113 protein-coding genes and 3 pseudogenes (2 of these 116 cut by a window edge) are annotated in these 111,677 nt (G+C 66.1%); 64 read left to right on the top strand and 52 right to left on the bottom strand.

The window, feature by feature from the left end:
• Window positions 1-1,062, top strand: the end of a protein-coding gene (locus tag H6927_03675; GenBank protein ID MCP5217188.1) for a fimbrial biogenesis outer membrane usher protein. The gene continues 1,320 nt to the left of window position 1, outside the view; the window shows 1,062 of its 2,382 coding nt (coding positions 1,321-2,382); its start codon lies off the left edge, out of view; its stop codon occupies window positions 1,060-1,062.
• Entirely contained in the window at window positions 1,059-2,039 is a 981-nt protein-coding gene (locus H6927_03670) for a spore coat protein U domain-containing protein (GenBank protein MCP5217187.1), read from the top strand. The genes H6927_03675 and H6927_03670 overlap by 4 nt, the downstream gene beginning before the upstream one ends.
• 25 nt (window positions 2,040-2,064) lie before the next feature.
• Here H6927_03670 and fghA read toward each other — a convergent pair whose 3' ends face one another.
• The 5 genes from fghA to H6927_03645 form a co-directional block, all read right to left on the bottom strand.
• Entirely contained in the window at window positions 2,065-2,898 is an 834-nt protein-coding gene (gene fghA / locus H6927_03665; protein ID MCP5217186.1) for an S-formylglutathione hydrolase, read from the bottom strand.
• Between the two features lie 2 nt (window positions 2,899-2,900).
• Window positions 2,901-3,563, bottom strand: a complete 663-nt coding sequence (locus H6927_03660) for an NAD(P)H-binding protein (protein ID MCP5217185.1) — start codon at window positions 3,561-3,563, stop codon at window positions 2,901-2,903.
• Window positions 3,560-4,672 carry an S-(hydroxymethyl)glutathione dehydrogenase/class III alcohol dehydrogenase gene (locus H6927_03655; GenBank protein MCP5217184.1) on the bottom strand — a complete coding sequence of 371 codons (1,113 nt, stop codon included), beginning with the start codon at window positions 4,670-4,672 and terminating at the stop codon, window positions 3,560-3,562. The genes H6927_03660 and H6927_03655 overlap by 4 nt, the downstream gene beginning before the upstream one ends.
• Before the next feature lie 67 nt (window positions 4,673-4,739).
• A complete protein-coding gene (locus H6927_03650; protein MCP5217183.1) occupies window positions 4,740-5,318 on the bottom strand; it encodes a hemerythrin domain-containing protein in 579 nt (192 codons plus the stop codon).
• Between the two features lie 60 nt (window positions 5,319-5,378).
• Complete coding sequence (locus H6927_03645; GenBank protein ID MCP5217182.1) at window positions 5,379-7,622, bottom strand: copper-translocating P-type ATPase; 2,244 nt, start codon at window positions 7,620-7,622, stop codon at window positions 5,379-5,381.
• 140 nt (window positions 7,623-7,762) lie between these two features.
• On the opposite strand from H6927_03645, the gene H6927_03640 reads away from it, so the two are divergent.
• The 3 genes from H6927_03640 (at window position 7,763) to H6927_03630 (ending at window position 9,025) form a co-directional block, all read left to right on the top strand.
• Window positions 7,763-7,963, top strand: coding sequence for a heavy-metal-associated domain-containing protein (locus H6927_03640; protein MCP5217181.1), 201 nt, complete (start codon window positions 7,763-7,765; stop codon window positions 7,961-7,963).
• The gene (gene cueR / locus H6927_03635; protein MCP5217180.1) at window positions 7,960-8,379 is read left to right on the top strand and encodes a Cu(I)-responsive transcriptional regulator; all 420 of its coding nucleotides are present in this window, start codon (window positions 7,960-7,962) and stop codon (window positions 8,377-8,379) included. The genes H6927_03640 and cueR overlap by 4 nt, the downstream gene beginning before the upstream one ends.
• Window positions 8,380-8,533: 154 nt before the next feature.
• Window positions 8,534-9,025, top strand: a complete 492-nt coding sequence (locus tag H6927_03630) for a Spy/CpxP family protein refolding chaperone (protein ID MCP5217179.1) — start codon at window positions 8,534-8,536, stop codon at window positions 9,023-9,025.
• A gap of 40 nt (window positions 9,026-9,065) precedes the next feature.
• Here H6927_03630 and H6927_03625 read toward each other — a convergent pair whose 3' ends face one another.
• Both H6927_03625 and H6927_03620 read right to left on the bottom strand, forming a co-directional pair.
• Window positions 9,066-9,275 (bottom strand): DUF2788 domain-containing protein, encoded by a 210-nt coding sequence (locus tag H6927_03625; GenBank protein MCP5217178.1) that lies wholly within the window; start codon window positions 9,273-9,275, stop codon window positions 9,066-9,068.
• The gene (locus tag H6927_03620) at window positions 9,275-10,141 is read right to left on the bottom strand and encodes a DUF2189 domain-containing protein (GenBank protein MCP5217177.1); all 867 of its coding nucleotides are present in this window, start codon (window positions 10,139-10,141) and stop codon (window positions 9,275-9,277) included. Before H6927_03620 ends, H6927_03625 begins: the two co-directional genes overlap by 1 nt.
• A gap of 427 nt (window positions 10,142-10,568) precedes the next feature.
• On the opposite strand from H6927_03620, the gene minC reads away from it, so the two are divergent.
• From minC to H6927_03595, 5 genes are all read left to right on the top strand, one after another.
• The gene (gene minC / locus H6927_03615; protein MCP5217176.1) at window positions 10,569-11,315 is read left to right on the top strand and encodes a septum site-determining protein MinC; all 747 of its coding nucleotides are present in this window, start codon (window positions 10,569-10,571) and stop codon (window positions 11,313-11,315) included.
• 239 nt (window positions 11,316-11,554) lie between these two features.
• Window positions 11,555-12,370, top strand: coding sequence for a septum site-determining protein MinD (gene minD, locus H6927_03610; protein ID MCP5217175.1), 816 nt, complete (start codon window positions 11,555-11,557; stop codon window positions 12,368-12,370).
• A 4-nt stretch (window positions 12,371-12,374) separates the two neighbouring features.
• The gene (gene minE / locus H6927_03605; protein MCP5217174.1) at window positions 12,375-12,668 is read left to right on the top strand and encodes a cell division topological specificity factor MinE; all 294 of its coding nucleotides are present in this window, start codon (window positions 12,375-12,377) and stop codon (window positions 12,666-12,668) included.
• Between the two features lie 85 nt (window positions 12,669-12,753).
• On the top strand, window positions 12,754-14,712 hold the full coding sequence (locus H6927_03600; protein MCP5217173.1) for an adenylate/guanylate cyclase domain-containing protein: 1,959 nt from the start codon (window positions 12,754-12,756) through the stop codon (window positions 14,710-14,712).
• 37 nt (window positions 14,713-14,749) lie between these two features.
• Window positions 14,750-15,424: a hypothetical protein gene (locus H6927_03595; protein ID MCP5217172.1), complete on the top strand. Its 675-nt coding sequence runs from the start codon at window positions 14,750-14,752 to the stop codon at window positions 15,422-15,424.
• 19 nt (window positions 15,425-15,443) lie between these two features.
• Here H6927_03595 and H6927_03590 read toward each other — a convergent pair whose 3' ends face one another.
• The gene (locus H6927_03590; protein MCP5217171.1) at window positions 15,444-15,677 is read right to left on the bottom strand and encodes a hypothetical protein; all 234 of its coding nucleotides are present in this window, start codon (window positions 15,675-15,677) and stop codon (window positions 15,444-15,446) included.
• Between the two features lie 305 nt (window positions 15,678-15,982).
• On the opposite strand from H6927_03590, the gene infA reads away from it, so the two are divergent.
• The gene (gene infA, locus H6927_03585) at window positions 15,983-16,252 is read left to right on the top strand and encodes a translation initiation factor IF-1 (GenBank protein ID MCP5217170.1); all 270 of its coding nucleotides are present in this window, start codon (window positions 15,983-15,985) and stop codon (window positions 16,250-16,252) included.
• Window positions 16,253-16,317: 65 nt separating this feature from the next.
• Here infA and H6927_03580 read toward each other — a convergent pair whose 3' ends face one another.
• Window positions 16,318-17,409: a 3-deoxy-7-phosphoheptulonate synthase gene (locus H6927_03580; GenBank protein MCP5217169.1), complete on the bottom strand. Its 1,092-nt coding sequence runs from the start codon at window positions 17,407-17,409 to the stop codon at window positions 16,318-16,320.
• A gap of 63 nt (window positions 17,410-17,472) precedes the next feature.
• Window positions 17,473-17,715 carry a 4Fe-4S dicluster domain-containing protein gene (locus tag H6927_03575; protein ID MCP5217168.1) on the bottom strand — a complete coding sequence of 81 codons (243 nt, stop codon included), beginning with the start codon at window positions 17,713-17,715 and terminating at the stop codon, window positions 17,473-17,475.
• Between the two features lie 69 nt (window positions 17,716-17,784).
• On the opposite strand from H6927_03575, the gene H6927_03570 reads away from it, so the two are divergent.
• Window positions 17,785-18,072: an acylphosphatase gene (locus H6927_03570; protein MCP5217167.1), complete on the top strand. Its 288-nt coding sequence runs from the start codon at window positions 17,785-17,787 to the stop codon at window positions 18,070-18,072.
• 6 nt (window positions 18,073-18,078) lie between these two features.
• Here the strand turns inward: H6927_03570 and H6927_03565 are convergent, their stop codons facing one another.
• Window positions 18,079-18,663: an NnrU family protein gene (locus H6927_03565; GenBank protein MCP5217166.1), complete on the bottom strand. Its 585-nt coding sequence runs from the start codon at window positions 18,661-18,663 to the stop codon at window positions 18,079-18,081.
• Window positions 18,664-18,936: 273 nt separating this feature from the next.
• On the opposite strand from H6927_03565, the gene H6927_03560 reads away from it, so the two are divergent.
• From H6927_03560 to H6927_03515, 10 genes are all read left to right on the top strand, one after another.
• The gene (locus H6927_03560) at window positions 18,937-22,206 is read left to right on the top strand and encodes a carbamoyl-phosphate synthase large subunit (protein MCP5217165.1); all 3,270 of its coding nucleotides are present in this window, start codon (window positions 18,937-18,939) and stop codon (window positions 22,204-22,206) included.
• 169 nt (window positions 22,207-22,375) lie between these two features.
• Window positions 22,376-23,134 carry a class I SAM-dependent methyltransferase gene (locus H6927_03555; GenBank protein ID MCP5217164.1) on the top strand — a complete coding sequence of 253 codons (759 nt, stop codon included), beginning with the start codon at window positions 22,376-22,378 and terminating at the stop codon, window positions 23,132-23,134.
• A 112-nt stretch (window positions 23,135-23,246) separates the two neighbouring features.
• On the top strand, window positions 23,247-24,032 hold the full coding sequence (locus H6927_03550) for a methyltransferase domain-containing protein (protein MCP5217163.1): 786 nt from the start codon (window positions 23,247-23,249) through the stop codon (window positions 24,030-24,032).
• On the top strand, window positions 24,029-25,252 hold the full coding sequence (locus H6927_03545; protein MCP5217162.1) for a hypothetical protein: 1,224 nt from the start codon (window positions 24,029-24,031) through the stop codon (window positions 25,250-25,252). The genes H6927_03550 and H6927_03545 overlap by 4 nt, the downstream gene beginning before the upstream one ends.
• Window positions 25,249-26,349: a glycosyltransferase gene (locus H6927_03540; protein MCP5217161.1), complete on the top strand. Its 1,101-nt coding sequence runs from the start codon at window positions 25,249-25,251 to the stop codon at window positions 26,347-26,349. Before H6927_03545 ends, H6927_03540 begins: the two co-directional genes overlap by 4 nt.
• 3 nt (window positions 26,350-26,352) lie before the next feature.
• Entirely contained in the window at window positions 26,353-27,363 is a 1,011-nt protein-coding gene (locus H6927_03535; protein MCP5217160.1) for a glycosyltransferase family 2 protein, read from the top strand.
• Window positions 27,364-27,416: 53 nt separating this feature from the next.
• Window positions 27,417-28,574 (top strand): DegT/DnrJ/EryC1/StrS family aminotransferase, encoded by a 1,158-nt coding sequence (locus H6927_03530; GenBank protein MCP5217159.1) that lies wholly within the window; start codon window positions 27,417-27,419, stop codon window positions 28,572-28,574.
• The gene (locus H6927_03525) at window positions 28,571-29,329 is read left to right on the top strand and encodes a hypothetical protein (protein MCP5217158.1); all 759 of its coding nucleotides are present in this window, start codon (window positions 28,571-28,573) and stop codon (window positions 29,327-29,329) included. Before H6927_03530 ends, H6927_03525 begins: the two co-directional genes overlap by 4 nt.
• Window positions 29,330-29,423: 94 nt before the next feature.
• Window positions 29,424-30,011, top strand: coding sequence for a sugar transferase (locus H6927_03520; GenBank protein MCP5217157.1), 588 nt, complete (start codon window positions 29,424-29,426; stop codon window positions 30,009-30,011).
• A gap of 96 nt (window positions 30,012-30,107) precedes the next feature.
• Complete coding sequence (locus H6927_03515; GenBank protein MCP5217156.1) at window positions 30,108-31,976, top strand: polysaccharide biosynthesis protein; 1,869 nt, start codon at window positions 30,108-30,110, stop codon at window positions 31,974-31,976.
• Between the two features lie 19 nt (window positions 31,977-31,995).
• Here the strand turns inward: H6927_03515 and H6927_03510 are convergent, their stop codons facing one another.
• The gene (locus tag H6927_03510; GenBank protein ID MCP5217155.1) at window positions 31,996-32,670 is read right to left on the bottom strand and encodes an NAAT family transporter; all 675 of its coding nucleotides are present in this window, start codon (window positions 32,668-32,670) and stop codon (window positions 31,996-31,998) included.
• 80 nt (window positions 32,671-32,750) lie between these two features.
• Between H6927_03510 and H6927_03505 the strand changes: the two genes are divergently transcribed.
• A complete protein-coding gene (locus H6927_03505) occupies window positions 32,751-33,911 on the top strand; it encodes an alanine--glyoxylate aminotransferase family protein (protein ID MCP5217154.1) in 1,161 nt (386 codons plus the stop codon).
• A gap of 2 nt (window positions 33,912-33,913) precedes the next feature.
• On the top strand, window positions 33,914-34,246 hold the full coding sequence (locus tag H6927_03500) for a divalent-cation tolerance protein CutA (GenBank protein MCP5217153.1): 333 nt from the start codon (window positions 33,914-33,916) through the stop codon (window positions 34,244-34,246).
• A gap of 50 nt (window positions 34,247-34,296) precedes the next feature.
• Here the strand turns inward: H6927_03500 and H6927_03495 are convergent, their stop codons facing one another.
• The 4 genes from H6927_03495 to H6927_03480 form a co-directional block, all read right to left on the bottom strand.
• Window positions 34,297-35,808, bottom strand: a complete 1,512-nt coding sequence (locus tag H6927_03495; protein ID MCP5217152.1) for an FAD-binding protein — start codon at window positions 35,806-35,808, stop codon at window positions 34,297-34,299.
• A 284-nt stretch (window positions 35,809-36,092) separates the two neighbouring features.
• Complete coding sequence (locus tag H6927_03490; protein MCP5217151.1) at window positions 36,093-36,518, bottom strand: barstar family protein; 426 nt, start codon at window positions 36,516-36,518, stop codon at window positions 36,093-36,095.
• 74 nt (window positions 36,519-36,592) lie between these two features.
• Complete coding sequence (locus H6927_03485) at window positions 36,593-37,000, bottom strand: hypothetical protein (protein MCP5217150.1); 408 nt, start codon at window positions 36,998-37,000, stop codon at window positions 36,593-36,595.
• Window positions 37,001-37,164: 164 nt separating this feature from the next.
• The gene (locus tag H6927_03480) at window positions 37,165-39,468 is read right to left on the bottom strand and encodes an NADP-dependent malic enzyme (GenBank protein MCP5217149.1); all 2,304 of its coding nucleotides are present in this window, start codon (window positions 39,466-39,468) and stop codon (window positions 37,165-37,167) included.
• A 113-nt stretch (window positions 39,469-39,581) separates the two neighbouring features.
• Between H6927_03480 and H6927_03475 the strand changes: the two genes are divergently transcribed.
• The 5 genes from H6927_03475 (at window position 39,582) to H6927_03455 (ending at window position 45,745) form a co-directional block, all read left to right on the top strand.
• On the top strand, window positions 39,582-40,631 hold the full coding sequence (locus H6927_03475; GenBank protein MCP5217148.1) for an SPFH domain-containing protein: 1,050 nt from the start codon (window positions 39,582-39,584) through the stop codon (window positions 40,629-40,631).
• 66 nt (window positions 40,632-40,697) lie between these two features.
• The gene (locus tag H6927_03470; protein ID MCP5217147.1) at window positions 40,698-42,176 is read left to right on the top strand and encodes a DUF4178 domain-containing protein; all 1,479 of its coding nucleotides are present in this window, start codon (window positions 40,698-40,700) and stop codon (window positions 42,174-42,176) included.
• Between the two features lie 32 nt (window positions 42,177-42,208).
• Window positions 42,209-42,427: a DUF350 domain-containing protein gene (locus tag H6927_03465; GenBank protein ID MCP5217146.1), complete on the top strand. Its 219-nt coding sequence runs from the start codon at window positions 42,209-42,211 to the stop codon at window positions 42,425-42,427.
• Between the two features lie 52 nt (window positions 42,428-42,479).
• On the top strand, window positions 42,480-44,117 hold the full coding sequence (locus H6927_03460; GenBank protein MCP5217145.1) for a polyamine aminopropyltransferase: 1,638 nt from the start codon (window positions 42,480-42,482) through the stop codon (window positions 44,115-44,117).
• The gene (locus H6927_03455) at window positions 44,114-45,745 is read left to right on the top strand and encodes an FAD-dependent oxidoreductase (GenBank protein MCP5217144.1); all 1,632 of its coding nucleotides are present in this window, start codon (window positions 44,114-44,116) and stop codon (window positions 45,743-45,745) included. Before H6927_03460 ends, H6927_03455 begins: the two co-directional genes overlap by 4 nt.
• 354 nt (window positions 45,746-46,099) lie before the next feature.
• Here the strand turns inward: H6927_03455 and H6927_03450 are convergent, their stop codons facing one another.
• The gene (locus H6927_03450; protein ID MCP5217143.1) at window positions 46,100-46,720 is read right to left on the bottom strand and encodes a glutathione S-transferase N-terminal domain-containing protein; all 621 of its coding nucleotides are present in this window, start codon (window positions 46,718-46,720) and stop codon (window positions 46,100-46,102) included.
• Window positions 46,721-46,824: 104 nt separating this feature from the next.
• Here H6927_03450 and purB point away from each other — a divergent pair, with 104 nt between their 5' ends.
• The 3 genes from purB to H6927_03435 all read left to right on the top strand — a co-directional run bounded on the left by purB (window position 46,825) and on the right by H6927_03435 (window position 49,606).
• Complete coding sequence (gene purB / locus H6927_03445) at window positions 46,825-48,201, top strand: adenylosuccinate lyase (GenBank protein MCP5217142.1); 1,377 nt, start codon at window positions 46,825-46,827, stop codon at window positions 48,199-48,201.
• Window positions 48,201-48,761, top strand: coding sequence for a YaeQ family protein (locus tag H6927_03440; GenBank protein ID MCP5217141.1), 561 nt, complete (start codon window positions 48,201-48,203; stop codon window positions 48,759-48,761). Before purB ends, H6927_03440 begins: the two co-directional genes overlap by 1 nt.
• A gap of 260 nt (window positions 48,762-49,021) precedes the next feature.
• Complete coding sequence (locus H6927_03435; protein ID MCP5217140.1) at window positions 49,022-49,606, top strand: IPTL-CTERM sorting domain-containing protein; 585 nt, start codon at window positions 49,022-49,024, stop codon at window positions 49,604-49,606.
• A gap of 70 nt (window positions 49,607-49,676) precedes the next feature.
• Here H6927_03435 and H6927_03430 read toward each other — a convergent pair whose 3' ends face one another.
• From H6927_03430 to H6927_03390, 9 genes are all read right to left on the bottom strand, one after another.
• Window positions 49,677-50,006, bottom strand: a complete 330-nt coding sequence (locus H6927_03430; protein MCP5217139.1) for a DUF2007 domain-containing protein — start codon at window positions 50,004-50,006, stop codon at window positions 49,677-49,679.
• A gap of 89 nt (window positions 50,007-50,095) precedes the next feature.
• On the bottom strand, window positions 50,096-50,263 hold the full coding sequence (locus H6927_03425; GenBank protein ID MCP5217138.1) for a hypothetical protein: 168 nt from the start codon (window positions 50,261-50,263) through the stop codon (window positions 50,096-50,098).
• A gap of 46 nt (window positions 50,264-50,309) precedes the next feature.
• Window positions 50,310-51,491, bottom strand: a complete 1,182-nt coding sequence (locus H6927_03420) for an MFS transporter (GenBank protein ID MCP5217137.1) — start codon at window positions 51,489-51,491, stop codon at window positions 50,310-50,312.
• Between the two features lie 153 nt (window positions 51,492-51,644).
• Window positions 51,645-52,115: a peptidylprolyl isomerase gene (locus H6927_03415; protein MCP5217136.1), complete on the bottom strand. Its 471-nt coding sequence runs from the start codon at window positions 52,113-52,115 to the stop codon at window positions 51,645-51,647.
• Window positions 52,116-52,141: 26 nt separating this feature from the next.
• Window positions 52,142-53,107: a tripartite tricarboxylate transporter substrate binding protein gene (locus tag H6927_03410; GenBank protein ID MCP5217135.1), complete on the bottom strand. Its 966-nt coding sequence runs from the start codon at window positions 53,105-53,107 to the stop codon at window positions 52,142-52,144.
• Window positions 53,100-54,629, bottom strand: a complete 1,530-nt coding sequence (locus H6927_03405) for an acyl--CoA ligase (protein ID MCP5217134.1) — start codon at window positions 54,627-54,629, stop codon at window positions 53,100-53,102. Before H6927_03405 ends, H6927_03410 begins: the two co-directional genes overlap by 8 nt.
• A 63-nt stretch (window positions 54,630-54,692) precedes the next feature.
• Window positions 54,693-55,790, bottom strand: coding sequence for a hypothetical protein (locus H6927_03400; GenBank protein MCP5217133.1), 1,098 nt, complete (start codon window positions 55,788-55,790; stop codon window positions 54,693-54,695).
• A 364-nt stretch (window positions 55,791-56,154) separates the two neighbouring features.
• The gene (locus H6927_03395; GenBank protein MCP5217132.1) at window positions 56,155-56,994 is read right to left on the bottom strand and encodes an ATP-binding protein; all 840 of its coding nucleotides are present in this window, start codon (window positions 56,992-56,994) and stop codon (window positions 56,155-56,157) included.
• Window positions 56,963-58,489, bottom strand: coding sequence for an IS21 family transposase (locus H6927_03390; GenBank protein MCP5217131.1), 1,527 nt, complete (start codon window positions 58,487-58,489; stop codon window positions 56,963-56,965). The genes H6927_03395 and H6927_03390 overlap by 32 nt, the downstream gene beginning before the upstream one ends.
• Before the next feature lie 301 nt (window positions 58,490-58,790).
• Here H6927_03390 and H6927_03385 point away from each other — a divergent pair, with 301 nt between their 5' ends.
• A complete protein-coding gene (locus H6927_03385; protein MCP5217130.1) occupies window positions 58,791-59,528 on the top strand; it encodes an IS6 family transposase in 738 nt (245 codons plus the stop codon).
• A gap of 53 nt (window positions 59,529-59,581) precedes the next feature.
• On the opposite strand, the pseudogene H6927_03380 reads toward H6927_03385, so the two are convergent.
• Window positions 59,582-59,845: pseudogene (locus H6927_03380) on the bottom strand (IS6 family transposase).
• Window positions 59,846-59,981: 136 nt separating this feature from the next.
• On the opposite strand from H6927_03380, the gene H6927_03375 reads away from it, so the two are divergent.
• The 5 genes from H6927_03375 to H6927_03355 all read left to right on the top strand — a co-directional run bounded on the left by H6927_03375 (window position 59,982) and on the right by H6927_03355 (window position 63,992).
• Window positions 59,982-61,235 (top strand): aromatic ring-hydroxylating dioxygenase subunit alpha, encoded by a 1,254-nt coding sequence (locus tag H6927_03375; protein ID MCP5217129.1) that lies wholly within the window; start codon window positions 59,982-59,984, stop codon window positions 61,233-61,235.
• Window positions 61,228-61,701, top strand: a complete 474-nt coding sequence (locus H6927_03370; GenBank protein ID MCP5217128.1) for a nuclear transport factor 2 family protein — start codon at window positions 61,228-61,230, stop codon at window positions 61,699-61,701. Before H6927_03375 ends, H6927_03370 begins: the two co-directional genes overlap by 8 nt.
• A gap of 11 nt (window positions 61,702-61,712) precedes the next feature.
• Complete coding sequence (locus H6927_03365; protein ID MCP5217127.1) at window positions 61,713-62,042, top strand: Rieske 2Fe-2S domain-containing protein; 330 nt, start codon at window positions 61,713-61,715, stop codon at window positions 62,040-62,042.
• A gap of 111 nt (window positions 62,043-62,153) precedes the next feature.
• Window positions 62,154-63,164 carry a 2Fe-2S iron-sulfur cluster binding domain-containing protein gene (locus H6927_03360; GenBank protein ID MCP5217126.1) on the top strand — a complete coding sequence of 337 codons (1,011 nt, stop codon included), beginning with the start codon at window positions 62,154-62,156 and terminating at the stop codon, window positions 63,162-63,164.
• 30 nt (window positions 63,165-63,194) lie between these two features.
• Window positions 63,195-63,992 carry an IclR family transcriptional regulator gene (locus H6927_03355; protein MCP5217125.1) on the top strand — a complete coding sequence of 266 codons (798 nt, stop codon included), beginning with the start codon at window positions 63,195-63,197 and terminating at the stop codon, window positions 63,990-63,992.
• A gap of 145 nt (window positions 63,993-64,137) precedes the next feature.
• On the opposite strand, the pseudogene H6927_03350 reads toward H6927_03355, so the two are convergent.
• The 7 genes and pseudogenes from H6927_03350 to H6927_03320 all read right to left on the bottom strand — a co-directional run bounded on the left by H6927_03350 (window position 64,138) and on the right by H6927_03320 (window position 69,582).
• Window positions 64,138-64,362, bottom strand: a pseudogene (locus H6927_03350) (C4-dicarboxylate ABC transporter).
• A 114-nt stretch (window positions 64,363-64,476) separates the two neighbouring features.
• The gene (locus H6927_03345; GenBank protein ID MCP5217124.1) at window positions 64,477-64,986 is read right to left on the bottom strand and encodes a hypothetical protein; all 510 of its coding nucleotides are present in this window, start codon (window positions 64,984-64,986) and stop codon (window positions 64,477-64,479) included.
• 61 nt (window positions 64,987-65,047) lie between these two features.
• The gene (locus tag H6927_03340) at window positions 65,048-65,887 is read right to left on the bottom strand and encodes an ATP-binding protein (protein ID MCP5217123.1); all 840 of its coding nucleotides are present in this window, start codon (window positions 65,885-65,887) and stop codon (window positions 65,048-65,050) included.
• The gene (locus H6927_03335; GenBank protein ID MCP5217122.1) at window positions 65,856-67,382 is read right to left on the bottom strand and encodes an IS21 family transposase; all 1,527 of its coding nucleotides are present in this window, start codon (window positions 67,380-67,382) and stop codon (window positions 65,856-65,858) included. Before H6927_03335 ends, H6927_03340 begins: the two co-directional genes overlap by 32 nt.
• A 139-nt stretch (window positions 67,383-67,521) precedes the next feature.
• The gene (locus tag H6927_03330; protein MCP5217121.1) at window positions 67,522-67,851 is read right to left on the bottom strand and encodes a Rieske 2Fe-2S domain-containing protein; all 330 of its coding nucleotides are present in this window, start codon (window positions 67,849-67,851) and stop codon (window positions 67,522-67,524) included.
• Between the two features lie 11 nt (window positions 67,852-67,862).
• Window positions 67,863-68,336 carry a nuclear transport factor 2 family protein gene (locus H6927_03325; GenBank protein ID MCP5217120.1) on the bottom strand — a complete coding sequence of 158 codons (474 nt, stop codon included), beginning with the start codon at window positions 68,334-68,336 and terminating at the stop codon, window positions 67,863-67,865.
• Window positions 68,329-69,582 carry an aromatic ring-hydroxylating dioxygenase subunit alpha gene (locus H6927_03320; protein MCP5217119.1) on the bottom strand — a complete coding sequence of 418 codons (1,254 nt, stop codon included), beginning with the start codon at window positions 69,580-69,582 and terminating at the stop codon, window positions 68,329-68,331. Before H6927_03320 ends, H6927_03325 begins: the two co-directional genes overlap by 8 nt.
• A 220-nt stretch (window positions 69,583-69,802) precedes the next feature.
• Between H6927_03320 and H6927_03315 the strand changes: the two genes are divergently transcribed.
• A complete protein-coding gene (locus tag H6927_03315) occupies window positions 69,803-71,329 on the top strand; it encodes an IS21 family transposase (protein ID MCP5217118.1) in 1,527 nt (508 codons plus the stop codon).
• Window positions 71,298-72,137, top strand: coding sequence for an ATP-binding protein (locus H6927_03310; protein MCP5217117.1), 840 nt, complete (start codon window positions 71,298-71,300; stop codon window positions 72,135-72,137). The genes H6927_03315 and H6927_03310 overlap by 32 nt, the downstream gene beginning before the upstream one ends.
• Before the next feature lie 329 nt (window positions 72,138-72,466).
• Here the strand turns inward: H6927_03310 and H6927_03305 are convergent, their stop codons facing one another.
• A complete protein-coding gene (locus H6927_03305) occupies window positions 72,467-73,555 on the bottom strand; it encodes an IS5 family transposase (GenBank protein ID MCP5217116.1) in 1,089 nt (362 codons plus the stop codon).
• 115 nt (window positions 73,556-73,670) lie between these two features.
• On the opposite strand from H6927_03305, the gene H6927_03300 reads away from it, so the two are divergent.
• From H6927_03300 to H6927_03280, 5 genes and pseudogenes are all read left to right on the top strand, one after another.
• The gene (locus H6927_03300) at window positions 73,671-74,198 is read left to right on the top strand and encodes a hypothetical protein (GenBank protein ID MCP5217115.1); all 528 of its coding nucleotides are present in this window, start codon (window positions 73,671-73,673) and stop codon (window positions 74,196-74,198) included.
• 30 nt (window positions 74,199-74,228) lie between these two features.
• A complete protein-coding gene (locus H6927_03295; GenBank protein MCP5217114.1) occupies window positions 74,229-74,852 on the top strand; it encodes a hypothetical protein in 624 nt (207 codons plus the stop codon).
• 15 nt (window positions 74,853-74,867) lie between these two features.
• Complete coding sequence (locus H6927_03290; GenBank protein MCP5217113.1) at window positions 74,868-75,074, top strand: hypothetical protein; 207 nt, start codon at window positions 74,868-74,870, stop codon at window positions 75,072-75,074.
• Between the two features lie 114 nt (window positions 75,075-75,188).
• Window positions 75,189-77,189 (top strand): annotated as a pseudogene (locus tag H6927_03285) (Tn3-like element IS1071 family transposase).
• A gap of 364 nt (window positions 77,190-77,553) precedes the next feature.
• Window positions 77,554-79,257 (top strand): phosphoethanolamine--lipid A transferase, encoded by a 1,704-nt coding sequence (locus tag H6927_03280; GenBank protein ID MCP5217112.1) that lies wholly within the window; start codon window positions 77,554-77,556, stop codon window positions 79,255-79,257.
• A 283-nt stretch (window positions 79,258-79,540) separates the two neighbouring features.
• Here H6927_03280 and H6927_03275 read toward each other — a convergent pair whose 3' ends face one another.
• The 3 genes from H6927_03275 to umuD all read right to left on the bottom strand — a co-directional run bounded on the left by H6927_03275 (window position 79,541) and on the right by umuD (window position 82,414).
• On the bottom strand, window positions 79,541-80,458 hold the full coding sequence (locus H6927_03275) for a cation transporter (GenBank protein ID MCP5217111.1): 918 nt from the start codon (window positions 80,456-80,458) through the stop codon (window positions 79,541-79,543).
• A gap of 210 nt (window positions 80,459-80,668) precedes the next feature.
• Window positions 80,669-81,967 carry a Y-family DNA polymerase gene (locus H6927_03270; protein MCP5217110.1) on the bottom strand — a complete coding sequence of 433 codons (1,299 nt, stop codon included), beginning with the start codon at window positions 81,965-81,967 and terminating at the stop codon, window positions 80,669-80,671.
• Between the two features lie 6 nt (window positions 81,968-81,973).
• On the bottom strand, window positions 81,974-82,414 hold the full coding sequence (gene umuD, locus H6927_03265; GenBank protein ID MCP5217109.1) for a translesion error-prone DNA polymerase V autoproteolytic subunit: 441 nt from the start codon (window positions 82,412-82,414) through the stop codon (window positions 81,974-81,976).
• An 86-nt stretch (window positions 82,415-82,500) separates the two neighbouring features.
• Between umuD and H6927_03260 the strand changes: the two genes are divergently transcribed.
• A complete protein-coding gene (locus tag H6927_03260) occupies window positions 82,501-83,478 on the top strand; it encodes an SOS response-associated peptidase family protein (GenBank protein ID MCP5217108.1) in 978 nt (325 codons plus the stop codon).
• Window positions 83,479-83,483: 5 nt separating this feature from the next.
• Here H6927_03260 and H6927_03255 read toward each other — a convergent pair whose 3' ends face one another.
• The 11 genes from H6927_03255 to H6927_03205 form a co-directional block, all read right to left on the bottom strand.
• Window positions 83,484-84,443 (bottom strand): zeta toxin family protein, encoded by a 960-nt coding sequence (locus H6927_03255; protein ID MCP5217107.1) that lies wholly within the window; start codon window positions 84,441-84,443, stop codon window positions 83,484-83,486.
• On the bottom strand, window positions 84,440-84,718 hold the full coding sequence (locus H6927_03250; protein MCP5217106.1) for an antitoxin: 279 nt from the start codon (window positions 84,716-84,718) through the stop codon (window positions 84,440-84,442). The genes H6927_03255 and H6927_03250 overlap by 4 nt, the downstream gene beginning before the upstream one ends.
• A 10-nt stretch (window positions 84,719-84,728) precedes the next feature.
• Window positions 84,729-85,172: a type II toxin-antitoxin system VapC family toxin gene (locus H6927_03245; protein ID MCP5217105.1), complete on the bottom strand. Its 444-nt coding sequence runs from the start codon at window positions 85,170-85,172 to the stop codon at window positions 84,729-84,731.
• An 85-nt stretch (window positions 85,173-85,257) separates the two neighbouring features.
• Window positions 85,258-85,500 (bottom strand): type II toxin-antitoxin system Phd/YefM family antitoxin, encoded by a 243-nt coding sequence (locus H6927_03240; GenBank protein MCP5217104.1) that lies wholly within the window; start codon window positions 85,498-85,500, stop codon window positions 85,258-85,260.
• A 56-nt stretch (window positions 85,501-85,556) separates the two neighbouring features.
• Complete coding sequence (locus H6927_03235; GenBank protein MCP5217103.1) at window positions 85,557-85,850, bottom strand: hypothetical protein; 294 nt, start codon at window positions 85,848-85,850, stop codon at window positions 85,557-85,559.
• Entirely contained in the window at window positions 85,843-86,463 is a 621-nt protein-coding gene (locus H6927_03230) for a hypothetical protein (protein ID MCP5217102.1), read from the bottom strand. The genes H6927_03235 and H6927_03230 overlap by 8 nt, the downstream gene beginning before the upstream one ends.
• Complete coding sequence (locus H6927_03225) at window positions 86,445-86,780, bottom strand: hypothetical protein (GenBank protein MCP5217101.1); 336 nt, start codon at window positions 86,778-86,780, stop codon at window positions 86,445-86,447. The genes H6927_03230 and H6927_03225 overlap by 19 nt, the downstream gene beginning before the upstream one ends.
• A gap of 173 nt (window positions 86,781-86,953) precedes the next feature.
• Complete coding sequence (locus H6927_03220) at window positions 86,954-87,655, bottom strand: hypothetical protein (protein MCP5217100.1); 702 nt, start codon at window positions 87,653-87,655, stop codon at window positions 86,954-86,956.
• Between the two features lie 18 nt (window positions 87,656-87,673).
• The gene (locus tag H6927_03215; GenBank protein ID MCP5217099.1) at window positions 87,674-88,075 is read right to left on the bottom strand and encodes a PIN domain-containing protein; all 402 of its coding nucleotides are present in this window, start codon (window positions 88,073-88,075) and stop codon (window positions 87,674-87,676) included.
• 11 nt (window positions 88,076-88,086) lie between these two features.
• Complete coding sequence (locus H6927_03210) at window positions 88,087-88,404, bottom strand: AbrB/MazE/SpoVT family DNA-binding domain-containing protein (protein ID MCP5217098.1); 318 nt, start codon at window positions 88,402-88,404, stop codon at window positions 88,087-88,089.
• Window positions 88,401-89,168, bottom strand: a complete 768-nt coding sequence (locus H6927_03205; GenBank protein ID MCP5217097.1) for a hypothetical protein — start codon at window positions 89,166-89,168, stop codon at window positions 88,401-88,403. The genes H6927_03210 and H6927_03205 overlap by 4 nt, the downstream gene beginning before the upstream one ends.
• 288 nt (window positions 89,169-89,456) lie before the next feature.
• Between H6927_03205 and H6927_03200 the strand changes: the two genes are divergently transcribed.
• The 13 genes from H6927_03200 (at window position 89,457) to H6927_03140 (ending at window position 102,186) form a co-directional block, all read left to right on the top strand.
• A complete protein-coding gene (locus H6927_03200) occupies window positions 89,457-89,675 on the top strand; it encodes a DUF3717 domain-containing protein (protein MCP5217096.1) in 219 nt (72 codons plus the stop codon).
• A 17-nt stretch (window positions 89,676-89,692) separates the two neighbouring features.
• Window positions 89,693-91,468: a tyrosine-type recombinase/integrase gene (locus tag H6927_03195; protein ID MCP5217095.1), complete on the top strand. Its 1,776-nt coding sequence runs from the start codon at window positions 89,693-89,695 to the stop codon at window positions 91,466-91,468.
• A gap of 759 nt (window positions 91,469-92,227) precedes the next feature.
• On the top strand, window positions 92,228-92,857 hold the full coding sequence (locus tag H6927_03190; protein ID MCP5217094.1) for a hypothetical protein: 630 nt from the start codon (window positions 92,228-92,230) through the stop codon (window positions 92,855-92,857).
• Window positions 92,858-92,875: 18 nt separating this feature from the next.
• Window positions 92,876-94,969, top strand: coding sequence for a ParB/RepB/Spo0J family partition protein (locus H6927_03185; GenBank protein MCP5217093.1), 2,094 nt, complete (start codon window positions 92,876-92,878; stop codon window positions 94,967-94,969).
• Window positions 94,970-95,029: 60 nt separating this feature from the next.
• Entirely contained in the window at window positions 95,030-96,067 is a 1,038-nt protein-coding gene (locus H6927_03180) for a hypothetical protein (GenBank protein MCP5217092.1), read from the top strand.
• Between the two features lie 7 nt (window positions 96,068-96,074).
• Window positions 96,075-96,884, top strand: coding sequence for a hypothetical protein (locus tag H6927_03175; protein ID MCP5217091.1), 810 nt, complete (start codon window positions 96,075-96,077; stop codon window positions 96,882-96,884).
• A gap of 231 nt (window positions 96,885-97,115) precedes the next feature.
• Window positions 97,116-97,580 carry a hypothetical protein gene (locus tag H6927_03170; protein ID MCP5217090.1) on the top strand — a complete coding sequence of 155 codons (465 nt, stop codon included), beginning with the start codon at window positions 97,116-97,118 and terminating at the stop codon, window positions 97,578-97,580.
• A 9-nt stretch (window positions 97,581-97,589) separates the two neighbouring features.
• Complete coding sequence (locus H6927_03165; protein ID MCP5217089.1) at window positions 97,590-97,898, top strand: type II toxin-antitoxin system RelE/ParE family toxin; 309 nt, start codon at window positions 97,590-97,592, stop codon at window positions 97,896-97,898.
• A 675-nt stretch (window positions 97,899-98,573) separates the two neighbouring features.
• Window positions 98,574-99,977, top strand: a complete 1,404-nt coding sequence (locus H6927_03160) for a DUF3560 domain-containing protein (protein MCP5217088.1) — start codon at window positions 98,574-98,576, stop codon at window positions 99,975-99,977.
• Window positions 99,974-100,264 carry a hypothetical protein gene (locus tag H6927_03155; protein MCP5217087.1) on the top strand — a complete coding sequence of 97 codons (291 nt, stop codon included), beginning with the start codon at window positions 99,974-99,976 and terminating at the stop codon, window positions 100,262-100,264. Before H6927_03160 ends, H6927_03155 begins: the two co-directional genes overlap by 4 nt.
• Window positions 100,261-100,464 carry a hypothetical protein gene (locus H6927_03150; protein ID MCP5217086.1) on the top strand — a complete coding sequence of 68 codons (204 nt, stop codon included), beginning with the start codon at window positions 100,261-100,263 and terminating at the stop codon, window positions 100,462-100,464. Before H6927_03155 ends, H6927_03150 begins: the two co-directional genes overlap by 4 nt.
• A gap of 489 nt (window positions 100,465-100,953) precedes the next feature.
• Window positions 100,954-101,787 carry a methyltransferase gene (locus tag H6927_03145; GenBank protein MCP5217085.1) on the top strand — a complete coding sequence of 278 codons (834 nt, stop codon included), beginning with the start codon at window positions 100,954-100,956 and terminating at the stop codon, window positions 101,785-101,787.
• 24 nt (window positions 101,788-101,811) lie between these two features.
• The gene (locus H6927_03140) at window positions 101,812-102,186 is read left to right on the top strand and encodes a hypothetical protein (protein MCP5217084.1); all 375 of its coding nucleotides are present in this window, start codon (window positions 101,812-101,814) and stop codon (window positions 102,184-102,186) included.
• Window positions 102,187-102,311: 125 nt separating this feature from the next.
• On the opposite strand, the gene H6927_03135 is transcribed toward H6927_03140, so the two are convergent.
• From H6927_03135 to H6927_03125, 3 genes are read right to left on the bottom strand one after another with little or no spacing between them, the layout of a single operon-like run.
• A complete protein-coding gene (locus H6927_03135) occupies window positions 102,312-102,824 on the bottom strand; it encodes a hypothetical protein (protein ID MCP5217083.1) in 513 nt (170 codons plus the stop codon).
• Window positions 102,821-103,561 (bottom strand): hypothetical protein, encoded by a 741-nt coding sequence (locus H6927_03130; protein MCP5217082.1) that lies wholly within the window; start codon window positions 103,559-103,561, stop codon window positions 102,821-102,823. Before H6927_03130 ends, H6927_03135 begins: the two co-directional genes overlap by 4 nt.
• Complete coding sequence (locus tag H6927_03125) at window positions 103,558-104,178, bottom strand: hypothetical protein (GenBank protein ID MCP5217081.1); 621 nt, start codon at window positions 104,176-104,178, stop codon at window positions 103,558-103,560. Before H6927_03125 ends, H6927_03130 begins: the two co-directional genes overlap by 4 nt.
• Window positions 104,179-104,877: 699 nt before the next feature.
• Here H6927_03125 and H6927_03120 point away from each other — a divergent pair.
• The 5 genes in view from H6927_03120 to H6927_03100 are tightly spaced (at most 49 nt apart) and all read left to right on the top strand, a layout consistent with a single transcriptional unit that may run on beyond the window.
• Window positions 104,878-105,240: a hypothetical protein gene (locus H6927_03120; protein ID MCP5217080.1), complete on the top strand. Its 363-nt coding sequence runs from the start codon at window positions 104,878-104,880 to the stop codon at window positions 105,238-105,240.
• 49 nt (window positions 105,241-105,289) lie between these two features.
• Window positions 105,290-106,825: a type IV secretion system DNA-binding domain-containing protein gene (locus tag H6927_03115; protein MCP5217079.1), complete on the top strand. Its 1,536-nt coding sequence runs from the start codon at window positions 105,290-105,292 to the stop codon at window positions 106,823-106,825.
• A 10-nt stretch (window positions 106,826-106,835) separates the two neighbouring features.
• Window positions 106,836-109,811 carry a conjugative relaxase gene (locus H6927_03110; protein MCP5217078.1) on the top strand — a complete coding sequence of 992 codons (2,976 nt, stop codon included), beginning with the start codon at window positions 106,836-106,838 and terminating at the stop codon, window positions 109,809-109,811.
• 43 nt (window positions 109,812-109,854) lie between these two features.
• Window positions 109,855-110,334 (top strand): hypothetical protein, encoded by a 480-nt coding sequence (locus H6927_03105; GenBank protein ID MCP5217077.1) that lies wholly within the window; start codon window positions 109,855-109,857, stop codon window positions 110,332-110,334.
• Between the two features lie 38 nt (window positions 110,335-110,372).
• On the top strand, window positions 110,373-111,677 hold the 5' portion of the coding sequence (locus H6927_03100) for a hybrid sensor histidine kinase/response regulator (protein ID MCP5217076.1). Its footprint extends 426 nt past the window's final position; only the first 1,305 of its 1,731 coding nucleotides appear in the window; the start codon lies at window positions 110,373-110,375; its stop codon lies beyond the right edge, outside the window.

Below are 111,677 nucleotides of genomic sequence, written 5' to 3'. Positions count from 1 at the left end.
GGCTACCGCGACGCCGCCGCGCTGGATGGCGCCGCGCTGGCGCGCGCCAGCGGCAGCGCCACCGTGGGCTACAACGCGGGCGAGGCCGGCAGCTTCTCGCTCAGCTACCTGTACCAGAGCTATCCGGGCCAAAGCACCTCGCGCTACGCCAGCCTGGGCTGGTTCAAGGCCCTGGGCCGCCAGGCCACGCTGTCGGTCACCGCCAACCGCGACCTGACCGACCACCGGCTCTACAGCGTGTTCGTCAACCTGAGCTGGGCGCTGGACGGCCGCACCAGCGTCAGCACCGGCGTGCAGCACGACAACCAGGGCACCCAGCTCACCGCCTACGCCAGCCAGCCCACGCCCAGCGAGGGCGGCTGGGGCTGGAACGCCCAGGCGCGCCAGGGCAGCGGCCAGCACGGCGCGCAGGGCGAAGTCAATTACCTGGGCCCCTGGGGCCGCTACACCGCCGGCGTCAACCTGGCCAGCGGCAGCCGCTCGGTCTATGCCGACGCCAACGGCGCGCTGGTGCTCATGGGCGGCCAGCTGTTTGCCGCGCGCCCCATCGACGACGCGTTCGCGCTGGTTTCCACCGACGGCGTGCCCGACGTGCCCGTGCTGCTGGAAAACCGCCCCGTGGGCCGCACCGACGCCAGCGGCCACCTGCTGGTGACGCCGCTCAATGCCTACCAGAACAACAGGCTGGGCATCGACGCCATGGGCCTGCCGGCCGACCAGCGCATCGACCGGGTGGACGCCATCGCCACCCCGCCCGACCGCGCCGGCACGCTGGTGGAGTTCGGCATCACCCCGGTGCGCGCGGCGCTGCTGACGCTGGTGGACGCCGCCGGCGCGCCGCTGCCGCTGGGCAGCCGCGTCAGCGTCAACGGCCAAGCCACCCACGCCGTGGTCGGCTACGACGGCGAGGTTTACCTGGACACGCTGCAGGCGGGCACCAACCGCCTGACGGTGCAGGCCCCGCAGGGCCGCTGCGGCGTGTCATTCGACCACCAAAAAGCCGACCAGGGCGCGATCCCGAAGATCGGTCCGCTCACCTGCACCCCCGAGGCCAGACCATGAATCCGCTACCCTGGTTTCCGCTGAACCGTTGCTGCTTCGCCCTCTGGCTGGCCCTGCTGGGCGGTGCGGCGCCGGCACTGGCGGCCGGCATCAGCTGCAGCAGCACCAGCATGACCGCATTGAACTTCGGCACCATCAATCCGCTGGCCGGCACGCCCACCCAGGTCAACGCCACCCTGACCTATTCCTGCACCAACAGCGACACCAAGGCCCATGCGGCGCTGGTGTGCTTTCACATCGGCGAGCCGGGAGGGCGCTCATGGAACCCGCGTCTGATGCTGAACGGCGCCAACACCCTGCAGTTCCAGCTCTACCAGGATTCGGGGCTCGGCACCATCTGGGGCAGCTACGGCTTTGGCTCGCCCACCCCGCTGGCCGTCCCGATCAAGCTTGCCGCCAAAGCCAGCACCAGCGGCACGGCCACGCTGTACGGTCAGGTGCCGGGCGGCCAGTCCCTGGCCATTCCCGGCGCCTACACCGATGTCTATCAGAGCGGGGACACCGCCGTGTCCATCGCCGACGTTGTAGGCACCACGGTTCCGAGCACTTGCAGCAGCAGCTGGGCCGGCGCCGTTTTTCCCTTCACCGTCAGCACCACGGTTGCCAAGCAGTGCCTGGTGACCGCCGCCTCCGACGTCAACCTGGGCAGCCAGCTCGCCAGTGCCACCAACGTGGACGCCAACGGCAACATCAGCGTCACCTGCAGCAACACCACGCCCTACACCGTGGGCCTGCGCCCATCCAACGGCAGCACCACCGGCGCCGGTGTCATGTCGGCACCCGCGGGCAACACCGACCAGGTGCCCTACCAGCTGTACCGGGATGCCGCCCGCACCGCCGCTTGGGGCACCGCCGCCACCGCCAGCAACACCGGCAGCGGCGCGGCCCAGCCGTTCACGGTCTACGTGCGCGTCCCCTCGGCCGACTACCGGCCCGGCAGCTATTCGGACACGGTGACGGTGGTGGTCAATTACTGACGCGGGCGGGGGCGGCTCAGGCCGATCACCCGCGCAGCACCGCCGCATGGTGCGCCACGTGCTCGCCCATGAAGCTGGCGATGAAGTAGTAGCTGTGGTCGTAGCCCGGCTGCATGCGCAGCGTGAGCGGGTGGCCTGCCTGGTCGCAGGCGGCCTGCAGCAGGTCGGGGCGCAGCTGCGGCAAGAATTCGTCGGCCTCGCCCTGGTCGACCAGCAGGGGCAGGCGCTCGCCGCGGGCCCGGGCCACCAGCGCGGCGGCGTCCCACCCGGCCCAGGCCTCGGGGTCGTCGCCCAGATACGCTGCCAGCGTCTTTTGCCCCCAGGGCACCTGCGCGGGCGCGGCAATGGGCGCGAAGGCCGAGACGCTGCGGTACCGCCCCGGGTGGCGCAGCGCGGTGACCAGCGCCCCATGCCCGCCCATGCTGTGGCCGAAGATGCCGCGCCCGTCCGTGGCCGGAAAGTGCTGCTCGATCAGCGCCGGCAGCTCCTCGGCCACGTAGTCCTGCATGCGGTAGTGCGCGGCCCAGGGCTGCTGCGTGGCGTCGACGTAGAAGCCCGCGCCCTGGCCCAGGTCGTAGGCCGCGTCGTCGGGCACGCCCGCGCCGCGCGGGCTGGTGTCGGGCGCCACCACGATCAGGCCGTGCCGGGCGGCGTGTGGCTGCGCGCCGGCCTTGGTGATGAAGTTCTGCTCGGTGCAGGTCAGCCCCGACAGCCAGTACAGCACCGGGCAGCGCGCGCCAGCCAGCGCCTGCGGCGGCAGGTAGACGCCCAAGCGCATGGGCGTGCCGGTGGCGCGGCTGGCGTGTTGCCAGACTTCCTGTCGGCCGCCGAAGCTGGCGTGGTGCTCGAGGCGTTCCATGCTCATGTCCTTGCCTGGTTCGCGCCCTGCATGGCGCCGGACGGCAACACCACGCGCCCCTGCGCCGTGGGCAGTTGCCGGCGCAGCGCGGCCGCCACGTCGGCGGCGTCGATGGCGCGGTAGTTGGCGGGAATCAACGGGCGCAGCAGGGCGTCCAGCCGGGCCCAGCGCAACTCGCCCGCGCGCACGGGCTGGCCCAGCACGGCGCGGTCGCCGCGCAGCATGGAGGGGCGGGCGATCACCAGCGCATCGAAGCCCAGCGCCGCCAGCGCGTCCTCCAGCTCGCCCTTGACGCGGCTGTAGAACACGCCGGACCCGGCGTTGGCGCCCATGGCGCTGACCAGGCCCGCGCGGCGCGCGCCAACGGCCTGGGCCGCACGCGCCACGGCCAGGTTGGCGTCGAAGTCCACCCCGCGAAACGCAGCCTGGCTGCCCGCCTGCCGGATGGTGGTGCCCAGCGCCAGATAGACCTCGTCCACCGGAGGCAAGGCGGGCAGGGCGGCAAAGTCGACCACGTGCCGCGTCAGCTTGGCGTGCGTCCAGTCCAGCGGCCGGCGCGCCAGCCCATGCACCTCGGCCACGGACGAATCGGCGCACAGCTGCTGCACCAGGCAGCGCCCGACCAGACCGGTGGCACCGGCGACGGCGACGCGCCGCGACCTCATGCGTAGTGCACCACCGAGCGGATCGACTCGCCCGCGTGCATCAGCTCGAACGCGCGGTTGATCTCCGTCAGCCCCATGGTGTGGGTAACAAAGGGCGCCAGCTGGATCCGGCCGGACATCGCGTCCTCGACCATGCCCGGCAGCTCGCTGCGGCCCTTGACGCCGCCGAAGGCCGTGCCCAGCCAGCGCCGGCCGGTGACCAGCTGGAACGGCCGCGTGCTGATCTCCTGCCCGCTGCCCGCCACGCCGATGATCACGCTCTGGCCCCAGCCGCGGTGCGCGCATTCCAGCGCCGCGCGCATCACCTTGACGTTGCCGATGCACTCGAAGCTGTGGTCCACGCCCCAGCCCGTCATCTCGACGATCACCTGCTGGATGGGCTGGTCGTGGTCCTTGGGGTTGACGCAGTCGGTGGCGCCGAAGGTGCGCGCCAGCGCGAACTTGTCGGGGTTGGTGTCGACCGCGATGATGCGCCCGGCGCCGGCCAGCCTGGCGCCTTGCACCACCGCCAGGCCGATGCCGCCCAGCCCGAACACGGCCACGCTGTCGCCCGGCTGCACCTTGGCCGCGTTCTTGACCGCGCCCAGGCCGGTGGTGACGCCGCAGCCCAGCAGGCACACCTGCTCGGGGTTGGCCTGGGGGTTGACCTTGGCCAGCGAGACCTCGGCCACCACCGTGTATTCGCTGAAGGTGCTGCAGCCCATGTAGTGGTGGATCGGCTGGCCCTGGTAGCTGAAGCGCGTGGTGCCGTCGGGCATCAGGCCCTTGCCCTGGGTGGCGCGCACGGCCACGCACAGGTTGGTCTTGCCCGACTTGCAGAACAGGCATTGGCCGCATTCGGCGGTGTACAGCGGGATCACGTGGTCGCCGGGCTGCACGCTGCGCACGCCCTCGCCGCATTCGACCACGATGCCCGCGCCCTCGTGGCCCAGCACGGCCGGAAACACGCCTTCCGGGTCCTCGCCCGAAAGCGTGAAGGCGTCGGTGTGGCACACGCCGGTGTGCGTGATGCGGATCAGCACCTCGCCCTTCCTGGGCGGGGCCACGTCGAGCTCGACGATCTGCAGGGGTTGGGCGGCCTCGAAGGCCACGGCGGCGCGGGATTTCACGGGACTTGCTCCTGGGGCCGCACACCGGCCCGGATGTCCCGAGTCTAGTGCCCTCGCCGGGGCCGGATCAGCCCAGCCCGATCGGCGCCGGCGCCGCCATCACGATGCGCGAGAACAGGCGCTCGTAGTCCTTGGCCGGCGGGTGCTGGCCGGTGAGCGGGTCGCGGTTGGCCTCGAAGGCCGCGTCCAGCGTCTTCCAGTCCTCGGCGCTCAGGTGCTTGACGGCGGCGGGCAGGATTTCCTGCTCCTCCAGGTGCATGTGCGACAGGTACAGGTCGACGTAGCGCGTGAAGGCCTTGGTGAAGGCCGCACGCCGGCTCTCGCCCATCATCTCCCACGCGATCAGCAGGTGCTGCAGGTCGCGCACCGCCTTTTCGGTGTATTCGTGGTCGTGGTCCAGCCGGGCGATCGCGGTGGCCGTCTCGGGCGCGGCCTTGAGCACGCGCGGAAACAGCAGTTCGGTCTCCTTGGGGTGGTGCAGGCGCTCGGGAAACTCGTCGATGTAGAACAGCATGGCGCGCAACACGTCGAAGAAGCCGCGCGCGTCGTCCTGCGGGCCGCGCTCGACCAGCATGCGGGTGGACTGCAGCATGGCGGCCAGGGACGAATGCTCGTCACGAATGATTTTCAAACTGCTGGGGGTCATGTCTGTCTCCTTGATGGGCTGCAGTTTATGCCCGGCATGAAGATTTGAAACTGACATGGATCAAGACCGCACCAAGGCCGGACGCCAGCGCTTGAGCAGCAGCGCGTTGCTCATCACGCTGACCGAGGACAGCGCCATCGCCGTGCCGGCCAGCACCGGGTTGAGGTAGCCCAGCGCCGCCAGCGGAATGCCGGCGGTGTTGTAGACGAAGGCCCAGAACAGGTTCTGCCGGATCTTGGCCACCGTGCGGTGCGACACGTCCAGCGCCGCCGCCACCAGCCCGACGTCGCCGCGCATCAGCGTGATGCCCGCCGCGTGCATGGCCACGTCGGTGCCGCTGCCCATGGCCATGCCCACGTCAGCCGCCGCCAGGGCGGGGGCGTCGTTCACACCATCTCCCACCATCGCCACGGTGTGGAGGGGACGAGGGGATGGCACGCCCTGCTTCAGCGCCCGCACCGCCTCGGCCTTGTCGCCCGGCAGCACCTCGGCCAACACCTCGCCCTCCTCGGGACGCAGGCCCAGGCGGCGCGCCATGGCCTCGGCCGCGCCGCGGTTGTCGCCCGAGATCATCACCGTGCGCACGCCCGCCGCCTGCAGGCGCTCGATGGCCGCGCGCGCCTCCGGCTTGGGCTCGTCGCCGAAGGCCAGCAGGGCCAGGGCCTGCGGCGGCTGGGCCGCATCGGGCTGCACGGAAAGTATCGAAATCGTAGCGCCTTGCGCTTGCTGCATGCCGGCTGCAGCGTCAAAAGGCTTCAAATCCACGCCCTGCTCGCGCATCCAGCGCGCGCTGCCCACCTGCACGCGCACGCCGTCCACCACGCCCTCGCTGCCCTGGCCCGGCACGGCGTGTGCGTCCTGCACCGCGCCGATGGCCACGCCCTGCTCGCGCGCCGCCGCCAGCACGGCGCGCGCCAGCGGGTGCTCGCTGCCGCTTTGCAGGCTGGCGGCCAGGCGCAGCGCCTGGGCTTCGTCGGCGCCCGGCGCCGGCAGCAGGGCCAGCAGGCGCGGGCGGCCCACCGTCAGCGTGCCGGTCTTGTCGAAGGCCACGGTGTCCACGCGGTGCGCCAGCTCCAGCGCCTCGGCGTCCTTGATCAGGATGCCGTATTTGGCCGCCACCCCGGTGCCCGCCATGATGGCCGTGGGCGTGGCCAGGCCCAGCGCGCAGGGGCAGGCGATCACCAGCACCGCCACGGCGCGGATGATGGCCGTCTCCAGCCCCGCGCCCATCCACCACCAGCCGGCAAAGGTCAGCAGCGCGATGCCGATCACCACCGGCACGAAGACGCTTGACACCCGGTCCACCAGCCGCTGCACCGGCGCCTTGGCCGCCTGCGCGTCTTCCACCAGTCGGATGATGTGGGCCAGCACGCTCTCGCTGCCGGCGGCCGTTACCTGCAGCAGCACGCGGCCCTCGCCGTTGATCGAGCCGCCGGTCAGCCCGCTGCCCACGCCCTTGGCCACCGGCAGCGGCTCGCCCGTCAGCATCGACTCGTCCACCTGCGTGCTGCCTTCCAGCACCGTGCCGTCGGCCGGCACGCGCTCGCCGGGGCGCACCGCCAGGCGGTCGCCGGCGCGCAGCTCGTCGACCGGGATGTCCTTCTCGCCCTCGAAATCGATCAAGTGCGCCACCTCGGGCCGCAGCGCATGCAGCGCGCGGATGGCCGCCGTGGTCTGACGCTTGGCGCGCGACTCCAGCCACTTGCCCAGCAGCACCAGCGTCACCACCACGGCCGCGCTTTCGAAGTACAGGTGCGCGTGCGCGCCATGGCCGGAGAACAGCCACAGCCACATCGACAGCACCCAGGCCGCCGTGGTGCCCAGCGCCACCAGCAGGTCCATGTTGCCCGTGCCCGCCTTCAGCGCGTGCCAGCCGGCCTTGTAAAAACGCGCGCCCAGCCCGAACTGCACCGGCGTCGCCAGCGCGAACTGCAGCCAGGCCGGCGGCATCCAGCCGATGCCCAACGGCAGCAGCAGCATCGGCAGCACCAGCGGCGCGCTCAGCGCCAGGCCCAGGCCCACCGGCGCGAAACCCGCCCAGGGCGAGGCGCTGGCCGCGTCGATGGCGGCGTTGGCGGCGCGCGGCTCGTAGCCGGCATCGCGCACCGCGCGCCGCAGCCGCGGCCCCAGCTCGTCGGCGCTGCCCGCCACGGTGACGCGCGCGCTCTCGGTCGCCAGGTTCACCGCCGCCTGCTGCACGCCCGGCACCTTCGTCAACGCGCGCTCCACCCGCGCCACGCAGCTGGCGCAGGTCATGCCACCGATGCCCAGATCGACTGTTGAAGTTGCCGTTGATGTGTTCATGATCGGCAGTTTGAAGCTTTCCATCATGGCAAGGTCAAGCCTTTTGTGTGCCAAGGGAGCAGGACCATGGCTCAGCCCTTGACATTGCCATCGTGTCAAGCTTCATGATCCAAGCTCTACCCACTCCTGGAGCTTTCACCATGGACCAAACCTTCACCGTCACCGGCATGACCTGCGGCCACTGCGAGGCCGCCATCAAGCGCGCGCTCGTCCAGCTGGATCCCGCCGCCCAGGTGCAGATCGACCGCAGCCAGCAGCGCGTGCAGGTGCAGGGCAGCAGCCAGCCGCGCGAGGCCCTGGCCGCCGCCATCCGCGAGGAAGGCTACGAAGTGACAGCATGAACCCCGTGGACTTGCCAGGCCCCGTCAACATCGGCCAGGCCGCGCGCGCCTCGGGCGTGTCGGCCAAGATGGTGCGCCACTACGAGTCGCTGGGCCTGCTGGGCGCGGTGGCGCGCACCGACAGCGGCTACCGCCAGTACCGCGCGGCCGACGTGCACACGCTGCGCTTCATCAAGCGCGCGCGCGAGCTGGGCTTTTCGATGGCCGAGATCGCCGAGCTGGTCAGCCTGTGGCACGACCAGGGCCGCGCCTCGGCCAGCGTCAAGCGGATCGCCAAGGCGCACGTGATCGAGCTTGAAAAACGCATCCAGGCCATGCAGGCCATGCGCCGGACGCTACAAAACCTGTTGCAACACTGCCACGGCGACGCGCGCCCCGACTGCCCCATCCTGGACGATCTGTCGGGCGGCCACTGAGCGGCTTTTTCGCCCAACTTTACGCAAGCCATACGGGCCGGCGATGGGCCGGACACAGCGGCGCGCCAGACTTGCCTTCAAGCCGATGACGTCTCCGAGGCGCGCATCGGCCTTCGCATCAACGCCTCTGGATTTTGTGCAAAGGAAACTTGCCATGACCCGCACCCGTCCCCTCCTGCTCGCCACCCTGCTGGCCGCCGCCAGCACCTGGTCGGTGGCGCAAACCACGCCGGCCCCCGCAGCCGGCCCGGCCGCCACGGCCCAGGCCAGCCAGCCCGGCGCCGGCCCCCGCGCCCAGCGCTGGGCCGAGCGCCGGGCCCAGCGGCTGGAGCAGCTCAAGGCCCAGCTCAAGCTGAGCCCCGCGCAAGAAGGCGCCTGGAGCGCCTACACCGCCGCCATGCAGCCGCCGGCGCAGCGCCCCGCGCGCATGAACCACGCCGAGCTGGCGCAGCTGAGCACGCCGCAGCGCATCGAGCGCATGCAGGCGCTGCAGGCCGAGCACCAGCAGTTCATGAGCCAGCGGCTGGACGCCGTCAAGGCCTTCTACGCCCAGCTGACGCCCGAGCAGCAGAAGATCTACGACCAGCAAAGCCTGCGGCACGGGCCCGCCGGCCGCGGCGGCATGCACGGCATGCGCTGGCATTGATCCGGGTGGGCACCCTCCCCGCATGCAGCGGGGTCGGCGCCTATTTTTCAAGAACCCACTGGATCACGCCCTTGGCGACAAAGCCCAGCATGCCGAAGGCCAGCGCCAGAAACAGCACGAAGGTGCCGAACTTGCCGGCCTTCGACTCCCAGGCCAGATGCCCGACGATGAACAGCATGTAGAGCATGAAGGCGCCGACGCCAAAGGTCAGGCCGAACCAGGCGATCTGCTCCTCGCTGAAGCCGAACATCAGCGGCCTCCTTCCGGCGGCAGGCGCTCGGGCAGCTTGCCGGCGTCCACCAGCGCCCGGTAGGCGTGCCAGCTGGCGTGGCCCAGCCAGGGCAGGGTGACGATCAGGCCGGCCAGCAGGGTGGCCATGCCCAGCAGCGTCAGCCCCATGATCAGGGCCGCCCACAGGGCCAGCGGCGCGGGGTTGCGCAGCACCGCCTGCCAGCTGGTCAGCACCGCCTGCAGCACGTCGGCGCGCCGGTCCAGCAGCAGCGGCATGGCCACCACGCTGGAGGCAAACAGCGGCGCCGCCATCAACCCGCCCAGCAGCAGCCACAGCTCGAACACATGGCCGCCGGGCGCCAGCACCACGTGGCGCACGAAGTCCATCGGCGTGGCCACCGGCTGCGGCGCCAGCACGGTGATCAGCGCGGCCGAGGTCAGCACCCAGCCCGTGCCGGCCAGCGACAGCAGCAGGCCGAAGCGCACCAGGCTCCAGTAGCCGCCGTGCGCGGCAAAGCGCGAGTGCTGCCAGCGCGTCCAGGTCTGCACGATGGTGCGCGCGCCCACCGGCTCGCCGCGCTCCAGCGCGCGCGACAGCGCGTACAGGCTGGTGGCCAGCACCGGCGCCACCACCAGAAAGCCCGAGAAGGCACTCACCAGCAGCCAGAAGCGGTCGCCCGCCAGCAGCACCAGCACGGCGCCGAAAAACGCCAGCGCCAGGCCGTGCAGCAGGCCCCAGGGGCCGCAGCGCCACAGGTCGCGCCAGCCCAGGGCCAGCCAGTGCAAAGGGGCACCCAAGGTGACGGAGCGGACGACCGGCAAGACGACCGTGCCGCGCGCCGGGCGCGGCGGCAGCGGGGGGAGGGGTTGGATCGGGTTGGGCATGCGGCCGCCATTGTCGGGCACGGTACGCCCCAAACGCCCGGCGCCCAATCCCCAGCTACTGAGGACAAACCTGTGGACAGCACGCGGGCAAAGGCGCACTTATCCACAAAACCGTCGCGCCGCTCGGACTTGTCCCTGCGGCGCACGACGGGCCAAGGCGCGTTCTCCACACCGCGACCGGCCATGCAAGGCCTTGTTGGACAAGGACATCTTCATGTTCTTCACAAAAGCGCAGGCCTTCTACTACGACCACTATCGAGATAGACAACAGTCCATAAGAAAACCAGAAAACCCCTTTTTCCACGATTCGGCCCCGCGCGGCCGCCGGCTGCCGGCTGCCGCGCCGCAATGGCGGACCCCGCTGGTAAGATCGCGGGGCCTTGCCTGCCGGCTCCTCGTGGGCCCGACTTCGTTCACCCGCCGCACCATGCCCGTTGCCCTTGCCGGCCGCAGCCCCAGCACCTTCGAAATCAAGAGCGCCAGCCTGCCCTTGCTGGCGCTGCGCCTGAAGTCGAGCGACCTGGACGCCCTGGCCCAGGAGCTGCACGCACACTACGGCGAGATGCCGGATTTCTTTGCCAACGACCTGCTGGTGGTCGATCTGTCGACACTGCCGGCCGAGGCGGGCGAGACACCCATCGACTTCCAGCGCCTGACCACGCTGCTGCGCGCCCATCGCCTGAACCCGATCGGCGTGCGCGCCGGCTCGGCCGCTCAGATGGCCGCCGCCGCCGCCGCAGGCCTGTCCGATGCCCCCGACATGCGCCTGCCGAAAACGGCGCCGGAAAAGTCCCCTGCTGCCGTGGTCGAAGCCGACGTGCCGATCCCCGGCGCGCTGGTGATCGACAAGCCGCTGCGCTCGGGCCAGCAGGTGTATGCGCGCGGGCGCGACCTGGTGCTGCGCGCCATGGTCAACCCCGGCGCCGAGGTGATTGCCGACGGCCACATCCACGTCTATGCGCCGCTGCGCGGGCGCGCCATCGCCGGCGCGCGCGGCTGGGCCCAGGCCTGCATCTTCGCGCGCGCCATGCAGCCCGAGCTGGTGTCGGTGGCCGGCGTGTACCGCACCAGCGACGAGCCCCTGCCCGCATCGGTGTGGGGCCACGCGGCCACGGTGTCGCTGCGCAGCACGGAGGCGGGCGACAAGCTGATCTTCGAGCCTATTGCGGATTAAAAATGCCGGATGCAGAGAACGCGAAGATCACGCAAAAGACGCAAAAGAATTCAATTCTTTCAATCGAATCGATCCGAAGCCGCCGGGTGATTGGCGCGATATGCTATAGTTTTTAAAGCAATCGAGGTCATTTTTCCTTTTGCGTTCTCTGCGCATTCTTTGCGTCCTCTGCGTCCGGCTGTTTTGACGAGCGAGTTTTCCTTTCAACTGTTTCTGCACGAACCAAGGGTGCTTTCGACATGGCAAGAATCGTCGTCGTGACTTCCGGCAAGGGCGGGGTGGGCAAGACCACCACCAGCGCCGCCTTCGCCTCGGGCCTGGCGCTGGCCGGCCACAAGACCGCCGTGATCGACTTCGACGTCGGCCTGCGCAACCTGGACCTCATCATGGGCTGCGAGCGGCGCGTGGTGTACGACCTGATCAACGTCATCCAGGGCGAGGCCAACCTCACGCAGGCCCTCATCAAGGACAAGAACTGCGACAACCTGTTCGTGCTGGCCGCCAGCCAGACGCGCGACAAGGAAGCGCTGACCGAGGACGGCGTCAAGAAGGTGCTGGACGAGCTGGCCGGCATGGACTTCGAGTACATCGTGTGCGACTCGCCCGCCGGCATCGAATCGGGCGCGCTGCTGGCCATGCGCTACGCCGACGAGGCGCTGGTGGTGACCAACCCCGAGGTCTCCAGCGTGCGCGACTCCGACCGCATCCTGGGCATGCTGGGCAGCAAGACGCAGCGCGCCATCGAGGGCAAGGATCCCGTCAAGGAGCACCTGCTCATCACGCGCTACAACCCGGGTCGCGTGGCCGACGGGCAGATGCTCAGCCTGGAGGACATCCAGGACATCCTGCGCATCAAGCTGATCGGCGTCATCCCCGAGAGCGAGGCCGTGCTGCAGGCCTCCAACCAGGGCCTGCCCGCCGTGCACCTGAAGGGCACCGACGTGGCCGGCGCCTACAGCGACGTGATCGAGCGCTTTCTGGGCGCCGACAAACCCATGCGCTACGTCGAGGCCGAGAAGCCCGGCTTCTTCAAGCGCCTGTTCGGGGGGCGCTGAGGCCATGTCCTTCCTGAGCTTTTTCCTGGGCGAGAAGAAGAAGACCGCCAGCGTCGCCAAGGAGCGCCTGCAGATCATCCTGGCGCACGAGCGCGTGGGGCGCAACGCGGCCGAGCCCGACTACCTGCCCGAGCTGCAGCGCGAGCTGATCGCCGTCATCAGCAAGTACGTCAAGATCGATCCCAAGGACATCAAGGTCAACCTGGAGCGCCAGGACGACCTGGAGGTGCTGGAGGTCAAGATCGAGCTGCCCGAGAAGGCCGACAAGCCGGGCAAGCTGAACGTCCAGCCGGGCTGATCCGGTTTCCCGGCCGCCGCCCGCGCGGCCGTGGCGTGGCGCTGGGTGTTGGGCGGCGGCATCGCGGGTGTGAAGGACGGCAAGAATGGCCTCGCTTGTGTGTGTTCGACCCATCGGCGCATGGCGCAGCCGGGCTTGCCCACCCACAATCGGCACGATGGCCGAACTCCCGCTTCCCCCTCCAGCCTCCCGCCCGCGGCGGCTGCGCGTGGACGTGGGCACCATCATCACCGTCGGGGTGCTGGGGCAGGCGGCGCTGCTGATCGGCATGGGCTACTGGGGCGCCGAGCGCATCGTCGGCACCCTGGCCAGCTCGGTGCACCGCGCCGACCACCAGCGGGTGGAAGACCGCATTCGCGCCTTTCTCAACCGCGGCGTGGCCGTGGCGCGCACCATGGCGGCGGCGCCGGCCCTGGCGCCGGCCGGCCGCGACAGCGCCGCCTCGGCCGAGCTGATGTGGGCCCTGCTGTCCGAGGCGCCCGAGCTCGACAGCGTGTACGTCGCCGACGCCGCCGGCCGCATGCTGATGGTGCTGCGCTACCCGCAGCCGGCGGTGCGCTACATCACGCGCGCGGGCGGCGTCACCCACGAGCGCTGGGAGTTCAAGCGCCCCGATTCCGACGGCGGCGACGCGCACCTGCGCTTTGCCACCCAGCGCACGGTGGAGCGCCAGAGCCAGTACGACCCGCTGGCGCGCCGCTGGTACCAGCAGGCGGTGGGCCGGCAGCAGGCGATCTGGACCGAGCCCTACGTGTTCGACGCCGCGCGCGAGCTGGGCGTGACCTACGCCATGCCGCTGCCCCGCCCAGGCGAGGCAAGCGGGCCGGCCGCGGTGGTGGCCACCGACGTCACGCTGGGGCGGCTGTCCGACTTCGTGCGCCAGTTCAGCCACTCGGGCTACGGCGACAGTGCGCTGCTCAGCGCCAGCGGCATGGTGCTGGCGCGCAGCGACCAGGTGGGCGTGCCCCAGCTGCTGGCGCCGCCCCAGGGCGGCGTGCTGGGCGCCCTGGTGCAGCAGCTGGGGCACCCGCCGCTCGAGCGCCGGAGCTTCGACGCCCGCATCGAAGGCGAGAGCTACCTGGTGCAGGCCAGCACCGTGCCGGCCACCGGCTGGACGCTGCTGAGCTGGGTGCCCGAGCGCAAGGTGCTGGGCGGGCTGCGCGACGGCGTGTTCTGGGGCTTCGGGGCGGCGCTGCTCTTCCTGGCCCTGATGCTGGTCATGTCCTGGCGCGTGGCGCGCGGCATCACCCAGCCCATCGAGCGGCTGGCGCGCAACGCCCGGCGCATCGGCCAGCTGCAGGTGCGCAACCTGCCGCGCGTGAACAGCCGCCTGCTCGAGATCCAGCACCTCGACCAGGCGCTGGACGAGTCGGCGCGCGGTCTGCAGGCCTTCATGAAGTTCGCGCCGGTCGACGTCGTCAACCAGCTGATGGCGCAGGGCCACACCCTGCGCCCCGGCGGCGAGTCGCGCGTGCTCACCATCATGTTCGTCGACGTGCGCGGCTTCACCCAGATCGCCGAGACCGTGCCCGCCGAGCAGCTGGCGCAGCAGCTCACGCGCTTTTTCAACGTCGCCGCCCGCGTCATCACGTCCTTCGGCGGCACCATCGACAAGTTCATCGGCGACGGCCTGATGGTGCTGTGGGGCGCGCCGCTGCAGCTGGACCGGCCCGAGCTGCAGGCCTGCAAGGCCGCGCTGGCCCTGCAGCGCGCCATGGACACGCAAAACGCGCGCTGGCGGCGTGCCTTTCTGCCCGAGTTCGCCATCGGCATCGGCATCCACACCGGGCCGGTGGTGGCCGGCGTGCTGGGCGCCGCCGACCGCCTGGCCTACACCGCGCTGGGCGACAGCGTGAACGTGGCCAGCCGCGTCGAAGACCTGAACCGGCAGCTGGGCACGCGCATCCTGGTCTCCGAGACCACGCGCGCCGGCCTGGACGGCCGCCTGCCCACGCGCGTCATCGGCACCATGCCGCTGCGCGGGCGCCAGACGCCGCTGGAGGTCTCCGAGCTGCTCGAATCGGGCGTGCCCCTGCCGCCATGACCGTATCATGGGCGTCACGCGTTTTCCGCCGCCGCCCATGTCCGCCGATTCCCCTTCCGCCACCGAAGCACCCGAGCGCCCGCCCGAGCCCGTCCGCGAGACCGGCTGGCTGCGCTGGATCGCCATCGTCGTGGCCCTGGGGCTGCTGGTCCTGTTCGGCCTGAAGGCCTACCAATGGCTGCAGGGCTACGTGGTGCAGCGCCACGCCATGGCGCAGCAGGAAACCCCGGCGCTGGCCGAGCCGCAGCCGAGCCTGGCGGCCGCCCCGGCGCCGCTTGTGGCCACGGCCCAGGGCGAGCCGTTCGCGCCCGCCGTCACCGGCCAGGCCGTGCACCGCTGCGTGCGCCCGGACGGCCAGGTGGTGCTGACCAACCAGGCCTGCCCCGCGGGCAGCCGGCCCGACGCCGCGCCCGCCGTGGCCGCGCCCTCGCCGGCCGCCGCCACCATCAGCTGGGCCGGCGACGACCCCAGCCTGCACGACGCCACCTGCCACTACCTGGCGGCCGAGGTCGAGCGCCTGGGCTACGAGTTCCAGCAGCCCCTGCCGCCGCCGGTGCTCGATCTGATTTCCACCCGCCTGTCCAGCCTGCGCGGCGCCGCCACCCAGGGCGGCTGCGCGCCGCTGCCCAAGCCCGCCGCCGCGCCCGGCGAGCGCGAACCGCACAAGGTGCTGACCGAGCGCGCCGGCGCGGCGCCCAAGCCGCGGCGTTAAGGCGGCTTGAGCGCCCGGCTCAGGGACGCGGCTTGCGCGTCGGGCTGCTCGGCCCGAAGCTGCCCTGTGCCGCCCGGGGCGCCGATGCGGGCGCGCTGGCGGGTGCGGCGGCGGGTTTGGGTGTCGTCGTCGCGCCGCGCGTGCTGGCCGTCGTCGGCCGGCTGGGCGGCGTCTGGGCCGACGCCGGCAGGTTCCAGGCCATGGCCGTGGTCATGACGACGGCGGCTGCGGTACGGGCAAGTTGCTTGGCCATGTCGCGATTCCTTTCGGTCGGTTGAACATGCTGGCCAGTTTGCCGCCATTCGCTGTTACAACAGCCGCTCCAGTGTTGGCCTTGTAACGATGTGAATGCACACTCACTTGACATTTTCCAACCACCGCCGGCCGCCACCTGCAGCGCCGGGCCGCGCACCGCGGCATGGCCAAAGTCCGGCGCGCGCGTTAAAATGGCGGGTTCAACCGACTGGGGGTCAGTCGTTGGCGCCATGCCTTCGCCGTCATCGGGAGTTGCCGCGCAACCCGCAAACCCCAATGCACGGACGCACAAGGAGCATTCACATGGCCAAGGAAGAACTGATCGAAATGCAGGGCATCGTCAACGAGGTGCTGCCCGACACGCGCTTTCGCGTCACGCTGGACAACGGCCACGAACTGGTGGCCTATTCGGCCGGCAAGATGCGCAAGAACCACATCCGCATCCTGGCCGGCGACCGCGTGACGCTGGAGCTCTCGCCCTACGACCTGAGCAAGGGCCGCATCAGCTTCCGCCACCTGGAGCGCCGCGGCCCGCCGCCGACGGGTGGCAACCCGCAGCGCCGCCGCCGCTGATTTCAAGTATTTTCGGCCGCTGGCCCGTATAGAACAAGCCCGGTCAGCTATAAAAACAAGAGTATTCAGCGCGTCTTGGCGCGCCGCGCCCGCACCGCGTCGGCCAGCTGGCGCAGCACCGGCACCGTCTGCTCCAGGCTGATGCAGGCGTCGGTCACCGATACCCCGCGCTTGAGCGCCTGCCCCGGCACGATGTCCTGCCGCCCTTCCTGCAGGTTGCTCTCGATCATCACGCCCACGATGCGCGCGTCGCCTGCCGCCAGCCGCGCGGCCACGTCGCGCGCCACCTCGACCTGCCGCTGGTGCTGCTTGCTGGAGTTGGCGTGCGAGCAGTCGATCATCACCTGCTCGCGCAGGCCGGCTGCCTTGAGCAGCGCGCAGGCCGCGTCCACGTCGGCGCTCGAGTAATTGGGCTGCTTGCCGCCGCGCAGGATGACGTGGCAGTCGCCGTTGCCGCGCGTCTCGAACACGGCCGCCTGCCCCATCTTGGTCAGGCCCAGGAAGGCGTGCGGCGCCTGCGCGGCCACGATGGCGTCGGCCGCCACCTTCACGCCGCCGTCGGTGCCGTTCTTGAAGCCCACCGGGCAACTCAGCCCGCTGGCCAGCTGGCGGTGGCTGGGGCTCTCGGTGGTGCGCGCGCCGATGGCGCCCCAGCTCACCAGGTCGCTGATGAACTGCGGGCTCAGCAGGTCCAGGAACTCGGTGCCCACCGGCAGGCCCAGCGCCAGCACGTCCAGCAGCAGGCGGCGCGCCATCCGCAGGCCTTCGTTGATGGCGTAGCTGCCGTCCAGGTGCGGGTCGTTGATGTAGCCCTTCCAGCCCACCGTGGTGCGGGGCTTCTCGAAGTACACGCGCATCACCACGATCAGCTCGCCGGCCAGCGCCTCGGCCTCGGCCTGCAGGCGCCGCGCATAGTCCAGCGCCTCGTCGTGGTCGTGGATCGAGCAGGGGCCGACCACCACGACCAGCCGGTCGTCCTGCCCGTGCAGCACGCGCGCCAGGGCGGCGCGGCTGGCCTCCACCAGGTCGCTGGCGGCCTGCGGCGCCGGCAGCCATTCCTGCAGCAGCGCGGGGGTGATCAGCGGGCGCACCGCGCCGATGCGCACGTCGTCGATGCGGGTGCTGTCCTGGGTGCCGGGGGCTTCGAATTCGGGCATGGTGGAGTTTTGAGTGAAATAAGGCTCTGGTCCGCGTGAATCAAGCGCCAGAAGCTATCAAAATCATACTTGATCGGGCGAGGCGGCCAAGGCTTGCCGCCGCACCATGGCAATGGCGTCGAACGGGCAGCGCACCGCGCACAGCGCGCAGCCGGTGCAGCCGCCGGCATCGTCCAGCGCCGAGACCTTGGCCACGCCGCGCGGGTGCAGCGACAGCACGTGCGGCGGACACACCGCCACGCACCAGCCGCAGCCGGTGCAGCGGTCGGGGTCGATCACCGGCAGGGCCAGGCCGCGCGCTTGCATGATGCGGCCATTGTCGCGGCTGGCGGCCGTGCGTGCCGCTGCGCCACGGCATGCCTATCATGGCGTGTCATGAAAACCGAGCCCATCTGCCGCCACCTGCGCATCGAAGGCCATGTGCAGGGCGTGTACTACCGCGCCAGCCTGGTCGACGAGGCGCGCCGCCTGGGTCTGGCGGGCTGGGTGCGCAACCGGCTGGACGGCAGCGTCGAGGCCCTGGCGCAGGGCGCGCCCGCGGCCGTGCAGGCGCTCATCGACTGGGCCCACCGCGGTCCGCCGCGCGCGCGGGTGAGCGCGGTGCGGGTCAGCCCGGCGCCCGCGCATGCCGGCACGGACTTCGAGCAGCGCGAGACCGCCTGAGCGGCTTCAGGCTCGCGGAAACGGCGCCACGCCGATCCAGGCCGCGTGCAGCCAGAACGCGAACACCGCCCAGGCCACCCCGCCGACCACCACCACCAGCACCGTCGGGCCCATGGCGCCCGGCGCATAGACCGTGCCCAGCGCACGGTCGCGCCGGCGCGCGGCGCGAAAGTCCAGCACCGCCCACAGCAGGAAGGCGCCGAACAAAACCAGGTCGGCCAGCGTGCCCGTGGCCAGCAGGTGGCCGAAGGCCCACAGCTTCACGCCCAGGACCATCGGGTGGTGCAGCCGCGCGCGCAGGCGGTTGCGCGGCACGTAGGCCGCCGCCACCCCGATGAAGGCCAGCAGCGTGAACAGCGCGTTCAGGTGCTTGAGCATGGCCGGCGGGCTCCACAGCACCACCGGCTGCTGGCGCGCTAGCGCAAAGCCCCACACGATCAGCGCCAGGCCGATCAGCGAGACCACCGTGTACAGGCCTTTCCAGCCCATCTCGCCCAGCCGCGCGATGCCGCGCGTGCGCCAGCCCTCGGCGAAGATGCGCACCGAATGCGCGCCCAGAAACACGACCAGTCCCAGCACCAGCATTCCCATCTTGCGCTCCCGTTGCGCGCCGCCGCGGCGCGTGGCGCGCATTATGGGCTGTCGCCCACGCGCTGGCGCCGCGTGGCGCGCTGGGGCACGATGCGCCGGATGGCCCGCACCGCCTGCGGTTCCTCGCCATGACCAACCCACCCGTCATCGCGAGGAGCGAAGCGACGTGGCGATCCAGTGCGGCGGTGCGATGGGGCGCGGCGGTGGGCATGGACGCGCCGTGGCTGGATTGCCGCGTCGGCTTCGCCTCCTCGCAATGACATGGGATGCCAGATGTTTGAAAAAATCCTCGTCGCCAACCGCGGCGAAATCGCCCTGCGCATCGTGCGCGCCCTGCAGGACATGGGCATTGCCAGCGTGGCCGTCCATGCCGACGACGACGCCCAGGCCCCGCACGTGCAGGCCGCCGATGCCGCCGTCGCCCTGGGCGCCACCGGTCCGGCCGCCTACCTCGACGGCGCGCGCCTGCTGGCCATTGCGCGCCAGCAGGGCGCCGACGCCATCCACCCCGGCTACGGCTTCCTGAGCGAGCGCGCCGACTTCGCGCGCGCCTGCGCGGCGGCCGGCGTGCGCCTCATCGGCCCCACGCCCGAGCAGCTGGCCTTGTTCGGCGACAAGGCCCAGGCACGCGCGCTGGCCCGGCGCCTGGGCGTGCCGCTGCTGCCGGGCAGCGCGGGCGCGGTCACGCTCGATGAGGCGCAGGCCTTCCTGGCCGCCCAGGGCGGCGCCGGCGTGATGCTCAAGGCCGTCGGCGGCGGCGGCGGGCGCGGCATGCGCGCGGTGCGCACGGCCGGCGAGCTGGCCGCCGCCTACGAGCGCTGCCGCGGCGAGGCGCGCGCGGCCTTCGGCGTCGACGGCGTGTACGTCGAGCGCCTGCTGGAAGGCGCGCGCCACGTCGAGGTGCAGGTGCTGGGCGACGGCCACGACGCGATGGCGCTGGGCGAGCGCGACTGCACGCTGCAGCGGCGCTTCCAGAAGCTGGTGGAGATCGCGCCCAGCCCCGGCCTGCCCGAGGCGCTGCGCCAGCGGCTGGTCGACGCCGCGCTGCAGATGGCGCGCGCGGTGCGCTACCAGGGCCTGGGCACCTTCGAGTTCCTGGTCGATGCCGCCTCCACCGGCCTGCCTTTCGTCTTCATGGAGGCCAACCCGCGCCTGCAGGTCGAGCACACCGTCACCGAGGAGGTGTTCGGCGTCGACCTGGTGCAGGCGCAGATCCGGCTGGCGGCGGGCGAGCGCCTGCGCGCCATCGGCCTGGACCCCGCTGCGCCGCCGCGCCCGCAGGGCTGCGCCGTCCAGTGGCGCATCAACGCCGAGACGCTGGACGCGCAAGGACACGCCACGCCCGGCAGCGGCCCGCTGGCGCGCTTCGACGTGCCCGCCGGCCCCGGCATCCGCGTCGACACGCACGGCGTGGCGGGCCGCGCGCCCTCGCCGCATTACGACACGCTGCTGGCCAAGCTCGTGGTGCACGCGCGCGGCGGCTGGGCGGACGCGCTGCGGCGCTCGCGACGCGCGCTGGCCGAGTTCCACGTCGAGGGCCTGCCCACCAACCTGCCGCTGCTGCGCGCGCTGGCCGCGCGGCCCGAGATGGCCAGCCAGCAGCTGCACACGCGCTGGCTGGAGGCGGCGTTGCCCGAGCTGCTGGTTGCTTCCAAATCAATAGTTGATAACGAACGATCGACGGGGGCCACAGGCCAAAATCATTCAAAACTCGCCGCCGATCCGCCCGCCCACGCCATCGTGGCCCCCATGCCCGCGCGCCTGGTGCAGCTGAGCGTGGCCGAGGGCGACGAGGTGCCCGCGGGCGCCGAGCTGGCCGTGCTGGAAGCGATGAAGATGGAGCACGTGCTGGCCGCCCCGCACGCCGGCCGCGTGACCCGGCTGCTCGCGGTGCCCGGCGGCTACCTGGGCCAGGGCCAGCCGCTGCTGGTGCTCGAGCCCATCGCAGGCGAGGCCCACGTGCGCGCCGACGCCGCCGCCGCGCACGACCCCGGCCGCATCCGCGCCGACCTGCAGCGCGTGCTCGACCGCCACGCCCGCACGCTGGACGCCGCCCGCCCCGAGGCCATGGCCAGGCGCCACGCCCAGGGCAGCCGCAGCGCGCGCGAGAACGTGGCCGATCTGTGCGACGAAGGCAGCTTCATCGAATACGGCGCGCTGGCGATTGCCGCGCAGACGCGCCGCCGCGGCATGGACGACCTGATCGCCAACACCCCGGCCGACGGCATGGTCACCGGCATCGGCGGCGTCAACGGCGCCATCTTCGGGCCCGAGGCCGCGCGCACCGTGGTGATGGCCTACGACGCCACCGTGCTGGCCGGCACGCAAGGCATGCGCAACCACGCCAAGACCGACCGCATGCTGGGCCTCGCGCTGGAGCAGCAGCTGCCCCTGGTGCTGTTCGCCGAAGGCGGCGGCGGGCGGCCGGGCGACACCGACGCCGCCGTCGTCGCCGGCCTGCACGTGCCCACCTTCGCCGCCTACGCGCGGCTGTCGGGCCAGGTGCCGGTGGTCGGCATCGTGCACGGGCGCTGCTTTGCCGGCAACGCCGCGCTGGTGGGCTGCAGCGACGTCATCATCGCCACCCGTGCCAGCAACCTCGGCATGGGCGGGCCGGCCATGATCGAGGGCGGCGGCCTGGGCGTGTTCGCGCCCGAGGACATCGGGCCCAGCGAGGTGCAGCACGGCAACGGCGTGATCGACGTGCTGGTGGATGACGAGCCGCAGGCCGTGGCCGCCGCGCGCCACTACCTGTCCTTCTTCCAGGGCCGGCTCAAGGACTGGATCGCGCCCGACCCGCGCGCGCTGCGCCAGGTGGTGCCCGAAAACCGCCTGCGCGTGTACGACACCCGCAAGGCCATGGAAGGCCTGGCCGACCAGGGCAGCCTGCTGCCGCTGCGCACGGGCTTCGGCATCGGCATCCACACCGCGCTGGCGCGCATCGAAGGCCGCCCCGTGGGCCTGCTGGCCAACAACCCCCTGCACCTGGGCGGCGCCATCGACGCGCCGGCGGCCGACAAGGCCGCGCGCTTCATGCAACTGTGCAACGCGCACGGCCTGCCCATCGTCAGCCTGGTCGACACGCCCGGTTTCATGGTCGGCCCCGAGGTGGAAAAGACCGCCCAGGTGCGCCACGTCAGCCGCATGTTCGTCACCGCCGCCGCCCTGCGCGTGCCCTGCTTCAGCGTGGTGCTGCGCAAGGGCTACGGCCTGGGCGCCATGGGCATGACGGCCGGCAGCTTTCACGCGCCGCTGTTCACCGTCGCCTGGCCCACCGGCGAGTTCGGCGGCATGGGGCTGGAAGGCTACGTGCGCCTGGGCTTTCGCAAGGAGCTGGCCGCCGCGCCCGAAGGCCCCGAGCGCGACGCCCTGTTCGCCAAGCTGCTGGCGCGCCAGTACGCGCACGGCGAAGCGATGAACATGGCCACCACGCTGGAGATCGACGCGGTGATCGACCCGGCCGACACCCGCGCCTGGCTGGCGCGTGGGCTGGCGGGGGCGCGCGTGGCGGCGGGTGGGCGGCGCTTTGTGGATGCCTGGTAGCGGTGGTGCCCCAGAATGTTGCGCAGTGGGCGCGTCAAGTTGGGTGGTGGCACGAACCGTGCGAAATGAACCCCGAACGGTGGGGCAACCTCACCCGATCCGGAGGGACATCGGCGAGAATCCGATTTCCATCAAGCAATTTTTTCAATATTTCGTCTAACAGCCAGCAATGCGCAATGCTGATCGTTGGGTCCCTTCCAAATATGTGTGGAAACGCGGGCAGCTTGCCGCTTCTCGCGATCCCCGCGAGGTCGGTATCGGTTCTCGCCTGATTACCGATTGCGTTGCGGTGTTCTACGCGAGGGAGTTGCCGCGCGTCGCACGGGGCCGACTGATCGATCTGGGATGCGGCAAAGCGCCCTTGTATGAGGTGTACCGAGGGCATGTGGACTCGGTCGTCTGCGTAGATTGGCCGCAATCTGTCCATGCAAGCCCGTATCTTGACCATGAGGTCGATCTGAGCCGACCACTACCATTTCCGGACGCATCATTTGACACGGTGCTGCTGTCAGACGTGCTTGAGCACGTTCCAGATCCGTGGCTCTTGTGGTCTGAGATAGCGCGTGTGCTTTCGCCAGGTGGTTGCCTCGTCATGAACGTGCCATTCATGTACGGCATTCATGAAGCGCCGCACGACTACGGCCGCTATACCGAGTTTGCGCTGCGCCACCATGCGGCAAAAGCTGGCCTGGAAGTGAAATTGCTGGATCCTATAGGTGGGAGTCTGCATGTGCTCGCTGATTTTCTGGCCAAGCATATCGCGCGCATTCCAGCGATAGGAAAGCTGACGGCTGGCGCAATTCAAAACATTGTCGCCTTGATTGATGGAACCAGGTTGGGCAAGCGCTTTTCTGCAAGGACGTCAAGGTCATATCCATTGGGCTATTTTTTGGTTGCGCACAAGCCGATAGCGAATAGAATCGATTAAGTCCTTTGCTACAAAGCGAAAAACCGTTTCATGTAGACATCGTATTGATCTCGATGGTGAAATCGAGTGAAGCATTGGGGATATAAAGCGATCGGGTGAAAACTGAAGCAATATGATTGAGAATCAAAATCATCTACAAGAAAAAATAGATTATTCGATGCTCTACGATCAGCATCCAGAATACGCTGCACGACGCGAAAAAGGTTCTTACGAATGCATGCGCACTGACGTCGAAGTCCGACATTTCAAATTGCCTAACTTGGTTCGTTTGCTTCATGGTTGGACACCGAATTCAGTACTTGAAATTGGATGCGCTACGGGTGAGTTGATCGGAAATTTTCCAGTTGCTCGGGGTGCAATTTGTCGAGGCGTGGATATCTCCGATTTAAACATCGGATCAGCCCGTCAGAGGTTTCCAAACGTTGATTTTTATTCGGGAGATTTCCAGTTGATGGAATTCCCGCTATCTGATGTCGTGGTGCTCAGTGACGTACTGGAGCATGTCCCGGATGACGCCGGTTTTCTCGCCTCGGCGGCTGGATTCGGTTGTATGGTTCTGGTCAATTTACCGCTTGAGTGCAACTGGTTCAATTGGGGCCGCAACTACGGGCCAGAGGATGCTTCAGGGCATTTGAGAGCGTACACGCTGGCTGAGGGGCTGGGACTGTTTGTGCGGGCAGGTTTACGGTTGAAAAGTTGGGAACGCGTCTGGTTTCATGAAACCGATGCTGAACGGCAGATTCGGGTGTTGAAGAAGCAGTACCTGGGTGCGTCTTACGCGGGAGGAGCCTTTGGGCGCACAGTGCGCCGTGGTGTCTACACGCTAGGCAAGGCCGTTCGACCGATCGGTCGTCGAATGTTCTCATCGAATCTGTTTGCATTGGCTGAGAAAAGTTGAGACTGTCGCTGCAACTTGGGGTCACCGTGCTTGTGCAGGGTAGTGGTGCGGGTGCTGCGTTGATGGCTGCGTTGCTGATCGGATGGGTACTTGGGCCGCAGCAGCAAGGGCAGTTCAGTCATGTGAAGTCACTCATTGACCTTGGTGCGATATCTGCTGCCATCGGGATGCCGCAAACACTGTTTGTTTTCATCCAGTCGAGCCGCATGAGCCTGCGGCAGGGCTTTCGGGCCAGCCTGTGGGTTTCGCTGCTGGGTATTCCCGTCGGGATCTTGATCGTGGGCTGGAGTGCGCCGGTTCTGGATGCCAAGTTGACCTTGGCCGTCGTGGCTGCAGTCGTCCTTGCTTGCTTGCACGCGCAATGGCGCAGCTTTGTACTGCTGGGCGACACCACCTGGCACTTCAATTTAGTGACGGCGTTGCCGCAAATTCTGCTTGTGCCCATCGCCTTCTGGGTCATCGATCGCGACGGCGCTGAAGCCGGCCCGGTTGCATGGGCCATGGCGTTGATCTGGTTGGTCGCAAGCACCTACGCCGGGTATTTGGTCCACAAGCTTCCAAGTCTCGGCAGCGCGCAATCCTTGTCCGTGCGGGCGCTTATTGGGCACGGCAGTGGCACCTGGGTTTCAATCAGTCTTGCTGCCTTGGCGGTCGTGGTCGTGCAGCGTCTAGCACGGCAAATTGGCGGTGCGGATGGGCTCGGAATGGTCACCATGGCTTTGTTGCTTGCTCAGGTACCCATGACGCCAGTCAACTACGCCGTGCCGATCCTGCTACGACACAGACTGCGCACGAGCGCCCTACCGAATACTGAAGCGAGATTGGTAAAGATGACACCGTTTGTCACTGTCGCGTCAGGCACCGTACTTGTCTTGGTGCCGCTGGTACTGGCGATTGGACAGGTCCGATCCGATTTTTGGCTTGGGGCAGGCTACCTAAATTTGGATCAAGTGCTGGCTTGTGCGTTGGCGGCCGCGGCGGCAGAAGTCGCTATGCGGATCATGTCGATTGACGTTCAAGCGGAAGGGCGGACGTGGCAGAGTGCCAGCGCCGAGGGCGTGCGTGTTAGCGCGCTGCTGGTGTTCGGTGCTTGGGTGTCATTGAATCCACTTTTATTTTCAAGCAATACGCCAGCCGTATTGGTGGCAGTGGTTTGGGCGCTGTCAAGTTGGGCCGCAGCACTGACGCTGTACGGGCTAAATTCTGGAGCGCATGCATGAAAGTCGTAATGCTGGCTCCCGCGAACGTGATCCATACCCAGCGCTGGGTCGAAGGCTTGTGCGAGCGCGGGCTGGAACTGGTGCTTGTTACACAGCATGATTCCGGAGCCTGGCGTGCGCCACCAAGGGCGCGCGTGGTGCGCCTGCCGCACGGTGGGGTTCCTGGATATTTTCGAAATGTACCGGTGCTGCGGCGTTTGCTGGTCACAGAGCGCGCTGATCTGCTCAATGTGCACTACGCCAGTGGCTACGGCACGACCGCCGCACTGTCAGGGTTTCGGCCGTGGATGCTGTCGGTTTGGGGCAGCGACGTTTACGACTTTCCTTACGAAAGTCGCCTCAAGGGTTGGTGGCTGCGCCGCAATCTGCGTCAAGCGGATCTGATTGGCTCCACCAGTGAAGCCATGGCACAGCAAGTCAAGGCGCTGGTGCCGACGGGAACCCGGATCGTGGTGACTCCTTTCGGAATCGATACGCAGCGATTTGCGCCAATGCCTCAACTTCATGACGGACTGGTGATCGGGACGGTCAAAAAGCTTGAAGCCAAATATGGCGTGGATGTCCTGATCCGAGCGTTCGCGCAACTCTGTTCATGCATGGGTGATCTTGTTTCGCTTCGGCTGGAGCTCGTGGGCGAAGGTGACCAGCGTGCCGAACTGGAGTCTCTTGCCGTTGAACTGGGTGTTGCCGACAAAGTCCTTTTTGCTGGGGCAGTGCCGCACCACGACGTGCCCGGGTGGTTGAATCGCTTCGACATCTATGTGGCGGTGAGTCGTTTGGACAGCGAAAGTTTTGGGGTAGCGGTGCTGGAGGCGTCGGCGTGCGAGCTGCCAGTGGTGGTCAGCGATGCCGGTGGCTTGCCCGAGGTGGTTGCAGATCGCGAGACGGGCATCGTTGTCCCGAGGGAAAATGTCGGCGCATTGACGGACGCGCTGGAGGTGCTGATCACTCAAGAACCATTGCGGCGCCAGTATGGAAAGGCCGGCCGCGTGCGGGTCCAGGACCGGTACGAGTGGCGAAGCAGCGTGGAGCGCATGATCGAGTGCTTCTCGATGCTGCGCGCCCAGTATCACGTGCAGCAACGTCGGACGAGCTGAATCGTGGCGCTCGTCAGCGTGATCGCCCCCTGCCGCAACGAGCGCGCCGCCATCGACGCTTTTTGCGACAGCGCGCTGGCGCAGCAGCTGCCGCCGGGCTGGCAACTGGAAGTGCTGGTCGCGGACGGCCGCAGCGACGATGGCACGTGCCAGCGGCTGGCCGAGCGTGCCGCGCAGGACGCGCGCCTGAAGCCGATCGACAACCCGGGCCGCATCGTCTCCAGCGGGCTGAACGCCGCGCTGGCCCAGGCGCGCGGCAGCGTCATCGTGCGCTTCGACATCCACACCCAGTTCGCGCCCGACTACATCGCCGAATGCCTGGCCGCGCTTGAGCGCACCGGCGCCGACAACGTCGGCGGCCCCTGGGTGGCGCGCGGGCAGGGCACCATGGGGCGTGCCATCGCGGCTGCCTTTCAGTGCCGCTGGGTGGTGGGTGGCGCGCGCTCGCGCGACCGCGCCTACGAGGGCGAGGCCGACACCATCTACCTGGGCTGCTGGCCGCGCGCCGTGTTCGAGCGCTTCGGCGGCTTCGACGAGCAACTGGTGCGCAACCAGGACGACGAGCACAACCTGCGCCTGCGCCGGCAGGGCGCGCGCCTGTGGCAAAGCGCGCGCATCCATTCGGTCTATCAGCCGCGCGCCAGTCTCCGGCAGCTGTTCGGCCAGCAGCTGCAGTACGGCTACTGGCGGCCCTTCGTTTTCGCCAAGCACGGCCAGCCCGGATCGCTGCGGCAACTGGTGCCGGCGCTGTTCGTGGCGGCGCTGGCCGGCAGCGCGCTGGCGGCGCCCTGGTGGCCTGGGCCGCTGGTGCTGCTGCTGGCCAGCTACGCGCTGTACCTGGCGGGCGCCGCGCTGGCGGCAGCGCGGCAGGCGGGCGACGGGTGTCTGCTGGCGCACCTGCCGGCCGTGATCGCCACCTATCATCTGGGCTACGGCGTGGGTACCTGGCGCGGCATGCTCGACGTCTTGCTGCGGCGCCGTGCCAAGGAGCAATGGAGCCGCCTCACACGCTAATGAAACGATAGCTGCCTGCGTTTGTCCAACAGGCGCTGGCGGCCGATACGACCATGAATCAACAGGATTTCCTGCCTTTCGCCCGCCCCGACATCGGGGAGGCCGAGATCGATGCCGTGGCGCGCACGCTGCGCTCGGGCTGGGTGACGACCGGGCCGGAGACCAAGGCCTTCGAGCAGGAATTTGCCGACCACCTGGGTGGTGGCCTGCAGGCCATCGCCGTCAACTCCGCCACCGCCGGCCTGCACCTGGCGCTGGAGGCCATCGGCATCGGGCCGGGCGACGAGGTGATCGCGCCCACGCTGACCTTCACCGCCACGGTGGAGGTGGCGCGCTACCTGGGGGCCGACGCGCGGCTGGTGGATGTCGATCCCGTCACGCTCAACATCGACCCGGCCGCCGTCGAGGCGGCGATCACGCCAGCGACCCGCGCCATCCTGCCCGTGCACTACGGCGGCCTGGCTTGCGACATGCCGGCCCTCTTCGACATTGCCCGCCGCCACGGCCTGCAGGTGGTGGAGGATGCCGCTCACGCGCTGCCGACCACCTGCGGCGGCACCTTGGTGGGCCAGTTGCCCAGCGCTGCCTCGGTGTTCAGCTTCTACGCCAACAAGACCATGACCACGGGCGAGGGCGGCATGGTGGTCACGCGCGACGAGGCGCTGGCCGCGCGCATGCGCGTGATGCGCCTGCACGGCATCAGCCGCGACGCGTTCGACCGCTTCACTAGCCGCACGCCGGCGTGGTATTACGAGATCGTCGCGCCCGGCTTCAAGTACAACCTGACCGACATCGCCGCCGCGCTGGGCCGGGTGCAGCTGCAGCGCCTGCCCGCCTTCGTGCAGCGCCGCCGGCAACTGGCGGCGCGCTACCTGCGCGAGCTGAAGGACCTGCCGCTCATCCTGCCGGCCGACGCGCCAGCGGGCGACACGCACGCCTGGCACCTGTTCGTGCTGCGCCTGTCCGATGCGGTGCATGTGACGCGCGACGAGGTGATTCAGCGCCTGTCGGACGCCGGCATCGGCACCAGCGTGCATTACGTGCCGCTGCACCGCCAGCCTTACTGGCGCGATCGCTACGGCCTGATGCCCGAGCAGTTTCCGCACGCCGAGCAGGCTTATCGGCGCATGTTCAGCATCCCGCTGTTCACCGCCATGAGCGACGACGAGCAGGGCCGCGTGATCGCGGCGCTGCGGGCGATCCTGGGATGAGCGCGGCGACCCGGCCGGCACGCCAACCCGCGCCGCCGCCCGACGCCGCGGCGGCGCTGGCCTGGGTCGATGCCCATCGCGCCTGTTTCGGCTGGAGCACCCGCGCATGGGCGCAGCCGTGGCGCGACTTCGTGCGGGCGCACCCCGGCCTGCACGTGGGCGATGCGCTGGAGCTGGGTGCCGGGCCGCGCTCCTCGCTGGCCCCGCTGCTGCTGGGCCTGGCCGAGCGCGTGGAGTGCTCCGTGTACGACAGCGCCGCGCTGCCGGCGGTACGCGCCCTGAACGCCGGCCTGCTGGACGCCGGACACCACGCGCGGCTGCGCTACAGCCAGCACGACTTGCGCACGCTGGAAGGCCGCTGGGACCTGATCGCCATGAAATCGGTTCTGGGCGGCGTGTTTCGCCTGCACGACTCCCGGCTGGCCGATGTGCACGCCATGCTCGCGCGCCTCGTCCAGCGCAACCTGAAGCCCGGTGGGCTGCTGGTGACGCTGGACAACGGCCGTACCGCGCTGGCGCCGCTGCTGGCGCGGCGCGGTGCGCGGCGCAATGGCTGGCGGCTGTTCGCGCGCGCCGACCTGCCGCCGGCCGATGCGCATTACGGATTTGGCGTTCTGGGCATGGGCTCTGCCGCCACCCGCTGGGGCGCCGCAGGCGCGCGCATCGACGACCTGCTCTACGGCTGCGACCGGCTGCTCACCCCGCTGGCGCGCCAGTATGCGGTACACCTGAACGTGTATCGCCGCCCGCCATGAGCGCGAATCCCGCAGCGCGCAGCGCGGAGGGTAGTCCAGTGAGCGCGCCGGGCCGCCGCTCCCCAGCGCGAAGCCCAGCGCGGAGGGTGCGCCAGTGAGCAAGCGCCTGCTGGACCTGCTCGTCACGCTGCTGCTCCTGCCGGTGGCGCTGCCGCTGATGGCGGCGATCGCGCTGTGGGTGCGGCTGGATTCGCCCGGCCCGGCGCTGTTTCGCCAGCAGCGCGTGGGGCGCGGCGGGCGGCTGTTTCGCATCCACAAGTTCCGCACCATGCAGCAGGCCGAAGGCGGCCCGCAGATCACCGCGCGGGGTGACGCGCGCATCACCCGCGCCGGGCGATGGCTGCGCGCCGCCAAGCTCGACGAGTTGCCGCAGCTGATCGACGTGCTGCGGGGCGACATGAGCCTGGTGGGCCCGCGCCCGGAGGTGCCGCGCTACATGGCGCTGTACCCGGAGGACGCGCGTCGCTTGATCCTCTCGGTGCGGCCGGGCATCACCGACCGCGCGGCGATCGAGTTTCGCGACGAAGAGCGCCTGCTGGCCGAAAGCCCTGACCCCGAGCGCACCTACGTCGAGCGCATCATGCCGATCAAGCAGCGCCACTACCTGGCCTACGTGGCGCGCCACAGCGTGGCCGGCGATCTGCGCATCCTGTTCGATACACTGCGCGCCATGTTCGACTGACAGCAGTTTGGCATCCCATGAGCCGTACCCCGGCATGCTTGAATCGATGTTTGCTATCAAAAACAAAGTAACGGGACGACCGGAGAGGCATCGGGCATGACACGGCCCGGCGCTGCGCTGCTGGCCACCCTGCGCCGCGACGCGGCCAGCAGGAGCTGGCTGGTCGACCTGCCGCTGATCGTGCTGGCCTGGTGGCTGGCGTTCTGGCTGCGCTTCAACCTGGGCCTGCCCTGGCCCTATTTCGACCACGCATGGCTGACCACGCCCATCGCGCTCGTCTGCATGGCGCTGGGCCTGGCGCTGGCGCGCGTGCCGCGCCAGTCGTGGCGCTACGTCAGCCTGGCCGATTTGCGCCTGCTGGCGGTGGGCGTGGCGCTGGGCGCGCTGCTGACCACGGCCGTGGTGATGGGGCTGCGCATCGACGGCTTTCCGCGCTCGGTGTTCGCCATCAGCGCCGTGCTCACGCTGGTGCTGCTCGCCGGTGCGCGCGCCAGTTGGCGCACGCTGGTGGAGCGCGAACGCGAGCGCACGCACGCGCACCCGGGCCAGCGGCGGCAGCCGCTGCTGGTGGTCGGCACGCTGGGCGAAGCCGACCACGCGCTGCGTGCGCTCAAGGGCGCCGATGGCTGGCAGGTGGCGGGCATCGTCTCGCCCCAGGCCGCCGACCACGGGCGCACGGTGCAGGGCGTGCGCGTGCTGGGCGATGTGCCGGCGCTGGCCGACATCGCCGCCGCACGGCAGGCCCGCACGGTGCTGCTGGCCAGCGCGCCGGGCGCACCGCTGCGCCGTGAGACGCTGCTGCGCTGGTCGGGCGCGGGACTGAACCTGCTGACGCTGCCCACGACCGACGACTGGCTGCGTCCGGGTACCACGCCCGGCCCGCGCCAAGTGCGGCTGGAAGACCTGCTGGGCCGCACGCCGGTGCAGCTCGACACCGAGGGCCTGACGGCGCTGTTCGGCGGCCAGACCGTGCTGGTGACCGGTGCGGGCGGCTCGATCGGGGCGGAGCTGTGCCGCCAGGTGGCGCGCCTGGGCGCTGCACGCCTGGTCTGCGTGGACGTGTCCGAATTTGCGACCTACCGGCTGGAGCAGGAACTGCGCCGCGACCACCCGGCGCTGGAAGCCGTCTACTGCACCGCCAACGTGCGCGAGGCCGAGCGCCTGCTGGCCATCGCCCGTGCGCATCCGCCCGGCGTGGTGCTGCACGCGGCCGCCTACAAGCACGTGCCTTTGATGGAGCAGGGCAACGAGATCGAGGCGCTGCGCACCAACGTGCTGGGCACGCTCAACGCCGCGCGCGTGGCCGGCCAGGTGGGCGCGGCGCGCTTCGTGCTGGTGTCCACCGACAAGGCCGTCAGGCCCACCAGCGTGATGGGCGCCAGCAAGCGCCTGGCCGAGCAGGTGGTGCAGGCCGTGGCCCGGCAATACCCCGCCACGCAGTACGTTTCGGTGCGCTTTGGCAACGTGCTGGGCTCCAGCGGCTCGGTGGTGCCGCTGTTCACGGCCCAGATCGAGCTGGGCGGGCCCGTCACGGTGACGCACCCCGACATCGTGCGCTACTTCATGACCATCCCCGAGGCCGCACAGCTGGTGCTGCAGGCGGGGCTGATGGGCCGGTCGGGCCAGATTTTCGTGCTGGACATGGGTGAGCCGATGAAGATCGTCGAGCTGGCGCGCCTGCTGATCCGCCTGTCGGGCAAGAGCGAGGTCGACGTGCCGATCGCCTTCACCGGCCTGCGCCCGGGCGAAAAGCTTTACGAGGAACTGCTGGCCAACGACGAGACCACCGAGGCCACGCCGCATCCCAAGCTGCGCGTGGCCAAGGTCGCGCCGCCGACGGACGATGTGGCCACGCGGGTGGAGGGCTGGCTGGCTTCAGCCGGCGCCGCGCCGGCGGCCGACGCGATCCGCCAATGGCTGGTGGACCAGGTGCCGGAATACCGGCCCCATCCCGTGCGCTTTTGAGCGCCTGAGCGCGCGTGGCTCACAGGCTGCGCAGCAGCGCGCTCGCCCCGTCCCACAGGATCTGCACGCCGATGCTCAGCAGGATGAAGGCCATCAGGCGCATGAACACGATCTGCCCCACCGCGCCCAGCGGGCGCAGCAGGCGCGAGGCGTAGCGGTAGGTCAGCGCCACCAGCACGCCGATCAGCACCATGGCCAGCACGCCGGCGCTGAAGGTGACCAGCGATTCCGTGACCTTGGGCGTGTGCAGGCTGGCGCCCACGGTGATGGCCACGGCGATGGAGCCTGGCCCGCAGGTGAGCGGGAAGGTGAGCGGGTAGAACGCCCGGATCTGGATGTTGGCGGCGCTGACGGACTGCGCCATCTGGTCGGGGTCGCCGTCGGGCGCCTGCTGGGCGTTCAGCATGCGCCAGGCCATGGAGGCCACGACCAGGCCGCCGGCCACGCGCACGATGGGCAGCGAGACGCCAAAGAAGTCCAGCACGTAGGAGCCCACCAGCGTGGCGCCGATCAGCAGCATGGCCACGTGCCGGCCGATGCTGCGCGCCAGCTCGGCGCGGGTGGCATCGTCCACGCCATGGGTGAGCGTGGTGAACACGGGCGCGGTGGCCAGCGGGTTGACGATGGGCAGCACCGCCGCCAGCGCGAACAGCAGGCTCTTGCCAAACGTCATGAGCAGCGCGGGGATTTCCATGCGCGCTAATGTAGCCGTGATAAGCTGAAACGCTTGCCGGGCGCGCCTTGCCGCGTTCGGGTTCACCTTGGAGAAAGTTCATGCCCGGCCTGCTGCCCCACATCGACCCCGACGGCCTGCTCGAGTTCTCGGTGGTTTACACCGACCGCGCGCTCAACCACATGTCCAGGCGCTTCCAGGGCGTGATGACCGACATCGACGCCATGCTGAAAGAGGTGTACGGCGCCGACGCCACGGCGCTGATTCCCGGCAGCGGCACCTTCGGCATGGAGGCCGTGGCGCGCCAGTTCGCCGGCGGGCAGAAGGTGCTGATCGTGCGCAACGGCTACTTCAGCTACCGCTGGAGCCAGATCCTGGAGGCCGGCGGCATCACCACGGGCGAGCGCATCACCGTGCTCAAGGCGCGCCGCACGGGCGAGGGCAGCCAGGCGCCGTGGGCGCCGGCGCCCATCGACGAGGTGGTGGCCGCCATCGCGCAGGCTAGGCCCGGCGTGGTCTTCGTGCCGCACGTGGAGACGGCCAGCGGCATCCTGATGCCCGACGAGCACCTCAAGCGCATCGGCGAGGCCGTGCACGCCGTGGGCGGCCTGTTCGTGCTCGACTGCGTGGCCTCGGGCGCGGTGTGGGTGGACATGCGCGCGCTGGGGGTCGATGCCCTGATCAGCGCGCCGCAAAAGGGCTGGAGCAGCTCGCCCGCCTGCGCCATGATCGGCCTGTCGGCGCGCGCGGTCAAAGCCCTGGAGACGACGCAGAGCAGCAGCTTCTCGATGGATTTGAAGAAGTGGCGCCAGATCATGCAGTCCTACGAGACCGGCAGCCACGCCTACCACGCTACCATGCCCACCATGGCGCTGATCGACCTGCGCGACACCATGCGCGAGACCCGCGAGCGCGGCTTTGCCACCGTGCGCGCGCAGCAGTTCGAGCTGGGCCGCCAGGTGCGCGCGCTGCTGGCCGGGCGCGGCTTTCCCAGCGTGGCGGCCCAGGGCTTCGAGGCGCCGGGCGTGGTGGTCAGCTACACCACCGACCCCGAGGTGCAGAACGCGAAGAAGTTCGCCGCCCAGGGCGTGCAGGCCGCCGCCGGCGTGCCGCTGATGTGCGACGAGCCCAAGGACTTCGCCACCTTCCGCCTGGGCCTGTTCGGGCTCGACAAATGGGCCCACGTCGAGCGCAGCGTGGGGCAACTGGCGGCGGCGCTCGATCGCATGGGCTACCCGGCGCGCGCCAACGCGCCCGCCTGAGCATGGCGCCGCCGCTGCCCTGGCTGGTGGTCACCACCGTCGGCTCGCGCGAGGAAGCGCAGGCGCTGGCGCGCGCCATCGTGCACCTGCAGCTGGCGGCCTGCGTGCAGATCGAGCCCATCGAGAGCATCTACCGCTGGCGCGGCGAGGTGTTCGAGGACGGCGAGTTCCGCCTGCTGTTCAAGACCATCCCCAGCCAGTACGCGCAGCTGGAGGCGGCGATCCGCGCGCGCCACCCCTACGAGCTGCCGGCCATCCACGCCATCGCCACCACGGCGGCCGACCCGGTGTACGCGGCCTGGGTGGCCGAGAACTCGGGCGGCGGGATTCTATAAAAACAATAGCTTCTGGCGCTTGATGGACGCTGGCCAGCGGCCCAAAACACTCAAAACCGCTCCAGCTCCGGAAACGGCAGCCGCCCGCCGCGCACCACCTGCTTGCCGTACTCGGCGCAGCGCGCCGCAGTCGGGATCAGCTTGCCGGGGTTGAGCAGCGCGCCGGGATCGAACGCGTGCTTGAGCGCCAGCATCTGCGCGTTCTCCTGCGCCGTGAACTGCACGCACATCGAGCTGAGCTTTTCCACCCCCACGCCGTGCTCGCCGGTGATGGTGCCGCCCATGGCCACGCTGGTCTCCAGGATGTCGGCGCCGAAGCGCTCGCAGCGCTCCAGCTGGTTGGGGTCGTTGGCGTCGAACAGGATCAGCGGGTGCAGGTTGCCGTCGCCGGCGTGGAACACATTGCAGCAGCGCAGGCCGTACTTCTTCTCCATCTCGGCGATGGCCAGCAGGATGTCGGCCAGGCGCTGGCGCGGAATGGTCGAGTCCATGCACATGTAGTCGGGGCTGATGCGCCCGCTGGCCGGAAACGCGTTCTTGCGCCCGCTCCAGAACTTCAGGCGCTCGGCCTCCGATCCGCTCACTGCGATTTTTGTAGCGCCTGAGGCAAGCAGCACGCCGGACATGCGCTCGATTTCTTCCGCAACCTCCTCCGGCGTGCCGTCGCTCTCGCACAGCAGGATGGCGGCCGCCTGAAGGTCGTAGCCGGCGTGCACGAAGTCTTCCACGGCGGCGGTCATGGGCTTGTCCATCATCTCCAGCCCGGCCGGGATGATGCCGGCCGCGATGACGGCGGCCACGGCTTCGCCGGCCGCGCGCACGTCGGCAAAGCTGGCCATGATGCAGCGCGCCAGGCGCGGCCGGGGCAGCAGCTTGACGGTGACCTCGGTGGTCACGGCCAGCATGCCCTCGCTGCCGGTGACCAGGGCCAGCAGGTCGTAGCCGGGCGCGTCCAGCGCCGCGCCGCCGAACTCCACCACCTCGCCGTCGGCGGTGAAGCCCTTGACGGCCAGCACGTTGTGCAGTGTCAGCCCGTACTTCAGGCAGTGCACGCCGCCGGAGTTCTCGGCCACGTTGCCGCCGATGGTGCAGGCGATCTGGCTCGACGGGTCGGGCGCGTAGTACAGGCCGTGCGCGGCCGCCGCCTCGCTGATGGCCAGGTTGCGCACGCCGCACTGCACGCGGGCGGTGCGCGCCAGCGGGTCGATCTTGAGGATCTGGTTGAAGCGCGCCAGCGACAGCGTGACGCCGCGCGCATGCGGCAGCGCCCCACCCGACAGGCCGGTGCCCGCCCCGCGCGCCACCACCGGCACGCCCAGCGCGTGGCAGGCCTGCAGCACCGCCTGCACCTGGGCCTCGGTGGCGGGCAGGGCCACGGCCAGCGGGCGCTGGCGGTAGGCCGTCAGGCCGTCGCATTCATAAGGCGTGGTCTGCTCGTCGGTCCACAGCACGGCGTCAGCGGGTAAAACGGCTTGCAGCGCCTGTACCACCTGGGCTTGCCGCTGGGTGAGCGAGGGTGCCGCAGCGGTGTCGGCGGCGGGGGACGGCTGGGGGTCTTGCATGGAAGGCGGCGGGGAAAATGCTGTGCCGACACTATATCGAGCGTCGATCCGCGGGCGCAAAAAAGCCCGCTCGCAAGCGGGCCTGGATGGACCGAGGGGTGGGCGTCAGGCGGCGCTGAGCCAGTAGCCGGCGTTGAAGGGGCTGCTCATGCGCAGCGCCAGCGGCGAGATGTCGACCAGCTTGTCGGTCGGCATCTTCTCGGTGGCCTCGGCGGCGGTGTCGCCGCCTGCCTCGGCTTGGGCCTCGTTGGCCCGTTCTGCTTGGCCAGCTGGTGCAGAACGGGCTACAGAAAAGAATAGAAGCACCGGAAGGGTATCTTGCGGTCGCTCCAGTAGTCGGCGGCGTCGCGGAAGATGTCCAGCAGCTGCTCGCGCGCTTCCTTGTCGAACTTGGCCGTGGCCGGGACGTGCTCCAGCACCACGATGAAGCCCGGCTGCGCGCCCGCCTTGTGCAGCGGGTCGGTCATGCAGTCGTACAGGGCGTCGAAGTTCTTGCCGAAGTGCGCCGGCAGGTTGAACTGGGCGGCGATCAGGTCCAGCACGTCCTGCTTGGTCTGCGCCTGCGCCAGGCTGGCGTACAGGAAGTGCTGGCCCAGTGCGGTGGCCGCTTCCTGCAGGTCGCTGGCGTGGAACGCGCGGATCGACTGCACGATGTTGGTGCGCACGTTCTTGAGGGGCGTGTCCCCCGGTTGACGAAGTGGCTGATCCATCTCCGCTGCTCTTTCTGAAGTCAATGACCGATCCGGCACAGCCAGCTGCACCGGTTGAAACTGTTCATGGGCCTTCATGGCTCGACGATCCTCTTGAAGCTCGAATAATGGTCGCTCGTGTACCAGCACGCGTCGGGTTGGGTGCGCTGCACGCCGCCGCAGACGATGCGGCGGGCGCCGCGGTTGCGCGCGCCGGGGGTCTCGACGGTGTATTCACGGTAGTAGCCGCGCCGCTTGGGCGGCAGCAAGCGTTCGCGGTTGCCGAACACCACGCCGTCCTTGTCGTGCGCAAACGGCCCGCCCTGATGAATCAGGGTGTACGTTTGCTGCCCCTGCCGGGGCAGCTGGGCCACCAGGATGGTGGTTTCCGCGCTCCTCGGGTCGCCGCGCGCCTGTGCCACATCGGCGCCGGCACCAAGGCCTGCGCACAGCGACACGGCTACCAGCGATCGGGCAACAAGCGATGCCGCTGTTCGCAACATGAAAAACACCTCTCGAAAACCTCCGGGTAAACCCGAAAATCTCAAGGCGATAGTGTGCCGCAGCAGGCGCGAAAAATCAAGCGCCTGGCCCCGGGCCTGGCGCTGGTTCAAGGCCTCAAAAGATCAAATTAGTGAGCGCACACTAATTTGATTGGCCTTGTGATTCAATCGTTTGCGTCCACCACGGCCAGGGCCGTCAGGTTGACGATGCGGCGCACGGTGGCGCTGGCCGTGAGAATGTGCACAGGTTTGGCCGCTCCGAGCAGCACCGGGCCGATGGCGATGTTGCCGCCGGCGGCGGTTTTCAGCAGGTTGTAGGCGATGTTGGCCGCGTCGATGCCCGGAAACACCAGCAGGTTGGCGTCGCCCTGCAGCACGCTGTGCGGCATCAGCGCCTGGCGGCCGGCGCCGTCCAGCGCCAGGTCGCCGTGCATCTCGCCGTCCACCTCCAGCCAGGGTGCCTGCTCGCGCAGCAGCGCCAGGGTGCGGCGCATCTTGAGGGCGCTGGGCTGGTCGCTGGTGCCGAAGTTGGAGTGCGACAGCAGCGCGGCCTTGGGCGTGATGCCGAAGCGCAGCATCTCGGTGGCGGCCATGGCGGTGATCTGCGCCAGCTCCTCGGCGCTGGGGTCGTAGTTGACGTGGGTGTCGACCAGGAACAGCTGGCGGCTGGGCAGCAGCAGGCCGTTCATGCAGGCGTAGACGGCGGCGCCGGGGCGCCGGCCGATCACCTGGTCGATGTACTGCAGGTGGTTGGCGGTGGTGCCCCAGGTGCCGCAGATCAGGGCGTCGACCTCGCCCTTGTGCAGCATCATGGAGCCGATCAGGGTCAGGCGCCGGCGCATCTCGATCTTGGCCACCTGCACGGTGATGCCCTTGCGCTCGGTCATGCCGTGGTAGGTCTGCCAGAAGTCGCGGTAGCGGTGGTCGTAGTCGGTGTTGACCACGTCGTAGTCCACGCCTTCCTTCAGCCGCAGGCCGAATTTCTCGACGCGCTGGGCGATGATGGCCGGCCGCCCGATCAGCGTCGGCCGTGCCACGCCCTCGTCCACCACGATCTGGGCGGCGCGCAGCACGCGCTCTTCCTCGCCCTCGGCGAAGGCCACGCGCTTCTTGGCCGCCAGCCGCGCGGCGTCGAAGATGGGGCGCATGGTGGTGCCCGAGGCGTAGACGAAGGTCTGCAGCTTCTGGCGGTACGCCTGCAGGTCGGCGATGGGGCGCTGCGCCACGCCGCTGGCGGCGGCGGCCTCGGCCACGGCCGGGGCGATCTTCATCATCAGCCGCGGATCGAAGGGCTTGGGGATCAGGTATTCGGGCCCGAAGGCCAGCTTTTCACCCGCGTAGGCGCGCGCCACCACCTCGCTTTGCTCGGCCTGCGCCAGCTCGGCGATGGCGTGCACGGCGGCCACTTCCATCTCGGTGGTGATGGTGGAGGCCCCGCAGTCCAGCGCGCCGCGGAAGATGTAGGGAAAGCACAGGACGTTGTTGACCTGGTTGGGGTAGTCGGAGCGGCCGGTGGCGATCAGCGCGTCGTCGCGCACCGATTGCACCTCCTCCGGCAGGATCTCGGGGTTGGGGTTGGCCAGCGCCAGGATCAGCGGGCGCGCCGCCATGCGGGCGGCCATCTCGGCCTTGAGCACGCCGCCGGCCGACAGGCCCAGGAAGATATCGGCGCCCTCGATCACCTCGCCCAGGGTGCGCAGGTCGGTCTTTTGCGCGTACACCGCCTTATCCGGGTCCATCAGCTCGGTGCGGCCCTCGTACACCAGGCCCTTGATGTCGGTGACCCAGACGTTCTTGAGCTGCACGCCCAGCTTGACCAGCAGGCCTGTGCAGGCCAGCGCGGCCGCGCCGGCGCCGGAGACGACCAGCTTGACGTCCTCGATCTTCTTGCCCACCACCTTCAGGCCGTTGACCACCGCCGCGCCCACCACGATGGCGGTGCCGTGCTGGTCGTCGTGGAAGACGGGGATCTTCAGCCGGTCGCGCAGCTTGCGCTCGACGATGAAGCACTCGGGCGCCTTGATGTCCTCCAGGTTGATGCCGCCAAAGGTCGGCTCCAGCGCGGCGATGATCTCCACCAGCTTGTCCGGGTCCTTCTCGTTGATCTCGATGTCGAACACGTCGATGCCCGAGAACTTCTTGAACAGGACGGCCTTGCCCTCCATCACCGGCTTGCCGGCCAGCGGGCCGATGTCGCCCAGGCCCAGCACCGCGGTGCCGTTGGTGATGACGCCCACCAGGTTGCCGCGCGCGGTGTAGCGAAAGGCGCTGGCCGGGTCGCGCACGATCTCCTCGCAGGGCGCGGCCACACCGGGGCTGTAGGCCAGCGACAGGTCGTAGCGGTTGCCCAGCGGCTTGGTGGGGGCAACGGCGATCTTGCCCGGCACCGGATGCTCGTGGTAGTCCAGCGCGGCCTGGCGCAGTTGGGCCCGTTTGTCGTCGTTGCTGGGGGGGGTGGGAGCGTTCATGCGGGGAGTCTCCGGTCGGGGGCGGGGCGCCGATTGTAGGAAATATGCCTGTACGCCCCACCCGGCAGCCCGTATCATGCGCCGACATTTCATCCAATAGGAGAGGCACGGCCATGGCGCTGATGGATTTCATCAAGAAACAGTTCATCGACATCCTGGAATGGACGGAAGAAGGCGACGGCACGCTGGCCTGGCGCTATCCGATGCAGGACATGGAGATCCAGACCGGCGCGCAGCTGGTGGTGCGCGAGTCGCAGATGGCGCTGTTCGTCAACGAGGGCCAGGTGGCCGACGTGTTCGGCCCCGGCACGCACAAGCTGACCACGCAGACGCTGCCGGTGCTGACCTACCTGAAGAACTGGGACAAGCTGTTCCAGTCGCCGTTCAAGAGCGACGTGTACTTCTTCAGCACGCGCCAGCAGGTGGACCAGAAGTGGGGCACGCCGCAGCCCATCACCGTGCGCGACAAGGAGTTCGGCGCCGTGCGCCTGCGCGCCTTCGGCAACTACGCCTACCGCGTGGCCGACCCCAAGGTCTTCTACACCGAAATCTCGGGCACGCGCGACGTCTACACCGTGGCCGACCTGGACGGCCAGCTGCGCGGGCTGATCATGCAGAACATCGCCACCGGCATCGCGCAAAGCAACATCCCCTTCCTGGACCTGGCGGCCAACCAGCAGGCCTTTGCGCAGGCCCTGGCCAGCGCGCTGGCGCCCGCCATGCAGGCCTATGGCCTGAAGCTGGAGGCCACCACGGTGCAAAGCATCTCGCTGCCCGACGAGCTGCAGAAGGTGCTGGACCAGAAGATCGGCATGGGCATGGTCGGCGGCGACATGGGCCGGTTCATGCAGTACCAGACCGCGCAGGCCATTCCCGAGATGGCCAAGGGCGTGGGCGCGGGCGGCGACGCCGGCGGGCTGGCCGGCGCCGGCCTGGGCATGGGCGCCGGCGTGGCCATGGGGCAGGTGCTGGCGCAGAGCATGCAGTCGGCGCTGCAGGGCGGCGCGAGCGCAGCAGCGGCCGGCACGGCGGCGCCCGCGGGCGTGCGGCCCGAGGACGTGATGGCCACGCTGGAGAAGCTGGGCGAGCTGAAGGCCAAGGGCATCCTGACCGACGACGAGTTCAACGCCAAGAAGGCCGAGCTGCTCAAGAAGCTGGTCTGAAAGCTGCAAAAACAATAGCTGCTGGCGCTTTGTGGATGCGGGCCGGTGGCATAAAACATTCATAAGATGGCCACCGACGCCCCGCAGCGCCGCTACCGCGCGCCCTGCCCCGGCTGCGGCGCGCCGGTGGAGTTCCTGAGCGCGCAGTCCACGCACGCCGTCTGCGGCTATTGCCACAGCACGGTGGTGCGCAGCGGCGAGGTGCTGCAGCGCATCGGCAAGATGGCCGAGGTCTTCGACGACCACAGCCCGCTGCAACTGGGCGCGGCCGGCCGCATCGACGGCCAGGGCTTCACGCTGATCGGCCGGCTGCAATACCAGGGCGGCGAGGGCCGCTGGGCCGAGTGGAACGCCCTGCTGCAAGACGGCAGCACTGCCACGCTGGGCGAGGACAACGGCGCCTACGTCTTCACGCGCGAGGCCGCCGTGCCCGATGCGCTGCCCCCGGCGGATGCCTGGCAGGTCGGCCGCAGCGCCACCCTGGCCGGCAAGGCCTTCAGCGTGGCTGCCGCCGGGCCGGCGCAACTGGTGGCGGCCCAGGGCGAGCTGCCCCGGCTGGCGCCCCTGGGCCAGCCCTTTGCCATGGTCGAGCTGCGCAGCGAGGACGGCGAGGTGCTGTCCATCGACTACGCGCTGCAGCCCCCGCGCGTGGAGCGCGGCCGCAGCGTGCGGCTGGAGGACCTGCAGCTCACCGGCCTGGCCGACGATGCCGTCAAGCAGGAGGGCGCGCGCCAGTTTGCCTGCCCCAATTGCGGCGCGCCGGTGCTGGTCAAGCTGGACAGCACCAAGAGCATCACCTGCCCCACCTGCGCCAGCCTGATCACGCTGGACGGCGGCGTGGGCGGCGAGCTGCGCCACGCGCTGCAGGACGAGCCGGTGCAGCCGCTGATCGCGCTGGGCCGCACCGGCCAGTTGGAGGGCTCGTCCTGGCAGGTGGTGGGCTTTCAGCACCGCCTGGGGCAGGAGCCGGGCGACGACGAGTTCTTCGGCTGGACCGAATACCTGCTCTACAACCGCCAGCGCGGCTTTGCCTTCCTGGTGGACGCCGAGGACGGCTGGAGCCTGGTGCGCACCGCCACCGGCGCACCCAGGCTGGGCGCCGGCGGGCGCAGCGCCAGCTACCTGGGCAAGACCTATCAGCTGCAATCGAGCTACAGCGCCCAAACCAGCTACGTGCTGGGCGAGTTCTACTGGCCCGTGCAGCGCGGGCAGAAAACCATCAACCGCGACTACGCCAACGCGGGCGGCCTGCTGTCGATGGAGCAAACGCCGGGCGAAATCACCTGGTCCTACGGCAGCCGGCTCAGCGCCGCCACCGTGGCCGCCGCCTTTGGCCTGCCCGGCCAGAAAGAGCCCTTCGAGCGCAACACCGTCGGCCCCTTCGTCGCCTCCAAGGGCGTGGGCTGCATGACGATCATCGTCATCATCATCATTTTCGTCGTCATCGCTTCCATCCTCGACAGCTGCGCAGGCTCATCGGGCGGCTACGGCCGCAGCTCGGGCGGCTCCTACGGCGGCTACTCCAGCGGCGGCAGCCACAAATAGACAGACTTTTTCCTACCCAAGGAGGTGCTTCCATGGAAACCGAATGGCTCAAACCCGCCGCCCTGGTCGGCTCGCTCGTCTACGCCCTCATCGGCGTGGTGATCTTCTGGCTGTGCTTCATCATCATCGACAAGATCACGCCCTACAACCTGTGGCTGGAGATCGTCGAAAAGCACAACCGCGCCCTGGCCCTGGTCGTGGCCGCCATGTGCCTGGGCATCAGCATCATCGTGGCGGCGGCGATTCATTGATTCGCCGACCTGGATTCCCGCGCCCCAATCACGGGCGCTGCCGTCTTCCCTCATGAGCGCCTTGCCGTTCACGCCCGACGCGCCCGCGCGCGGCACCCCCCGCCCCATCGCCGTCGCGCTGCTGGCCAGCGTGTTCGTGGTGGCCGCCTGCGGGCTGCTGTACGAGCTGGCGGCGGGCGCGCTGGCCTCGTACCTGCTGGGCGACTCGGTGCTGCAGTTTTCCACCGTCATCGGCACCTACCTGTTCGCCATGGGCGTGGGCTCGTGGCTGTCGCGCCATTTCGAGCGCGAGCTGCCGGCGCACTTCCTGCGCATCGAGCTGCTGATCGCCCTGCTGGGCGGCGCGCTGCCGGCGGTGCTGTTCATGGCCAACGCCACGGTGCCGGGGGCGTTTCGGCCGCTGCTGTACGGCATGGTGCTGGCGGTGGGTGCGCTGGTGGGGCTGGAGATTCCGCTGGTCATGCGCATCCTGCGGCGCGACGTGCAGCTCAAGGACCTGGTCAGCCAGGTGCTCACCTTCGACTACCTGGGCGCGCTGGCGGTGTCGCTGGCCTTTCCGCTGCTGCTGGTGCCCCGGCTGGGCCTGATCCGCACGGGTTTTCTGTTCGGCCTGATGAACGCGGCCGTCGCCGTCTGGGCGCTGTGGCTGTTTCGCCATGAGCTGCCGCGCCGGCGCGAGTTCGGTGCCGCCTGCGCGCTGGTGGGGGCGCTGCTGTGCGCGGGCATGGCGGGGGCCGGGCAGATCACCACGCTGGCCGAGGAGCGCCTGTACCAGGACCCCATTGCCTTCGCCCACAGCTCGCCCTACCAGCGCATCGTGGTCACGCACGGGCGCGGCGGCTACCGCCTGTTCCTCAACGGCAACCTGCAGTTCGCCCAGCGCGACGAATACCGCTACCACGAGGCGCTGGTGCACCCCGCCATGGCGGCCCAGGGCGCGCCGCGCCGGGTGGCGGTGCTGGGCGGCGGCGACGGCATGGCGGTGCGCGAAATCCTGAAGTACCCCACGGTCGAGTCGGTCACGCTGGTGGAGCTGGACCCGGCCATGACCGGGCTGTTTCGCGACACGCCGCAGCTGGCACAGCTCAACCAGCATTCGCTGAGCGACCCCCGGGTGCACATCGTCAACACCGATGCCTTCCAGTGGCTGCAGGAGGGTGACCCCGCCGCCCGGCCGCCCGAAGGCGGGGTGCGGCCCCCTGGGGGGGCAGCGGACCTCGCGCAAGCGGGGGAGCGTGGGGGCCAAGATTTCTTCGATGTGATCGTGGTGGACTTCCCCGACCCCACCAACTTCGCCATCGGCAAGCTCTACACCAACAGCTTCTACGGCCTGCTCGAGCGGCGCCTGGCCGCCAGCGGCTACGCCGTCGTCCAGACCACCTCGCCGCTGATCGCCAGGCGCAGCTTCTGGACCGTGGTGCAGACCATCGAATCGGTGGGCCTGACGGCCACGCCCTACCACGCCCACGTGCCCAGCTTTGGCGAATGGGGCTTCGTCATCGCCAGCCGCCGGCCCTGGCGCTGGCCCACGGCGCTGCCGGCGGGCCTGCGCTTTCTCGATGTGCCCTCGCTGCCGCTGCTGTTCGACTTCGCGCCCGACATGGCGCGCGTGCCGGCCGCCGTCAACCGCCTGTCCAACCAGGTGCTGGTGCATACCTACGAGCAGGAATGGGGCCAGGTCCATCCATGACGGCCCTGCGCCGCCGCTCGGTGCTGGCCGCCGGGGCTGGCGCGGCGCTGGCGGCGGCCTGCGCGCGGCCGGCGCCGGATGCCATCGACGGCGGCTTCACCGGCATCGGCGATGCGCGCGGCCACCTGCTGCGCCAGCCCTGGCCCACGCGCGCGCCCGACGTGCAGCGGCGCGTGCACACCCTCATCGTCGGCGGCGGCATTGCCGGCTTGGCCGCCGCGCGCGCGCTGCGCCGGGCCGGGCACGAGGACTTCGCCCTGCTGGAGTTGGAAGACCGCGCCGGCGGCAACAGCCGCGGCACCCAGGTGATGGGCATCGCCTGCCCGCAGGGCGCGCACTACCTGCCGCTGCCGGGCGACGACGCGCCCGCCGTGCAGGACCTGCTGGAGGAGCTGGGCCTGCGCCAGCGCGTGGCCGGGCGCTGGCAGTACGACGAGCAGGCCCTGTGCCACAGCCCGCAGGAGCGCCTGTTCTTTGGCGGCCAGTGGCAGGCCGGGCTGCTGCCCGTGCAGGGCGTGGGCGAGGGCACGCTGGCGCAGTACCGCCGCTTTGCCCAGCTGGTGCGTGCCGCGCAGCAGGCCGCGCACTACGCCATTCCAGTGCAAAAATCGTCTTTCGCCGGCATCCAGCTTGCGCAAGACGCTATCACATTCGAAGCATGGCTGACGCAGAGCGGGCTGGACGACGCGCCCCTGCGCTGGTACCTGGACTACTGCTGCCGTGACGACTACGGCGCGGGCCTGGCCAGCGTGTCGGCCTGGGCCGGCCTGCACTACTTTGCCAGCCGGCACGGCTTTCAGGCGCCGGGCCAGGACGCGCCCGGCGACGACGACGAGGCCGTGCTGACCTGGCCGCAGGGCAACGGCTGGCTGGCCGAGCGCCTGGCCGCGCCGCTGGGCGAGCGCCTGCAGGCCGCGCGCGTGGTGGGCCGCATCGCGCCCGACCGCCACGGCGTGACGGTGGATGCGCTGCACGCGCCCAGCGGCCGGCTGGAGCGCTGGCAGGCGCGGCAGGCGGTGGTGGCGCTGCCGGCGTGGCTGGCCGCGCGCGTGGCGGACCCGGCGCCCGCTGCCCTGCGCGCCCGCGCCCAGGGGCTGCGCACCGCCCCCTGGCTGGTGGCCAACCTGCGCCTGCGCGCGCCGCTGCAGGACCGCCCCGGCGCCGCGCCCAGCTGGGACAACGTGCTGTACGGCGCGGCCGGCCTGGGCTACGTGGACGCCCGGCACCAAAGCCTGTCGCCCGTGCCCGGCCCCACCGTGCTGACCTACTACCGCGCGCTGGGCGACGTGCCGGACGGCCGTGCGCAGCTGCTGCAGCGCCCCTGGACCGACTGGCGCGACGCCATCCTGGCCGAGCTGGGCGCCGCCCACCCCGATTTGATCGACAAGACGCTGCGCATGGACCTGGTGCGCTACGGCCACGCCATGGCGGTGCCGGTGCCGGGCACGCTGGCGCAGGTGGCACAGGTGCGTGCAGCCGCCAGCGCCGGGCGCGCCCGCACCGTGGCGGTGCCGCTGATCTTCGACGACGCACCGCGGCTGGCTTTTGCCCACGCCGACTGGTCGGGCTATTCGATCTTCGAGGAGGCCTTCACTCTGGGCGATGCCGCCGGGGCGGCGCTGGCGTGAAATCCTGCCGCAGCGCGCGGCCCCGCTTCACATTTTTTTACCCAGGCCAAGGCCCACCGTCGGAACTTTGCAGTATCTTGGCGGCTCGCACGGCTGCAACGCGTGAATGACTCCTCCGATTGCCTTGACGCTGCCGAGCCCTTTGGGCTTCACGCCGACTGAAAACCTGAAGCGCTTTTCCTCCTCCCTCCCTCCTCCTCCTTCGCTTCAGGCCGCCTCGGCAGCATTTTTATTCTGGCCGCGCCGCATCCGCCTTCGGGCCGATGCGGCGCGTTTGTTTTGGGGGCGTGGATTGGCCCGGCGCGGGCCGTGCACCAGCCCGCCTCCATGGGCGGGCGGGCCAGGCGGCGGGGTTTATTCGGGGCGGGTGTCGACGAAGCTGGCGCGCAGCATCAGCCGGTCGTCCAGCAGGCGCGCCAGGTTGGCGTGGCGCGCGCGCCAGTCGAGTTCGGCAAAGCGGAAATCCAGGTAGCCCAGCGCGCAGCCGACGGCGATGTCGGCCAGCGTCATGTGCACGCCTGCCGCGCACCAGGGCTTGTCGGCCAGGCCGGCGCTCATCGCCGCCAGCGCGCTGTCCACCTTGCCCATCTGCCGATCGATCCAGGCCTGGCTGCGCTCGCCCTCGGCGCGGCCGGGCCAGGTCTTTTCCAGCCGCGCCAGGATGGCCGCGTCCAGCAGGCCGTCGGCCAGCGCCTCCCAGGTCTTGACCTCCACGCGCTCGCGTCCGGGCGGCGGGATCAGCTTGCCCACCGGCGAGAGCGTGTCCAGGTAGTCCACGATCACGCGCGAGTCGAACACCGCGTCCTGCCCGTCCATCACCAGGCAGGGCACCTTGCCCAGCGGGTTGGCGCTGGCGATGGCGGTGTCGTCGGCCCAGACGTTCTCCTGCACGAACTGGTAGTCCAGCTTCTTCTCGGCCAGCACCACGCGCACCTTGCGCACGTAGGGGCTGGTGATGGCACCGATCAATCGCATGGTCATGGAGCGTTGCTGTGGATGGCCGGGAAGCCCCGGGGCGCCGCCATTTTAGGGGCAGCGCGCGGGGCCGGGGGCGACAGGGCGCTTCTACAATCGGCGCCATGGATCTGACCGCGCTCACCGCTCTCTCGCCGCTCGATGGGCGCTACGCCGCCAAGCTGGACGCCCTGCGCCCGCACATGGGCGAGCTGGGCTACATGCGCTATCGCGTGCAGGTCGAGCTGACCTGGTTCGTTGCCCTGTCCGACGCGGGCTTCGAGCAGTTCAAGCCGCTGTCGCCTGCCGCGCGCGCTTACCTGCTGGGCCTGCTGCGCGATTTTTCCGCAGCCGACGGTGCCGCCATCAAGGCCATCGAGCGCACCACCAACCACGACGTCAAGGCCGTCGAGTACTGGATCAAGGGCAAGTTCGAAGGCCAGCCCGAGCTGCAGGCCGCGGCCGAGTTCGTGCACTTCGCCTGCACCAGCGAGGACATCAACAACACCAGCCACGCGCTGCAGCTCAAGGCCGGGCGCGCCGTGCTGCTGCAGGGGCTGGATGCGGTGATCGAGCGCCTGCGCGCGCTGGCCCACCAGCACGCCGGCGTGCCCATGCTCAGCCGCACGCACGGGCAGACCGCCAGCCCCACCACGGTGGGCAAGGAGCTGGCCAACGTCGTGGTGCGCCTGCAGGCCGCGCGCGAGCGCATCGCGCAGGTGCGGCTGCTGGCCAAGATGAACGGCGCCGTGGGCAACTACAACGCGCATCTGGCGGCCTGGCCGGCGTTCGACTGGGAGGCCTTCAGCCGCCGCGTGGTCGAGGCCGACGAGCCCGCCGGGCTGGGCCTGGCGTTCCAGCCCTACAGCACCCAGATCGAGTCGCACGACTACATGGCCGAGCTGTTCGACGCCATCGCGCGCGCCGACACCGTGTGCATCGACCTGGCGCGCGACGTGTGGGGCTACATCAGCCTGGGCTACTTCAAGCAAAAGACCAAGGCGGGCGAGATCGGCAGCTCCACCATGCCGCACAAGGTCAACCCGATCGACTTCGAGAACGCCGAGGGCAACCTGGGCCTGGCCAACGCGCTGCTGCGCCACCTGGCCGACAAGCTGCCCATCAGCCGCTGGCAGCGCGACCTGACCGACTCCACCGTGCTGCGCAACATGGGCGTGGCGCTGGGCCATGCGGTGCTGGCCTACCAGTCGCTGCTGACGGGGCTGAACAAGCTGGAGCTGAACGCGGAGCGCCTGGCCTTTGACCTAGACGGCGCCTGGGAGGTGCTGGCCGAGCCCATCCAGACCGTGATGCGCCGCTTCGGCGTGCCCGGCGCGTACGAGAAGCTGAAGGAAGTCACGCGCGGCCAGCAGGTCACGCGCGAGGCGCTGCACGGGCTGATCCGCGCGCTCGACATCCCGCAGGCCGAGAAGGACCGCCTGCTGGCGCTCACGCCCGCCACCTACGTGGGGCAGGCGGCCGAGCTGGCGCGGCGCGTCTGATGGCCCTCAAGGCGACCATCTTCAAGGCCGACGTTCAGCTGGCCGACATCGACCACGGCCACTACACCGACCTGCAGCTGACGCTGGCGCGCCACCCCAGCGAGACCGATGAGCGCATGATGGTGCGGCTGGCCGCGCTGGCGCTGAACGCCCACCAGGTGCAGGCCCTGTGCGGCGGTGACGCGCGCATCGGCTTTGGCGCGGGCCTGTCAAGCCCCGACGAACCCGACGTGCAGCTGCAGGACTTCACCGGCCGCACGCGCCTGTGGATCGAGGTCGGCCAGCCCGAGGACAAGCCGCTGGCCAAGGCCTGCAGCAAGGCCGACCAGGTCATCGTCTACGCCCACGGCCCGGCCGCCGAGGTGTGGTGGCGCGGCATCGAGGGCAAGCTGGCGCGGCTGGACAAGCTGCAGGTGTGGCGCATCGCCGCCGCCGACGCCCAGGCGCTGGCGCAGCTGGCCGAGCGCAGCATGCAGCTGCAGGCCACGCTGCACGAAGGCGTGCTGACCCTGTCCAGCGCGCGCGGCAGCGTCGGCGTGGAGCCGCTGCGCTGGAAGTGACGGTGGGTGGGCAACAGCCTACGGGCGCCGTTCATTGTTCCACCGACAGGAAGATGATCGAATGCAGTAAAAATGCATCAACCATTGGGTGCAACGGTCTGGCTTTTGTCATTGAGATAATGATATAGGTCAAAAAAACTCTTTGTCTCCATCCGGCTTGCAATGACAAAATGCAACGGCTAAAAGCGGCGCGAGGCATGCAGCGCCTATGTCGCTTGCGGGCACGCTCTGATTTTTGACAAGGAGAGAGGATGATGGGGATGCATTCGTTGATTCGTTCAGCCCGGCACCTCGTGCTGCTCGGCTTGGGCAGCGTCGCCCTCAGCGCGTCGGCGGCCTTTCTGGATTCACCGGTGCCGGCCAGCGCCTACATCACCAAGGGGGGCCTGGACTGGGCTTGGGCTTCTCCGGTGTCGGCTGCTAGTAGTAGCTTCGATCTGAGCTATCAGTCGACCCAAGGCTGGCGTTTGCCTACGGCGGGTGAACTGGCCAACGCGCCGCTGGCCACCGACTTCATGAAGGCGGGCGCCAACGTGCCGCAGGGCGGCACCGATCCTGTCAGTGGTGCAACTTTTAACGGCGCGAACTCGACAGGACCCGCCGCCTGTGCGGCGCCATATTTTTCCACCAGCTACCACCATTGCGATTGGGGTGATGGCCTGGGACAGGGTGGGGATCATTGGGCGGCGCCCGGAGAAGATTCCAATTATGAGCAGTTGGTCGTCCGCGGGGCTGCTGCGCCGGCAGCGATTGCACCGGTGCCGACATTGGGAGAGGGTGCCTTGGTTCTGCTCAGCCTGACTCTGGTTGGCGTCGGCTGGCTGGGCCGGTCGCGCAAGCGCTGATCGATTCAAGCATGGGCGCCGATGACGCGGCGCCCCAGTCGACCGAGTCGGGGGCTGGTGCGGCGATGACTCACCGCGTGGCGGGTTCGGCTTCGTCGCGCGGCATCCACGCCCCGCAGTTCCAGCACTGCTCGAAGCCGCCTTCCACCCACTCGCCGCAGCGCGCGCAGTGCCAGCGCCGCTGCGGCAGGTGGGCCAGGTCATCCAGCAGCTGGCGCGCGGCGGCCTCGTGCTCGGCGTGGCGCAGCCAGATCTCGGGGCGGCACTGGTCGGGCGGCAGCTCGCCGGCGATGCTGCTGAGGTAGCGCCGCTCCACCGTCGCCGCGTAGCCGGCCTCGCACAGCAGGTCGGCCCAGACCTGGGCGATGGCGAGGTTGGGGGCTTGCGTCAGGCGGAACATGGGCGGGCCGGGCTTTTCATGTCCAATCGGGCTGTGGCCGGTGTCCGCCAAGCGTCATCAGCTATCAAACAAATAGCTATCGACGCCGGCTACTTGCCGGTGCGGCTGACGCCCGCGTCCACCGTGCCGTACACCGTCACGCCCGGTCGCGCGGCGGCGTCGGGGTTGCGCGGCAGCTCGGTGCAGCCGGCCAGCAGGGCGAGCGCGGTGGCCAGCAGGGCGCTGGCCACGGGAAGGGTCAACAGGGTCTTGCTCATGCGGCCAGTATGCCCCCGATGCGGCCGGGGCGGGCCGTTGTCGGTGTCAACTCGTCACGGCGCGCGGCAGCCACCCGAACGCCGCCGCCCCCGCCAGCAGCAGCGCCGACATGGACAGCAGCGCGGCGCTGAAGGGCTCCAGCCCCAGCGCGGGGGCCCAGCCGGCCACCAGGCCGCTGACGGACTGCATCAGCGCCACGCCCAGAAACATCGCCATGGTCAGCAGCGACAGCGCGCGCCCGCGCACCGCCGGCGCGTAGCTTTCGTGCACGTAGCCGTGCTGCAGCACGGTGAAGCCCGACAACAGGCCGTACAGCACCGGCAGCGCCACGTCCACCCAGGCGACTTGCACCAGGCCCAGCGTGGCCACCAGCAGGGCCGCCACCAGCGCCATGGTGAGCAGCCAGCGCTGGCGCCCGCGGCCGCTGGGCGCGATGCGGCCGAACAGCGCCGGGCTGCCGATGCTGGCCAGCGTCATGCCCAGTGCGACGTTGCCGCTGGCCAGCAGCGAAAAGCCGGCGCGCTCGACCAGCAGCGGCCCCAGCCACAGGCCGCGGATGGTGATGAAGCTGGCGTACGCCACCATGCCGTAGGCCACCATGCCCAGGGTGTGCGGCAGCTTGAACAGGCCCAGCAGGCCGCGCAGCGCGTCCAGCGGCGAGGCGCGCACGGGCGCCGCGCCGGGGGCGGGCGCGGGCTCGTGCACGCGCCAGGCGATCAGCAGCCAGGCCGCCAGCGCGGCGCCCGCCAGCACGGCAAAGCCCCAGCGCCACGAGCTGCGCTCGATCAGCCAGGCCAGCGGTGTGGCCGTGAGCAGCATGCCCAGGTAGCCGATGCTCATCACCGTGCCCGACACGGCGGTGAAGCGCTCGGGCGCGAAGTGCCGGCTGGTGAACACGGTGCAGACCAGAAAGGCGGGCGAGCAGCCGGTGCCGATCAGCAGCTGCCCGGCCATCAGCACCTCGTAGCTGCGCGCGCCCGCCGACAGCGCCGCGCCGGCCACGGTGAGGGGAAAGGCCAGCAGGATGGTGCGGCGCACGCCCCACACGTCCAGCGAGATGCCCATGGCCACCTGCATCACGCCGAAGGCCAGGTGGTAGGCCGCCGACCAGTTGCCCAGCTCGCTGGCGCTCAGGCCCAGCTCGCGCATCAGCGGCGGGCCCATGATGGCCGCCAGCGAGCGGAACGCCTGGCTCAGCACGAAGGCGCAGGCCAGCGCCAGCAGCATGGCCCAGGCCTGGCGCGGCGCAAGGGCGTGCGTGCTGGCGTGCGGGTGGGCGGGCATGCCGGTGGGGCGGGGCGCGGGGCTGGCGTTACGAATCAAATCGGGTTCTGGCCCGCATTGAACAAGCGCAAGCAGCTATCAAAACAAAAGCATCGGTCAATGGTGATGCCCGTGCGCCCCGTGCACGTGGCGGTGCGCGATCTCCTCGGCGGTGGCCGCGCGCACGGCCTTGACCGTGGCGGCAAAGCGAATGGCGTGCCCTGCCAGCGGGTGGTTGCCGTCCAGGTGCACGACGGGCCCCTTGATCTTGACCACGTTGTAGACCACCGGGCCGTCGGGCCCCGCGCCCTGCAGCTGGCCGCCCACCTTCACGCCGGGCGGGAACTCGCTCCTGGCCAGGGTGCGCACCAGCGCCTCGTCGCGCGCGCCGAAGGCGTCCTGGGCGGCCAGCTCCAGCTCGACGCGGTGGCCCACGTCCTGGCCGGCCAACGCCGCCTCGACCTTGGGGAACAGGTTGTCGTAGCCGCCGTGCAGGTAGCTGGTGGTGCCCGCGTCCAGCGGCTTGCCGGTGGTGGCGTCGGTGATCTTGTAGGCCAGGGTGACGGCGCTGTCTTGGGTGATGGGCATGGTGCGTGCGAGGTGGGGTGGCGGGCTCAACGGCCTTCGGCGTCCAGCAGCGGCTTGAGGCGCTGGAAGTGGGCCCGATTCTGCCGCAGCCTAGCCTTCAGCACCTCGGGGCTGCCGCCGACGGGGCTCATGTCGAACGTCGCCAGCGTGCGCCGGACGTCCTCGCGCTGCAGGACGGCATTCAGGTCCGCGTTCCAGCGGGCGACGGCGTCGTCCGAGGCCGTGGCCGGCGCATAAAGCCCCATGTAGGAGTTCAGGTCGATGTCGGGCCAGGTGGCGTCGATGAGCGGCAGCTGCGCGTACTGGGCGCCCGTGCTGGCGTGGCCGCTGATCGCCAGCGCCTGCAGGCGCCCGTTGGCCAGGTGGCCACTGGCGTCGCTGCTCGGTAACACGCCGATGTCGATGTGGCCGCCCAGCAGGGTCGTCACCAACTTGGCGATGCCGTTGAACGAAACCGCGGTCAGGCCGGGGCCCAGCTGCTCGCGCAGCTGCAGGCAGGCCAGGAACATCTGCCCGATCCCGGCGCCGCAGCTCGCGGTGTGGCCGGCCTTCATGTAGGCGATCAGATCGGCGGGGCGGGCCACCGGCAGGTCGGCCCGCGCCACCAGCATGAGGTCCATGTCCGCGGCCTGGATGACGGGCTTGAGGTCGGTGAACGGATCGAAGTGGAATTTGCCCTGCACGGCGCCCAGCGCCAGCACCGTGGACGTGATCAGCAGGCTCCGCTCGGGCGGCTGGGCGCCGATGACCTGCTCGGTCGCGATGGCCGAGTCCGCGCCCGGGCGGTTGTCCACCAGCACCGGTTCGTTTCGCATCACCGACAGCTGGCGCGCCAGCAGCCGGGCCAGCTTGTCCTGCGGGCCGCCGGGCGGCGAGGGCACGACGATGCGCAGCGGCGGCTGCGCCATGGCGCCGGGCAGCAGCGCCGCCAGGCCGGCGCCCAGCAGCACCCGGCGCCTGGGACGGCGCGAGTGGCGCAGGGCCTCAGGCATGCTGGGTCCCGAGCATCGCCGCCACCAGGCGCTCCAGCTCCTCGGTCATCACCTTGCCGCCGGCGTTGCGCGGCAGCGCCGCCGCGAAGGCGACGGCCGCGGGCACGCAGTGCGCACCCAGCTCGGCGGCGCAGGCCTGGCGGATCTGCTGCGTCAGCTGCTGCTTGTCGACCTGCACGCGCGGCACCACGACGGCCGTCAGCACGGGCCGGGCCGTGTCGTCGCGGCGGGCGGTGACGACGGCGCTTTCCAGGACGGCCGGCAGGCCGTTGAGCACCCGCTCGATCAGCAGCGGGTTGATCTTGCTGCCCCCCATGTTGATCAGGCTGCTGGCGCGGCCGGACAGGCGCACGCGGCCGGCGGCATCCACCGAGCCGATGTCACCCGGATGGAACCAGCCGCCGCGAAAGCTCTGCGCCGTGGCCTGCGGATCGCGGTAGTAGCCGCGCGCCATCGAGGGCGAGCGCACCCGCAGGACGCCCTCCTGGCCGGCCGGCAGCACCTGCCCGTTCTCGTCCAGGGCCTCCATGGCCACCCAGGGCAGCAGGATGCTGCCGATGCTGGGATCCGCCAGGATGGTCTGGGCATCGACGAAGCCGGTTTGCGAGGCCTCGGTCGAGCCCAGCTGGACTTCGACATTGGGGCCCAGCTGCGCCAGCATCCACTGCAGCTGGGCCAGCGGCAGCTCGCTGCCGGTGACGGTGATCGGCGCCGTGGTGGGCTCGCGCAGCAGGGCCTGCGCCGGGTTGCGCCGGGCATGCTCGATCAGCAGCGGGATCATCCCGGTGCTGGTCAGGATGCGGGTCGGCCGGTCGTGCTCGATGACCTCGAAGAAGCTGCCGCGGCCCTGGCGCGAGCCGAACACCAGCGTGCGGCCGGTGCCCAGGAGGCGGGCGATGGTGGTCTTGGCGATCGAGGTTTCCAGGCTCAGGGACAGGAAGACGCGCTCCGACAGCGGCAGCCACAGCTTCTGGTCCAGCCCCAGGCGCACGAAGAACTCGGCGTGCGTCAGGGCGACGCTCTTCTTGAGCCCCGTGGTGCCCGACGTGGTGTCGATCAGGCAGATGTCGTCGCTGGCGTCGTACGGCGCGTCCGCAAGGTCCGGCGCCGAGGCTGGCGCGGCGTCGGCCTCGGCGGCCACGTCGCCCAGCAGCAGGCCGGTGAAGGCCGGCAAGCTGGGGTCGGGCACGGACCAGCCCGGCACGGCGGCGTGGATCACGAACGCCGCCTCGTGGCGCGTCATCACGGCGCTTTTCTCGTGCCCCGACCAGGTGCTGCGCATGAACGACACCCCCGCGCCCAGGCGCCACAAGGCCAGCAGCACGACGATGGCGGCGGTGCTGTATTCCAGGTCCAGCGCCACGTGCTGGCGGCGCTGCACCCCCGCCTCGCGCAGGCGCCCCATCGTCGCCGCCATGCGCTGCAGCAGCTGGCCGTAGGTGGTCTCGTCGCCGTTCTCGATGATCGCGACCGCATCGGGGCGCAAGGCGCACTGGCGGACGATGGGGTCGGTGATGTTCATCGGGTGGCTCGCTTCCGGTCGGTGTCAACGGGCTGGCAACATGTCACCAACTGTAGCGCTTGCTCAGGGCATCACCAAGCCCTGCATGCGCACCACCTCGAAGTCGGCGCCCTTCGCGCTGCCCAGCTCGCGGAGCAGCGCGTCGTTGTTCCAGCGCTCATCCGGCGCGCCGCTGATGTACCAGCTGGAGCCGTTGTCGGCCACCAGCATGCCGTAGGTCTTGAGGGCCTGCAGGATGGCGCGCGACTCGGTGCTGAAGTTCGCCGGAATCACGAAGCCCGCCTTCAGCCGCACCCGCATGCCCATGGGCGGCAGGCTGGCGCTGGTGTCGCTTGAGGCCCAGTGCGTGGCCGGTGGCACATAGGCTCGGCGCGTGCGGCTCACGGTAAAGCGCAGGGCGTGGCGGATCACCCCCGTTGTCGCCTCGTCGTAGCGCGCCAGGCCGGCAAAGATCGGCAGCCCGGCCGCGTCGGCGCTGGTCCAGCCCGGCTGGCCGCCCGGGCGCACCTGGTTGCTGTCCAGGTGAAACACCGCGCCGCCACTGGCCAGCCAGCTGCCATCGGCCTGCGGATAGGCGTTGCCCAGCTCGTACAGCCGATTAGCGTCGCGGTCGATCACCAGCACGTGGCGGTCGCCACCGAAAGCGCCGCCGTCGGCGCGCTGCCCCTCGATGGGCGCATCGCGCGGCACCGGGTAGGGGCCCGGGTCGCTCTCGTCGCCGTAGTCGGTGAAGGTGACCTTGACCCTGGGCTGGCCGGCGCCCACCACCACGTAGGGAATGCCGATGGGCGCGCCGTCCCACAGCCCCGAGCCGAAGTCCGGATGCAGCCCGCGCGTGAGCCCGATGCTGGCGATCAGCGCGTCCGAGTTGGGGTCGACCGGCGCCGCCGAGACATCCGTGTTCCAGGCGTTGTCGGCCGGAAACGGCAGCGCCCCATTCAGGCTGGCGCCCTGGCCCAGCGATGCGGCCTGCAGATTGCCGTAGCTTGCGCCGCCTGTCGGGGGTGTCGTCGGCGGTGCCGTGGGCGGCACGGGTGGTGTCGGCGTGCTGGGCACGTCCGCGCCGCCGCCACCACCACAAGCCGACAGGCCGATCAGGCCCGCGACGGCCAGCACGACACCCCAGCGACACCCGCCACGCAACGGCTCGATTGCACGCATACCCACGCCTCCATCGTTAGCCCGCGCCCGTCACGGGTGCCGCGATCTTGACGGCTCGCGGCCGCATCGTGGCGGCCTTTACCAAGGCTTACGTCATCAGGATCCGAAAAGGATCGGCCCCGATCGCCCCTTCGGGCTGGTTTAAAGTGAGGCCGCATGCGCCACGCCATCGCCACCGAGACCATTCAAGGCAACGACTGCGCCTGTGTGCCGCTGCAACGGGGTGCGTGCCATGCGGCGTAGGCGGCGCACCATCCTGCGCGGCGTGCTGCTGGCCCTGGGCGACGCCGACTGTTGATTCATCAGCACAACTGAGCCAGTGATCACGTTGAATATTGAGCCACTGGGTTGATGGATTCTTTGACTATTCGGTTGTGGATAAGTCTATCGGGTCTGCTGTTTTTCGATCTCCTTTCTGGCTCTTTGGGCGTTGCTTTGGGGGAGCCGCGCCAGCGGCACTGGAGTGCTTGAATCGCCAGCTCTCGTTGCCCGTCTCGACGATGTGGCAATGGTGCGTGAGCCGGTCAAGCAAGGCCGTGGTCATCTTGGCGTCTCCAAAGACGCTGCTCCACTCCGAGAAGGTGAGGTTGGTGGTGATCACCACGCTCGTTCGCTCATAGAGTTTGGAGAGCAGGTGGAACAGCATCGCGCCGCCCGACTGCGTGAATGGCAGGTAGCCCAGTTCATCCAGGATCACCAGATCGACGTACATCAGGCGGTGCGCCATTTGCCCGGCCTTGTTCTGCGCCTTCTCCAGCTCCAGGGCGTTGACCAGCTCCACCGTTGAGAAGAAGCGCACCCGCTTGCCATGCATGCGAATGGCCTCGATCCCCAGGCTCGTGGCCAGGTGGGTTTTACCCGTGCCGGGGCCACCAACCAGCACCACGTTGTGCGCCGACTCCACGAAGCGAAGGGTGTGCAACTGGCGCACCAGTGCTTCGTCGAGCTGCGCGTGGGCGAAGTCAAAGCCGGCGAGGTCACGGTGCGAAGGGAAGCGCGCCACGCGCATCTGGTAAGCCATGGAACGCACCTCACGCTGAGCGGTCTCGGCCTTGATGAGCTGGTGCAGCACGGCCTCATGATCCAGCGACTTCATGCGGGCGGTGCCCAGTACCTCCGGCCAGGCACTGGCCATGCCGTGCAGGCCCAGCGCTTTGAGGGCATCAATGACGTCATGCATGGTCGGACTCCGGTGATGCCTCATGAGGCTGGACGTTGCGCAGTGCGTCGTAGCGCTGCAGGTTGGCCAGTGGCGGCGTGTTGAGCTTGAGCATCGTGGCCACCGGTGGCTCGGGCACGCGCTGCTCCTTCAGACGCGAGAGCACGTTGAGCACGTGCTCGGCACTCACCCGCCCGGACTGCAGCGCCAGCTCTACCGCCACCACCACGGCCTCCAGTCCATGCAGGCTCACCCCCATGAGCACCTGCGCCATCACCCTGTCGCCACCGCTGTGGCGCAGCAACTGGCGCTGCATTTCCTGCAGTGGCTCGGGCATGGTCTTGAAGGGCGCGCCGTTGCGCAGCGCGCCGGGCTTTCGCTCGATGAGCGCGATGTAATGCATCCAGTCGTAGAGCGTCTGATCACGTTCGAAGCTGCGCGCCAGGCGCACCTGTCGCCCATCGGGCCCGACCACCAGCAGGCCATCCGCGTAGGCCCGCAGACTGACCACCGCATGAATCCATTCACACGGCACGCTGTAGCGGTTGCGCTGGAAGTGGATCAGTGCGGTCGCAGAGACCCGTACCGGCTGCTCCACGTAGCCATCAAACGCACGGGGGTTGGGCATGAGACGAGCACGTTCGTCCTGCCAGACATCGGCCACCGTGAGCTGAGTCCATTCCGGGTGACTCATCTCAGCCCAGGCCTTCACGCAGGCCTGCTGCAACCAGTCGTTGAGTTCACCAAGCGTCCCCCAGCGCCGCTCGCTGGCCTCACGCCAGATGTCCTTGCGCCGATCCTGAACGTTCTTCTCCACGACCCCCTTCTCCCAGCCGGCGGCCCGGTTGCAGAACTCCGGCTCGAACAGGTAGTGCCCGGTCATCGCCTCGAAGCGTGCATTGACGCTGCGCTGTTTGCCATGGCCGACCTTGTCCACAGCGGTCTTCATGTTGTCGTAGATGCCCCGCCGGGGCACGCCACCGAAGAGGGCGAACGCCCGTGCGTGCGCATCGAACAGCATCTCGTGCGCTTGGCTGTAGTACGCCACCAGGCAGAAGGCGCGACTGGCCGCCAGCTTGGTGTGTGCCACTTCCAGGCGGCGGCGCAGCCCGCCGATGAACAGGTACTCGCAGCTCCAGTCGAACTGGAACGCCTCGCCCAACTCGAAGCTCAGCGGCACGAACCCCGCACCACGCGCAGCGTTGCCTTGCTCTTGCTGCCAGCGCTGGGCAAAGGCGTAGACCGGCCCTCGGCTGCCGCTGTAGCCCTGCGCGCGCAGCGCCTCAAACATGGCCTTGATCCCGCGTCGATCGCGTTTGCTGCGATGGCTATCGGCCTTGAGCCATTGGCTCAACTGCTCCTTGTACGGATCCAGGATGCTGGGGCCCGACACCCGCTGCGGGTATCGGGGTTCGGCCATCTGCCCGTCTTTGAGCCACTTGGTGGCTGTGTTGCGCGAGATGCCCAGGCGCCGGCTGGCCTCGCGCACCGACACGTCCTGCCTCAGCACGAGGCGGCGTAACTTGCTCAATGTGCTCACGTTGATCACTCCTGCTCCCCCGTGCTGAAAAATTCAGCAGGATAGAGCGGCAACGTGGCTCAAATTTCAACGTGAATGCGTCCCGAAATGGCCCAGCTTTGGAAATGAATCAACATGTGGTGGTGAACAGGCAATACCGAAGAAAGCATGCGACCTCCACGGTGCGCGCTGGCTCTTTGATCTTGGCTCCGGCTGAGGGCGGCCTGGAGACAAGTCGGCGCGCGTAGCGGCGCAAGATGAGATCGGGGATGTCTGCCAGGGGCATTGTCACGGTAACGATTGAAGCTGGTAAAGTCGATCGATGCAGACATCCAAGCCCCTTTACCACCGCCATCGTTTTCCAGACGCCGTCATCAGTCGCGCGGTGCGCTGGTATTTCCGATTTCAGTTGAGCTTGAGGGATATCGAAGAGCTGCTCTTCGAGCGCGGCGTGGTCGTCAGCTACGAAACGATCCGGCGGTGGTGTGACAAGTTCGGCGCGCACTTTACCCATCGGGTAAAGCAGGCCAGGCCTGCTCCCGGCGCAACGTGGCATCTCGACGAGGTCTTCGTCAATGTCGGCGGTGAGCCTTATCTGCTGTGGCGCGCCATCGACCAGCATGGTGCTGAGCTCGATATCCTGCTGCAGAAACGCCGCGACAAGGCGGCAGCCAAGCGCTTCTTCCAGCGTCTGCTGGCCCAATATCCAAATGGCCCGCGTAAGATCGTCACCGACCAGCTACGCAGCTATCCGGCGGCGAAAGTCGAGATTCCCGAACTGGCTGACGTCAAGCATGTGTTCGTCAAAGCTGCAGCCCGGGTCAACAACCGGGCCGAGAATAGTCATCAGCCAACACGCGAACGCGAACGGCGCATGAAAGGCTTTCGCTCGCCAGGACGAACGCAAACATTCCTGTCCAGCTTCGGACCGATCCGACAGCATTTCGCCATCAAGCGCCACCAACTCGGCGCTGTGCGCTATCGTAATCAACTCGCCAGACGCTTCGCTATCTGGCATCTCGTCACTGGCGTTACCCAAAATCCGTCTACCGCAGTCTGAGCACCATTTCACCAGCTCTCACTTCGCCAATACGGCGTTAAGTTGACAAGGCCCTTCACATATGTCTCGTCGACGCGCCAAGCGGAGCCGGCTGCAGTGGCATACCGGTTCCAGCGTTTCTCGAACTCGGGAACGAAGCGCTGCACCCAACGCAGGATGGTTGTATGCGCGACAGTCAAACCGCGCTCGGCCATCATTTCCACCAGATCGCGCGATGAAAGCTTGAAGCGCAAGTACCAGCGCACACACAGAATGATGATCTCCCGCTCAAAGTGTCTGCCCTTGAACAGCTCTTCGATGGTCTTGCGCTTGGCCATGTCAGTCAAATCGACCGATTCTAACCGATGCCGCTATTTGCACCACAACCGTCGTGTGGTGGTTGACAGCTTGAGGTACACATGCCATCATTTATTATAAATAAATGATGTTTATTATACCTAAACGGAGAACGCAATGGATCATGTGGAGAACGCAATGGATCATGTCAGTCCCTGGGCTACTGCCCCTAAGCTTCCGTCTACGCACTATGTAGATAACCGAATCTATACGGATCCGGTGATTTTCGAGGAAGAGCGAGAGAAAATCCTGGCTGCAACGTGGCGGCTTGTCTGTCACGAATCGGAACTGCCAGAACCCGGCGACTACCGGGCGAAGGAAATCGCCGGGGTACCGGTTGTCATCCTGCGCAGCGAGGACCGGTCGATTATGGCGTTCTTTAACGTTTGCCCACACCGGGGCGCGCGCCTAGTGCGCGACGAGCGTGGAAATGCGAAGAAGGGCCTGCAGTGCCTTTATCATCTATGGACGTTTGCGCTCGACGGTAAGTGCACAAGCATCACCCGAAGCAAGGGATATGACGGCTGCAGTCTGAAAAAAGACGACGTTGGACTGCGCTCTGTCCGAACGGAAATCTTCTGCGGCATGGTGTTCGTTTGCCTGAAGGACGACGTGCCACCACTCGAGCAATTCTTGGGTGGTATGGCGGACCATATGAAGACCCACCTTGGCCAGGAAGAGCTTGAGGTATTCCATTACCATCGCGCGATCATCAATACGAACTGGAAGCTCTTCGTAGACAACAACTCCGAGCTCTATCATGAATTCCTGCATGTGCTGAACCGGCGCACCGCCGTCGCACACAAGAGCTATCACGAACGCAATTGGTTGCTTTACCAGAATTCCCACAACATCATTCAGCAGGGTGTAATTCACTACGACAGTTACGGGCTGGGGGAGCGGAGCGAGGGCGCATTGCCGGGAATGCAGCCGAACGGCATGGTCGTCATGCTGCTGTTTCCTGACGTGATGCTCAATATTCGCGCGACCGTGATGCGTATAGACACAATGACGCCACTCGCACCCGGCAAGACCCTCGTCGAATGGCGCGGCGTAGGGCTCAAGTCCGATACACCGGACGTCCGCGCAATGCGGATCCAGCACCACAATGAGGTATGGGGACCGGCCGGTCGCAATCTCCCAGAGGATATCGCCGCCGTCGAAACGCAGTGGGAGACCATGGTCCAGGGTGGATCGCGATACAGCCTCTTTGCCAGGGAAGAAGGGCTGAAACCGCAGGACGATGCCAACCTCCGCGCCTTCTATCAGGAATGGGGTCGGTGCCTTGGACGCGCGCCGAATGATCCGTTCAGGCACGGTAATGTGGATACCGATGTTTCTCATTCAATAAAGGAGATCACCAATGTCTGACGTCGCAAGCCAACTCTTCGAGCGTGAAGCGATACGCGAGCTGATTGCGCGCGTGGGGCGGCTGCTTGACACTAAGGATTTTGCTGCCGTCATCGCTTCCTTTGCAGAACCGGGGAGCTATGTGTTGCGCGCATACAGTCCCGAGATTGGCAAGGAAATGATTTGGATGTCGGTTAAACGCGCCGAGCTTCTACGCCTGTTGAAGGAGTCGGCGGAACATGTGCATGACCTGGCCGACCGGACGCATCAGATCACTGTGGATCAAATCAGCCTCGAAAAAGGCGAGGCATTGGCGCGGTCGACCTTTTCAGTGTTCCGTACTGACATGAAGGGACAGAGCGACCTGTTCGCCGTGGGCCACTATGAGGATCGGCTCGTGAAAAACGGAGACACCTGGCTCATCGACAGCCGGACAGTACGGCTCCATACGCGCATGTTCACAGTGCCAACCCCCTTGCCGCTTTAACGAGATAACTGATGAATACGCAACCGATCAAGCTATGTGCCAGGACCGACATTCCGGAGGGTGAGATGATCGAAATGTCCGTCCCGGGCACTGACAACAGCCTGCTCTTGGTCTCTACCAAAGGAGCAATCCGTGCCTTCCAGAACAAGTGTCCACATATGGACATCCCGCTTTGCCAAGGCGCCTTTGATGGTGAAGTAATCACTTGTACAGAACATCTTTGGCAGTTCGACGCACAGACGGGCGCCGGGATTGAACCCGAGGACGCAAAACTGCAACAGTATCCTGTGAGCGTCATCGGCGACGAGGTGTTCGTCGAACTCCCGGAAGCGGCCGAGTAATTGCCTGGTCTTGCCGGATAGAACCAGCAAGACCAGGCAATAAAGGCGGATATCGCCCATTTCTTTCCGCACTAGTGGAATCCTCATCACCAACTGCCGGACTCTCGACTAATGACCATGCCTCATCGAATCCATTTTGACGCCGCCAACGGCTTCGACGCTGCAACGGACGAACCGCTCCTGATTTCAGGCCTGCGGGCAGGCTATGCGCTTCCGTATGAATGCGCGACAGGAACTTGTGGCTCATGCCGTACCCAGATCATTGAAGGTGCTGTCGTCGTCCGCTGGCCGGATGCGCCCGGGCTGCCCGAGACAAAGCGCCAAGAGGGCCATGTGCTCCTGTGCCAGGCATTACCACAGAGTGACTGTAGATTGCCGGACGCGTTATGTAAATCGCGGGACGCGAGTCTACCCCCGGTCCGCATCGTGAAGGGCCGGGCAAGCGCGGAAACTGAGACGAGCGATATCGCACGCGTGATGGTTCAACTCGACGAGCCGATTACTTTCCTCGCCGGCCAATACGCATTGTTTGAAGTGCCCGGCGTCACAGGATATCGCGCCTACTCGATGGCAAACACCGGCAATACGCTGACCTCCACTCTCGAGTTCTATATCCGCCGCGTCCCGGGTGGCGTGTCATCGCCAATTCTGCTCGGGGCGCGCGACATCCCCTTGCGCCTGGTGGTGCCGGTGGGTCACGCATTCATCGATGCGACCGCACAGCGCGATATACTCTGCGTCGCCGGCGGTACCGGCCTCGCGCCTATCCTGTCGATTGCGCGCGATGCGCTATCCCGCGGCCTGCTTCGCAAGCAGCGTCTGGATATTTTTATCGGAGTAAGGACGCCCGCCGACATTTTCGCGACCGCGTCCCTCCAAGAGCTCATTGAGGCGGCTGGAGGGGCGGTGCGAGTTACCTGGGCCATTTCGGAAGCGGGCGAGTTCGCGGATTGGAAAGGCGAACGCGGCTATGTACATGAGGTGGTCGCCCGCAGTGCGGGAGACCTTTCTGCGCGCCAGGTCTATATGGGGGGGCCGCCCGCCATGATTGATGCCATGGTACGTTTGCTGCTCAAGTCACGGGTTAAGCGATCCCAGATTCGCTTCGACAAATTCGCTTAATCCTCACGGATCAGATGATGGGACAAGCATATGGAACAGGACAGCAAGGGCCAGGCAAAGGGCGCCCTCATGAAGTCGCTTGACAATGCATTGACGCTTCTTGAGCAATTTACCCCCGAGGCGCCGGCATTCGGGATCACGGAGCTCGCGACAAGGCTCGGCCTCAACAAAGCGACCGTTTTCAATATGCTCAAGACACTTGAAGCACACAGCCTGGTCGAGCAGCTTTCCGACACCAAGAAATATACCCTTGGTCACGGCATCATCGTGCTTGCGGGCACCAAACTGGCCCAAAGCGAGCTGTCCCATGTGGCAAGACCTCATCTGGCCCGGCTTTCCCATGAGACAAACGAAACAACCCATTTGGCGATCCTCCATCGCAACGAACTGCTCTACCTCGAAAAGATCGAGAGCAGCCAGCCGGTGCGCGTGGCGGCGCGCATAGGAGGAAGGGCGCCGCTGCATTGCACGGCAAACGGAAAGGTCCTGCTCGCCTTTCAGCCTAATGAAGTGATCGAAGAAGCGCTGCGCGCGCCCCGAGCCCGATACACGGAAAATACGATCGTCGACCCGGCCGTGCTTCGCAGTCAGCTTGCCGAGATCCGACAAGCCGGCTACTGCATCGAACGGGAAGAATTCATTGCCGACATCCGGGGCATCGCGGCGCCGGTCTTCGACTTCAACGGCACGGTTATTGCGGCAATTGCCGTCGTCGGACCGTCCGCACGGATTACAGAAGGGCAGATCGAAGCGCTTGTGCCACTCACCTTGCGAACAGCAGAATCGATTTCCCGTAGCCTTGGCCATAAACCGTATAAAGACGCTTGAAAGCGGATCTCGGACAGGACCTGCGTCACCGGCAGAGTCAGACCACGCGATTGATGGCGGCGACTTGCATCAGTCCCGTTTCGCTGGAGATGCCGGGGATTGCGCCGGCAGCCGCGCGTGAGTGTCGTGACTACCGGCATTCTGTTTATTTCATTAAGGCTTTAGCTTCTTCGAGCAGTTTTTTCCCGTCATAGCCTTTAGCAGTCACGTCCTTCACCCATTCGGCCACGACACCTTCAGAAGCCGCTTGCCAGCGTTGAACTTCCGCAGCCGGCACTGTGTAGAAGATATTCTTGCGATCCGCGGCGATCTTGCGTCCGGGCAGCCCGGACTCGGCGAACACCCTTCCTACCCAAGCCGACGCCTCGGGGGTAAATTGCTCAAGAAGCGTCAATGCATTGTCAAGCGACTTCATGAGGGCGCCCTTTGCCTGGCCCTTGCTGTCCTGTTCCATATGCTTGTCCCATCATCTGATCCGTGAGGATTAAGCGAATTTGTCGAAGCGAATCTGGGATCGCTTAACCCGTGACTTGAGCAGCAAACGTACCATGGCATCAATCATGGCGGGCGGCCCCCCCATATAGACCTGGCGCGCAGAAAGGTCTCCCGCACTGCGGGCGACCACCTCATGTACATAGCCGCGTTCGCCTTTCCAATCCGCGAACTCGCCCGCTTCCGAAATGGCCCAGGTAACTCGCACCGCCCCTCCAGCCGCCTCAATGAGCTCTTGGAGGGACGCGGTCGCGAAAATGTCGGCGGGCGTCCTTACTCCGATAAAAATATCCAGACGCTGCTTGCGAAGCAGGCCGCGGGATAGCGCATCGCGCGCAATCGACAGGATAGGCGCGAGGCCGGTACCGCCGGCGACGCAGAGTATATCGCGCTGTGCGGTCGCATCGATGAATGCGTGACCCACCGGCACCACCAGGCGCAAGGGGATGTCGCGCGCCCCGAGCAGAATTGGCGATGACACGCCACCCGGGTGTTGATTCATCAGCACAACTGAGCCAGTGATCACGTTGAATATTGAGCCACTGGGTTGATGGATTCTTTGACTATTCGGTTGTGGATAAGTCTATCGGGTCTGCTGTTTTTCGATCTCCTTTCTGGCTCTTTGGGCGTTGCTTTGGGGGAGCCGCGCCAGCGGCACTGGAGTGCTTGAATCGCCAGCTCTCGTTGCCCGTCTCGACGATGTGGCAATGGTGCGTGAGCCGGTCAAGCAAGGCCGTGGTCATCTTGGCGTCTCCAAAGACGCTGCTCCACTCCGAGAAGGTGAGGTTGGTGGTGATCACCACGCTCGTTCGCTCATAGAGTTTGGAGAGCAGGTGGAACAGCATCGCGCCGCCCGACTGCGTGAATGGCAGGTAGCCCAGTTCATCCAGGATCACCAGATCGACGTACATCAGGCGGTGCGCCATTTGCCCGGCCTTGTTCTGCGCCTTCTCCAGCTCCAGGGCGTTGACCAGCTCCACCGTTGAGAAGAAGCGCACCCGCTTGCCATGCATGCGAATGGCCTCGATCCCCAGGCTCGTGGCCAGGTGGGTTTTACCCGTGCCGGGGCCACCAACCAGCACCACGTTGTGCGCCGACTCCACGAAGCGAAGGGTGTGCAACTGGCGCACCAGTGCTTCGTCGAGCTGCGCGTGGGCGAAGTCAAAGCCGGCGAGGTCACGGTGCGAAGGGAAGCGCGCCACGCGCATCTGGTAAGCCATGGAACGCACCTCACGCTGAGCGGTCTCGGCCTTGATGAGCTGGTGCAGCACGGCCTCATGATCCAGCGACTTCATGCGGGCGGTGCCCAGTACCTCCGGCCAGGCACTGGCCATGCCGTGCAGGCCCAGCGCTTTGAGGGCATCAATGACGTCATGCATGGTCGGACTCCGGTGATGCCTCATGAGGCTGGACGTTGCGCAGTGCGTCGTAGCGCTGCAGGTTGGCCAGTGGCGGCGTGTTGAGCTTGAGCATCGTGGCCACCGGTGGCTCGGGCACGCGCTGCTCCTTCAGACGCGAGAGCACGTTGAGCACGTGCTCGGCACTCACCCGCCCGGACTGCAGCGCCAGCTCTACCGCCACCACCACGGCCTCCAGTCCATGCAGGCTCACCCCCATGAGCACCTGCGCCATCACCCTGTCGCCACCGCTGTGGCGCAGCAACTGGCGCTGCATTTCCTGCAGTGGCTCGGGCATGGTCTTGAAGGGCGCGCCGTTGCGCAGCGCGCCGGGCTTTCGCTCGATGAGCGCGATGTAATGCATCCAGTCGTAGAGCGTCTGATCACGTTCGAAGCTGCGCGCCAGGCGCACCTGTCGCCCATCGGGCCCGACCACCAGCAGGCCATCCGCGTAGGCCCGCAGACTGACCACCGCATGAATCCATTCACACGGCACGCTGTAGCGGTTGCGCTGGAAGTGGATCAGTGCGGTCGCAGAGACCCGTACCGGCTGCTCCACGTAGCCATCAAACGCACGGGGGTTGGGCATGAGACGAGCACGTTCGTCCTGCCAGACATCGGCCACCGTGAGCTGAGTCCATTCCGGGTGACTCATCTCAGCCCAGGCCTTCACGCAGGCCTGCTGCAACCAGTCGTTGAGTTCACCAAGCGTCCCCCAGCGCCGCTCGCTGGCCTCACGCCAGATGTCCTTGCGCCGATCCTGAACGTTCTTCTCCACGACCCCCTTCTCCCAGCCGGCGGCCCGGTTGCAGAACTCCGGCTCGAACAGGTAGTGCCCGGTCATCGCCTCGAAGCGTGCATTGACGCTGCGCTGTTTGCCATGGCCGACCTTGTCCACAGCGGTCTTCATGTTGTCGTAGATGCCCCGCCGGGGCACGCCACCGAAGAGGGCGAACGCCCGTGCGTGCGCATCGAACAGCATCTCGTGCGCTTGGCTGTAGTACGCCACCAGGCAGAAGGCGCGACTGGCCGCCAGCTTGGTGTGTGCCACTTCCAGGCGGCGGCGCAGCCCGCCGATGAACAGGTACTCGCAGCTCCAGTCGAACTGGAACGCCTCGCCCAACTCGAAGCTCAGCGGCACGAACCCCGCACCACGCGCAGCGTTGCCTTGCTCTTGCTGCCAGCGCTGGGCAAAGGCGTAGACCGGCCCTCGGCTGCCGCTGTAGCCCTGCGCGCGCAGCGCCTCAAACATGGCCTTGATCCCGCGTCGATCGCGTTTGCTGCGATGGCTATCGGCCTTGAGCCATTGGCTCAACTGCTCCTTGTACGGATCCAGGATGCTGGGGCCCGACACCCGCTGCGGGTATCGGGGTTCGGCCATCTGCCCGTCTTTGAGCCACTTGGTGGCTGTGTTGCGCGAGATGCCCAGGCGCCGGCTGGCCTCGCGCACCGACACGTCCTGCCTCAGCACGAGGCGGCGTAACTTGCTCAATGTGCTCACGTTGATCACTCCTGCTCCCCCGTGCTGAAAAATTCAGCAGGATAGAGCGGCAACGTGGCTCAAATTTCAACGTGAATGCGTCCCGAAATGGCCCAGCTTTGGAAATGAATCAACAGTTCTATCCGGCAAGACCAGGCAATTACTCGGCCGCTTCCGGGAGTTCGACGAACACCTCGTCGCCGATGACGCTCACAGGATACTGTTGCAGTTTTGCGTCCTCGGGTTCAATCCCGGCGCCCGTCTGTGCGTCGAACTGCCAAAGATGTTCTGTACAAGTGATTACTTCACCATCAAAGGCGCCTTGGCAAAGCGGGATGTCCATATGTGGACACTTGTTCTGGAAGGCACGGATTGCTCCTTTGGTAGAGACCAAGAGCAGGCTGTTGTCAGTGCCCGGGACGGACATTTCGATCATCTCACCCTCCGGAATGTCGGTCCTGGCACATAGCTTGATCGGTTGCGTATTCATCAGTTATCTCGTTAAAGCGGCAAGGGGGTTGGCACTGTGAACATGCGCGTATGGAGCCGTACTGTCCGGCTGTCGATGAGCCAGGTGTCTCCGTTTTTCACGAGCCGATCCTCATAGTGGCCCACGGCGAACAGGTCGCTCTGTCCCTTCATGTCAGTACGGAACACTGAAAAGGTCGACCGCGCCAATGCCTCGCCTTTTTCGAGGCTGATTTGATCCACAGTGATCTGATGCGTCCGGTCGGCCAGGTCATGCACATGTTCCGCCGACTCCTTCAACAGGCGTAGAAGCTCGGCGCGTTTAACCGACATCCAAATCATTTCCTTGCCAATCTCGGGACTGTATGCGCGCAACACATAGCTCCCCGGTTCTGCAAAGGAAGCGATGACGGCAGCAAAATCCTTAGTGTCAAGCAGCCGCCCCACGCGCGCAATCAGCTCGCGTATCGCTTCACGCTCGAAGAGTTGGCTTGCGACGTCAGACATTGGTGATCTCCTTTATTGAATGAGAAACATCGGTATCCACATTACCGTGCCTGAACGGATCATTCGGCGCGCGTCCAAGGCACCGACCCCATTCCTGATAGAAGGCGCGGAGGTTGGCATCGTCCTGCGGTTTCAGCCCTTCTTCCCTGGCAAAGAGGCTGTATCGCGATCCACCCTGGACCATGGTCTCCCACTGCGTTTCGACGGCGGCGATATCCTCTGGGAGATTGCGACCGGCCGGTCCCCATACCTCATTGTGGTGCTGGATCCGCATTGCGCGGACGTCCGGTGTATCGGACTTGAGCCCTACGCCGCGCCATTCGACGAGGGTCTTGCCGGGTGCGAGTGGCGTCATTGTGTCTATACGCATCACGGTCGCGCGAATATTGAGCATCACGTCAGGAAACAGCAGCATGACGACCATGCCGTTCGGCTGCATTCCCGGCAATGCGCCCTCGCTCCGCTCCCCCAGCCCGTAACTGTCGTAGTGAATTACACCCTGCTGAATGATGTTGTGGGAATTCTGGTAAAGCAACCAATTGCGTTCGTGATAGCTCTTGTGTGCGACGGCGGTGCGCCGGTTCAGCACATGCAGGAATTCATGATAGAGCTCGGAGTTGTTGTCTACGAAGAGCTTCCAGTTCGTATTGATGATCGCGCGATGGTAATGGAATACCTCAAGCTCTTCCTGGCCAAGGTGGGTCTTCATATGGTCCGCCATACCACCCAAGAATTGCTCGAGTGGTGGCACGTCGTCCTTCAGGCAAACGAACACCATGCCGCAGAAGATTTCCGTTCGGACAGAGCGCAGTCCAACGTCGTCTTTTTTCAGACTGCAGCCGTCATATCCCTTGCTTCGGGTGATGCTTGTGCACTTACCGTCGAGCGCAAACGTCCATAGATGATAAAGGCACTGCAGGCCCTTCTTCGCATTTCCACGCTCGTCGCGCACTAGGCGCGCGCCCCGGTGTGGGCAAACGTTAAAGAACGCCATAATCGACCGGTCCTCGCTGCGCAGGATGACAACCGGTACCCCGGCGATTTCCTTCGCCCGGTAGTCGCCGGGTTCTGGCAGTTCCGATTCGTGACAGACAAGCCGCCACGTTGCAGCCAGGATTTTCTCTCGCTCTTCCTCGAAAATCACCGGATCCGTATAGATTCGGTTATCTACATAGTGCGTAGACGGAAGCTTAGGGGCAGTAGCCCAGGGACTGACATGATCCATTGCGTTCTCCACATGATCCATTGCGTTCTCCGTTTAGGTATAATAAACATCATTTATTTATAATAAATGATGGCATGTGTACCTCAAGCTGTCAACCACCACACGACGGTTGTGGTGCAAATAGCGTGTTGATTCATTTCCAAAGCTGGGCCATTTCGGGACGCATTCACGTTGAAATTTGAGCCACGTTGCCGCTCTATCCTGCTGAATTTTTCAGCACGGGGGAGCAGGAGTGATCAACGTGAGCACATTGAGCAAGTTACGCCGCCTCGTGCTGAGGCAGGACGTGTCGGTGCGCGAGGCCAGCCGGCGCCTGGGCATCTCGCGCAACACAGCCACCAAGTGGCTCAAAGACGGGCAGATGGCCGAACCCCGATACCCGCAGCGGGTGTCGGGCCCCAGCATCCTGGATCCGTACAAGGAGCAGTTGAGCCAATGGCTCAAGGCCGATAGCCATCGCAGCAAACGCGATCGACGCGGGATCAAGGCCATGTTTGAGGCGCTGCGCGCGCAGGGCTACAGCGGCAGCCGAGGGCCGGTCTACGCCTTTGCCCAGCGCTGGCAGCAAGAGCAAGGCAACGCTGCGCGTGGTGCGGGGTTCGTGCCGCTGAGCTTCGAGTTGGGCGAGGCGTTCCAGTTCGACTGGAGCTGCGAGTACCTGTTCATCGGCGGGCTGCGCCGCCGCCTGGAAGTGGCACACACCAAGCTGGCGGCCAGTCGCGCCTTCTGCCTGGTGGCGTACTACAGCCAAGCGCACGAGATGCTGTTCGATGCGCACGCACGGGCGTTCGCCCTCTTCGGTGGCGTGCCCCGGCGGGGCATCTACGACAACATGAAGACCGCTGTGGACAAGGTCGGCCATGGCAAACAGCGCAGCGTCAATGCACGCTTCGAGGCGATGACCGGGCACTACCTGTTCGAGCCGGAGTTCTGCAACCGGGCCGCCGGCTGGGAGAAGGGGGTCGTGGAGAAGAACGTTCAGGATCGGCGCAAGGACATCTGGCGTGAGGCCAGCGAGCGGCGCTGGGGGACGCTTGGTGAACTCAACGACTGGTTGCAGCAGGCCTGCGTGAAGGCCTGGGCTGAGATGAGTCACCCGGAATGGACTCAGCTCACGGTGGCCGATGTCTGGCAGGACGAACGTGCTCGTCTCATGCCCAACCCCCGTGCGTTTGATGGCTACGTGGAGCAGCCGGTACGGGTCTCTGCGACCGCACTGATCCACTTCCAGCGCAACCGCTACAGCGTGCCGTGTGAATGGATTCATGCGGTGGTCAGTCTGCGGGCCTACGCGGATGGCCTGCTGGTGGTCGGGCCCGATGGGCGACAGGTGCGCCTGGCGCGCAGCTTCGAACGTGATCAGACGCTCTACGACTGGATGCATTACATCGCGCTCATCGAGCGAAAGCCCGGCGCGCTGCGCAACGGCGCGCCCTTCAAGACCATGCCCGAGCCACTGCAGGAAATGCAGCGCCAGTTGCTGCGCCACAGCGGTGGCGACAGGGTGATGGCGCAGGTGCTCATGGGGGTGAGCCTGCATGGACTGGAGGCCGTGGTGGTGGCGGTAGAGCTGGCGCTGCAGTCCGGGCGGGTGAGTGCCGAGCACGTGCTCAACGTGCTCTCGCGTCTGAAGGAGCAGCGCGTGCCCGAGCCACCGGTGGCCACGATGCTCAAGCTCAACACGCCGCCACTGGCCAACCTGCAGCGCTACGACGCACTGCGCAACGTCCAGCCTCATGAGGCATCACCGGAGTCCGACCATGCATGACGTCATTGATGCCCTCAAAGCGCTGGGCCTGCACGGCATGGCCAGTGCCTGGCCGGAGGTACTGGGCACCGCCCGCATGAAGTCGCTGGATCATGAGGCCGTGCTGCACCAGCTCATCAAGGCCGAGACCGCTCAGCGTGAGGTGCGTTCCATGGCTTACCAGATGCGCGTGGCGCGCTTCCCTTCGCACCGTGACCTCGCCGGCTTTGACTTCGCCCACGCGCAGCTCGACGAAGCACTGGTGCGCCAGTTGCACACCCTTCGCTTCGTGGAGTCGGCGCACAACGTGGTGCTGGTTGGTGGCCCCGGCACGGGTAAAACCCACCTGGCCACGAGCCTGGGGATCGAGGCCATTCGCATGCATGGCAAGCGGGTGCGCTTCTTCTCAACGGTGGAGCTGGTCAACGCCCTGGAGCTGGAGAAGGCGCAGAACAAGGCCGGGCAAATGGCGCACCGCCTGATGTACGTCGATCTGGTGATCCTGGATGAACTGGGCTACCTGCCATTCACGCAGTCGGGCGGCGCGATGCTGTTCCACCTGCTCTCCAAACTCTATGAGCGAACGAGCGTGGTGATCACCACCAACCTCACCTTCTCGGAGTGGAGCAGCGTCTTTGGAGACGCCAAGATGACCACGGCCTTGCTTGACCGGCTCACGCACCATTGCCACATCGTCGAGACGGGCAACGAGAGCTGGCGATTCAAGCACTCCAGTGCCGCTGGCGCGGCTCCCCCAAAGCAACGCCCAAAGAGCCAGAAAGGAGATCGAAAAACAGCAGACCCGATAGACTTATCCACAACCGAATAGTCAAAGAATCCATCAACCCAGTGGCTCAATATTCAACGTGATCACTGGCTCAGTTGTGCTGATGAATCAACAGCACCTCCGATCTGCCCGCCGCGATTACGAGAAAACCCGTTGGGCAGATGCAATCACAGAACTTGAGTTCGAGGATTGGCTACGTCATCATGGCCATCACGATCTAGCAGGCCGTTGAAAAAATGCTCATCGAACGCGCCAGGGTCGTGGATTTCGAAGAAACGGATCGCCCAAACTGGCCTGCGCAGCGATTGGAGCGGCCATTTCGGCCTGTTTGCAGGCCGTTTTGCCCGTTCCGGGCGCACGTATCCCATGGTTCACGCATGATGCGCGTCCCACCAGCCGCCCAGACTGCCCATGCGCACCAGGTTGTAGGTGGCAAAGCACAGCAGCGCCTGGCCCGCGAGCTTGGCCTGACCGATCAATTTGGTCTTGGCCAGACCACCCACTGTCTTGATCCAGCCAAAGGCCTCCTCGATGCGCTTGCGCACTTTGAGGCTGGTCTTGTAGCCCTCGTGGCGCCGGATGCGGCCATCGACCGCCGAGTGCTTGTCCTTGGCCGCCACGTGTGGCGTGACTTTGAGCTTTCGGCAGCCCTTGATGAAGGCCTGGCTGTCGTAACCTTTGTCGGCCCCGACCGTGGCCCGCTTGTTCTTGTTTCCCCGGCGTTTGAGCATCGCCAGCGCCGCCTCGCGCTCGGCGGTGCCACTGGCATGTGTGATCTCCACATCCACGATCAGCCCGTTGCGGTTCTCCATGAGGATGTGCCCCATGTGGCACAGGCGAGATTTGTCGCCCGCGCTCTTCTTGAACAGCCGGGCATCGGCATCGGTGGTGCTGGCGTGGGTGTCGTTGCAGCGCTCCTGCCCTTTGAAGTTCACCTCGGGGTTGCGTCCGGGTGGCGTGCCGCTGTCGTCGTCTTTGCGTTTGAAACTCTTGTGCGAGGCCCAGGCCTCAATCAGCGTGCCGTCCACGCTGAAGTGTTCGTCGCTGGCAAGCCGGCCCCACTGGGCGCTGAGCTTGACGCGCTCGAAGAAGGCGCGCGCCAGGTCTTCGTTGAAGAGGCGTTCGCGGTTGGCGCTGAAGGTGGAGTGGTCCCAGACCTTGTCTTCAATGTTCAGGCCCACGAACCAGCGGTACAGCAGGTTGTAGTTGACCGCCTCGACCAGCTGGCGTTCGCTGCGGATGGAGAACAGGATTTGCAGCAGCAAGGCCTTGAGCAGCATCTCCGGCGGCACCGAGGGGCGGCCACGGCGGGCGTACACCGCTTCGAACTCGCTGTTCATGCTCGACAGCAGCGCATCCACCACGGCGCGCAACTTGCGCAGCGGGTGTGCCGCTGGCACTCTTTCTTCAAGGCTGATGTAGCTAAACATCGCCCCCTGGAAGTCTTGGTTGCCTCTCATCTTTCTTGTCGCAGTTGTTCCGGGATGGCTTCAGATCGTAGCGGCCGACGCGGACGCTCGCAGGGGATTTTTCAACGGCCTGCTAGTCGTGGACTGAAGATCACGAAGGAAATCGATGCAGAGGGAGCAAATTGAAATTACCGCGTATCACGAGGCGGGCCATGCAGTCATGGCAATGTCGGTCGGATTCTTGGTAACAGAGATTTCCTGTCACGCATCAGTTGACGGCTATGGATACACAGCTTGGCAGATGCCTTCACTCATGTCGGATACTGCCAGAGTTGGGGCCGTCTTGACGCTGGCATCTGGGATGGTCGCTGACTACTTGCATTGGTCAAGCTTTCCTGACAGGGACGAGGACGAGATTTTGCTGGGTCATTTCGGCGACCAATCAGAAGCCCGTATTCATCTCGCAGCATTGAAACAGGGGGATGTCTTTGAAGATTACATCTCGTTTGCGTTGATGCACCTGCGGAAGGTTGATGTTTGGTCACAAGTAGTGGCCTTGGCTGATCTGCTGAAGTCAACGCGAGTTGTTAACGGTCGAGATATCCTGAGCAGAGTCAAGCAGTGTGTGCCTGCTATCTCCCCCCGTGAGTTGGAACAGTGCAAGCGAGCGGTTGATCTCAAGCATGCCCCCTGATTTAACTGCCCATCAAGTGAAGGAAAGATGATGGATACCAAGGCGATACAAAACCTCATGAACAAGGCCCATTCTGCCGTCCCCACAGCCGCGCCTGGTGCAGGCCTCCGCGAAGCCGTCATGGGATTTGGTGTGGTACCTGGGGTGGCGATGGCCAGCATTCCACTGGCTGCCGCCGTTGCCGTTGCCTGGATTGGCTATGAAGTAGTGACGGGAGTGAAGGAGTCGAGCGAAAAATCGAAGCGTCCGATGCCTGACCGCTGGCTTGAGCAGGTTGCTGCTGCTCCAGACGCAAGTCCAGAAGGATTAGCATTTCTAGTCGGGTGCCTGGAGGCAGACGGGTTCATTTCAGCAGGTAATGCCGTTGAATGGGCGAAGCGCGAAAGCGCCCGCATGGAAGCAAGGAGGCTTGCCGACGAGAAGGCCTCCTACGCCGTTCAGGCGAGCAGCGAAGGGGCCCTGGCCCTCCTGGCGAGAGCACGCAAAGAATGTACCCCTTCGATGCTGAATCCAGGCGCTCTTGATAGGGCGAAGAAGACGGTAGCCGATGTCGCTGACTCGGTGAAGGCGGCAACATCAGGCGTGCTTGCTGAGACATTGAAGGGGGCCGCGACGGGCGCCGTCAAAGGTGTCGCGAGCAAGCTCTTCAAATGAGAGGAAACCGACGGCATGAAGCTCAGCGAACCACAGGAACGGCTCGTCAGAAAGTTGAAGGACGGTGCCGAGTTGCGGCACCACGTGGACACCGGCTTGTTCCGACTGCGGGACGCCATCACAACCAGGTCGGTGCATCCGGCGACAGTTGAGTCGCTCTTGCGCGTTGGCGTGATCAACAAGTCGCTTGACGGCTCTCCTCGTTTTCAGTGCAATAAGTGACGGTACGCAAAGCTAGCACTGGCGCGGGGGTGGTCTGGGTAGACCGTTGATTTCATTGACTTTCCTGTTCGCTTTGTAAACGGGTATGGTGGCCTCCCACTTTTGAGGTTCACGATGCAGGGTTGGCACACAACGTTTTTGGGGATGCGTGGGCTCCCCCGCGATATCAGCGACTTCGAGATGAAGGCATTTTTCACCTTCGATGGTGCCGAGCGCGACGCAATCAATGCACGCCGAGGTGATTCCCACAAGCTTGGTCTGGCGCTCCATATTGGTTTCCTGCGCATGAGTGGGCGTTTGCTCGGTGCCTTTCGGGTAATTCCAGTAGCCTTGTGGCGCCACCTTGGCAACGAGCTTGGCATTGCAGCACCAGAAGTCGCCTCGCTGAGAGCCATGTATGAACGCGGGCGCACGCTATTCGATCACCAACAAGTAGCCTGCACGGTCCTTGGATTCCAGTGGATGAGCGAGCACCAGCGCCGCTCACTGGTACGTGAACTGCGCGACGAAGTGGCGCGCTGCGCCGACCGCGATCAGCTACTCGTGCGGGCGCGTCAATGGCTGTACAAGAACAAGCTGGTGATCGTGCACGAGCGGGCAATTCGGACACTGATTGCGGCGGCACTTGCCCAGCTTGAAGTTGAAACAGGCACCGCCATCGCCGCCAGCGTTGATCCAGCAACACTTGATCGCTGGCGAGCCTCAGTTTCAGAGCTGCGCCCAGATGGACAAACCCAGCAGAGTTGGCTATGGGCTGCACCGGCGAAACACTCAACCCGCCAAATCAGCGAGGTACTGGAGCGCATCGACCTGCTTTACACGCTGGACGTTCATAAGCACCTGGCAGACATCCCCGATCTCATCTTGCGCCGCTACGCGCGCCGACTTGTCTCCAGGCCGCCCTCAGCCGGAGCCAAGATCAAAGAGCCAGCGCGCACCGTGGAGGTCGCATGCTTTCTTCGGTATTGCCTGTTCACCACCACAGACCAGTTGATCCTTATGGTGCAGCGCCGGATCGCCGATCTGTGGCGTCAGGCTGCCGCCGATGTCCCCGCTACCGTCAATTGGGCCGCAATGTACAAAACGCTGCTCGGCGAACTTGTTGCCTTGAGCGCGCAAGGTGCGGTGCCAGATGCTGAGTTGCGTGCCCGTCTTGAAGCCTTGATCACCGAAACCCAGAAACGCAAACCACCGAGCAGGGCCTCCCTGGTCCGCGAGGGATTGATTGATGGAATTCGCCCCGTGCGGTCGTTGCTCGTCGCCATTGCAAAGCTGCCCTGGCAGGCCACCGGCGAGCATCCTGCCATCGAGTACCTTGCCAAGCTGCAAGCTTTATATCTCAAAGGATCCAGAAAGCTGCCAGTTGAAGTGGTGGCACCAAGTCTGGGAATGATCTGGCAGGTTTCGATCTCCAGCCCAGACCGGGAACGGGCGTTTCAGGCGTTGGAGGTGGCCACCCTGTTTGCCCTGCGCCGCGCGGTGCGCAATGGCTCGGTCTGGATTGAGCACAGCCTGAGCTTTCGGGGTCGTGCGCGCTTGTTCTTCACGGACGAGCGTTGGCAGGCAGAGTCCAAGAAACACTATGCCCGTCTATCGTTACCCAGCAAGGCTGCCACTTTCTTGAAGCCTTTGCTGGCCAGAGTAACTGCCGGTGTCGATGCGGTGGCCGCTGCAGCCCGCAGTGGCGTACTGCGCGTGGATGATGAACTCCATTTGTCGCCATTGCCCGCAGAGGACGAAGACCCAGAAGTGACCAAGCTGCGCGCGGCTTTGGATCACCGCATCGGTGAGGTTCAATTGCCGGAAGTGATTCTGGCCGTTGACGCCCAGGTGCGCTTTAGCTGGATCATGCTCGGACGTGAGCCGCGCTCTACCGACGAGCTGCTGATGGTCTATGCCGGCATCATGGCCCACGGCACCAGTCTGACTGCGGTCGAATGCGCGCGCATGATTCCGCAATTGTCTGCCACCAGCATTCGCCAGGCCATGCGCTGGGCGCGGGACGAACGGCGTCTGAGCCAGGCCTGCCAGGCTGTGCTGGAATTCATGCAGCGACACCCGATTCCTGATTACTGCGCTCGCCTTCTGGCGAGTGCGGTCGTTCTGGATACGACGCCACCCTGAGCGGAACAAGCGCATCAAGTACACAACACGTCTGGCCAAGCGTTTGAGAGACCGCCGGATGCAGATGGATTTTCGGCAAGGGAAGGCCGGACGCAACCGTCCGCGCCACTGACGGCTCGCAGGATTAAACGGAGATTCTCCGGGCACCTCAGCAAGGAACGCCATGACATCCTTCACGTGCTCGAAGCGGATGTTGGGTGCATTGGTCGCCGCAGTTCTTGCAACAGATCTCGCTACCCCCCGTGCATGAAGGCTGGATGCCATGGTCGGATGGCTGGAGGGCTGGAAAGGTCTACCGCCTCGACATCTCATCGAAAGACCTGGTGTTTTTCAGAAATCAACACCGCAAAGCAAGATGAACCAAACAAGGCGGCGCCACTCTGCCCACCTTTCGTTCGTGCGCGAGAACTTGCTGCACTGGACAAATTGGCGACCGAGTATTGGAACCCATGGCTTGGTGCTGTGGGTATGCGCATACCTCGCATTGCTGGGCAACACCTCGTTCCTGTCGGCCAGCACAGCTGGCCGCCACTGGGCTGACCCGGGAACCTGGTTGTTCGCGGCTGCCCTGGTGCTGTCGTTGATTGCACTTCATGCCCTCATCTTTGGCCTGCTGGCAAATCGTTGGATCGTGCGACCGCTCTTGACCGCGCTTGTTCTGGCCACAGCATTCGCCACCTTCTTCATGCAACGCTACGGTGTCTACTACGACCCGAGCATGCTGCGCAACGTTTTGCGTACAGATACGACTGAGGCTAGCGAGTTGCTGTCGGCAAGCTTGCTGTTGCATGTGCTCGCCTATTCCCTGGTACCCGTCGCGTGCATATGGCGGGTGCGCGTGGTGGCACACCCCTTCGCTCGCGCCCTGTTGTGTCGATTGCTGTTCATTGTCGGGGCTGCTTTGGTCTTGGTGATTTCGCTGCTGCTTGTCTTCCAGGACTTTTCGGCGTTGATGAGGAACCAGAAGGAGCTGCGCTACCTCATCACACCTGCCAATCTGCTCTATTCCACGGCGCGGGTGCTGTCCACCGACGCTGAGATAGCGATCGTGCGCACGCCTGTAGGGATGGATGCGCGCATTGCCCCAGCAGTGCAGGGCCGCAAGCCAACGCTGATGTTCATCGTGGTGGGGGAGACGCTCCGGGCGGCGAGCTGGGGTCTCAACGGCTATCTGCGGCAGACCTCGCCACAGATGAAGGCATTGGACGTGCTCAACTTCAGCAACGTCACTGCTTGCGGCACCAATACCGAGACATCGCTTCCATGTATGTTCTCGGCCGTCGGCAGGAGAGACTATGACGAAAAGCGGATTCGTTCCAGCGAATCCCTGTTGCACGTGCTGTCGCGTGCAGGCGTGTCCGTGCGCTGGAAGGACAACCAATCAGGATGCAAGGGGGTGTGCGACGGCCTGGGTGAGACCATCGTCGATCCCAAGGCAGACGCCGCCTTGTGCGAAGACGGACGGTGCTTCGACGAAGTGCTGCTGCGCAACGTTGGCGCTCTTACCCAGGGCTCGACCGGAGACATCGTGGTCGTCCTTCATATGCTGGGGAATCACGGTCCTGCGTACTACAAACGGTATCCCACCGCCTTTCGCCGCTTCCAGCCCACCTGCGACACCGGCGAGTTGCGGCGCTGTGATCGCCAGAGCATCGTCAATGCCTATGACAATGCCGTTCTCTATACCGACCATGTGTTGAGCCAGGCTGTCGCCTATCTCAAGACGCAGCAGGAGCGTTTCGATACCGCGATGATATATGTCTCGGATCATGGCGAGTCCCTGGGTGAAAAAGGACTCTTCCTGCACGGGTTGCCGCAGGCCATTGCCCCCAACGAACAGACCCGTGTACCCATGGTGTGGTGGCTCTCCGAATCTTTCAAGGCAAGCCGTGGGCTCGATACAGCATGTCTCAACGGCAAGACCGCTCTGGCACTGTCCCATGACAACCTGTTCCATTCCGTCCTCGGTCTGATGGCAATCACGACCCAGGTCTACGATGCGCGCTTGGACATCGCTTCGGCCTGCACCCACTCGCCAGGCTCCACTCCAACGCGGTAGCTCCTACTGCGCGGATCGAAGGAACAGGTGGCGCTTCTGTGCGCATGGCAGGCAGGCGCGTACAGGTCTTCATTGACGCTCGCGACGGACCAAGCCTGCGGAGCAATCGGCGATGATGACATACACCGAGTCACAGGCAGCCAAGCTTTCTCGCCTGGGCACAGGCGTCATGATCCAATTAGTGCGGCTTAAGTTCCGCCGTTGCCCGATGGGGAACGGCTCTTGACCCGGTTCTTTGAAAGGAGCATTGCAGCGGTTTGCATAAATGTGTTTGGCAACAGAATCAATATTTGAGTTCTCTCTCAGCCTTGCGCAAATCTTGATCCTCGATCTGGATCGTGGTGTGGGTGATATCGAAGGTTGTTTCCATTGCTGACTTGGCGGCAACCAGTGTCTTAGGGGCATCGGCCATATTGGTCACAACCAAGTGGCAACTCATCGCATCAACACCTGATGTGATTGTCCAGACGTGGAGGTCATGCACGGCCGTGATGCCGGGAATTTCCTTGAGCTTGTCTTCCAACAAGGAGATGTCAATTTCAGGGGGCGTGCCTTCCATCAGGATATGAATCGCCTGCTTCAACAAGATCCATGTCCGTGGAACGATGAAAAGGCCAATGCCGGCGCCGACGATGGGATCAGCCAGCTTCCAGCCCGTGAACATGACGATCGCCGCCGCGACGAGAACACCGAGCGAACCTAGCATGTCGGCGAGCACCTCGAAGTAGGCGCCCTTCACGTTGAGGCTCTCTGACGACCCGGCAGAGAGGAGTTTCATGCTCACTAGGTTGACGGCGAGACCGACGACGGCGACGATCAGCATCGGGCCACTCAGAATCTCAGGAGGGTTCAGGAATCGCTGGTAAGCCTCGTAGAGGATGTAGAGGGTCAGCACAAGAAGGACGACGGCGTTCGCCAGTGCTGCCAACACTTCAGATCGGACATAGCCGTAGGTCTTCTGAGGAGTTGCAGGGCGCTCGGAAAAACGGATCGCAAGCAGCGCCAGGGCCAAGCCACCGGCATCGGTCAGCATATGCGCTGCATCGGCGAGTAGAGCGAGACTACCGGTCCACAGGCCACCGACGACTTCCACGGCCATGAATATGGTCGTGAGCGCCAAAGCTCCCATCAACCGCGTCTTGTGCCGTCCTGCGGCCGTGCCGGAAGGCGTCGTCGCTCCGTGTGAATGTCCTGCACCCATGTATACGTCCCGTTTTCGCTAAATGCTTAAGAAAAATGATACTGATATTAAGCAACAGCATAAGCATGCCGAGGATGCCACTTTCATAGCGATCCAGAATTTCGAGGCGCAGGCGCTCCATGCCCGCTGACATCGTCAGCCGCAAGAACAGTTGCACTTCCCCTTTATGGAGTTGGGTAAGGTGATTGAGGGCAACGCCGTCCGCTGGCTTTAGGCGCGCGCGACGGGAACCTGTCGCCAGTCGGTGGTGTACTGGGGTGTTCGTCGGGCCTGGCGCATTGCCCAGTCACGCCGCGCGGCCGCGGTGCCGACGCTGCCCTGCTTCACCGTGGCTTTTCCCCATCGGGCATTGAGCTTGTCCACCACGCTCATCAGCTGGCCGCGGTTGCGGCCAGATTCATCTTCAAGATCGAGTTCGCCTTGCAGGATGCTGCTGTCGCAGAGGTCCAGCAGCATCACGCCGGCTTTCGCCAAGTTGTAGCCGGGCTCGAAAATCAGTTCTAGACCCATCGTGGCCGCCTGGATGATCTTCGCCGTGTCGGCCGTGGGCCGGCGCAACGGCACCACGAGCGACTTGGCCCAGCGCGGGCCTGGCCGGAACGGCGAGGTGTGCGCGAAGACCAGCACGCGCCCGGCCAGGCTCCCCTGTCGCCGCAGCTTCTCGGCCGCGCGTGTCGCGAAGTCGCTCACGGCCTGCAGCAACTGCGGCAACTCGCGCACCGGCCGGCCGAAGGATCTCGTCACGGCGATCTCGCGCTTGGGCGTGGGAGCCTCTTCCAGATCGATGCAGGGCATGCCTTGCAACTCGCGAACGGTGCGTTCGAGCACCACCGACCAGCGGCGGCGCACCGAAGCCGGGTCGAGCCGCGCCAAATCCTGCGCGGTGGCCACGCCGGCGTCGCGCAGTTGTGCGCCGATACGCGGCCCAACTCCCCACACGTCGCCCACGTCAGTGATGGCGAGCAGCAGGTCCACGTCGGCCTGCGGCAGCGCACCCAGGTGGCATACCTGCGCGTGCTGCGCAGGGTAGCTGCCGGCTTTCCTTTCTGCGCACTTGGCGATGTGGTTGGCCAACTTGGCCAAGGTTTTCGTGGGCGCTATGCCGATGCACGTCGGAATACCGATCCAACGGTGGATGCGAGCGCGGATGGCATGCGCGCGCTCGGCCAGGTTGCCACGCACGCCGTGAAGATCCACGAAGCACTCATCGATGCTGTAGATCTCCTGGCCGGGCCCGAGGCCTGCGGCCAAGCTCATCATCCTGTCCGACATATCGCCGTACAGGGTGAAATTGGCGCTCAGGCTGACCAGGCCGGCGCGGTCTTCGAGATGGCGGAATTCATGGTGCGGCTGGGCCATCTTGATGCCCAGCGCCTTGGCTTCGTTGCTGCGGCTGATCGCGCAACCGTCATTGTTGCTGAGCACGACCACCGGCCGGCCCTGCAGGCTCGGCCGGAAAACGCGCTCGCAGCTCACGTAGAAATTGTTGCCATCGAGGAGTGCCAGCATGGTGCATCACTGGAACCGCTTGATGCAGCTGGTGGCCACGCCCCAAACCTCGATCGTCTGCCCTTCCGTAGGCACGATTTCCGGGTACGTCGGGTTGCCTGCCTTGAGCTTGAGCCGGCCGGCGCGAAGGTACAGTTGCTTGACGGCGTATTCACCGTCCACCACGGCCACCACGATGTTGCCGTGGCAGGGTTTGAGGGCTCGGTTCACCAGCAACAGATCGCCGTCGAAGATGCCCAGGTCCTGCATGGAGTCCCCGGCAACACGGAAAAGAAAGGTAGCCTGGGGATGGGTGACGAGGATTTCGTTGAGGTCGATCCGCTTGACCAAGTAATCGTCCGCCGGCGAGGGGAAGCCGGCATGCACGCTGGCATTGGCCAATGGCAGCACCAGGCCGCTGCTGGCCAGCGGCACTGGGACGTTAAAACATTGGATTGCACTGTGCATACGTACAGTATAAATCCGACGCTTCGGGCGCTATGCACCAGCCTCCCCTAGACTGCTGTCAAGATTTTCAGGGAAAGGATCGCTCCATGTGCTACTCGGCCGCCGTGCGCGCGGACTACGCCGCGTTCCGTCGCCTGTTCCCGAGGTCCCGCCTGGCGCTCAAGGCGTTCTTCGATCTGTACTGGCGGCGCAGGCAGCAGCCCAAGCCGCCCATGCGTACGCCCAGGGTGATGGATGCGCAGTTCACGCATCCCCACTCGCCCGAGGAGCGCGAGATCCATGCGCTGATTGCGGAATTCGACGCGAGCCAGGTGTCCGCGCTGGAGCAGGATCTGTTCGCGCAGCGCAAGCGCCTAGCCGACGCCGAGCGCGCCCTGCAGACCAAGGTGACGAAGAAGGCCCAGGAAGACCAGCGCATCGCCACCGCCAAGATCGACCAGGCGCTCGCGCGCCTGACGAGGCTGAAGCGACCCGAACTGAGCGAAAGCGATACGCGGATTTTCCCCGGCTGGTGGGCGCCGGTGCTGGTGATCGAGGGCGGCGAGCCGGTGATCTGGCCCATGCGCTACGGGTGCCGGCCGGCCGGCAAGCCGACCCTCTACGACAGGAAGTACCCCGGGACATACAACGCGCGCCGGGACAACCTGCGCGGGTTCTGGAAGCAGCAGTTCGGGCAGACGCACGCACTCATGCTCGTGACCACGTTCTTCGAGAACGTGGCCCGGCACGCGGCCGAAGGCCGGGCGCTGCGCGCTGGCGAGGCGCCAGAAAACATCGTGCTCCGGTTCGAGCCCAGTCCACCGCAGGAGATGTACATCGCCTGCCTGTTTTCGCACTGGACGCCGCCGGCGGGCTCCGACGAGCCCGACCTGTGGTCGTTCGCGGCCGTGACGGATGATCCGCCGCCCGAAGTGGCCGCGGCCGGGCATGACCGCTGCATCGTGCAGCTGCGGCCCGAGAACGTTGAAGCCTGGCTGACGCCGCAGGGGCGCACGCTGGACGCCTTGGATGCGCTGCTCGATGACAAGGCGCGGCCGTACTACGAACACCGCTTGGCCGCGTGATGTTTTCAGCGGCTGCGCGCAGGAGGCTTGCTCGCCTGCGGCGTGGCCGCTAGGCTGGTGAATGGCCCGGCAGGGCTGGCACCTCGGGAAAGGGCCTGCTCTTTTCCGCGTGTGTAGGGCGTGATCCTGGCGCCCCTGTCCCCTTGCAACTGCGCACTCGCAGCGACCCGCCTCGCGTGTCCGCCTATCGCATCAAGGTACTGGGGATTTGCGCCGCGTTCGCGGGCAGCAGCTGCCACAGCCGCCCAGCCATCGGCCAGCATGGTCCGTCGCTCGGCGGGTATCTCCCGGGCGGCCTGCAGGGCCATGGTCGCATCGTCGCGGGGTTGACGCTGACTGTCGTAGAGCAGCTGGCCGCCGCGGTTGATGATGCGCAGCCGATCCAGCTGATGGGCCAGCTGGCTCACCGTAGCACTGAACCCTTGCATCGCCGCATCGTGGTAGTCCTCTGTGACGAAGCGCGGGTTCGGGTTGCCCACCTGGTGCTGGCGTTCGTGGCGTTGATAGATGCCGAGCAGGCTTTCTTCCCTGCTGGTGGCTACTACCACCATCTCCACCTTGTAGCCTTGCTCCTGCAGCCGGTCCACGAAGCGCTGGACCGACTGTGGGTTGCGGAAGGTGCCCTCCTCCACGATGTTGCGCCGCGCCTCGATCGCCATGAGCCGGAGGGCGTTCGCAAGCCGGCCGGCGTCCGCTTGGGTCTCGCTGGATGGCAGTCTGGCGGTGCCGAGGGGGATGCGCTCGCGCATGCGATCCGCATCCACGTGGACGAAGCCACCCTGCGCCTTGAGTTCGTCGCGCACAAGCTCGCCCCCTGCACTTTTGCCTGCGCCGGGCTGGCCACCCACCAGCACGACACGGGGTTGATCCTGTGCCGAGGACCGCGCCGCACGCTGCGCGAAGTAGCTGCTGGTGATGGCCGCCACCGATTCGTCGGTGAGCGGCTTGTACCCTTCCCCGGTCATGGGCGCGCGGATTCCTGCGGGGTGCGCATTCCGAAAACGCTGTCTTGAGGGTTCAGGATGCGCGCGATGGTCTCATGGTCGTTGACCCTCAGATCCTCTTGCAGATTGGAGATGGCGGCCATTTGGGCCTCGCAATAGGCGATCAGCGCGGCCGAGGGCTGGGCCTTCTCGCGCTCGTGCTGGAGGGCCATGATGAAGGGCTGCAGGCGCTGGCCCAGGTTTTCCAGGGCCACTTCGTAGTCGATGCTCTCGCTGTTGATGCCAAGGCTTTGCATGGTTGTTCTTTCACGTGCGGGGGACTCTCGATTTCTCGGCGAGAAATTCCCAGGGATTGATGAGCAGCACTCCCGAGTCCTCGAAGTGCTTGATGTTGCGCGTGACCAGCGCAGCGCCGTGAACCAGGCCGGTAGCGGCCATCAGCGCATCGCGGTAGTCCCGGCTGTCCGCCTGGGTCAGCTTTGCCGCGCGCCTGGCGATTGCGTGGTCCACAGGCAGGATGCGGCTGTTGAAGGCTGGCAGCACCATGGCATCGAGCCAGCGCGCCAGTACCGCCGCCTGTGACTCGTCCCCACGCTGTGCCAGGTGGCTGATGCCGCGCTGGATCTCCAGCACCGTGATGGAGGTGATGTACAGCTGGTCCATGGCCTGCGCTTCCATCCAGGCTTCCACGCTGGGATGGCAGGTACTCTTTCGGATCTCGGACAAGACATTGGTGTCCAGAATCAGCATGGTTTTTCCTGACCGTCGAAGGTGCCAATGTTGTTTGGACCGGCCGTGCGCGCGATCCGGGCGTTGCCCGACCCCGTGGTCGCCGTCATGCGTCCAGTTCCCTGGCGTCGATGCGGATCGGCTGGATGTCGAAATCGTCGGCCTCGTTCTGGCGCAGCAACTCCACCGGGTTCCTGTCGGTTTTGGTCAGGCGCCGGTACTCGGCGATCGGGATGAGCGCGAGTGCGGGTTCACCGCGATCGGTGATGATGACCGTGCCACCCTCGCTCGCCACGCGCTTTGACGCGCTGACGTTGTGCACGAACTCGCGGGCGGTGACGGTTGTGATCGGTTGTGCCATGGTCCTTCCTTCCAATGAAATGCGCAGCGTCGGCCGACAGCGGCTCATGTGGTGCCGCTGTTCTCGGCGGCGATGGCGGCGCGCGTTTGCCTGGCCAGCGCCCTGTAGGCATTGAAGATGGGCAGCGGCATGCCGTACTCGCCCACGTCCTGTGCCCTGCGGTCGCTGTTGTATTCGGCGTCCAGCAAAATCTGCTGCGCCAGATCCAGCGGCACGCGCCTGCGGCCCTCGTCCAGTTCTTCGGACAGCCATTCGGGACAGCGGTTGGCGTACTCGTTTGCGATGGTCGCACTGATGCGCAGGGTCACGAACCGGACGGGCGGCTGGCCTTCATGCATGGCGAACCCCTTTCTCATGCTCCCGGGCAGCCTGCTCGATCTCATCGGCCAGCTCGCGCAGCCGGCCGACCGTTACCACCCACTCGGGGGTCTGGAGGCCGGCAAAGAGTCGATCCTTGACGGCCTGGTAGACCGTTTCGGCGCGCTCGTCGCCGAGTGCGAAGGCGCATGCGGCGATGGCCAGCTGCGCCGGGCCCGAGCCCATGTACCCCCATTCCAGGCCGCTGGGCGAATGGTTGCGCAGGTCGATCCGCCAGGGCAGTTCGTCGGTGGCGTTCCAGGGTGCCGGCACCGCTCCGTGGTGGTCGAGGATGGCCGAGACCATCGGCGCCGTGGTCACGCGGGTGTGGTGCCCATCATCGGCGCGGCGTCCGAAAATGCCCACCCACGCCGGCGGTGCCGGCTGGCAGTACGACAACCGGGCCGCCGCGCTCTCGCTGCCGTCCGCCGGGTCGCCGCGGAGATCGCCCGGCACCAATCCGTGCAGCCGCAGCCAGGCGGCGGCCAGGGTATCGCCGAGGACGATCGCGTCGGCCTTGGTGTCCGCGTCCACCTCGAAGGTCTTGCGCACATCCAGCGGGCCGGTTGTGTAAGTCACGAACCAGGGGTGCATCGCTCTCTCCCCTGCTGGTGATGCTTTCGCGTCATCAGCTGCTCGTGGAATTTCGGGTTGGCTCCCTGCAGGTGCCAGCCGAACATGGAGCCGGTCAGCATGGCTTCGCGCTGCGCGGATGTGACGCCTTCGGCGGCATTGAGTTCGTCAGCTGTCAGCCGTGTGTGGATCGGGTAGTAGCCGGGCTCGCCGCGCTTGACGGCGATCACCGGCGACGTGCCGTAGACGCCCTTCGGGTTGTCGGCATAGGCGATGGGCGGAAGTCCGCGCTCGGAGAGTGCGTCATCGCGTGCGAGGTCGATGGGATTGAGGTGCATGGCCGTCGTCTCCTTGAACCCGATCCCCGGGCCTGGGCAGGTGGAATATCCATCTGCGCCAATGTTAGTAACGTTACTAACAATTGTCAAGCCCTCAAACTTGATCTCGCTTCCTGGAATTTCTCGGGGAGAAATTTTGGGCAGCTTTCGGCAGTTCGCTTTGACGTACCCTTTCAGGAATGCCTTCCGATGTGCTCGAAAATGCGCGCGGATGTCCTGGCAACCTCTTTGCGATAGGCCACGTAGGCTTCGTAGTCCGGCCAGCTGCCGATCACGGTCGGGCCGTACATGCCATTCCACATATTCGGTGATGGCCGGTCCATGCCCTGCTGAACGGTGAGGGCCGCCCGCTTTCGCGGTGTTTCCCCCTTCTTCAGTTGATCAACATGGCAGCTGATCTGATCAAGTTGGCAGTGCTTGTACTTGCCCGCCGAGTGGCACCAGCTGGCAAAGGCATGCTGCCCGTCCTTGGTTGCCAGCTCTCCGATCAGGTCAATCTCGAACTGTAGGGCTTGCTGGTCATCGCCCCAGCGCTCTTGTGCCAGTGCCTCCAGCCGGGCGTCCTCTTCCTTCTTCCACGCGGCAGCGCAAAACACTTGATAGTCCTTGGCCCACGCCGCTAGCAACGTCAGCTCCTCGGCCATGGCGCGCAGGGCGCTGGCGGCCGCATTGATCGCCAGTTCGTGCTCAGGCTTCAAGTTGCTGAACTGCTCCTTGATCTTCTGCATCTGCGTGGCCGAGCGCTTCGCATTCGACGCCTGGATCTTGATGTTCTTGTCGCCGTGATACCTGGCGTCCCACTCCCAGCGACGGATCAGGTCGGAATCGGCCTTGCGGCGTGTCTGCGCTTGAAAGCGTGCGAGCAGGTCACTCATGCCGTCCCTTCTTTCTCTTCAGTGCTTTTCCAGTGCCTGCCAGTTTTCGATGCGCAGGCCATCCACCCTTTGAAACTCGCCCACGTTTGCCGTGACGAGGACCAGCCCGCGCGACAGCGCATGCGCAGCGATCAGGGTGTCGTAGGCGCCGATCGGTCGGCCGATGCGCTCCAACTCGGCACGCACCGGGCCCAGCACCTCCGCGGCCTCGCGGTCCCACGTGAGCACGTTCGCCAGGTTGAGGAAGGCGTGAACCAGCTGGGCCAGCCGCACGGCTTGTGGCTTCTTGGCTAACCCGTAGACGTGCTCGGCCATCGTGATCGTCGAAATGCACCAGGCATCCGGCGGCAGCGCGAGCAGCTTTTCATTGATTGCCGCGTCACCGCGGATGGCAGCGCTGCTGGCATTGGTGTCCAGCATGTAGACCGCGCTCACGCGGCGCCCTCACCTGTTCTGTGCGGCTCGATCCAGTCCGCGTAGGGGTCGCGAGGGCCATCCATCGGCTGCTGGCGGTTCTTGAGATAGTCCTCCAGGCCTTCTGCAGCCAGCTCTTCGGCCAGCTGCTCGCGCAGCGCCGCGAATGCCGCCCAACTGACGGCCTTGACCGGGGACAGCACGACATCACCCGAGCGGGCATCGCGCCGGATCAGGACCTCGGTGCCCTCGAAGCGAAACTCGGCCGGCAGGCGCACAGCTTGGCTTCCGCCGCTGCTGAACAGACGGGCGGTCTTGATTGGATCAGCGTTCATGATGCGCTCCTTTGTTTTTCCGTGAACCGTGCCGTTTCCAGCAGGGCTGTGACTTCCGGGCCTTGCAGCGCCGCCTGCAGGCCCTTCTCCTTCGCGGCCCAATGTTCCGCAAGCTGCGCTGAGATGGCGTCGGCGGTCGCCTGGCCGTCGAGCATCACTCGCGCGGCCAGGTCCGCGACGAAGCCACCGACGTAGTGCAAGGTGGGAACGTCCTCGCCAATGCTGCGTTTCACGGCGGTGGACAGGCTTTGTGCCAGCACGGCTGTGCGGCCCAGCCGCGGCAACCAGGCGCGCAGCTGCTCGCACTGGTGCGGCTGCAGGACCAGCTTGAAGCCTTCCCAGTAGAGCGGCACGTGTTCGTTCTGCGCGAACCACTCCAGCGTCGTCGATCCGATCTGAGCATTGACGCCAAAGCGCAGGAGCGACGTACTCTCGCTTCCCAGCGTGCAACCCTCCTTGTATCCAGTGGCCGGCGGCTCCGCAACGACCCTGACGCCAAGCCAGCCGTCATCGCCGGGGAACACGCCCAGGGAGAACTCGAATCCCACGAATTCAAGGCCGCTATGCATGCGCAATGGCCGCTGGCCATACAGTTTCTCGGACAGGTCGCGCGCAGCCTTGAATTTCAGCCAGGCATCGGCCGCCGAGGCGGTGGTGCTGCCGACTTCTTTGAGCCAGTAGCTGCGCAACTGCTCCGACTGGGCATTCCACCAGTCCATGCCGCCTTGTTCGTCAGCTGTCGGCGCGCGCGTCACGTCTTGCATGGCAGTTCCTTGAGGCCTGATACCCCAGGCCACGGTGAGCGGACGGTTCAGCTCAGGGCAATAGTATATATATCGTGTAGCTACATTGCAAGAGCTAAAATAGTACAGTGATAACTGTACTTATCACTGCATGCTATTTCGTTGCCCTTTTCGGTGTCCGAAGATACGATGCGCCTAAGCCGTTGATGGGCAAAGAGTTTTTTGGAGTGCGAAGCGCTTGTCTTCGAGGAGCGACCGCCCTGCCCTTCATGCCGTGCGTGTTTTCTCGGAGAGAAATGGAGCCTATCCATGGACAACAGCTTGAGCTTTCGGGCCATCGACGCCGCCCTCACCCGATGCATGGAAGCCCACCCGCCCGAGGGCCTGGAGCGTCGCATGCATCCCGATGCCAACACCATGGCTGGCCTGTGGGCGCAGATGCTGGTGGACCGCGTTGACACGGTGCCTAGGGCCGGTATCAACCCGGATGTCATGGCCGCCTTGGAGCGCTGGCGTGCGAGCGAATGATTTCTCGGGGAGAAAAGATGCCTGATCCCAAGAAGCTGCCGGCTTCCCCGCTGCGCCTGACGCGCGACGTGCTGGCCCACCTGCGTTCCGTGGCCGAAGGATTTCCGGTGGCCAGCTCGGCTCGGCGCTATCTGGACTGCTCGGAGGATTCGGCCGTCGCCGTGCATCGCGCGGCCGTGGACATGGCCGCCGCCGTCGCGCGACGCGCGGGCCTCGGCCCGCGCTGGCGGCTGCTGCGCGTGCAACAGCTGCCGGTCCAAGCGCTGGCAAAGCCCGTTTCCCTCGAAGAATGGGCGGAATCCAATGGCTATGACGGGTTTTCCTTTGAAGAGTTGCGCGAGATCTACGAGGCCGAGAACGGCCCCCTCGGCACCGACCGCAAGACAAAGCAGATCGAACGGCTGCGACGTGCGAGGATGGAACTGCTGCAGCAGCTGGAGGCTCACGCTGTCGAGCCGCCCTCTCTCGGCGATTCCGTTGCGGCCTGGTTCCCCGAAGACCTGGCCGTGCGACTGAAGCGTGCCGGCTTCCACTTGATGGGCGAATTGCGCACCGCCATCGTTCTGGGTGGACGATGGTGGCGAGGCCTGCCGGGCTACGGTCCGGTCAAAGCCGGACAGCTTGCAGCTCAGGTCGGCGCATTGGTCGGCTGGCCGGCCGCACCGACCTGGGCCGCTTCGACGGAAGCGCGCGACCTGGCCGAGAACGCGCACCAGTTGATCGAGCAGTGGATCTCATCCCGTACCGAGTCGGCGCAGACCGTCCGAGCTTATCGGCGTGAAACGCAGCGCTTCCTTGTCTGGCTGGTGTCGGAGAGGCGCAAGTCCTTGGGCGATGCTGGCCCGGACGATTGCACGGCCTACATCGCATTCTTGCGGGCCGTGCCCGTGGAATGGATGAGCCGGCGCAGCGCCGCCCGCTTCCGCGAAGGATGGGCGCCTTTTGCATCGCAGCCGCGCATCACCAGCCAGCGGTATGCGCTGACCGTGATCAACTCCTTTTTCGCCTGGCTCGCGCGCGCCGGCGAACTGCCGCGCAATCCGTGGGATCTGGTGAATCTGCGACTGCCCGATGACCCGGACGAGTCGCTGGATGCGTCGCGGGCTTTCACGCCCACGGCCTGGGCCGTGCTGCATGCGCATGTACCGGAACTGCCGGATGCGGCGGCTGCACGCATGCGCTGGCTGCTGGAGTTCGGCCAGGGCACAGGCCTGCGCGCGACAGAATTGCTGTTCGGGCGCAAGGCGGACATTCGGCAGCGGGACGGAGGGTATTGGCTTCGGGTTCATGGCAAGGGCGCGCGCAACCGTTTCGTGGTTGTGCCAGCATCGGCCATGAGGGCGACAAGGGCCTACTTCGGCGCGCGTGGGTTGGATTACGACCTTGCGCATCCGAACACGCCGTTGCTTGCGCACCTGAAAGCGCCAGAGCTTCCAGGGATGGATGCGCCGGAAGCAGGGCAGCTGGTTAGGAGGCCAGACGAGCAGGAGCGGAAGCAACGTGGCTACCTCAGCTATTCAACACTCGCTCCGGCTTTCCAGCGGTTTGTACGGGCTGCGCTGCGGGCATCCTCACTGTCACATGAGGAACGGGAAGACGCACGTCACGCTTCGCTGCATTGGCTGAGGCACACGCATGCGACACGTGCGGCCGAAGCCGAAGTGCCGCCCGACGTGCTTCAGGCCAACCTGGGCCAAGCCGATCCACGCACAACTGCAGGCTACTACCGCGCCCAGGAGCAGCGCCGCCAGCGGCAGATGGAGCGTGCTTTCGGCTCGGCTGAAGGCGGTTGATGAAAGCAGTTCTGGAGCGTCCCTCATGAGTATTCGTACCTGTACGAATACTTTTCAACTTCCATTCGGGAGAGCCGGCCCTGACCCCTGGGCGCTGCCCGCTGCGCGGTCACCGGACGCCCGCGCGCCCTTCGGGCGCTTTCCGCAGCTCGCCTATTCGGCTCGATCCTTCGGATTGCCGCTGCGCGGCACTGCTCCAGGCCGCCTGCGCAACGCTCATTGGGGGAAGTGCCTGCGGCACATCCCCCAGCCGCTGGGCTGACCCCCTGGGGTGAAGGCTACTGGCCGTGGGCCAGCAGCCTGGAGCGTGCCACGCTGCGCGCGGAGTGCCTGGCCAGCGGCGCCGCAGGCGCCGAGATCCACCAAGGGGAGGGCGTTTCTCGGGGAGAAACGCCAGGAGGCGCTGCGCCCTGGACCTGCACCTGCAGGTGATCCAAGGCCGAATCTGTTCATCAGGGCGCGAGGCAGGTTGTGTGCCAGCCAAGGCCGCGCCACGCGCTCGGGCGGCGGTGGCGTGCGACGGCTTCGGGAGCCCTCAGCGACGACCAACGAGGCCGCGCCCTGGGCCAGCTTGGGGCGCGAATGGGCGCTGCGCCCTGGGCGCTGGGCACGTGCGCGATTGACCGGTGACATGGGCTTCGCCCATACCCAATACCGTTACACACTGGCACATTAAAAGGTGCATTATCAGGTGTATAACAGGTTAAAATACAGGTACGGTGCAGCAATCAAGCGGTGCCGGTCATAAGGAAAATCATCATGGCTTCTAAGAAACCCCTGGCTCCGCAATCCGTCGAGCTTACCCCCAACCAAGGCCCTGCCGATCTGGATGCGGTGAACGCCGCAGCAGCCGAAGCGGCAGGCCGCGATACGGCCGATTTCCAGCCGTCCGACTTCGACCATGCGCAAGCTGCGGCGGCACCGGCCCAGGTGCCTCCCGAGTTTGAAGTCACGGTGGTGAGCATGCTCACCGGCGCGCTGTTCACGTCGCGCCCATCGCCCGACCGTGCCGACAACGCGCCGGCGATGACGGGAACCATCCAGCTGGACGATGCAGCGCTGCGCGTGCCCCTGGCCGCATTCGTCAAGTCGGCCCGCGAAACCGGCGTGCTGTATTGCGCGCTGACGGTGGGCTTCAAGGATGGCCCGCGCTACTACGGCAAGCTCTTCTCGGCATCGCACAAGAACCACCGCAACGCGCCGGACTACCACGGCTACATCTGCCTGCTGCCGGTTACTCGCAAGGGCCAGTACACGGAGCAGGAGTGGGAGGAAGCGCCGACGCTGCCGATCCACGGCTACCGCCGCCGCAATGCGTCCGACAACCGGGCGCGCATCCAACTGCTGGGCGCCCCCGTCAAGGTCGCCGACCACGAACTGCCGTTCTGAGCATTGGAGGAAGCGATCATGGCTTACGAAGAATCCAATGTGTTGAATGGCGAGGACGCAGCGGTTGTTGAAATTGACGGCAAGCTGGTATCCATCCTGTCCGGCGAGGAACGCGACATTCCCCTGAATCGCCTGCACCTGTCGCCCAACAACGTGCGCAAGAAGCACGATCCCAGCACCATCCCGGAACTGGCGGCAGCGATCATGGCCGAAGGCGGCCTTCTCAATCCGCTTGCGGTGATCCCCGAGAAGATCAAGGGCAGCAAGGGCGACCACGGGGTGGTTGCCGGTGGGCGTCGGCTGGCAGCGCTGCACTACCTGGCAGAGCACGCCGCCGTGCCTGCTGATGTGCCGGTGCGCTGCCGCGTGTTCGATGCCGAGCGCGGCGTGAGCGTCAGCTTGGTCGAGAACGCCACTCAGGAGCCCATGCATCCAGCCGACCAGCTGGAAGCATTCAAGCGGCTGGTGGATGAAGGGAAGACGGCAGGCCAGATCGCGGCCGCCTACAACCTTTCGGCCCTGACCGTCGAGCGCCGGTTGAAGCTGGCACGCCTCGCGCCGGAATTCCTCGATATGTACCGGGCCGACCAGATCGAAATGGGACAGCTGCAGGCGCTTGCCCTGACCGATGACCATGAAGAACAGCGGCGTGTCTGGAATACGCTTTCGCCGTACCAGCGATCCGCGCACTACATCACGCAGATGCTGACGAACGACGAGGTGAGCAGTACATCGGCCATCGCGCGTTTCGTCGGCCTGGAGGCCTACCGGGAAGCCGGCGGCGCGGTGCGGGCAGACCTGTTCACGGGGGAGGAAGGCTCGTTCTACATCCAGGACGGCGCGCTGCTCAACAGGCTGGCCCTCGAAAAGCTGGAGGCCCAGGCCGAAGAAATCCGGGCCGCAGGCTGGAAGTGGGTCGAAGCGCGCATGAGCTTTCCCTACCATGAGCGCAGCGCCTTCGGGAAGCTGGAACCGAAGCGGCGCAAGCCCACCACCGAGGAAAAGGCAGAAATCGACCGCGTGAGCGCAGATGCCGATGCGCTGCGCAAGCGCATGGACGAACTGGAAGCCCTGACCGCCTACGACGAAGAAACCGACGAGGAAGGCGAGTGGACCGACGAGCAGGAGGCCGAATATCAGGCGCTTCAGGCGCAATGGGAAGCGTTCGACGACCTGGGCGACAACATGGAGGCGGCTTTGCGCGAGTGGGGGCCGAGGCAGCGAGCCACTTCCGGCGTGGTGCTGACCATCGACAACGCGGGCCAGCTTGTCCTGGCAGAGGGTCTGGTGCGGCGCGAGGATGTTCCGCAGGCCAAGCAGGCCGCAGGCGGCGAGGGCGTGGCGGGCGGGATGGCCGAGGCACCGAAGAAGGTTCGGGCCGAGTTCAGCGCAACCCTTTGCGCGAACCTGACCGCGCATCGCTCGGCGGCTGTCGGCGCCGCGCTGACCCAGCAGCCGAAAGTGGCCCTGGCCGCGCTGCTGATGACCCTGATCGTCAACGACAAGGAGCCGTGGCAATCGTCGCCGGTGAAGGTGCGCTTCAACGACAACATGCACCAGATCGGAAACCAAGCCAGCGAATTCGGCGGCAGCAAGGCAGCGGATGCATTCGAGCACGCGGCCGGCTGGATCGGCAAGCTTCCCGCGCACGGGCCAACCCTGTTCGCAGCGCTGATGGCGATGGAGCTTGGCGAACTGATGCAACTGCTGTCTGTGTTCATCGCTCACTCCTATGAGGTGTTCTCCGGCGAGCCGAACCGCAAGGTCGGGCACGGCTACGACATGGCCCAGCTGATCGAATCGACATTGGGCTTGAACATGGCCGACTGGTGGATGCCGACGAACGAGCGCTACCTGTGCCACGTTCCGAAGGCCAAGATGATCGAGGCCGTCACGGAGGCCTGCGGTGCCGACGCGGCCAAGCCCATCGAGAAGATGAAGAAGGGCGAGGCCATCGCCGCCACGGCCGCGCTGCTGGATGGCCGACGCTGGTTGCCATCCACGCTGCGCCCGTATCCGCAAAGCACGGAGGTAGTGGAGCAGGACGAGGCCCATGAGGAAGACGAAGACCAGCATGAGGCCGATGCCCTGCCGGAGGGCGTCGAGGGCTGATGGAGGTGGCCGCAGCATGACGCTGCGGCCCTTTCTCGGCTCCCGAGCGCGGCGAATGCCATGCCTTGTCTAATCAATACATGCCAGCGCGGCACCTTGCGTGCCGCGCTCCTGGGCAAGCTGATCGTGGTTTGCTTCGGTGCCGGGGTGGACTCCACGGCGATGCTGCTGGCCTTGCGTGCGGCAGGCCTGCGGCCCGATGCGATCACGTTCGCCGACACGGGCGGCGAGAAGCCTGAAACTCTGGTCCACATCGAGCGCATGCAGAAGATCCTGCATGCGTGGGACTGGCCGCCTATCGAACTGTGCCGCGTTCGCACCCAGCCGCAAACCCCGTACACCGACCTGTACGGCAACTGCTGGACGAACGAAACCTTGCCATCGCTCGCCTTCGGGATGAAGTCTTGCAGCATCCGCTGGAAGCACGTGCCGCAGGACCAGCACCTGATGGGCGTCACGCGCGGGCCGAACCGCCGCCCGCCGCATCCGCTCTGGCTGCGCTCGCGGGCGCAGGGCCAGCGGATCGTGAAGCTGATCGGCTACGACTGCGGCCGGGCCGACCGGCGCCGGGCGGGCGCATCTTTTGCCGCCGCCCGCGCCGATGGGCCATTCGATTTCGTCTACCCGCTGCAGCTCATCGGCTGGACGCGCGTCGATTGCGTGCGCGCTATCGCCGCCGACCTGGGGCCGGACATGGTGCCGATCAAGTCCGCGTGCTACTTCTGCCCGGCTTCCAGACCGTGGGAATTGTTCTGGCTGGCCGGACACCATCCCGGGCTCCTCGATGAATCCCTTGGACTGGAGCGGCGTGCGCTCACGGGCCGGCACAGCCGATTCGATGAAGTGGACTTCGGCAGCAGCTGGGAAGAGATGGTGCGCGATGCACCGAGCTTTCCGAGCACGAAGACGACCGTGGGCCTGGGCCGCAGCTTCGCCTGGAATCACTGGGCGCGGCTCAATGGCGTGGTCGGCGATGACTTCACCGTGATCCGTGGCCAGCGGCGCCGCTTCATCCGGCTCGCCCAGCAGCTGCAGGCCGACGACAACGCACTGGACGCGCGCGCCGGCCTCCCGGCCGGCGCGGTGGACGTGAGGTGAGGCCAGCATGAACCCACCTTCCACCAATCTGCTGATCGAGCAGCTGGCCCTGTTCGGCCAGCGCTGGCATCGACGCCGGGCGTCCTATCGGCCGGCCGGCGAACCCTTCGACCCCACGCGCTGCACCGTGGTGCCCATCGAGGAGGGCGACGCCAAGCACTTCGTCTTGATGCACCATTACTCGGGAACCTACCCGGCGGCCCGGTTTCGTGCTGGCGTGTTCGTGAAGGAGCCGTTCCAGCGTGAGCGATTGGCCGGTGTCGGCGTGTTTTCGGTGCCGATGAACCAGCGCGTGATCCCCAGCTACTTTCCGGCACTCGCGCCCAATGAGGGCGTCGAACTGGGCCGGTTCGTGCTGGACGACAGCCTGGCCGCGAACGCCGAGACCTGGGCGCTGGCCAGGATGCGACGGCTGCTGCGGCAGGCGCTGCCTGAAGTGCGGGGAATCGTGGCGTACTGCGATCCCATCGAACGGCGCGACGAGTGCGGCGAACTGGTCAAGCGTGGCCACGTGGGCACCATCTACAAGGCCGGGAACGCGCAGTACCGGGGCCGCTCCAGCGCGCGCATGCTGTGGCTGTCGCCCAGCGGCGCGAGCTTCGCCGACCGCACGCTCGCCAAGGTGCGGCTCGGAGAGACGGGCGAGCGCTATGCCCTGGAGCGCCTGGCCGCGATGGATGCGCCCAGGCGATGCACGGGGGAGGGCGGCGCCGAATACATCCGGCGCCTTCAGGATGAAGGCTGGCTGCGCCGCGTGAAGCACCCTGGGAATTTCGTTTTCACCTGGCCAGATGGTCGGGCAGGAGGTGGCCCTTAAACTTGTCCTGCGCTTCGGAGTTTTCGAAGCGCGTTTTTTTGAAGCCTTACCCCGTCCATAGTGGCGGGTTTTTTTTTGTTCTCATTCAGCAATCGTACCTGTACGATTACTGAATGAGCCCGAACCTCTTCCTTTCGTTGCGAGGTATTCAAGGGCTATGTGAATGCACGTGATCTAGAAATCCTGCACAATGGAACTAGATAATGTTTGCTAACACATAAGGAGCCGACCATGCAAAGCATGACCATCGAGCAGTTGCGCGCGGCCACCCATGCCGGCGGCGTCGCCGGCGTGACCCTCAAGGGCCTGGGCGGCGCGTTCCTTGTCGAGATCGCCACGCGCAGCGGCGCTGCCGCGCTGCTCGCCAAGGCTCGCAGCAACGAGCCGCGCCGCTTCGGAAACCCTCTGGCCGCGTTGAACGTGCTGCGCGACATTGGCATCACGGTCGGGCAGTTCGACGCCAGCGCGTGGAACCCGGACGAGAAAGACGAGACACCTGGCAACCGCGGCCGGGCCGAGGCGCTGCGCAAGGCGCACCAGGCCGCCGCCTACAACCAGTGGCTGGCCGCCGAGGTGCAGGACGCGATTGACGACCCGCGCCCGAATATCTCTCATGATGACGTGATGGCCGAGATGGATGCCGACATTGCCGAGATGACCGGAAGCGCCAAGCTGCCCAAGCGAAAGGGCCCTTGAGCGCTGCCCATGACTACTGTTCAGACACCGTACCGCATTGAATGGCGGCCGAAAGCGCGCGAGGACTTGCGTGCCATCGTGCGCTACATCGCCAAGGACAACCCACTGCGGGCGCGCACCTTCGGGCTGGAACTGCGCAACAAGACGCTGCCGCTGGCCGACCATCCTTCACTGGGCCGTCCTGGCCGGCCAGGATTGCCGGCCGGCGTGCGCGAACTCGTGGTGCATCGAAACTACATCGTGTTCTATCGCGCGCTGGATGCCGCGCGCACCGTTGAAATCCTGCGGCTGAAGCACGCAGCCCAGCAAACCCCCTGAACGCTGGGCGCTGCCCGCTGCGCGGTCACCGGACGCCCGCGCGCCCTTCGGGCGCTTTCCGCAGCTCGCCTATTCGGCTCGATCCTTCGGATTGCCGCTGCGCGGCACTGCTCCAGGCCGCCTGCGCAACGCTCATTGGGGGAAGTGCCTGCGGCACATCCCCCAGCCGCTGGGCTGACCCCCTGGGGTGAAGGCTACTGGCCGTGGGCCAGCAGCCTGGAGCGTGCCACGCTGCGCGCGGAGTGCCTGGCCAGCGGCGCCGCAGGCGCCGAGATCCACCAAGGGGAGGGCGTTTCTCGGGGAGAAACGCCAGGAGGCGCTGCGCCCTGGACCTGCACCTGCAGGTGATCCAAGGCCGAATCTGTTCATCAGGGCGCGAGGCAGGTTGTGTGCCAGCCAAGGCCGCGCCACGCGCTCGGGCGGCGGTGGCGTGCGACGGCTTCGGGAGCCCTCAGCGACGACCAACGAGGCCGCGCCCTGGGCCAGCTTGGGGCGCGAATGGGCGCTGCGCCCTGGGCGCTGGGCACGTGCGCGATTGACCGGTGACATGGGCTTCGCCCATACCCAATACCGTTACACACTGGCACATTAAAAGGTGCATTATCAGGTGTATAACAGGTTAAAATACAGGTACGGTGCAGCAATCAAGCGGTGCCGGTCATAAGGAAAATCATCATGGCTTCACCTGAACAATGCGCGATCGATGCACCCGAGACGGACGCCCAGGCGCAGGCGCCGGATTACCTCGGGACGGCCACCTACAGCCCGGAAGACAACAAACTTCGGTTCTACCCGTTCGCGCGACTGTCCAAGGAGGATTATCAGCGCGCCAAGGACGCGGGGTTTTCGTGGGCACCCCGCCAGGAGCTTTTCGTGGCCCCGATGTGGACGCCGGCCCGCGAAAACCTGATGCTGAAATGGTGCGGCGAGGTGGACGACGAAGACCGCACGCTCATGGAGCGCGCCGAGGACCGGGCCGACCGCTTCGACGGCTACAGCGAGCGCCGCAGCCAGGAGGCCGACGCGGTGCGCGCCAAGGTCAAGAGCATTTCGGATGGCATCCCCTTTGGCCAGCCGATCCTCGTCGGGCACCACAGCGAGCGCAGGGCGCGCAAGGATGCGCAGCGCATCGGTGACGGCATCCGAAAGGCGGTGAAGCTGTGGGACACGAGCGAATACTGGGAGCGCCGGGCCGCAGCGGCGAAGCAGCACGCGCAGTACAAGGAGCGCCCGGACGTGCGGCATCGCCGCATCAAGGGCATCGAGGCCGACCTGCGCAAGGCCAGGAAGAACGAGGCCGAGGCGCAGGAACTGGGCCAGCTGTGGGCCGCCGAAGGTCTCGACCTTGAAAGAGCGAAGACGCTGGCCGACCGCGGTTATTTCTCGGTGAAGGAACGCGGGGAGCAATGGGGCACCTCAGCCTATACCCTGTTGACGCGCTCCGAAAACCCGTGGAACGTGGAGGACGTGGCCGCCGCGGCGATCCGGCTCTACGCCCGAGGCCTGGAGCATTCCCGGCGCTGGATCGCCCATTACGAAAACCGCCTCGCCTACGAGCGCGCCATGCTCGCCGAGGATGGCGGCATCGCGGCCGATCAGTTCGACATTCAGCCGGGCGGACAGGTGCAGGTGCGCGGCGAATGGCTGAACGTGGTCCGCGTCAACCGCAAGGAGGGCCGCATCGTCAGCGTGACGACGGATTGCCGCTTTGTCCGAGTGAAGGGCATCGAGGAGGTGCGCGACTACAAGGCGCCGAGCGCGGAGCGGGCCGCCGCCGTGCGGGCCATCACGAAGAAACCGCCATTGGCCAACTACCCGCATCCCGGCGCCGTGGAGATGACCCAGGCCGAATGGAAGCGCACCCATGCCGACTACAAGGGCACGCGCGAGGCCGGCCAGGGCGCGCGGCAGGCCGGATTCTTCAGGCCCGAACTGCAAGACCGGACCGAATCGAAGGAGCATGGACGCCATCGCGTGCGCACGGTGGTGCGCGGCGGCTCCCTGGTGTCCGTATTCCTCACAGATGCCAAGATCGTGCAGCCGCCCCAGGCCGCAGAGACCCAGGAGGCGGCAGGATGAACACGCTTCAGGCCTTGAAGCGCATCCACGCGGGCGAGCAGCAAGGCGAAAGCCTTGTGGATGCGCCCATGCTGGATGCCGCCGCGCAGGTCGCCACCGGTGCCGGCGCCCTGGTCGAACTGATCGACGCGGCAGGGGACGCGCACGCGATCCTGACCAACGTTCTTGCCCACCAGGGCGGGACGATGACGGCAGCAGATCGGCGCAGCCGGGGTGAACTGGCACAGCGGCTGCATTCCATTCTGGACGCCCTGCATGGCGTGCAGGGTTGCGGGGGTGGACGATGAACGGCACGGACCGCCCACGCATGGCGGCGACCTATGCACCCGGCACGGTGCGCGCTCGCCGGTGGCACGGCGAGGGCGATGTGCGCGGCTACCGTCCGCCCCCGGGCTGGTCGGCCTGCGCCGACCTCACCGACATCCACCCCATCACGGGCCGCGCCTTGCCGCGTTCCACGTGGTGGCTCATCGAGACGAAGGAATAGCCGCTACCGGCACCACACCCAGGCCGCCCAGGCCTGGGGAATGCGGCTGGCGTGCCGCGCTGCGCGCCGAGAACCTGGCCAGCGGCGCCACAGGCGCCGGACACCCACAAGACGAGCGCGTTTCTCGATGAGAAACGCGGGCGAATGCTGCGCCCAGGACATGCGCCTGCAGGTGATCCGGCGGGCATCTTGTTCATCAGGGCGCGAGGCAGGTTGTGTGCCAGCCAAGGCCGCGCCACGCGCTCGGGCGGCGGTGGCGTGCGACGGCTTCGGGAGCCCTCAGCGACGACCAACGAGGCCGCGCCCTGGGCCAGCTTGGGGCGCGAATGGGCGCTGCGCCCTGGGCGCTGGGCACGTGCGCGATTGACCGGTGACATGGGCTTCGCCCATACCCAATACCGTTACACACTGGCACATTAAAAGGTGCATTATCAGGTGTATAACAGGTTAAAATACAGGCATGTTAAGACAGCATGCAGAGGCAAGATTATGGCCAAACTGACGAAAGCCCAGCGCAAGGCGCATGCCGAGGCCTGCAAGATTCTGCAGAAGGATGCGCTGTCCATCGACGAGAAAATCTTCGTGCTGGAGAACTGGCACGAAGGCGCGGAGCACATGAACGGCGCGATCGGCGCGCACTTCACGCCGAGCGGACTGGCCCGCGACTTCGCCATCGATGCGGGCGGCGGGCGGCGCGTGATCGATCTGTGCGCGGGCATCGGCGGCCTGGGCTTCTGGCTGGACCTCGATGGCCGTGCGGGGGAGATGGTTTGCGTGGAGGTGAACCCGGCCTATGTCGAAGTCGGACGCAAGATCCTGCCGCAGGCGCAATGGATCTGCGGCGACGTGTTCGCGCTGCCTGATCTTGGATGGTTCGACCTCGCCATATCAAACCCGCCATTCGGGCGCAGTGCCGCGCGCTCGGCCCGGCAGGGCGCGCGCTACACCGGCGCGAGCTTTGAATATCACGTGATGGACATGGCCGCCGACATGGCCGGGCGGGGCGCTTTCATCGTTCCCCAGAGCAGCGCACCCTTTCGCCTCAGCGGCGCGCCGCACTACACCGTCACGCGAAGCGATGCCATCAGCGAGTTGTACGAGCAGACCGGCATTGAAATGGCCGCCGGCTGCGGGGTGGATACCAGTTTCTACCGCAACGACTGGCACGACGTGGCGCCACTGTGTGAAGTGGTGCTGTGCGAGTTTGAAGAAGCCCAGGCCTACCGCGAAGCGCATCCGCCGAAGTCCACGACCGCGCGGGCCGTGCGGAGCCAGCACGCGGCGGCACACGATGACGGGCGACAGGCGGCGCTCTTTGCGTGATCGCCAGGGAACGAGCCGCAAGCCATGAGGTTCCACCGTTTCGAGGCCTACCGGCCCTATGAAGTGACGCCGCGCAAGCTGTCGGCCCTGGCGCGCCGCCAGCGCGCCGAGCGCGAGGCGCTGCCCTTGTTCGCCGAGCAGATCGCGGCCGAACAGCCCAGCGCGGCAGAGGTGATGGCCCAGCGCAGCACGCAATGGACGCGCGCGTTCCGGCGCGACAGGGATCGCGCGGCCGAGCAGTGGCGGAGAGGGCGGCGCGAGCTTCGGGCACTGCCCGAAGCGCAGCGCGCATGGTTCCTGCAGTACTGGCAGCAGGAATGGCGCGGCCCTTTGACCGCGCACTATCTGCTGATGCTGCTGAACATGGCGCGCACCGGGCGGCTGCAGGACGAGCAGTAAGGCAGGCGCGCCCTGGCCGGCGGGCGGCCGGCGCGGTGGCGGCCGCTTGCGCTGGCCGTCACCGCGCGCCGCGTCCTGCGGCCGCGGCGACGAACTGACGGGCGCTTGCGCGGCCCGCCAGTCCGCTACTGCGAGCCAGCCGCCTGGATCGCGCGCTTGGCGCCTGCATCGAGCGCGGGCCACGCTTTCAGCGTGGCAGTGCCGACCTGCACGGCGGTGCGCTGCTGCACCAGGCGCGTAGTGGCGTAGGCTGCCCATCCCGAGACGCAGATCAACACCACGACGAGCAGCACGGCCAGGCCGCCGAAACGCCTGCCCGCCCTGGGCGGCGGGCCGCCCGGGCGCCGGGCGGCGCCGACAGCACCCGCCTCGATGCGGGCGGCGGCATTCTCCAGCCGCTGCGCGGCCGCCACCATGCCGCGGCCGGCTTCGCCGGCCTTGGCCAGGTCGGCGCGCACGCCCTGCACCAGGCCGCCCAGCTGCTCCAGATCCGCATCCAGCTCGGTGTGGCACAGGCGCTGCGTGTCCTGCAACTCGCCGTGTTCCCGCTGCGCCCGCTCCAGCCGCTCCAGCAGGTCGGCGAAGTCGGCCATCAAGACCTTGACGGCCGCGTCGCGGGCGGTGGTCGGCGCGTTCATTTCTTGCCGATGCCGATGATCTTCCAGACTTCGGCCAGATTCTCCTGCGCGGTTTGCGCCAGGTCCTTGTTCATCTGGCCGTCCACCGCCTCTTCCATGCCCGAAAGATCGCCCGCTGCGCGGGCCTCGGTGCGCTTCGCGCGCCAATCGGTCTTGTCCTCGGCCAGTTCGCGGATGGTCTTGCCCGAACCCTTCACGCGGTCGTACAGCTCGTTGCTGACGACCACGGCCTCGGGCTTGTAGGCGGCCCGGTTGCCGGTGGATTCGAGGTAGCCGTAGATCTGGCTGTAGGCGTCGACCAGGGACACGCCATCATTGGCGAACTGGTTGAAGACGACCCGAATGCGCTTGGGGTCAAACCCGCGCTCGGCGAGCCATTCCAGCGTGGAGATCGTGTCGCGCTGCTGCTTTTCCTGGGGCACCACGGGCACGACGATCAAATCGATCTCGTGAACGGCGCTTTTGAATTTCTTCATTTCCGCCATGAACCGGGTGACGTTGGACGCGCCCACATCGAGAATCACGTCGCCTTCGGCCATCATCAGCTCACGGAATATTTCTCGAAAGCTGGAGGCCTCGATTTCCTCGACTTCGATGCCTTGAATCGTATCGGCGTCGGAGGAATTGACCGACTCGACAGAAATGATTTTGGCGCCAGGCCGCATTGCTGCGAAAAGATGAACGGCCAGTGTGCTCTTGCCGACGTTACCGGACAGATTGATGAGTGCAATGTTCATGGTTTGTTCTTGCGTTTGATAAGTTTGCTGAAATCCTGGCGGCTGACAGCGCGTGCGCGGCGTAATTCATCAGACGCCGAGGTGAAACCGGGTTTTGCCGTTGCATCCGATTCGGACATTTTCAATTCGACGGGTCTTTTCTCCAGCTTTCCGAAAATCAGTGGCGACAGGCCCCCAGGCGCTGGTTGCGAAACTGGAGGTCTGGCCGCCAGGCGCGCGTGATGCTTGCGCATCTCGCGCGCGTACAGGTTCTCGTAGTAGGCGGGCGTCAGATCCAGACCACCGGAGGTGATCGCCACGTGGATCTGGGCATGGGAGAACCCATCCTGTCTAGCCGCATTGATCTGGTGCAGCGCCTTGGCCAGGATCGCGGCCTTCTTCTTCAGGCCCAGTTCGACGGCTCCGGCCACAGCTGCGCGGACACGGCCGAGGGCCGAGGTGGATTCGCCTGTATCGATCACTTTTGCTCTGGAAATGCTAAGAAAACGCTCTGATTGTAGTCCATGAGTTAGAGTCCAGTCCTGAAAAGTGCTCTGGAAATGCTCGGAATATGCTCTGGAAGACTGGGCGTGCCCCCCTTCGGGGGTCGTTCCCTTGCAGGTTTCGCTATCGCTCATCGCCTTCGGCGACCGCTGCGCGGCCTTCCAGGCAACTCACGCGGGGGAGGGCGAAGGGGGTGCTCCAAACGACCGGCAGTGAGGTGCTGGAGGCCGCTGCTGGGGCGTTCCAGGGCCACGCCCCAGACCCCTGGCCCACATGAGCGAGATCGACCGGCGCGCCTGAGCCGCCTGTGCACAAGCCAGGGCTCCGCATGGATATATATGCACAAGCCTGCCCAGCGACGCCCTACGGCGTCGCTGGGCCCCGGCTTGCGCACATACCCACGCTGCGCACCTGCCTTGCACACAGGGGGACGCCTACGGCCTGACGCGCTTCGCTTGCCACAGCCCGCACCAATGAAGGTGCGGGCTGGAACAGCCGGTGCCCCTGAACTGGCCTCGGTGCCTGATCTAAGCGTCGCAGAGGAAACCGAGCGCGCCAGACGAGCCTGGCACTCGACCTGGCCCGCACTTTTCGCGCCCTTGCTGCATTCCCCGGCGCTTCGCGCTGCCCTCAGACGCCCGCGACCCGGCGATGCCGGGTCGCAACCCTGGCGCGCCAGGGTTCTACACACCATACGCACCACAGGTGCCAGGTGTAAAGCGTTGTCGTGATTGGATATGTTGGGTATACTGGAGGCGTGGTTAGGTGTACTAACAGCGCATGAGTCTATATTTCATGCGGTTTTCCAGGTATACCGATAAAAAGGAAGGTGCATGTCCCGACTCGTTCAGTTCAAGCTCTCGGCGCAGGATTCAGAGAGGGCGTTCGAGGCCCTGGAGCGTTCCCCGGCGCGGAACCTCAACATGCTGGCCAAGGAGGTCTTCCTGCAGTTCCTGGCCAATCAGGATGGCCAAGCCGGGCACTTGTCTGGCATCGCCCAGCAGCTCGAAGAGATCAGGGCGCAGCAGCAGGAAATCGTCGACATGCAGCGCGCAGCCGATCCCGACACGCAGCTCAGCATGGTGGCCGCGCTCTTCCTTCTGATGTACCGATCGGTCAATGTGAATGCCCGTGCCGAACTGGATGAGATATTCAATTCCGATGCCGTCATCAACTACCTGAAACAGGAAGGTTGATATGGCACGGGCGAATAGAACTCCAGACGACGCCCTGCGAGGATGGCTGGTGGTTACCACCTTGCTTCTGGTTTTGGCAGGGTGGATAGCCGGTTTTCTGCTGTACTACCGGGTTCCCAAGTCCATGATCATCAAGGGCGTCTGGTTTGGAATCCTGGCCACGCCCTCCAATCCGGTTTTATGGGTCGGGCCGTTCATAGGACTAATGCTGGGGGTGGTCTTGTTCATCTACGGGGCCATTCGATGGACGACGAAATTCGGCGGCGCAGAATATATGCGCCATTTGCGCGGTCCGCGCATGGAAAACCAGTACGCGCTGCGCTCAAGGACCAAAAGCGGAAGCGGGCAATTGAGGTTCATGGACACGCCGGTGCCGCGGGACGTGGAGAGCACGCATTTTCTGGCGGGCGGCTCCACCGGAACGGGTAAAAGCCAGTGCATTGCCGAGTACATCGAAAGCGAGCAGGAGCGCGGCGAACGAACCATTTGCATCGACCCGGACGGCGGTTTCATGCGGCACTTCTTCCGGCCCGGCGACGTGATCCTCAACCCCTTCGACGCGCGCGGGCAGGGCTGGTCGGTGTTCAACGAGATCCGCTCATCTTTCGATTGCGAGCAGTACGCCATCAGCATGATCCCGCGCAGCCCATCGACGGAGCAGGAATCATGGAACTCCATGGCCCGGACCATCGTTTCCGAAACGCTGCATGTGCTCATCCGGAACAACGAGCTTTCCACCGACAGGCTGGTGCATTGGCTGACTTCTGCGAGCAACCGCGACCTGCAGACGCTGCTGGCCGGCACGCCGGCGGAGGGCTGCTTCCACGGCGCCGAGGAAACCCTGGCGTCCATCCGCGTGGTGCTGACGCAGTACGTGACACCCCACAAATACCTGGCCTCGGGCAGCTTCTCCTTCCGGGACTTCATCGAGAACAGCGAGGGCAACGTTTGGGTGACCTGGCGGCAGGACCAGCTGCAGGCACTCAAGCCGCTGATTTCCTGCTGGACGGACGTGATCTGCGCGGCCGTGCTGTCCATGAGCGACGACCGTGACCGCGGCCTGCACCTGATCCTGGACGAACTGGACTCGCTGGAGAAGCTGAACTACCTTGTGGACGCGGCCACGAAGGGGCGCAAGAAAGGGCTGCGCATCCTGGCCGGCATCCAGAGCCTGGCGCAGCTGCGGCGAACCTATGGCGACGACGACGCCCTCACGCTGCGCAATTCGCTGCGGTCGGTTGCCCTGTTCGGTGTCGCCGAGATGGACACCTACACGGCGGAGGAATTCAGCCGCGGCCTGGGCGAACAGACGGTGATTCGGCGCAACGACAGCGTTTCGGTCGGCGGCCGAGGCGGCTCGCGCGGCACCACCGGCACCAGGCAAGACACCGAGCGTGTCGTGTCGCCTGCAGAGATCCACCTTCTGCCCAACCTGACCGGCTATCTCAAGTTCGCCGGCAACTACCCCATCGCCCGCGTCAAGCTGCAGTACAAGGCCCGGCCCGACGTGATCGACCCCATGGTGATGGCCGAGCAGTACAGCAAGCCCATCCGCGGTTCCGCCGGCATCTTCGCCGGCGCATGAGGAGCGTCCCATGCTGAGCTTCCAAGCCGTCACTTCCAGCAAGCAGGCTGCGCACTATTTCGAGTCGGCAGACGACTACTACGAAAAAGAGGGCCACCGTGGCGAATGGCTCGGCAAGGGAGCCGAGGAGCTTGGGCTCACGCAGCAGCTGCAGGTGGATCGAGAGAGCTTCAAGGACATTCTGGACGGCAAGCTGCCCAACGGCGTGCGCGTGCGCTTCTCCGACCTGCGCTCGGATGACCGCAAGGGCATGGACTACACGTTTTCCGCGCCCAAGAGCGTCAGCCTACAGGCGCTGATCGCTGGCGATGCCGGCGTCACGGCTGCGCACGATCGGGCCGTCAAGCGCGCCGTGCAGCAACTGGAGAAGCTGGCCCACGCGCGCATCAAGGAGCAGGGGCAGAGCTACCGCGTGCGCACCGGCGTGATCGTCGCGGCTGCGTTCCGGCACGAGTTGTCGCGCGCCCAGGACCCGCAGCTGCACACCCACGTGATCGTCGCCAACCTCACCAAGCGCCCGGACGGCCAATGGCGCGCGATGAGCAACGAGGACATCCAGCACAGCATCAAGGCCCTGGGCGCCTACTACCGCACGGCGCTGGCCGAGGAACTGCGGGCGAGCGGCTATGGGCTGAGGGAGACGCAGAAAGGCTACTGGGAACTGGCCCACATTTCCGACGAGTTGATCCAGCACTACAGCACCCGGGCCCGGCAGATCGAGGAGGCCTTCGAGGCTCGCGGCGTGAACCGCGACACGGCCAACACCGCACTGGCACAGTCCGTGACCTTGATGACGCGCGACAAGAAGTCGGAAGTGGATCGCACCTTGCTGCGCGAGGAGTGGATCGAGAGCGCACGAGCAGCAGGCCTCAGCATGGATGCGCTGCTGGCCGCCAAGGAAAACAGCACGGCGCCGGACGTGGCCCGCCTGCGTGCCGACCCGGCGATGAAGGAGGGGGCGGCCGCGGCCCTGAACTTCGCAGTCGAGCACCTGAGCGAGCGTCAAGGGCTATTCACGCGCAAAGAACTGGTTGAACTGTCCATGTCCAAGGCTGCGACCACATCCACCATCAGCGCCGTCATGGCCGAGGTGGAAGCGGCCGAGAACGACGGCCGCCTGGTGCGCGAGTTGCCGCTGTACCAGACGGCACGCTCGCTCAACCAGGCCAAGAAGAACGAGGACGACAAGCAGGCCTCGCATTTCATGGACGTGCCCGAGACCGCCAAGCTCACGCGCACGACATGGATCGGGGCCACGATGCACGCGCGCGGGCTGAATGAGGAACAGGCCACCATCGAGGTGGACCGTGCCATCCAGAAAGGGGCGCTGGTGCTGGCCGAAGCGCGTTATACGACGCCGCAGGCCCAGGCCATCGAGCGCAGCATCCTTGCCATCGAGCGCGACGGGCGCGGCGCCCTGCAGCCGATCCTGAGCGACGAGGGCCTGGCGGCGCGGCTGGCCGCGAGCGACCTGAACCAGGGCCAGCGCGAGGCGGTGGAAATGATCCTCGGCACCACGAACCGCTTCGTGGCGGTGCAGGGCTATGCCGGCACCGGCAAAAGCCATATGCTGGAGCGCACCATCAACGAAATCACCCAAGACGCGACCCAGCAATCCCTGGCCGCCGGATTCGACGTGGTGGGCCTGGCGCCCTACGGCACCCAGGTGGCGGCCCTGCGCGAACTAGGCGTGGAGTCCAACACGCTGGCCAGCTTCCTGGCCAGCCGGAAGGCGCAGGCGGCCTTGAGCGAGAAATCGGTCGTGCTCTTGGACGAGGCCGGCGTCGTGCCCGCTCATCAGCTGGCCCAGGCGATGCGGATCGTGGAGAAGGCCGGCGCGCGCATGGTCATGCTGGGCGACCGCAAGCAGACGGGCGCGGTGGAGGCCGGCAAGCCCTTTGCGCAGCTGCAGGACGCCGGCATGCTGCAGGCTCAGCTGCGAGAAATCCAGCGGCAGCGCAATCCGGAAATCAAGGCCGCCGTGCTCAATGCCGCGAACGACCAGACCAACAAGGCCGTCACGCGGCTGCTGGGCAGCATCCGCGAGGTGCCGGAAGAGCAGGATCGCTATCAGGCCATTGCCTCCGACTTCACCGCGCTGTCCCCCCAGGAACGCGAGGCGACCCTGATCGTGGCCGGCACCAACGAGGCGCGCCACAGCATCAACGAGATGGTGCGCAAACGCATGCGCCTGGAGGGAGGCCTCAAGTACACCGTGCTGGAGAACGTGGACGCCACGCGCGCCCAACTCAAGCAGCCGGCCACCTACGCCCCGGATCTGGTGGTGAGCTATCACCGCGAGGGGCAGAACATCCAGCGCGGCGTGGACTACGCAGTGGTGGGCGTGGAAGGCGATCAAGTGGTGCTGCGCGGCAGCGACGGCCAGAACGTCACGGTCAAGCCCGCCCAGCACTTCTCGGCCACGCTGCACAAGAAGTACGACATCGAGATCGCGCCCGGCGATCTGCTCAAGATCACCAAGAGCGACAAGCAGCTCGGCCTGCTCAACGGCGACCGGGTGCGGGTGCAGGCTGTGAGCGCCGAGGCCGTTACCGTCAAGACGGAGCGCGGCACCATCGTGGCCATCCCGGCGCAGCGTCCCATGAACCTGCAGCACGGCTACGCCACCACGATCCATTCCTCTCAGGGCCTGACTTCCAACCGCGTGCTGATCGAGGCCAACACACGCTCGCTAACCACCAACCGGGCCGCGTTCTACGTGGCCATCTCGCGGCCACGCTACGAACTGAAGCTCTACACGGACCGGGCCGCCGAGTTGCGCGGCGCCGTGGCGCGGGTGCCGAAGAAGTTCGCGGCGCTGGAGTTGAGAACGGCGCACAGCGAGGCGCATATCGCCGAGCAGAAACATCGCCAGATCTCTATTAGTCGCTTGAGAAACTTGTCGAATGATTTGCAACGGCGTAACCCTAATCCACAGCCGGCGCAAGCAAATCGCAGCGTGGCTTTAGGAAGAACACTAAGATGAGGTAGCGGTGATCCAGCGCGGATTGCCCGATCGGGAGTCTCCAATGACAAGCTCGTGGCGCGAAATGACATTGGCAGCGGCTTTGGCAATAGGTTTCTCAGCGCACGCACACAACTGCGATCCGCTTGTATTTCTGTCTTTGAAGGTCGGCAGTAAAACTATAGCGGTCACAGAAGCGCAACTATCAGCGCTGCCGCAGCGGGTCATCGTTACGTCCACCAATTGGGCAAAAAAGGGCTCCTACAAGGGGCCGTATTTGAACGATGTCGTTGGCTTGGCCGGCAGAGGTAGCGTGCAAAAACTGACTGTATACACCTGGGATCATTTCAAAGTCGATATTCCATTTTCTGATTTAGCAAAGTATGGCGTTATCTTGGCGACAAGCCTTGATGACAAACGGCTGAAACTGGATGATTGGGGGCCAATGTTTGTCATGTACCCCTATGATGATTATAAAGAGTTGAGGAGGCCTGCAGGTCTCAACAAAATGGCTTGGCAGGTGTGTCGGATAGATATTTTATGAGACGTATATGGTTTTGGGTGTTGCGCTTCTCTTTACTCGTGGCATTCCTTCTCTTCTTCTACTACTTTATTACTAGTAAGCCGCCTGAAAAAATTATCGAAGAACCATATTGGTCGGTGAGTCAGTTCGAGACAAGTTTTTGGCGTTTAAAGGCTGACCTTGCGAGGATGGAGGACGGAGATGTCTTTGTTCAGGCGCAGTCAGAAAACAGCTTATCTGTTTTTCTTTCCAAAATACGTTTGCTAACTCGTGAATCACCATCGCGTACTACGCTGATGACAAATCACGATTTTGCCTTGCACTTTCCTGAGTTGAGTGCCTTGGAGCATGATGTTCGTGCTATCCATGACAGCTATGGTAGCGAAATGACTAAGGGCGAAGCGCTCCAATTACTGGAACGTTTGGATCGTATTGGTCACATGGTTTCCGATATATCAGCCAGCGTCTGGCAGATGCAACTAGCAAGTAGCGACGCTTCTTTCGAAGCTGCCGAAGCTCGTAACAAAACAATAAACCAGCTGATTGCAAGCTTGGCAATCATGGGCGGATTAGCAGTAATAATTTATACCTATTACAATTTGGGTTTGTATCGCAAGAACTGCGAACTTGCCCGGAGCCGCGACGAATTGGCCGAACGCAACCTTCAGCTGGCCCACCAGAAGAAGCTGCTCGAAGTCTCAGTGGCCGAGAAGAATGAGTTCATGGGGATGGTGTCGCATGAACTGAAGTCGCCCTTGCAGACCATTTCCTCATCCGCCGAATCTCTGCTCAGTCCGCTTGATCCGCACAGGCGCAACCGTCTACTGGCGCGCATCCAGCGGGCGACTCTGAGCATGAAATTTCAGATCAACGACCTGCTGACTCTGGCACGCTCCGAGGCTGGCGCGCTGGAGTTCCGCCCGGACGTGTTTTGCGTTCAGGACCTGCTAGAGGAAGTGCTGGATCTGGAATCACAAAACGCCTACGAGAAGGGGTTGCGGCTATCTATCCATGCGCCCATAGAACCCATCTTCGCTACAGCCGACAGCGGCCGCCTGACGCAGATCCTGGGCAATCTCACCAGCAACGCCATCAAGTACACCGAGCACGGGGCAGTGGAACTGTCGCTGGCCGATGTCAATGAACATCAGCTGGTGTTCACTGTGCGGGACACCGGACCCGGCATGCCTTCGGGGTTCGCGCCACTGGAGATCCAACCGTTCAAGCGCTATGGCGTCTTGCAGGGCGGCGATGGCGCCGGCATCGGCCTCAAGATCGCCTACTCGCTCGCTGAGTACCTGTCCGGGCAGCTGACCTACGACAGTAGTGAGGAGGGCACTTGCTTCAGGCTGACCATTCCGGCA

Source organism: Burkholderiaceae bacterium (genome assembly GCA_024235995.1).
GTDB lineage: Bacteria > Pseudomonadota > Gammaproteobacteria > Burkholderiales > Burkholderiaceae_C > Ottowia.
Note: the sequence above shows the minus strand (reverse complement) of the source record. Positions and strands in the feature narration are given on the sequence as shown.

Bases quoted from the DNA above. Each gene is read 5' to 3' on its own strand.
- H6927_03140 (MCP5217084.1), top strand. From the start codon at position 101,812: ATGAGGTTCCACCGTTTCGAGGCCTACCGGCCCTATGAAGTGACGCCG.
- H6927_03300 (MCP5217115.1), top strand. From the start codon at position 73,671: ATGCAGAGGGAGCAAATTGAAATTACCGCGTATCACGAGGCGGGCCAT.
- H6927_03330 (MCP5217121.1), bottom strand. From the start codon at position 67,851: ATGAATACGCAACCGATCAAGCTATGTGCCAGGACCGACATTCCGGAG.
- H6927_03110 (MCP5217078.1), top strand. From the start codon at position 106,836: ATGCTGAGCTTCCAAGCCGTCACTTCCAGCAAGCAGGCTGCGCACTAT.
- H6927_03255 (MCP5217107.1), bottom strand. From the start codon at position 84,443: ATGACCGGGGAAGGGTACAAGCCGCTCACCGACGAATCGGTGGCGGCC.
- H6927_03230 (MCP5217102.1), bottom strand. From the start codon at position 86,463: ATGCACCCCTGGTTCGTGACTTACACAACCGGCCCGCTGGATGTGCGC.
- H6927_03310 (MCP5217117.1), top strand. From the start codon at position 71,298: ATGAGGCATCACCGGAGTCCGACCATGCATGACGTCATTGATGCCCTC.
- H6927_03400 (MCP5217133.1), bottom strand. From the start codon at position 55,790: ATGCGTGCAATCGAGCCGTTGCGTGGCGGGTGTCGCTGGGGTGTCGTG.
- H6927_03470 (MCP5217147.1), top strand. From the start codon at position 40,698: ATGGCCACCGACGCCCCGCAGCGCCGCTACCGCGCGCCCTGCCCCGGC.
- minC (MCP5217176.1), top strand. From the start codon at position 10,569: ATGCCCGTTGCCCTTGCCGGCCGCAGCCCCAGCACCTTCGAAATCAAG.
- H6927_03620 (MCP5217177.1), bottom strand. From the start codon at position 10,141: ATGCCCAACCCGATCCAACCCCTCCCCCCGCTGCCGCCGCGCCCGGCG.
- H6927_03495 (MCP5217152.1), bottom strand. From the start codon at position 35,808: ATGCAAGACCCCCAGCCGTCCCCCGCCGCCGACACCGCTGCGGCACCC.
- H6927_03210 (MCP5217098.1), bottom strand. From the start codon at position 88,404: ATGAACGCTGATCCAATCAAGACCGCCCGTCTGTTCAGCAGCGGCGGA.
- H6927_03205 (MCP5217097.1), bottom strand. From the start codon at position 89,168: ATGCAAGACGTGACGCGCGCGCCGACAGCTGACGAACAAGGCGGCATG.
- H6927_03645 (MCP5217182.1), bottom strand. From the start codon at position 7,622: ATGAACACATCAACGGCAACTTCAACAGTCGATCTGGGCATCGGTGGC.
- H6927_03245 (MCP5217105.1), bottom strand. From the start codon at position 85,172: ATGCTGATTCTGGACACCAATGTCTTGTCCGAGATCCGAAAGAGTACC.
- H6927_03395 (MCP5217132.1), bottom strand. From the start codon at position 56,994: ATGAGGCATCACCGGAGTCCGACCATGCATGACGTCATTGATGCCCTC.
- H6927_03220 (MCP5217100.1), bottom strand. From the start codon at position 87,655: ATGAGTGACCTGCTCGCACGCTTTCAAGCGCAGACACGCCGCAAGGCC.
- H6927_03480 (MCP5217149.1), bottom strand. From the start codon at position 39,468: ATGAACGCTCCCACCCCCCCCAGCAACGACGACAAACGGGCCCAACTG.
- infA (MCP5217170.1), top strand. From the start codon at position 15,983: ATGGCCAAGGAAGAACTGATCGAAATGCAGGGCATCGTCAACGAGGTG.
- H6927_03370 (MCP5217128.1), top strand. From the start codon at position 61,228: ATGTCTGACGTCGCAAGCCAACTCTTCGAGCGTGAAGCGATACGCGAG.
- H6927_03215 (MCP5217099.1), bottom strand. From the start codon at position 88,075: ATGCTGGACACCAATGCCAGCAGCGCTGCCATCCGCGGTGACGCGGCA.
- H6927_03515 (MCP5217156.1), top strand. From the start codon at position 30,108: ATGACACGGCCCGGCGCTGCGCTGCTGGCCACCCTGCGCCGCGACGCG.
- H6927_03185 (MCP5217093.1), top strand. From the start codon at position 92,876: ATGGCTTACGAAGAATCCAATGTGTTGAATGGCGAGGACGCAGCGGTT.
- H6927_03525 (MCP5217158.1), top strand. From the start codon at position 28,571: ATGAGCGCGGCGACCCGGCCGGCACGCCAACCCGCGCCGCCGCCCGAC.
- H6927_03305 (MCP5217116.1), bottom strand. From the start codon at position 73,555: ATGAGAGGCAACCAAGACTTCCAGGGGGCGATGTTTAGCTACATCAGC.
- H6927_03250 (MCP5217106.1), bottom strand. From the start codon at position 84,718: ATGCAAAGCCTTGGCATCAACAGCGAGAGCATCGACTACGAAGTGGCC.
- H6927_03235 (MCP5217103.1), bottom strand. From the start codon at position 85,850: ATGCATGAAGGCCAGCCGCCCGTCCGGTTCGTGACCCTGCGCATCAGT.
- H6927_03475 (MCP5217148.1), top strand. From the start codon at position 39,582: ATGGCGCTGATGGATTTCATCAAGAAACAGTTCATCGACATCCTGGAA.
- H6927_03550 (MCP5217163.1), top strand. From the start codon at position 23,247: ATGATTGAGAATCAAAATCATCTACAAGAAAAAATAGATTATTCGATG.
- H6927_03670 (MCP5217187.1), top strand. From the start codon at position 1,059: ATGAATCCGCTACCCTGGTTTCCGCTGAACCGTTGCTGCTTCGCCCTC.
- H6927_03195 (MCP5217095.1), top strand. From the start codon at position 89,693: ATGCCTGATCCCAAGAAGCTGCCGGCTTCCCCGCTGCGCCTGACGCGC.
- H6927_03405 (MCP5217134.1), bottom strand. From the start codon at position 54,629: ATGAACATCACCGACCCCATCGTCCGCCAGTGCGCCTTGCGCCCCGAT.
- H6927_03500 (MCP5217153.1), top strand. From the start codon at position 33,914: ATGGCGCCGCCGCTGCCCTGGCTGGTGGTCACCACCGTCGGCTCGCGC.
- H6927_03150 (MCP5217086.1), top strand. From the start codon at position 100,261: ATGAACGGCACGGACCGCCCACGCATGGCGGCGACCTATGCACCCGGC.
- H6927_03565 (MCP5217166.1), bottom strand. From the start codon at position 18,663: ATGGGAATGCTGGTGCTGGGACTGGTCGTGTTTCTGGGCGCGCATTCG.
- H6927_03580 (MCP5217169.1), bottom strand. From the start codon at position 17,409: ATGCCCGAATTCGAAGCCCCCGGCACCCAGGACAGCACCCGCATCGAC.
- H6927_03630 (MCP5217179.1), top strand. From the start codon at position 8,534: ATGACCCGCACCCGTCCCCTCCTGCTCGCCACCCTGCTGGCCGCCGCC.
- H6927_03105 (MCP5217077.1), top strand. From the start codon at position 109,855: ATGACAAGCTCGTGGCGCGAAATGACATTGGCAGCGGCTTTGGCAATA.
- cueR (MCP5217180.1), top strand. From the start codon at position 7,960: ATGAACCCCGTGGACTTGCCAGGCCCCGTCAACATCGGCCAGGCCGCG.
- H6927_03120 (MCP5217080.1), top strand. From the start codon at position 104,878: ATGTCCCGACTCGTTCAGTTCAAGCTCTCGGCGCAGGATTCAGAGAGG.
- minE (MCP5217174.1), top strand. From the start codon at position 12,375: ATGTCCTTCCTGAGCTTTTTCCTGGGCGAGAAGAAGAAGACCGCCAGC.
- H6927_03415 (MCP5217136.1), bottom strand. From the start codon at position 52,115: ATGCCCATCACCCAAGACAGCGCCGTCACCCTGGCCTACAAGATCACC.
- H6927_03600 (MCP5217173.1), top strand. From the start codon at position 12,754: ATGGCCTCGCTTGTGTGTGTTCGACCCATCGGCGCATGGCGCAGCCGG.
- H6927_03555 (MCP5217164.1), top strand. From the start codon at position 22,376: ATGCGCAATGCTGATCGTTGGGTCCCTTCCAAATATGTGTGGAAACGC.
- H6927_03135 (MCP5217083.1), bottom strand. From the start codon at position 102,824: ATGAACGCGCCGACCACCGCCCGCGACGCGGCCGTCAAGGTCTTGATG.
- H6927_03290 (MCP5217113.1), top strand. From the start codon at position 74,868: ATGAAGCTCAGCGAACCACAGGAACGGCTCGTCAGAAAGTTGAAGGAC.
- H6927_03295 (MCP5217114.1), top strand. From the start codon at position 74,229: ATGGATACCAAGGCGATACAAAACCTCATGAACAAGGCCCATTCTGCC.
- H6927_03200 (MCP5217096.1), top strand. From the start codon at position 89,457: ATGGACAACAGCTTGAGCTTTCGGGCCATCGACGCCGCCCTCACCCGA.
- H6927_03320 (MCP5217119.1), bottom strand. From the start codon at position 69,582: ATGGATCATGTGGAGAACGCAATGGATCATGTCAGTCCCTGGGCTACT.
- umuD (MCP5217109.1), bottom strand. From the start codon at position 82,414: ATGCACAGTGCAATCCAATGTTTTAACGTCCCAGTGCCGCTGGCCAGC.
- H6927_03325 (MCP5217120.1), bottom strand. From the start codon at position 68,336: ATGTCTGACGTCGCAAGCCAACTCTTCGAGCGTGAAGCGATACGCGAG.
- H6927_03465 (MCP5217146.1), top strand. From the start codon at position 42,209: ATGGAAACCGAATGGCTCAAACCCGCCGCCCTGGTCGGCTCGCTCGTC.
- H6927_03660 (MCP5217185.1), bottom strand. From the start codon at position 3,563: ATGAGGTCGCGGCGCGTCGCCGTCGCCGGTGCCACCGGTCTGGTCGGG.
- H6927_03570 (MCP5217167.1), top strand. From the start codon at position 17,785: ATGAAAACCGAGCCCATCTGCCGCCACCTGCGCATCGAAGGCCATGTG.
- H6927_03170 (MCP5217090.1), top strand. From the start codon at position 97,116: ATGCAAAGCATGACCATCGAGCAGTTGCGCGCGGCCACCCATGCCGGC.
- H6927_03355 (MCP5217125.1), top strand. From the start codon at position 63,195: ATGGAACAGGACAGCAAGGGCCAGGCAAAGGGCGCCCTCATGAAGTCG.
- H6927_03530 (MCP5217159.1), top strand. From the start codon at position 27,417: ATGAATCAACAGGATTTCCTGCCTTTCGCCCGCCCCGACATCGGGGAG.
- H6927_03375 (MCP5217129.1), top strand. From the start codon at position 59,982: ATGGATCATGTGGAGAACGCAATGGATCATGTCAGTCCCTGGGCTACT.
- H6927_03540 (MCP5217161.1), top strand. From the start codon at position 25,249: ATGAAAGTCGTAATGCTGGCTCCCGCGAACGTGATCCATACCCAGCGC.
- minD (MCP5217175.1), top strand. From the start codon at position 11,555: ATGGCAAGAATCGTCGTCGTGACTTCCGGCAAGGGCGGGGTGGGCAAG.
- fghA (MCP5217186.1), bottom strand. From the start codon at position 2,898: ATGGAACGCCTCGAGCACCACGCCAGCTTCGGCGGCCGACAGGAAGTC.
- H6927_03160 (MCP5217088.1), top strand. From the start codon at position 98,574: ATGGCTTCACCTGAACAATGCGCGATCGATGCACCCGAGACGGACGCC.
- H6927_03455 (MCP5217144.1), top strand. From the start codon at position 44,114: ATGACGGCCCTGCGCCGCCGCTCGGTGCTGGCCGCCGGGGCTGGCGCG.
- H6927_03155 (MCP5217087.1), top strand. From the start codon at position 99,974: ATGAACACGCTTCAGGCCTTGAAGCGCATCCACGCGGGCGAGCAGCAA.
- H6927_03640 (MCP5217181.1), top strand. From the start codon at position 7,763: ATGGACCAAACCTTCACCGTCACCGGCATGACCTGCGGCCACTGCGAG.
- H6927_03450 (MCP5217143.1), bottom strand. From the start codon at position 46,720: ATGCGATTGATCGGTGCCATCACCAGCCCCTACGTGCGCAAGGTGCGC.
- H6927_03505 (MCP5217154.1), top strand. From the start codon at position 32,751: ATGCCCGGCCTGCTGCCCCACATCGACCCCGACGGCCTGCTCGAGTTC.
- H6927_03145 (MCP5217085.1), top strand. From the start codon at position 100,954: ATGGCCAAACTGACGAAAGCCCAGCGCAAGGCGCATGCCGAGGCCTGC.
- H6927_03510 (MCP5217155.1), bottom strand. From the start codon at position 32,670: ATGGAAATCCCCGCGCTGCTCATGACGTTTGGCAAGAGCCTGCTGTTC.
- H6927_03365 (MCP5217127.1), top strand. From the start codon at position 61,713: ATGAATACGCAACCGATCAAGCTATGTGCCAGGACCGACATTCCGGAG.
- H6927_03130 (MCP5217082.1), bottom strand. From the start codon at position 103,561: ATGAACATTGCACTCATCAATCTGTCCGGTAACGTCGGCAAGAGCACA.
- H6927_03190 (MCP5217094.1), top strand. From the start codon at position 92,228: ATGGCTTCTAAGAAACCCCTGGCTCCGCAATCCGTCGAGCTTACCCCC.
- H6927_03385 (MCP5217130.1), top strand. From the start codon at position 58,791: ATGCAGACATCCAAGCCCCTTTACCACCGCCATCGTTTTCCAGACGCC.
- H6927_03560 (MCP5217165.1), top strand. From the start codon at position 18,937: ATGTTTGAAAAAATCCTCGTCGCCAACCGCGGCGAAATCGCCCTGCGC.
- H6927_03595 (MCP5217172.1), top strand. From the start codon at position 14,750: ATGTCCGCCGATTCCCCTTCCGCCACCGAAGCACCCGAGCGCCCGCCC.
- H6927_03430 (MCP5217139.1), bottom strand. From the start codon at position 50,006: ATGTTCCGCCTGACGCAAGCCCCCAACCTCGCCATCGCCCAGGTCTGG.
- H6927_03625 (MCP5217178.1), bottom strand. From the start codon at position 9,275: ATGTTCGGCTTCAGCGAGGAGCAGATCGCCTGGTTCGGCCTGACCTTT.
- purB (MCP5217142.1), top strand. From the start codon at position 46,825: ATGGATCTGACCGCGCTCACCGCTCTCTCGCCGCTCGATGGGCGCTAC.
- H6927_03590 (MCP5217171.1), bottom strand. From the start codon at position 15,677: ATGGCCAAGCAACTTGCCCGTACCGCAGCCGCCGTCGTCATGACCACG.
- H6927_03180 (MCP5217092.1), top strand. From the start codon at position 95,030: ATGCCTTGTCTAATCAATACATGCCAGCGCGGCACCTTGCGTGCCGCG.
- H6927_03165 (MCP5217089.1), top strand. From the start codon at position 97,590: ATGACTACTGTTCAGACACCGTACCGCATTGAATGGCGGCCGAAAGCG.
- H6927_03125 (MCP5217081.1), bottom strand. From the start codon at position 104,178: ATGAGCGATAGCGAAACCTGCAAGGGAACGACCCCCGAAGGGGGGCAC.
- H6927_03340 (MCP5217123.1), bottom strand. From the start codon at position 65,887: ATGAGGCATCACCGGAGTCCGACCATGCATGACGTCATTGATGCCCTC.
- H6927_03420 (MCP5217137.1), bottom strand. From the start codon at position 51,491: ATGCTGCTGGCGCTGGCCTGCGCCTTCGTGCTGAGCCAGGCGTTCCGC.
- H6927_03360 (MCP5217126.1), top strand. From the start codon at position 62,154: ATGACCATGCCTCATCGAATCCATTTTGACGCCGCCAACGGCTTCGAC.
- H6927_03175 (MCP5217091.1), top strand. From the start codon at position 96,075: ATGAACCCACCTTCCACCAATCTGCTGATCGAGCAGCTGGCCCTGTTC.
- H6927_03270 (MCP5217110.1), bottom strand. From the start codon at position 81,967: ATGCTGGCACTCCTCGATGGCAACAATTTCTACGTGAGCTGCGAGCGC.
- H6927_03275 (MCP5217111.1), bottom strand. From the start codon at position 80,458: ATGGGTGCAGGACATTCACACGGAGCGACGACGCCTTCCGGCACGGCC.
- H6927_03650 (MCP5217183.1), bottom strand. From the start codon at position 5,318: ATGACCCCCAGCAGTTTGAAAATCATTCGTGACGAGCATTCGTCCCTG.
- H6927_03425 (MCP5217138.1), bottom strand. From the start codon at position 50,263: ATGAGCAAGACCCTGTTGACCCTTCCCGTGGCCAGCGCCCTGCTGGCC.
- H6927_03435 (MCP5217140.1), top strand. From the start codon at position 49,022: ATGCATTCGTTGATTCGTTCAGCCCGGCACCTCGTGCTGCTCGGCTTG.
- H6927_03485 (MCP5217150.1), bottom strand. From the start codon at position 37,000: ATGTTGCGAACAGCGGCATCGCTTGTTGCCCGATCGCTGGTAGCCGTG.
- H6927_03410 (MCP5217135.1), bottom strand. From the start codon at position 53,107: ATGCCTGAGGCCCTGCGCCACTCGCGCCGTCCCAGGCGCCGGGTGCTG.
- H6927_03260 (MCP5217108.1), top strand. From the start codon at position 82,501: ATGTGCTACTCGGCCGCCGTGCGCGCGGACTACGCCGCGTTCCGTCGC.
- H6927_03225 (MCP5217101.1), bottom strand. From the start codon at position 86,780: ATGCACCTCAATCCCATCGACCTCGCACGCGATGACGCACTCTCCGAG.
- H6927_03345 (MCP5217124.1), bottom strand. From the start codon at position 64,986: ATGAATCAACACCCGGGTGGCGTGTCATCGCCAATTCTGCTCGGGGCG.
- H6927_03460 (MCP5217145.1), top strand. From the start codon at position 42,480: ATGAGCGCCTTGCCGTTCACGCCCGACGCGCCCGCGCGCGGCACCCCC.
- H6927_03575 (MCP5217168.1), bottom strand. From the start codon at position 17,715: ATGCAAGCGCGCGGCCTGGCCCTGCCGGTGATCGACCCCGACCGCTGC.
- H6927_03440 (MCP5217141.1), top strand. From the start codon at position 48,201: ATGGCCCTCAAGGCGACCATCTTCAAGGCCGACGTTCAGCTGGCCGAC.
- H6927_03490 (MCP5217151.1), bottom strand. From the start codon at position 36,518: ATGGATCAGCCACTTCGTCAACCGGGGGACACGCCCCTCAAGAACGTG.
- H6927_03280 (MCP5217112.1), top strand. From the start codon at position 77,554: ATGAACCAAACAAGGCGGCGCCACTCTGCCCACCTTTCGTTCGTGCGC.